Origin of the sequence: Jhaorihella thermophila (assembly GCF_900108275.1) — a bacterium.
GTDB lineage: Bacteria > Pseudomonadota > Alphaproteobacteria > Rhodobacterales > Rhodobacteraceae > Jhaorihella > Jhaorihella thermophila.
The window spans coordinates 1-90023 of the sequence record NZ_FNVD01000012.1 but is presented as its reverse complement, the minus strand read 5'-3'; the positions used below and the strand labels follow the sequence as shown (position 1 = coordinate 90023).

Annotated in this window: 80 protein-coding genes, 1 tRNA gene and 4 pseudogenes; 48 read left to right on the top strand and 37 right to left on the bottom strand. The window is 66.3% G+C overall.

Annotated elements, in window-relative coordinates:
* Positions 1 to 163: 163 nt before the first annotated feature.
* Positions 164 to 511 (bottom strand): annotated as a pseudogene (locus C4S70_RS13885) (transposase); the annotation flags it as partial.
* Between the two features lie 44 nt (positions 512 to 555).
* The gene (locus tag C4S70_RS18685) at positions 556 to 732 is read right to left on the bottom strand and encodes a hypothetical protein (protein WP_160114880.1); all 177 of its coding nucleotides are present in this window, start codon (positions 730 to 732) and stop codon (positions 556 to 558) included.
* A 273-nt stretch (positions 733 to 1005) separates the two neighbouring features.
* Between C4S70_RS18685 and C4S70_RS13880 the strand changes: the two genes are divergently transcribed.
* Positions 1006 to 2646 (top strand): recombinase family protein, encoded by a 1641-nt coding sequence (locus C4S70_RS13880; RefSeq protein ID WP_104008709.1) that lies wholly within the window; start codon positions 1006 to 1008, stop codon positions 2644 to 2646.
* A gap of 174 nt (positions 2647 to 2820) precedes the next feature.
* On the opposite strand, the pseudogene C4S70_RS13875 reads toward C4S70_RS13880, so the two are convergent.
* Positions 2821 to 3276 (bottom strand): annotated as a pseudogene (locus C4S70_RS13875) (transposase); the annotation flags it as partial.
* On the opposite strand from C4S70_RS13875, the pseudogene C4S70_RS19170 reads away from it, so the two are divergent.
* A pseudogene (locus C4S70_RS19170) lies at positions 3262 to 3381 on the top strand (helix-turn-helix domain-containing protein); the annotation flags it as partial. The pseudogenes C4S70_RS13875 and C4S70_RS19170 sit on opposite strands and share 15 nt — an antisense overlap.
* A gap of 41 nt (positions 3382 to 3422) precedes the next feature.
* On the opposite strand, the gene C4S70_RS13865 reads toward C4S70_RS19170, so the two are convergent.
* The 3 genes from C4S70_RS13865 to C4S70_RS13855 form a co-directional block, all read right to left on the bottom strand.
* Positions 3423 to 3785, bottom strand: coding sequence for a hypothetical protein (locus C4S70_RS13865; protein WP_104008707.1), 363 nt, complete (start codon positions 3783 to 3785; stop codon positions 3423 to 3425).
* A gap of 173 nt (positions 3786 to 3958) precedes the next feature.
* A tRNA-Gln gene (locus C4S70_RS13860) sits at positions 3959 to 4033 on the bottom strand.
* Between the two features lie 122 nt (positions 4034 to 4155).
* Positions 4156 to 5499: a FliI/YscN family ATPase gene (locus C4S70_RS13855; RefSeq protein WP_104008706.1), complete on the bottom strand. Its 1344-nt coding sequence runs from the start codon at positions 5497 to 5499 to the stop codon at positions 4156 to 4158.
* Positions 5500 to 5556: 57 nt separating this feature from the next.
* Between C4S70_RS13855 and C4S70_RS13850 the strand changes: the two genes are divergently transcribed.
* Genes C4S70_RS13850 through C4S70_RS13810 form a run of 9 tightly spaced genes read left to right on the top strand, consistent with a single transcriptional unit; the run spans position 5557 to position 10100 of the window.
* Positions 5557 to 5973 (top strand): FlgB family protein, encoded by a 417-nt coding sequence (locus C4S70_RS13850; protein ID WP_235003833.1) that lies wholly within the window; start codon positions 5557 to 5559, stop codon positions 5971 to 5973.
* Positions 5974 to 5982: 9 nt separating this feature from the next.
* Positions 5983 to 6375, top strand: a complete 393-nt coding sequence (flgC, locus tag C4S70_RS13845; protein WP_104008704.1) for a flagellar basal body rod protein FlgC — start codon at positions 5983 to 5985, stop codon at positions 6373 to 6375.
* Between the two features lie 12 nt (positions 6376 to 6387).
* Positions 6388 to 6678: a flagellar hook-basal body complex protein FliE gene (fliE, locus tag C4S70_RS13840; RefSeq protein WP_104008703.1), complete on the top strand. Its 291-nt coding sequence runs from the start codon at positions 6388 to 6390 to the stop codon at positions 6676 to 6678.
* A 1-nt stretch (position 6679) separates the two neighbouring features.
* The gene (locus tag C4S70_RS13835; RefSeq protein ID WP_104008702.1) at positions 6680 to 6955 is read left to right on the top strand and encodes a flagellar biosynthetic protein FliQ; all 276 of its coding nucleotides are present in this window, start codon (positions 6680 to 6682) and stop codon (positions 6953 to 6955) included.
* The gene (locus C4S70_RS13830) at positions 6952 to 7665 is read left to right on the top strand and encodes a flagellar hook-basal body complex protein (protein ID WP_104008701.1); all 714 of its coding nucleotides are present in this window, start codon (positions 6952 to 6954) and stop codon (positions 7663 to 7665) included. The genes C4S70_RS13835 and C4S70_RS13830 overlap by 4 nt, the downstream gene beginning before the upstream one ends.
* Before the next feature lie 20 nt (positions 7666 to 7685).
* The gene (gene flgG / locus C4S70_RS13825; protein WP_104008700.1) at positions 7686 to 8471 is read left to right on the top strand and encodes a flagellar basal-body rod protein FlgG; all 786 of its coding nucleotides are present in this window, start codon (positions 7686 to 7688) and stop codon (positions 8469 to 8471) included.
* Complete coding sequence (gene flgA, locus C4S70_RS13820) at positions 8471 to 8887, top strand: flagellar basal body P-ring formation chaperone FlgA (protein WP_104008699.1); 417 nt, start codon at positions 8471 to 8473, stop codon at positions 8885 to 8887. Before flgG ends, flgA begins: the two co-directional genes overlap by 1 nt.
* A gap of 2 nt (positions 8888 to 8889) precedes the next feature.
* On the top strand, positions 8890 to 9624 hold the full coding sequence (gene flgH / locus C4S70_RS13815) for a flagellar basal body L-ring protein FlgH (RefSeq protein WP_104008698.1): 735 nt from the start codon (positions 8890 to 8892) through the stop codon (positions 9622 to 9624).
* Positions 9625 to 9632: 8 nt separating this feature from the next.
* On the top strand, positions 9633 to 10100 hold the full coding sequence (locus tag C4S70_RS13810) for a flagellar basal body-associated FliL family protein (protein WP_104008697.1): 468 nt from the start codon (positions 9633 to 9635) through the stop codon (positions 10098 to 10100).
* A 306-nt stretch (positions 10101 to 10406) separates the two neighbouring features.
* On the opposite strand, the gene C4S70_RS13805 is transcribed toward C4S70_RS13810, so the two are convergent.
* Genes C4S70_RS13805 through dapD form a run of 3 tightly spaced genes read right to left on the bottom strand, consistent with a single transcriptional unit; the run spans position 10407 to position 12124 of the window.
* Entirely contained in the window at positions 10407 to 10742 is a 336-nt protein-coding gene (locus tag C4S70_RS13805; RefSeq protein ID WP_104008696.1) for a hypothetical protein, read from the bottom strand.
* A gap of 58 nt (positions 10743 to 10800) precedes the next feature.
* Positions 10801 to 11286, bottom strand: coding sequence for a flavodoxin family protein (locus tag C4S70_RS13800; RefSeq protein ID WP_104008695.1), 486 nt, complete (start codon positions 11284 to 11286; stop codon positions 10801 to 10803).
* Positions 11287 to 11296: 10 nt separating this feature from the next.
* Positions 11297 to 12124 (bottom strand): 2,3,4,5-tetrahydropyridine-2,6-dicarboxylate N-succinyltransferase, encoded by an 828-nt coding sequence (gene dapD / locus C4S70_RS13795; RefSeq protein WP_104008694.1) that lies wholly within the window; start codon positions 12122 to 12124, stop codon positions 11297 to 11299.
* A 129-nt stretch (positions 12125 to 12253) separates the two neighbouring features.
* Between dapD and C4S70_RS13790 the strand changes: the two genes are divergently transcribed.
* Entirely contained in the window at positions 12254 to 13471 is a 1218-nt protein-coding gene (locus C4S70_RS13790; protein ID WP_104008693.1) for an MFS transporter, read from the top strand.
* A 107-nt stretch (positions 13472 to 13578) separates the two neighbouring features.
* On the opposite strand, the gene trhO is transcribed toward C4S70_RS13790, so the two are convergent.
* Positions 13579 to 14484, bottom strand: a complete 906-nt coding sequence (trhO, locus tag C4S70_RS13785; protein ID WP_104008692.1) for an oxygen-dependent tRNA uridine(34) hydroxylase TrhO — start codon at positions 14482 to 14484, stop codon at positions 13579 to 13581.
* Between the two features lie 95 nt (positions 14485 to 14579).
* Here trhO and pncA point away from each other — a divergent pair, with 95 nt between their 5' ends.
* Positions 14580 to 15176 (top strand): bifunctional nicotinamidase/pyrazinamidase, encoded by a 597-nt coding sequence (gene pncA / locus C4S70_RS13780; RefSeq protein ID WP_104008691.1) that lies wholly within the window; start codon positions 14580 to 14582, stop codon positions 15174 to 15176.
* Positions 15177 to 15243: 67 nt separating this feature from the next.
* Here the strand turns inward: pncA and C4S70_RS13775 are convergent, their stop codons facing one another.
* The 4 genes from C4S70_RS13775 to C4S70_RS13760 all read right to left on the bottom strand — a co-directional run bounded on the left by C4S70_RS13775 (position 15244) and on the right by C4S70_RS13760 (position 18279).
* The gene (locus C4S70_RS13775; RefSeq protein ID WP_104008690.1) at positions 15244 to 15585 is read right to left on the bottom strand and encodes a carboxymuconolactone decarboxylase family protein; all 342 of its coding nucleotides are present in this window, start codon (positions 15583 to 15585) and stop codon (positions 15244 to 15246) included.
* A gap of 75 nt (positions 15586 to 15660) precedes the next feature.
* Positions 15661 to 16320, bottom strand: a complete 660-nt coding sequence (locus C4S70_RS13770) for a DUF938 domain-containing protein (RefSeq protein ID WP_104008689.1) — start codon at positions 16318 to 16320, stop codon at positions 15661 to 15663.
* Positions 16317 to 17396 carry an NAD(P)/FAD-dependent oxidoreductase gene (locus C4S70_RS13765; protein WP_104008717.1) on the bottom strand — a complete coding sequence of 360 codons (1080 nt, stop codon included), beginning with the start codon at positions 17394 to 17396 and terminating at the stop codon, positions 16317 to 16319. The genes C4S70_RS13770 and C4S70_RS13765 overlap by 4 nt, the downstream gene beginning before the upstream one ends.
* Before the next feature lie 79 nt (positions 17397 to 17475).
* On the bottom strand, positions 17476 to 18279 hold the full coding sequence (locus tag C4S70_RS13760; protein WP_104008688.1) for a crotonase/enoyl-CoA hydratase family protein: 804 nt from the start codon (positions 18277 to 18279) through the stop codon (positions 17476 to 17478).
* Between the two features lie 102 nt (positions 18280 to 18381).
* Here C4S70_RS13760 and C4S70_RS13755 point away from each other — a divergent pair, with 102 nt between their 5' ends.
* On the top strand, positions 18382 to 18576 hold the full coding sequence (locus tag C4S70_RS13755; RefSeq protein WP_104008716.1) for a SlyX family protein: 195 nt from the start codon (positions 18382 to 18384) through the stop codon (positions 18574 to 18576).
* Between the two features lie 3 nt (positions 18577 to 18579).
* Here the strand turns inward: C4S70_RS13755 and dnaE are convergent, their stop codons facing one another.
* Entirely contained in the window at positions 18580 to 22092 is a 3513-nt protein-coding gene (gene dnaE, locus C4S70_RS13750; protein WP_104008687.1) for a DNA polymerase III subunit alpha, read from the bottom strand.
* A gap of 332 nt (positions 22093 to 22424) precedes the next feature.
* On the opposite strand from dnaE, the gene xdhA reads away from it, so the two are divergent.
* The 10 genes from xdhA to hisG all read left to right on the top strand — a co-directional run bounded on the left by xdhA (position 22425) and on the right by hisG (position 35339).
* The gene (xdhA, locus tag C4S70_RS13745; protein WP_104008686.1) at positions 22425 to 23831 is read left to right on the top strand and encodes a xanthine dehydrogenase small subunit; all 1407 of its coding nucleotides are present in this window, start codon (positions 22425 to 22427) and stop codon (positions 23829 to 23831) included.
* Complete coding sequence (gene xdhB / locus C4S70_RS13740; RefSeq protein ID WP_104008685.1) at positions 23828 to 26179, top strand: xanthine dehydrogenase molybdopterin binding subunit; 2352 nt, start codon at positions 23828 to 23830, stop codon at positions 26177 to 26179. The genes xdhA and xdhB overlap by 4 nt, the downstream gene beginning before the upstream one ends.
* Positions 26169 to 27095 carry a xanthine dehydrogenase accessory protein XdhC gene (xdhC, locus tag C4S70_RS13735; protein WP_104008684.1) on the top strand — a complete coding sequence of 309 codons (927 nt, stop codon included), beginning with the start codon at positions 26169 to 26171 and terminating at the stop codon, positions 27093 to 27095. Before xdhB ends, xdhC begins: the two co-directional genes overlap by 11 nt.
* Positions 27092 to 28609 carry an ABC transporter ATP-binding protein gene (locus C4S70_RS13730; protein ID WP_104008683.1) on the top strand — a complete coding sequence of 506 codons (1518 nt, stop codon included), beginning with the start codon at positions 27092 to 27094 and terminating at the stop codon, positions 28607 to 28609. The genes xdhC and C4S70_RS13730 overlap by 4 nt, the downstream gene beginning before the upstream one ends.
* Before the next feature lie 36 nt (positions 28610 to 28645).
* Positions 28646 to 29728, top strand: a complete 1083-nt coding sequence (locus C4S70_RS13725) for an ABC transporter permease (RefSeq protein ID WP_104008682.1) — start codon at positions 28646 to 28648, stop codon at positions 29726 to 29728.
* A gap of 1 nt (position 29729) precedes the next feature.
* The gene (locus C4S70_RS13720) at positions 29730 to 30650 is read left to right on the top strand and encodes an ABC transporter permease (RefSeq protein ID WP_104008681.1); all 921 of its coding nucleotides are present in this window, start codon (positions 29730 to 29732) and stop codon (positions 30648 to 30650) included.
* Positions 30651 to 30684: 34 nt separating this feature from the next.
* Positions 30685 to 31755: a BMP family ABC transporter substrate-binding protein gene (locus C4S70_RS13715; RefSeq protein ID WP_104008715.1), complete on the top strand. Its 1071-nt coding sequence runs from the start codon at positions 30685 to 30687 to the stop codon at positions 31753 to 31755.
* Between the two features lie 301 nt (positions 31756 to 32056).
* Positions 32057 to 33553, top strand: a complete 1497-nt coding sequence (gene hisS, locus C4S70_RS13710) for a histidine--tRNA ligase (protein WP_104008680.1) — start codon at positions 32057 to 32059, stop codon at positions 33551 to 33553.
* Positions 33553 to 34644, top strand: a complete 1092-nt coding sequence (locus C4S70_RS13705; RefSeq protein WP_104008679.1) for an ATP phosphoribosyltransferase regulatory subunit — start codon at positions 33553 to 33555, stop codon at positions 34642 to 34644. The genes hisS and C4S70_RS13705 overlap by 1 nt, the downstream gene beginning before the upstream one ends.
* A complete protein-coding gene (gene hisG, locus C4S70_RS13700) occupies positions 34641 to 35339 on the top strand; it encodes an ATP phosphoribosyltransferase (RefSeq protein WP_104008678.1) in 699 nt (232 codons plus the stop codon). Before C4S70_RS13705 ends, hisG begins: the two co-directional genes overlap by 4 nt.
* Here hisG and C4S70_RS13695 read toward each other — a convergent pair.
* Positions 35333 to 35728 carry a DUF6524 family protein gene (locus C4S70_RS13695; protein ID WP_104008714.1) on the bottom strand — a complete coding sequence of 132 codons (396 nt, stop codon included), beginning with the start codon at positions 35726 to 35728 and terminating at the stop codon, positions 35333 to 35335. The two genes, hisG and C4S70_RS13695, sit on opposite strands and share 7 nt — an antisense overlap.
* 161 nt (positions 35729 to 35889) lie before the next feature.
* On the opposite strand from C4S70_RS13695, the gene C4S70_RS13690 reads away from it, so the two are divergent.
* Positions 35890 to 37185, top strand: coding sequence for an adenylosuccinate synthase (locus tag C4S70_RS13690; protein WP_104008677.1), 1296 nt, complete (start codon positions 35890 to 35892; stop codon positions 37183 to 37185).
* Between the two features lie 4 nt (positions 37186 to 37189).
* On the top strand, positions 37190 to 37426 hold the full coding sequence (locus C4S70_RS13685) for a DUF2842 domain-containing protein (RefSeq protein WP_104008676.1): 237 nt from the start codon (positions 37190 to 37192) through the stop codon (positions 37424 to 37426).
* Positions 37427 to 37443: 17 nt separating this feature from the next.
* Here the strand turns inward: C4S70_RS13685 and C4S70_RS13680 are convergent, their stop codons facing one another.
* The 6 genes from C4S70_RS13680 to C4S70_RS13655 form a co-directional block, all read right to left on the bottom strand.
* Positions 37444 to 37875: a hypothetical protein gene (locus C4S70_RS13680; RefSeq protein ID WP_104008675.1), complete on the bottom strand. Its 432-nt coding sequence runs from the start codon at positions 37873 to 37875 to the stop codon at positions 37444 to 37446.
* Complete coding sequence (gene flhB / locus C4S70_RS13675; RefSeq protein WP_104008674.1) at positions 37866 to 38963, bottom strand: flagellar type III secretion system protein FlhB; 1098 nt, start codon at positions 38961 to 38963, stop codon at positions 37866 to 37868. Before flhB ends, C4S70_RS13680 begins: the two co-directional genes overlap by 10 nt.
* A complete protein-coding gene (locus C4S70_RS13670) occupies positions 38960 to 39730 on the bottom strand; it encodes a flagellar biosynthetic protein FliR (RefSeq protein ID WP_104008673.1) in 771 nt (256 codons plus the stop codon). Before C4S70_RS13670 ends, flhB begins: the two co-directional genes overlap by 4 nt.
* A complete protein-coding gene (flhA, locus tag C4S70_RS13665) occupies positions 39727 to 41742 on the bottom strand; it encodes a flagellar biosynthesis protein FlhA (RefSeq protein ID WP_104008713.1) in 2016 nt (671 codons plus the stop codon). Before flhA ends, C4S70_RS13670 begins: the two co-directional genes overlap by 4 nt.
* 40 nt (positions 41743 to 41782) lie before the next feature.
* On the bottom strand, positions 41783 to 42493 hold the full coding sequence (locus tag C4S70_RS13660) for a transglycosylase SLT domain-containing protein (protein WP_104008672.1): 711 nt from the start codon (positions 42491 to 42493) through the stop codon (positions 41783 to 41785).
* Positions 42494 to 42746: 253 nt separating this feature from the next.
* Positions 42747 to 43328 (bottom strand): DUF1285 domain-containing protein, encoded by a 582-nt coding sequence (locus C4S70_RS13655; protein ID WP_104008671.1) that lies wholly within the window; start codon positions 43326 to 43328, stop codon positions 42747 to 42749.
* 67 nt (positions 43329 to 43395) lie between these two features.
* Between C4S70_RS13655 and C4S70_RS13650 the strand changes: the two genes are divergently transcribed.
* The 6 genes from C4S70_RS13650 (at position 43396) to C4S70_RS13625 (ending at position 53883) form a co-directional block, all read left to right on the top strand.
* Positions 43396 to 44403: an AAA family ATPase gene (locus C4S70_RS13650; protein WP_104008670.1), complete on the top strand. Its 1008-nt coding sequence runs from the start codon at positions 43396 to 43398 to the stop codon at positions 44401 to 44403.
* Positions 44400 to 45275 carry a DUF58 domain-containing protein gene (locus C4S70_RS13645; RefSeq protein ID WP_104008669.1) on the top strand — a complete coding sequence of 292 codons (876 nt, stop codon included), beginning with the start codon at positions 44400 to 44402 and terminating at the stop codon, positions 45273 to 45275. Before C4S70_RS13650 ends, C4S70_RS13645 begins: the two co-directional genes overlap by 4 nt.
* Complete coding sequence (locus C4S70_RS13640) at positions 45272 to 48040, top strand: DUF4159 domain-containing protein (RefSeq protein WP_104008668.1); 2769 nt, start codon at positions 45272 to 45274, stop codon at positions 48038 to 48040. The genes C4S70_RS13645 and C4S70_RS13640 overlap by 4 nt, the downstream gene beginning before the upstream one ends.
* Entirely contained in the window at positions 48037 to 50079 is a 2043-nt protein-coding gene (locus tag C4S70_RS13635) for a hypothetical protein (RefSeq protein WP_104008667.1), read from the top strand. The genes C4S70_RS13640 and C4S70_RS13635 overlap by 4 nt, the downstream gene beginning before the upstream one ends.
* Before the next feature lie 324 nt (positions 50080 to 50403).
* The gene (locus C4S70_RS13630; protein ID WP_104008666.1) at positions 50404 to 52683 is read left to right on the top strand and encodes a response regulator; all 2280 of its coding nucleotides are present in this window, start codon (positions 50404 to 50406) and stop codon (positions 52681 to 52683) included.
* Between the two features lie 87 nt (positions 52684 to 52770).
* Positions 52771 to 53883, top strand: a complete 1113-nt coding sequence (locus tag C4S70_RS13625; protein WP_104008665.1) for a CaiB/BaiF CoA transferase family protein — start codon at positions 52771 to 52773, stop codon at positions 53881 to 53883.
* A gap of 112 nt (positions 53884 to 53995) precedes the next feature.
* Here the strand turns inward: C4S70_RS13625 and C4S70_RS13620 are convergent, their stop codons facing one another.
* Complete coding sequence (locus tag C4S70_RS13620) at positions 53996 to 55000, bottom strand: asparaginase (protein WP_104008664.1); 1005 nt, start codon at positions 54998 to 55000, stop codon at positions 53996 to 53998.
* A 169-nt stretch (positions 55001 to 55169) separates the two neighbouring features.
* Here C4S70_RS13620 and C4S70_RS13615 point away from each other — a divergent pair, with 169 nt between their 5' ends.
* From C4S70_RS13615 to C4S70_RS13600, 4 genes are all read left to right on the top strand, one after another.
* Entirely contained in the window at positions 55170 to 55715 is a 546-nt protein-coding gene (locus C4S70_RS13615; RefSeq protein WP_104008663.1) for an invasion associated locus B family protein, read from the top strand.
* Positions 55716 to 55856: 141 nt separating this feature from the next.
* Positions 55857 to 57044: a 23S rRNA (adenine(2503)-C(2))-methyltransferase RlmN gene (rlmN, locus tag C4S70_RS13610; RefSeq protein ID WP_104008662.1), complete on the top strand. Its 1188-nt coding sequence runs from the start codon at positions 55857 to 55859 to the stop codon at positions 57042 to 57044.
* Positions 57045 to 57129: 85 nt separating this feature from the next.
* Positions 57130 to 57516: a phage holin family protein gene (locus tag C4S70_RS13605; RefSeq protein ID WP_104008661.1), complete on the top strand. Its 387-nt coding sequence runs from the start codon at positions 57130 to 57132 to the stop codon at positions 57514 to 57516.
* A gap of 121 nt (positions 57517 to 57637) precedes the next feature.
* Positions 57638 to 57847, top strand: a complete 210-nt coding sequence (locus tag C4S70_RS13600; RefSeq protein ID WP_104008660.1) for a hypothetical protein — start codon at positions 57638 to 57640, stop codon at positions 57845 to 57847.
* 25 nt (positions 57848 to 57872) lie between these two features.
* Here C4S70_RS13600 and C4S70_RS13595 read toward each other — a convergent pair whose 3' ends face one another.
* The gene (locus C4S70_RS13595) at positions 57873 to 58715 is read right to left on the bottom strand and encodes an LOG family protein (protein WP_104008659.1); all 843 of its coding nucleotides are present in this window, start codon (positions 58713 to 58715) and stop codon (positions 57873 to 57875) included.
* A gap of 86 nt (positions 58716 to 58801) precedes the next feature.
* On the opposite strand from C4S70_RS13595, the gene C4S70_RS13590 reads away from it, so the two are divergent.
* The 3 genes from C4S70_RS13590 to C4S70_RS13580 all read left to right on the top strand — a co-directional run bounded on the left by C4S70_RS13590 (position 58802) and on the right by C4S70_RS13580 (position 62506).
* Positions 58802 to 59725, top strand: a complete 924-nt coding sequence (locus tag C4S70_RS13590; RefSeq protein WP_104008658.1) for a threonine/serine dehydratase — start codon at positions 58802 to 58804, stop codon at positions 59723 to 59725.
* A 175-nt stretch (positions 59726 to 59900) separates the two neighbouring features.
* Positions 59901 to 61529, top strand: a complete 1629-nt coding sequence (locus C4S70_RS13585; RefSeq protein WP_104008657.1) for a long-chain-fatty-acid--CoA ligase — start codon at positions 59901 to 59903, stop codon at positions 61527 to 61529.
* Between the two features lie 134 nt (positions 61530 to 61663).
* Complete coding sequence (locus C4S70_RS13580; protein WP_104008656.1) at positions 61664 to 62506, top strand: flagellar motor protein MotB; 843 nt, start codon at positions 61664 to 61666, stop codon at positions 62504 to 62506.
* A gap of 192 nt (positions 62507 to 62698) precedes the next feature.
* Here the strand turns inward: C4S70_RS13580 and C4S70_RS13575 are convergent, their stop codons facing one another.
* Both C4S70_RS13575 and C4S70_RS13570 read right to left on the bottom strand, forming a co-directional pair.
* On the bottom strand, positions 62699 to 63403 hold the full coding sequence (locus C4S70_RS13575; RefSeq protein WP_104008655.1) for an SGNH/GDSL hydrolase family protein: 705 nt from the start codon (positions 63401 to 63403) through the stop codon (positions 62699 to 62701).
* A gap of 13 nt (positions 63404 to 63416) precedes the next feature.
* Positions 63417 to 63827, bottom strand: coding sequence for a nuclear transport factor 2 family protein (locus C4S70_RS13570; protein ID WP_104008654.1), 411 nt, complete (start codon positions 63825 to 63827; stop codon positions 63417 to 63419).
* Between the two features lie 115 nt (positions 63828 to 63942).
* Here C4S70_RS13570 and C4S70_RS13565 point away from each other — a divergent pair, with 115 nt between their 5' ends.
* The gene (locus C4S70_RS13565; protein WP_104008653.1) at positions 63943 to 64599 is read left to right on the top strand and encodes an RluA family pseudouridine synthase; all 657 of its coding nucleotides are present in this window, start codon (positions 63943 to 63945) and stop codon (positions 64597 to 64599) included.
* Positions 64600 to 64734: 135 nt separating this feature from the next.
* Here the strand turns inward: C4S70_RS13565 and purD are convergent, their stop codons facing one another.
* Entirely contained in the window at positions 64735 to 66006 is a 1272-nt protein-coding gene (gene purD / locus C4S70_RS13560; RefSeq protein ID WP_104008652.1) for a phosphoribosylamine--glycine ligase, read from the bottom strand.
* A gap of 74 nt (positions 66007 to 66080) precedes the next feature.
* Between purD and xseA the strand changes: the two genes are divergently transcribed.
* Positions 66081 to 67637 carry an exodeoxyribonuclease VII large subunit gene (xseA, locus tag C4S70_RS13555; RefSeq protein ID WP_104008651.1) on the top strand — a complete coding sequence of 519 codons (1557 nt, stop codon included), beginning with the start codon at positions 66081 to 66083 and terminating at the stop codon, positions 67635 to 67637.
* A 108-nt stretch (positions 67638 to 67745) separates the two neighbouring features.
* Here the strand turns inward: xseA and C4S70_RS13550 are convergent, their stop codons facing one another.
* Complete coding sequence (locus C4S70_RS13550; protein ID WP_104008712.1) at positions 67746 to 68141, bottom strand: hypothetical protein; 396 nt, start codon at positions 68139 to 68141, stop codon at positions 67746 to 67748.
* A gap of 126 nt (positions 68142 to 68267) precedes the next feature.
* Between C4S70_RS13550 and C4S70_RS13545 the strand changes: the two genes are divergently transcribed.
* The 6 genes from C4S70_RS13545 (at position 68268) to C4S70_RS18680 (ending at position 72809) form a co-directional block, all read left to right on the top strand.
* Positions 68268 to 68897, top strand: a complete 630-nt coding sequence (locus C4S70_RS13545) for a lysoplasmalogenase (protein ID WP_104008650.1) — start codon at positions 68268 to 68270, stop codon at positions 68895 to 68897.
* A gap of 60 nt (positions 68898 to 68957) precedes the next feature.
* On the top strand, positions 68958 to 70127 hold the full coding sequence (gene ftsY / locus C4S70_RS13540; protein ID WP_104008711.1) for a signal recognition particle-docking protein FtsY: 1170 nt from the start codon (positions 68958 to 68960) through the stop codon (positions 70125 to 70127).
* A gap of 100 nt (positions 70128 to 70227) precedes the next feature.
* Complete coding sequence (locus C4S70_RS13535; protein ID WP_104008649.1) at positions 70228 to 71130, top strand: EamA family transporter; 903 nt, start codon at positions 70228 to 70230, stop codon at positions 71128 to 71130.
* An 18-nt stretch (positions 71131 to 71148) separates the two neighbouring features.
* Positions 71149 to 71757 carry an inner membrane-spanning protein YciB gene (locus C4S70_RS13530; RefSeq protein WP_104008648.1) on the top strand — a complete coding sequence of 203 codons (609 nt, stop codon included), beginning with the start codon at positions 71149 to 71151 and terminating at the stop codon, positions 71755 to 71757.
* Between the two features lie 96 nt (positions 71758 to 71853).
* Positions 71854 to 72519, top strand: coding sequence for a Crp/Fnr family transcriptional regulator (locus tag C4S70_RS13525; RefSeq protein WP_104008647.1), 666 nt, complete (start codon positions 71854 to 71856; stop codon positions 72517 to 72519).
* 128 nt (positions 72520 to 72647) lie between these two features.
* Positions 72648 to 72809: a hypothetical protein gene (locus tag C4S70_RS18680; protein ID WP_160114879.1), complete on the top strand. Its 162-nt coding sequence runs from the start codon at positions 72648 to 72650 to the stop codon at positions 72807 to 72809.
* Between the two features lie 122 nt (positions 72810 to 72931).
* On the opposite strand, the gene C4S70_RS13520 is transcribed toward C4S70_RS18680, so the two are convergent.
* The 7 genes from C4S70_RS13520 to C4S70_RS13490 form a co-directional block, all read right to left on the bottom strand.
* On the bottom strand, positions 72932 to 74368 hold the full coding sequence (locus C4S70_RS13520) for a DegQ family serine endoprotease (RefSeq protein ID WP_200822769.1): 1437 nt from the start codon (positions 74366 to 74368) through the stop codon (positions 72932 to 72934).
* 193 nt (positions 74369 to 74561) lie between these two features.
* Entirely contained in the window at positions 74562 to 74756 is a 195-nt protein-coding gene (locus C4S70_RS13515) for a DUF2065 domain-containing protein (protein ID WP_104008645.1), read from the bottom strand.
* A complete protein-coding gene (hflC, locus tag C4S70_RS13510) occupies positions 74756 to 75640 on the bottom strand; it encodes a protease modulator HflC (protein ID WP_104008644.1) in 885 nt (294 codons plus the stop codon). The genes C4S70_RS13515 and hflC overlap by 1 nt, the downstream gene beginning before the upstream one ends.
* The gene (gene hflK / locus C4S70_RS13505) at positions 75640 to 76791 is read right to left on the bottom strand and encodes an FtsH protease activity modulator HflK (RefSeq protein WP_104008643.1); all 1152 of its coding nucleotides are present in this window, start codon (positions 76789 to 76791) and stop codon (positions 75640 to 75642) included. The genes hflC and hflK overlap by 1 nt, the downstream gene beginning before the upstream one ends.
* A gap of 71 nt (positions 76792 to 76862) precedes the next feature.
* Positions 76863 to 78221 carry a glutathione-disulfide reductase gene (gene gor / locus C4S70_RS13500; protein WP_104008642.1) on the bottom strand — a complete coding sequence of 453 codons (1359 nt, stop codon included), beginning with the start codon at positions 78219 to 78221 and terminating at the stop codon, positions 76863 to 76865.
* A 12-nt stretch (positions 78222 to 78233) separates the two neighbouring features.
* Positions 78234 to 79022, bottom strand: coding sequence for a ribose-5-phosphate isomerase RpiA (gene rpiA, locus C4S70_RS13495; protein ID WP_104008641.1), 789 nt, complete (start codon positions 79020 to 79022; stop codon positions 78234 to 78236).
* A gap of 210 nt (positions 79023 to 79232) precedes the next feature.
* The gene (locus tag C4S70_RS13490; RefSeq protein WP_104008640.1) at positions 79233 to 82688 is read right to left on the bottom strand and encodes a chromosome segregation SMC family protein; all 3456 of its coding nucleotides are present in this window, start codon (positions 82686 to 82688) and stop codon (positions 79233 to 79235) included.
* Between the two features lie 488 nt (positions 82689 to 83176).
* Between C4S70_RS13490 and C4S70_RS13485 the strand changes: the two are divergent.
* Positions 83177 to 83344 (top strand): annotated as a pseudogene (locus C4S70_RS13485) (transposase); the annotation flags it as partial.
* Between the two features lie 80 nt (positions 83345 to 83424).
* Here C4S70_RS13485 and C4S70_RS13480 read toward each other — a convergent pair.
* Both C4S70_RS13480 and C4S70_RS13475 read right to left on the bottom strand, forming a co-directional pair.
* Complete coding sequence (locus C4S70_RS13480; RefSeq protein WP_104008639.1) at positions 83425 to 86208, bottom strand: BPTD_3080 family restriction endonuclease; 2784 nt, start codon at positions 86206 to 86208, stop codon at positions 83425 to 83427.
* A 4-nt stretch (positions 86209 to 86212) separates the two neighbouring features.
* Positions 86213 to 89347, bottom strand: coding sequence for a site-specific DNA-methyltransferase (locus tag C4S70_RS13475; protein WP_104008638.1), 3135 nt, complete (start codon positions 89345 to 89347; stop codon positions 86213 to 86215).
* Positions 89348 to 90023 lie beyond the last annotated feature (676 nt).

Genomic DNA, 90023 nt, shown 5'->3' with positions numbered 1-90023 from the left:
GCAAACCTGGTAAAAAAATGCGGCTCGATCGAAGCCGACATGCTTATGAGGAACAGAGTGCGCGGATCTCCATCTTGGCGGCGGCCAACTGGCCGACATGCCGGATACGTTTTTGCAGACCGCAATCAGCGCCAACAGAAACTTCTTGCAGACGGGACGGGCCATACGTTTTTTTGAGCAACCGGTTCTCAAGCGTCAGTTCCGCAACGACCTCCTTCAGCGCCAACGCCTCGGACCACAGTTCCTTGACTTCAGGGGCCGTCGCCTGCCGGGCGGTGTCGCCCGCGAGCCGGTTCTTCCCGGCTTCGAGGAATTCCTTCGACCAGGAGTAATACAGGCTCTCGGCAATACCCTCGCGGCGCCACAGTGCAGCGATGCTTTCCTCACCGCGCAGGCCAGCCAGGACAATCCTGATCTTCTCTTCCGCTGAATACTGTTTACGGGTCTTCCGCTTGATGCCTCTGACCAGCTTGTCAGCGGCATCCTTGCTTGTTCCGGATTTCTTGTTCATCTTCGCTCCTTGATGGCTTCGATGAACCAGAAATCCTCCGTTGCTCAAACCCCTAAATCTGTCCGATAGGTGCTGACTTCAGACAACGGGAGCTTGCCCAACTGACCGACCGGGAGTTCGGTACAGGATTTCGTGCCCACGCGTTCCGCCACATTGCGGCAACGTCGATTGCCGAGATCGACCCCGAACACGTCGGTATCATCCGCGATGTGCTGGGTCACGCGTCGCTCGACATGTCCTACAAACACTACAACCTAGCCACGTCGCGTTCGGCGAACTGGCGCTATCAGTCGGTCATTGGCAACTGCTGGAAAGAGGCGAGGCGCACGCGTAAGCGGGGCTGATCGCAAAGTTCATGACCTTTGCCTTCTGCAAGGCATTGTTTTCATTTAGATCTGCATTGCACCCGGGTGCAATCGAAAGTTGCAGACAAGCGCTTGATTATGCGCATAATTGGGTGGGCCTGGAAATGCCAAGGAGTGCAAGGCCCACCGATGCGCGCCGTCATCTACGCCCGCTATTCGACCGACATGCAGCGCGAGGCCTCGATCGAGGATCAGGTCCGTTCGTGCATGAAGCTGATCGAGGCGAAGGGCTGGGTCGCGGGCGAAATCTACACCGATATGGGGCTGAGCGGTGCCACGCATCTGCGCCCGGGCTTCCAGAAGCTGCTCGAGGACGCCCGCAGCCGAAAATTCGATTTTGTGGTTGCGGAAAGCATCGACAGGATCAGCCGCGACCAGGAGCACATCGCGGGTTTCCACAAGCAAATGACCTTCAACGGGATCGCCCCCCACACGGTCTCGGAAGGCGAAATTACCGAGCTGCATATTGGCCTGAAGGGGACGATGGGCGCGCTGTTCCTGAAAGACCTCGCGATCAAAACCCATCGTGGCCTTGAAGGGCGAGTCCGTCAGGGCAAGTCCGCCGGCGGGCTCTGCTACGGATATCGGCTGAAGCGAGAACCCTTGCCCGACGGAACATTCACGACCGGCGAGCGGGAAGTTGACGAGGTAGAGGCCGAAATCGTCCGGCGCATCTTTACGGAGTACCTGCAGGGCGACAGCCCGAGGACCATCGCGAGCCGCCTGAACCGTGATGGTATCAAGGGGCCGCGCAGCAGCGCCTGGTCGGCATCAACCATCTATGGCAACTGGAAACGCGGCACCGGCATCCTGAACAACGAACTCTATCTCGGCCGGCTGGTCTGGAACCGGCAATCCTTCATAAAGGATCCTGATACCGGCAAGCGGCAGGCCCGCCCCAACCCGCCGGAGGAATGGGTCATCGAGGAAGTGCCCCACCTTCGCATCGTCGACGATGAGCTCTGGAACGCCGTCAAGGCGCGGCAGCAGGAGGCGCGGAAAGCCATGGGGGTGGATGGCTCTGCGCGGCCCGAGAGGGCGCGGCGCCCACGCTACCTGTTCTCGGGGCTGCTGGTCTGCGGCGCTTGCGGTGGCGGCTACACGCTCGTCGGCAAGAGCCGCTATGGCTGCGCGGCGGCTCGGAACAAGGGCACCTGCGACAACCGGCGAAGCATTGAAAGACAGACCCTGGAAGAAAGGGTTCTGGACGGGCTCCGGCACCATTTGCTCGATGCCGAACTGATTGCGGAGTTCGTGGAAACCTATCGTAGGGAATACAATGCGCTGAGACGCGTGGCGGAGGCCGAAAAGGTCAAGGCCCGGCGAGACCTTGCCAAGGTCGAGAAGCAGATCGAGCAGATCGTCGAGGCGGTCTGCGAAGGCCTCTACCACCCGTCGATGAAGGAGAAACTGACCCGGCTCGAGGCCCGGAAGGCAGAGCTTACGGAACTGCTTTCGCAGAAGGAGGAAGAGCCCCTGCGACTGCACCCCGGCCTTGCCGATGTCTATCGAAAGAAGATCGACGCGCTTGTAGAGGCGCTGAATGCCGAGGGGGAGAAGGGCGAAGCCGCGCGCATCCTGCGAGGCCTTCTGTCGGAGATTCGCCTCGTGCCCGAAGGCGACGGGCTGGCCATCGAACTCGTTGGCGAGCTCGCGGCAATCATGGCCTTGGAAGATCAGGGAAAAACGAAGGCCCGGAGGGGTCCCCGGGGCCGTTCGATAACAATGGTTGCGGGGGCAGGATTTGAACCTGCGACCTTCAGGTTATGAGACCGCTGGTCGATATGACGAAAGCGGCACTACTCGCGTATTTTCAAACACTTGTGCGCCTGTCGCACAAAACGCTAAACCGAGCGCCAACGTAGCGCCAACAACGCCGGTGCCGCCGAGCGTTCCCCACATGTGTTCGGTCTGTTCCGGCCGCGCAGGCGCCCGGCATTCGGGTCAAGTCTGAGAACTGCTGGAAATTTCGGTAGCGGAGCGGGCCTGCTGAGAGGCGTGTGGGGTTATGTTGGCGGCCTTGTATTCGGCGGCGAGTTCCTCTCTGACGGCGGCGATCTGGCGTCGTTCGAACTCGGTGAAGCGGACCCTTCGCCAGCGCTCCGCGGCGCGGGTCATGGCGCCGAACATCAGCTTGAGCACTGGGCGCTCTCCGAAGGCGTTGGGGATGATCTTCAGGCGTCGACGTTCCTCGACGAAGAGGCGTTCCAGGAGGTTGGTGGCCCTGATCGCCCGGCGGTGGGTGACGGGCATTCTGAGATGGGCGATGCAGGCCTCGAAATCGTCCATGAAGCAGGCGACGGCCGTGGGCAGGTCCTTCTCGTAGTCCTCGACGATGCCCCTGGCCAAGTCCTGGGCGATGGCCCGGCTTGAGGAGGGTGCGCGATGAGCCATTACGCGACCACCTGGGCGATCCGTCAGCGCGGCCTGAAACCGGCGACCAAGCTCGTGCTGTGGTATCTCGCCGACCGGCACAACCCGGACTACGGCTGCTTTCCCTCGCAGGAGTGGACCTGTCGCGCTTTTGTGCCGCCTCGAGTGCTCGTTTACGCCAACTTTCCTTCGAATGCGACGGGGCTTTTCCAGCCCAGTGCTGAGTGGCGGCGGCGCGGACTGTAGAAGCCATTGATGTATTCGAAGATCGCCGCCTCAGCTTGCCGATCGAGGATGCGTGCAAGCTCGGCGCGCAGGATTTCCATCAGAAGGGCACGGGCATCGGCGGGGGAAAGGTCTTTCTTCGTCATTGCGTCCAGGACTCCGGGTTCCGTTTTTTCGCAGACGGCGAGCAGCGCAGCAGCGCGTTTCACGGCGTCGAGCGGGACGTGGGTTCGAAGCGAAAGACAGAGAAAAAGATTTTTTCGGCAGCGTGGCAGGCGCTTGCGAAAATAGAAGATGCGGCCGCGTCGCATGAGGTAGGGGCCGGCGTGGCGGTGGCCCGACCGACGGCGCGAGTCGCGCCGTTTCCGGGCGTAGCTTGCGATGGCGTGTGTCTCAGTCTGTGTCTCAGATTCGCGAGGCTGTGACATAGCAGAGGGATCGGGTTTGTCTAACCCATTGATTTTGCGTCGTTCGAAGGGCTTCATGGCTGGGGTGGTAGGATTCGAACCTACGGTACACGGTACCAAAAACCGCTGCCTTACCACTTGGCTACACCCCAGCAACGAGCGGGTAATTACGCGCCTCGATCGGACTCTGCAAGAGGGTCATCCAGATTTTTTTGACCCAGGGCCCCGACACTGTGCGCCCGTTGCTGACCGCCATGACGGCGCTCGGTGCGCATCAGCCGGTTTGCCGTACAGGCCGCGCGCCGCTGCGCCGCAGGATCAGTTCCAATCGGCGAAAGCTGTCGTCGATGCCTCCGGTTTCCGGCCGCGCGAAAAACGCGTCCAGTTCGGGCCACACCGCGACGGCCTGATCCAGAACCGGGTCGGCGCCTTCGGCATAGAGGCCGGACCGGATCATGATTTCCGACCGCTCATAGGCGCCAAGGAGACGCCGCGCCTGGGCGATCAGTTCGTTCTCTTCCGGCGATGCCGCCTCAGGCAGCGACCGGGACACGGACCGGCGGACGTTGATCGCGGGAAACCGGCCGCGTTCTGCAATGTCGCGGTCCAGAACGATGTGGCCATCCAGAACGCCCCGCAGAATGTCGGCGATCGGTTCATCCATGTCCGACCCCGCAACCAGGACGCTGAAGATGGCGGTGATGTCGCCCTGACCTTCCGTTCCCGGACCGGCCCGTTCGCACAGGCCGGCGATCAGCGGCGTCACCGAGGGCGGAAAACCGCGAAGGGCCGGCGGTTCGCCAGCGGCCACGGCGACCTCGCGATGCGCTTCGGCCAGCCGCGTGACGGAATCGGCGAGGAACAGAACGTTCCGGCCCGAATCGCGGAAATGTTCAGCCACGGCCATTGCCGCGAGCCCGCAGCGGCGCCGGGTCAAAGCGGACTGATCCGATGTGGCGGTGACGATGACGGACCGTTTCATCCCTTCGGGCCCCAAGGTCTTGTGTACGAATTCGTTGACCTCGCGGCCCCGCTCTCCGATCAGCGCGATCACGACCACGTCCGCATCCATGTGGGAGGCAAGACGGGCCAGCAGATGGGATTTGCCGACGCCGGAGCCGGCAAAGAGTCCGACCCTTTGTCCCCGAACGATTGGCAGGATCGTGTTAAGCACCGAAAGCCCGGTGGACACCCGCGACCCCATTGCCCGCCGTTCTGCGGCTGGTGGTGGTGGGGCCGCGATGTCGCGGGGTTGCGCGCCGCGCACCAGGGGCCTTCCGTCCAGGGGGTTGCCATGGGGATCGACGATGCGCCCGATCCAGCTGTCATCGGGGCGGAAATCCGGTTGCCCGCAGAGAAGCACGAGATCCCCCACGCCGACGCCCGCAGGCGCGCGCTCGGGGAGCATGGTCACTTGGTCGCGGGCGATCTGCAGTACCTCGCCGAACAGCGAAGCCCCGCCGCGTCGCCGCAACTCGAGCCGGTCACCGGTGGTCGCGCGGCTCGAGAGACCCAGGATCCGGATCACGCCACCGGACACCGACTGAACCCGACCGGCGTGGCGCGCGACGGGAATCGATACAATCTCGCGGAGAAGGTTGGAAAGGGCGTGTTGCATGGTCGAACGCTCCTGCAGGGAACTCAAAACCTTTTCTAAACGAATCGGGGTTAAGCCATGATTGAAGCCAATCGAGGGAGAAGCCCGATGTTTGAAAACCTGGATGTATTCAGACTGGCCTCGGCCATGGCGCGCCACGCTGCGGCAAGGCAGGCGGTCATCGCCCAGAACATGGCCAACTCAGACACGCCCGGTTTCAAGGCGCGCGACATCGCCTCCTTTTCTGCGATCATTGATGACGGCGGCGCGATGGACATGCGCGCGACCCGCCCGACGCACCTGAATGCGCGCGAGGGGTCGGATGCGCATTTCCGCACTTTCGTGACCGATGAAGGCGCGGATCCCAACGGCAACACGGTGTCGATCGAGCAGGAGATGCTGAAGGCGATCGAGGCCAAGCGGTCACACGGCCGGGCCCTGGCCATCTACAAATCATCGCTGAACATCCTGCGTACCGCGATAGGGCGCGGATAAGGGGCAGCGATGAGCGAGTTTTCCAAATCCATGGCGGTTGCCGCGAGCGCCCTGCGCGCCCAATCCGCGCGCCTGCGTCATGTAGCCGAAAACATCTCCAATGTTGACACGCCCGGTTACCGCCGCAAGACGGTTCCGTTTCGGACCGTCCATGATCGCTCGCAGGGCATCGACCTGCTGCAGGTCGGCGGTGTTCAGCTCGATCAGCGCGATCTGAACAAGGTCTACGATCCGTCCCATCCGTTGGCCAATGCCGACGGCTACTACGACGGCTCGAATGTGGATCTGATGATCGAGATCGCCGACGCGCGCGAGGCTCAGCGCAGCTATGAGGCAAATCTGAAAATGTTCGAACAGGTGCGCGAGATGTCCTCGTCCCTGCTCGACCTTCTTCGCAAGTAAGGGAGATCCAGAATGGACGCTCGAAGCGTAAGCGCAGTTCAGAACTATGCCGCGGCGCGATCCGCGACGCGGCCGGAACCGGCGTCGGGAGCCGCAGGCGCAGCGATCCGCTCTGCGGCCGCGGATTTCGCGGAAACCCTGCGCCAGGGAGAACAGATGGCAAAGGCCTCGATGGTCGGCGATGCAGATCCGCACATGCTGGTGCAGGCGCTGGCCCAGACCCAACTGGCGGTGGAAACCGCGATTGCCGTGCGCAACAAGGTGGTCGAGGCCTACCAGGAAATCCTGAGAATGCCGATCTGAGATGCTGGGTGAAGGCGTTTTTCTGGACACGCTCCGCCAGGGACTTTGGGCGGCGGTTCTGATGGCTTTTCCGATTCTGAGCGTTGCCCTGGTGACGGGGATCGTGGTCGGGCTCTTTCAGGCTCTGACCTCGATCCAGGAAATGACCCTGACATTCGCGCCCAAGCTGGCCGCCATCGTGGCCGTGTTCTGGGTGTCGATGTCATTCATGACCAACACGCTGATTTCGTTCTTTCAGGGCGAGATCATTCCACTGATCGCGGGAGGCTGGCAATGAGCACCACCGGCTATGTGACCCTGTCTCGGCAATCCGCCCTGTTGCGTGAAATGCAGGTCGTTGCCAACAACATCGCCAACGTTTCGACGACCGGATACCGGCAGGAAGGACTCGTCTTTTCCGAGTTCGTTCGCGCCGCGCAAAGTGCCGATCCGCTGTCGATGGCACAGGCACGCGTCCGCAACACCTCGATGTTGCAGGGTGCGCTGACGCACACCGGGGGCACCTTCGATGTCGCGATCGAAGGCGAGGGTTTTTTCATGGTGGAAACCCCCAATGGGCCAAGGCTGACCCGGGCGGGCGCCTTTGCGCCTGACGCCAATGGTGATCTGGTGTCGCCTGACGGCTACAAGGTGCTGGACGAAGGAGGTGCGCCAATCTTCGTGCCGCCCGATGCGTCGAATGTCAGGATCGGCGCCGACGGAACCATCAGCGCCGGCGATCGCGCGCTCGGGCGGATTGGCGTGTTCCTGCCCGATGCAGACAGTCAGCTGGTCCGGGAAGACGGCGTCATGTTTCGGGTCGAGGGCGATATTGTCCCGGCTGACGAGGTCAACATTTCCCAAGGCGCGGTGGAGGAGTCGAACGTGGATGCGATAGGTCAGATCGGCCGGATGATCGAGATCCAGCGCGCATATGAATTGGGGCAGAGTTTTCTGGACGCCGAAGACCGGCGCATCCGCGATGCGGTCAAGGCTCTTCTTCGCTGACCATTGAACAGGATATCGATATGCGAGCCCTTCATATAGCAGCCACTGGCATGAGTGCCCAGCAGATGCGGGTGGAAACCATTTCCAACAATCTCGCCAACATGAACACGACCGGCTACAACGCCCGCCGTGTGGAATTTTCCGACCTCCACTATCAACAGGTTGCGCGACCGGGGACCATCAATGCCGCCGATGGGACGGTCCTGCCCACGGGTGTTCAGTTGGGCATGGGCGTGCGGCCGGCTGCTGTCACCGTCCACCTTGCCCAGGGATCGCTGTCGGCCACCGGAAATGATCTGGATATCGCGATCGAGGGCCGAGGCTATCTCGAGGTCACTTTGCCGTCGGGTGCCACGGCCTATACCCGCGATGGCAGCCTGAAGCGGTCGGCCGAAGGCGTGGTAGTGACATCCGAGGGCTATGTCGTGTCCCCCGAAATCGTCATCCCGCCAGAGGCCCGAAGCATCTCGATCAACGCCGATGGCGAGGTCTATGCCTATTTCGCCGACAATGCCGAAGGGCAGCTGTTGGGTCAGTTCACGCTGGCCGGATTTACCAATGCGAAGGGGCTGGAAGCGCTGGGCGGCAATCTGTTCGCCGAGACCGAGGCCTCCGGTCCACCGATCGTCGCAACACCCGGCACGGACGGGTTGGGGACGTTGCGCCAGGGCTATCTCGAGGACAGTTCGGTCGATGCGGTGCGCGAGGTCACCGAGCTGATCGAGGCGCAGCGCGGCTATGAAATGAACGCCAAGGTCATTTCGGCCGTGGACGAAATGATGCGCGCGACGACGCAAGTCCGGTGATGTGGAAGTTCGCATGCATCGCCGCGCTCCTGGGGACTTCGGCCGCGGCTGACGTCGTCGTTGCCGCCCGGACCATCCGCGCCCACGAGGTCATATCGGCCGCCGATCTGGCGGTGCGTCCGATCGAAAGTCCGGGTGGGTTTCGCGACCCCTCCGAGGTGGTCGGGAATGAGGCGCGGGTCATGCTGTACGCAGGTCGGCCGGTCAGGGCGAACGATATTGGCCCCCCCGCATCAGTGGAGCGCAACCAGCTGGTGACGCTTGTCTATCGAAGCGGCGCGCTGCGGATTTCGGTGGATGGACGGGCCCTGGGGCGTGGGGCGCAGGGAGATCTGATTAGGGTGATGAATCTGTCCTCGAAGGCGACGGTGACGGGGCGGATAAGCGGCGACGGGACAGTAGAGGTTGAAAAATAATCATGAAAACAATCTGTTGGGCAAAAGCCCTGTCTGCGGCTCTACTTGTGTCGGCATGCGGCCGTGTAGACCACCTCGGCAAGCCGCCAAGCTTTTCGGCCAATGACGCGGGGGCGGAGCATGTGGCGATGATGTGGCCCGGTCTGCCCGCCTATGCGCGATCGCAAAGAACGGTCGATCGGTCTTCGCTCTGGAGCAGCGGCCAGCATTCGCTGCTGGGGGACGGGCGGGCCGAGAAAAAGGGTGACATCCTGACCGTGGTGATCGAGATCGACGACAAGGCGGAGATCTCCAACGACACGTCCCGTTCGCGAAGCGGATCGGAATCGCTGAGCGTTCCGCACATGTTCGGCCTGCCGCAACGCGCAAACGGAAAACTGCCGGCGGGCGCGTCGCTGGACGAGGCCGTGACGGTCGATTCTTCCAGCGGCAGTTCCGGGAAGGGGTCGGTCAAGCGCAAGGAGAAGCTGATGCTCCGCATCGCCGCGACCGTGGTGGACGTGCTGCCCAACGGGGTTCTGTCGATCATGGGTTCACAGGAGGTCCGCGTGAATTTCGAAATGCGCGAGCTGCTGGTATCGGGATATGTCCGGCCCGAGGACATCTCGCGCCGCAATGAAGTGACTTATGACAAGATCGCCTCGGCCCGGATCTCCTATGGCGGCCGAGGCCAGATCACCGATCTGCAGCAGCCCCGATACGGCCAGCAGATCCTCGACGCGGTTCTCCCTTTCTGAGGCATGCAATGATTGCCAAGCTGCTGCCAATCCTGTCCCTGCTGATCGGTACCGGCGCCGGTGTGGCGGCTGGGATGTTTCTGACCGACCCGAACCCGGAAAGTCACGAAGCATTCGTCGAAGAGGTCGAAACCCACGCGGACAAGAGCGCGGAATCCGAGTTCGTCAAGTTGAACAACCAGTTCGTTGTGCCCTTGGTAAAAAACGACAAGGTCGCGGCGCTTGTGGTTCTGTCCCTGGGGCTTGAGGTTGAACAGGGCATGGCCGAAACGGTCTATCAGCGAGAGCCGAAACTGCGTGACGGATTCCTGCGCGTTCTGTTCGATCAAGCCGTGATGGGGACTTTTGATGGAGCATTCACCAGGGTCGAACGACTGGACGCGCTCAGAGCCGCCCTTCTGGAAGAAGCGCGCGCCCAGATCGGGGACTCCGTTCGAACTGTGTTGATTACGGATATCGCGCGGCAGGATACCTGATGGCGTCCGATCTCGAGCCATGCGGGTTGGTCTTTCCAGTATCGCCAGCGAAGCGCTCGACGGGATCGGAACGCTTCGTGGCGTCCAGAGAATCGCCTTCTTTCACCGAACCAAGATCCGCCGAATGAAGGACGCACTCATGCTGGCCAGTCCGTCCAGAGCCGCCGGACCCGACCGAAACTTGCCCGTCCCGCGAAAACCGGATCCATTTTCCGCGATCCTGTTTCCGTCGCGTTTACGAAAGTTCGGTGCCAAGCCCGTCGAGACATGGCATGGCGTAATCGTGACGGTCGTTTCCAAGCCGGATTATTCGTCGTCAAAGAACGGTGTTACTTGCGCCACGATCACCGCGTTTTCGTCCAGTGCACGCTGCATCAGGGCGCGTTCCGCGTCGTCGATTTCGTGGCCTTGTGCCTCGCGCTCTTCCAGCGTGCCATAACCGGTCACGTCCAGCGGCGCCATGTCGGCCTGTTTCAGGATGGCGACGGTTTCGCGCACGGCTTCGGCCTCGTCGACGCCGCTTGAATAGCACATCAACGCTGCGCCGGTGGCGCCGTCGGGCAGGCCGTCCCCGGCCTTGCGGCCCACCTCGACCAGAAGGGTATAGACCTTCTGGCGCGACTGTTTCTTCTGCTGTTCCATGCGCGGGCCATAGCCGCCGCTTTCCTGGGGGTCAATGTCGAGCCGGTCGGAAAGCCGATCAGAACATGCCCATCCCCAGCCCCGCCCCCATCGCCGCGCCCAGTTCGCGGCAGCGGTCAAGCTCGGTCTCGGGGATCGTCTTGGGCGCAAGGATCGCCTCTTGCGTCTGGGCATGGGTGCAGATGATGAGCGGCGGTTGCACCTCTTTCAGGCGCCAGCCGGTGGCGATCCGCGCCAGTTGCCGCGCGGCGCCTTCGCCGTCGGACCCGGCGCAGATCATCTGCGCATAGGCCCGCCCCTCGATCCGCCCCAGCACCGGATAATAGCAGCGGTCGAAGAACTCCTTCATCGTCCCCGAAAGGGCGGCCAGGTTTTCGGGCGCACAGAAGATGTAGCCGTCGGCGCCCAGAAGATCCTCGGGCCCGGCGTCCTGCGCCGGCAGCAGGCGGGTATCGATCTCGGCCTCGGCCGCGCGGGCGGCGGCCGCGGCCATCTGCCGGCTGCCGCCGGTGCGGGAATGCCAGACGATCAGCAGACGCGCCATGCCGGCCGTGTCAGTCGCGCAGAAGTTCGTTGATGCCGGTCTTGGAACGGGTCTTTGCGTCCACCCGCTTGACGATCACCGCGCAATAGAGGTTCACGCCGCCCTTCGACGGCATGGTGCCCGCGACCACCACCGAATAGGGCGGCACTTCGCCATACATCACCTCGCCGGTTTCGCGGTCCACGATCTTGGTGGACTGACCGATGAACACGCCCATCCCCAGCACCGAACCCTCGCGGACGATCACGCCTTCGACGACTTCGGACCGGGCGCCGATGAAGCAGTTGTCTTCGATGATCGTCGGGCCGGCCTGCATCGGCTCCAGCACGCCTCCGATGCCGACACCGCCGGAAAGATGCACGTTCTTGCCGATCTGTGCGCAGGATCCCACGGTGGCCCAGGTATCGACCATCGTGCCTTCGTCCACATAGGCGCCCAGGTTGACGAAGGACGGCATCAGCACCACGCCCGGCGCGATATAGGCCGATTTGCGCACAACGCAGTTGGGCACGGCGCGGAAACCGGCGGCCTTCCATTCGTGCTCGCCCCAGCCCTTGAACTTGCTGTCCACCTTGTCCCACCAGCCGCTGCCTTGCGGGCCGCCGTCGTGAATTTCCATGTCGTGCAGCCGGAACCCCAGCAGCACGGCCTTCTTGGCCCATTGGTTGACGTGCCAGCTGCCGTCGGCCCGTTTCTCGGCCACGCGCAAGGTGCCGCTGTCCAGCGCGTTCAGTGTCTCTTCGATGGCTTCGCGGGTCTCGCCGCCGGTGCTGGGGGTGATCGTGTCGCGTGCCTCCCACGCGGCTTCGATGGCGGCTTCGAGCTGGGCGTTCGACATGGGGCCTCTCCGGTTGGTCCTGCGTTTCCAGCCCTATAGCGGCGCGGCGGCAGCCAGACAATGCCATGAATCGGCGAAAGGGCCGCGCGGGATCTGGTCAAGCCGAGCCATCCCGCCTAGCGTGGCGGCATGAACGGCACGGGAATTCACGACAGCGGCTATTCCTGGCTGCGGCTTCTGGTCACGCTGGCGATCGCCACGGTGGCCAATGTCGGCATGTGGGCGGTGATCGTGGTGATGCCCGCGGTGGAGGCCGAATTCGGCGCCGGTCGGGCGGAATCGTCGATGCCCTACACGCTGACCATGGTCGGTTTCGCGCTGGGCAATCTGGTCATCGGCCGTATGGTGGACCGGTTCGGAATAACCACGGCCCTGATGGCGGCTGCGGTGACAAGCGCGGCGGCCTATGGGCTTGCAACGCTGGCGCCGTCGATTCTGGTGCTGTCGGCTGTGCATGTGGCGCTGGGGCTGGGAACGGCGGTCGGGTTCGGGCCGCTGATCGCGGACATCTCGCACTGGTTCCTGCGCCGGCGCGGCATTGCCGTGGCGCTGGTAGCCAGCGGCAATTATCTGTCGGGCGCGGTCTGGCCGATGCTGCTGGCCGGCCTTCTCGCCGAGAGCGGCTGGCGGCAGGTCTATCTTGCGCTCGCGCTCATCACGCTGGCGGTGGTGGTGCCGCTGGCGCTGCTGTTGCGGCGCCGGGTGCCGGTCGAGGCGCATGGCCAAGCCGAGGCCGCCGCCGCGCTGAAGGCGCGCAGCGCGGGGCTGTCACCGCGTGCGTTGCAATGGATGCTGGGGCTGGCCGGGATCGCCTGTTGCGTGGCGATGTCGATGCCGCAGGTGCATATCGTCGCCTATTGCGTGGGCCTGGGCTATGGGCCGGCCGTGGGGGCCGAGATGCTGTCGCTGATGCTGCTGGGCGGGGTGGTCAGCCGGGTGATTTCGGGCCTGGTCGCGGACCGGCTGGGCGGGGTTCTGACCCTGCTGATCGGCTCGACCCTGCAATGTATCGCGCTGTTTCTCTATCTGCCCTGGGACGGCTTGGTTCCGCTTTATGTGGTGAGCGCGGTCTTCGGGTTGAGCCAGGGCGGGATCGTGCCGTCCTATGCGTTGGTGGTGCGCGAATACATGCCCGCGCGCGAGGCCGGGGCGCGGGTGGGGTTCGTGATGATGATGACGATCCTCGGCATGGCGCTGGGCGGGTGGATGTCGGGCTGGATCTATGATCTGACCGGCAGCTACCGGTGGGCGTTCCTGAACGGGATCGGCTGGAACATGCTGAACATGGGGATCATCGGGACGCTTCTGCTGCGGTCGCGGCCGCGGGCCAGCGCAGAGGCGGTGTGATCGGCGGGTGCGCGAGGCCCTGACCGTTGCGTCGGGGGGCAAGGGCGAATGCGAGGGGCTCTGCCCCTCGCGCTCCCCGGAGTATTTGGGGCAAGATGAAGGGGCGCTCAGGCGCCTGCCAAGTGAGTCGCGCCGCGTTTGCGGGCCAGTTCGATCTGGCGTTGACGCTCGCGGAAGCGGGCCTTGTCGGCCTCGGTAGTTTCGCGAAAGCACAGGTGGCAGGAGACGCCTTCCTCGAATTCCGGGCGCTCCCGGTCCTGCGGCAGGATCGGCCGGCGGCAGCCGCGGCAGAGGATGTGCGGACCCGGGCGCAGGCCGTGGCCGACGCTGACGCGTTCGTCGAAGACAAAGCAGTCGCCCTGCCAGGCGCTGTTCTCGGGCGGGATTTCCTCGAGGTAGCGCAGGATCCCGCCCTTGAGGTGATAGACCTCCTGGACCCCCTGGCCCAGCAGCCAGTTGGTCGATTTCTCGCAGCGAATCCCGCCGGTGCAGAACATGGCGATCCGCTTGTTGTGAAAGCGGTGGCGGTTGGCCTCCCACCAGGCGGGGAAGTCGCGGAAGCTTTGGGTTTTCGGGTCGATCGCGCCCTCGAAGGTGCCGATCGCCACCTCGTAGTCGTTGCGCGTGTCGATCACCGCAACGTCCGGGTTGCGGATCAGGTCGTTCCAGTCCCGAGGCTCCACATAATGGCCGACACGGGCGCGGGGGTCCACGTCGGGCTGGCCCAGCGTCACGATTTCCTTCTTCAACCTGACCTTCATCCGCGCAAAGGGCGGCTTGTCGGCGGTGGATTCCTTCCATTCCATGTCCGCGCAGCCCGGCAGGGCGCGGATATGGGCCAGAACCGCGTCGATGCCCGCGCGCGGGCCGGCGATCGTGCCGTTGATGCCTTCGCGCGCCAGCAGCAGGGTGCCCTTGATGTCGTGTGCCAGGCACAGATCGAGCAGGGGGCCGCGCAGCGTGGCCGGGTCTTCGAACCGGGAAAAGTGATAAAGGGCCGCGATCGTGAACATGGGGCGGGGTCTAGTCCGCCCGGGCCATCCGCGCAAGGGCCGCATTGACGCCCGATGCGCGCCGGCCTACCGATGGTGGGCGAAAGGAGACTGCCATGACCCACGCCCTGATCGTGATCGACGTCCAGAACGATTTCTGCCCCGGCGGCGCGTTGGCCGTGCCCGGCGGGGACGAAGTGGTCGCGCCGATCAACGCCATGATGGACCGGTTCGACGCGGTGATCCTGACCCAGGACTGGCATCCGGCGGGCCATTCGTCCTTTGCCTCGTCGCATGAGGGGGGCGAGCCCTTTGGCATGATCGACATGCCCTATGGCCCCCAGGTTCTGTGGCCCGATCACTGCGTGAAGGGAACCGAGGGCGCGGCGTTTCACCCGCGGTTGCGCACCGATGGCGACCTGATCATTCGCAAGGGGTTCAATCCCGCGATCGACAGCTATTCCGCCTTTTTCGAAAATGATCACGAAACGCCGACCGGGCTGGAGGGCTATCTGCGCACGCGCGGGATCGACCGGTTGACCATGGCCGGGCTGGCGACCGACTTTTGCGTCCATTATTCGGCCGTGGACGCGGCGCGGCTGGGGTTCGAGGTGACCGTGCGGCTGGATGCATGCCGGGCGATCGATCTCGACGGATCGCTCGGGGCTGCGGTCGATGCGATGAAGGCGGCCGGGGTGAAACTGGAAGGGTAGGGGCGCCGGCCGGCAGGTGCAGACCGATCCCGGCGCCGCCCCTGATTTCAGCCGACTCTCGCCAAGGTCATTCCTCTGCGGACAGCTCGTCGTAGCATTCCAGCGCGCGGGCCGCATACATCATTGCCGGCCCGCCCCCCATCTGGATGCACATGGCCAGCACGTCGGCGACCTCTTCGCGAGTAGCTCCGGTGCGCACCAGCGCCTCGGTATGCAAGGCGATGCAGGGTTCGCACCGGTCGGCCACCGAGATGCCAAGCGCGATGAACTCCTTGGTCTTGAAGTCCAGCGTGCCGCCTTCCTTGACCGCCTTGCCGAGCGCCCCGAAGGCGCGGGTGGTGTCGGGGATCGCGCGGTTGAGATTGCGCAGGCCGTCGCGGGTGGTCTTGAGCTTGTCCTGCCAGGCCATGGGAGAACCTCCTGTCCATATTCTGGTTTCGGAACATGTCAGAGCATGCCGTTGCAGGGCGCACCTTGATCCTGATCAGACGGCGCGCCTTTCCGCCACCAGCGCAAGGTTGTTGGCGGGCATCTCGACGACCTGCACCATGTCCAGACCCGAGCCCTGCATCAGGTCCATCACGTCGAAGTCGTCCTTGTAGCCGATGGACGGATCTTCGGCCACCAGTGCGGCGTGAAACCGGCGGTCGCCCTCGCTGGTCAGTTCGCCCGCGCGCATGAAGGGGCCGTAGATCACCAGCCGCCCCCTGGGCGCCAGCGCCCGCGCGGCCTCGGCGATCAGGGTTTCGGCCCGTGGCATCGGGATCAGGTGCAGAAGGTTGGCCAGAAAGATAAGCGCCTGGCCGGCATGGGCCGCGCCCCAGCCCGGCGCGGTGGCGTCGAGCGCGATCGGCGGGGCGATGTTGGCAAGCCCCGATTCGGCCACATAGGCCGCGATCGAGGCGCGGCGGGTCGGGCCGGGTTCGGTCGGCTGCCAGGTCAGCCCCGGCAGACGCGCGGCAAAGGCCACCACATGCTGGCCGGTGCCGCTGGCGATTTCCAGCGCGCGGCCCTTGCGCGGGGCCACCTGATCCAGCAGGTCGCACAGCGGCCCCGTGTTGCGTTCTGCCGATGGGGCGAACAGCTTTTCCCCTTCGGCGGGCAGGGCAAGGCTGTGCGGCTCCTGTTTCCCTTCGTCGGTCATCGGCGGAACCTGTCGGGTTTCAGCGCGGCGACGGTTTCGGCATCAAGCGCGGGTTGAGTGCCGGTGACGAGATCGCACAGCAGTTGCGACGCGGCGGGCGCGGTCTGAAACCCGTATCCGCCCTGGCCCGCGCTCCAGATGAAACCGGTGTGATCGGGGTCCGGTCCCAGAACCAGCGCCCGGTCGGGGGAAAAGCTGCGCAGCCCCGCCCAGCTGGTCTCCACCCGCGTCACGGGTTCGGTCACCATGTCCTCGTAGCGGGCCAGTCCTTCGGCCAGCACCATGTCGTCGGCCCAGGCGTCATGCGGCTCTACGGGATCTTCGTCGGCGGGCGATACCAGAAGCTTGCCCGCGTCGGGTTTGGCATACCACGACTCGCCCGGCCCCATGATCATCGGCCAGCCGGTCACGTCATGGCCGCCAGGCGCGGGCAGGCGAGCCATCGACCGGCGGTGGGGGACGATGCCGATGGGCGCGACCCCGGCCAGCGCGGCGATGCGGTCGGCCCATGCGCCGGCAGCGTTGACGATGGCGCGCGCCGCGAAAGTTTGGCCGCCGGCCTTGATGCGCCAGCCGGCGCCGTCGCGCGCGATGGCCGTGACCGCGTGGCGGGTGAGCACCTGCCCGCCATTGGCGCGGATCACCTTGGCAAAGTCCTGCAGCATCCGGTCGGTGTCCAGATCCCAGGCCGCCGCGTGATAGCCGGCAAAGGCCACCCGGCCGGGGTTCAGGATCGGCACCATCTCCAGCGCCTCGGCCACCGGAACGGGGTCGAGCTTCAGTTCCTCAAGGTCGCGGGCAAAGCTGTCGGCGTCCTCGGGCCGCCCCACCGCCAGCAGGCCGCGCGGGCTGAGATAGCCGCCATTGGCGGTGCGATGATACTCGCCGCTGGCGATGTTCAGCGCCACCGTCGAGGGCAGGCCGTAATTGGCCTCGTACATCGCCGCCGAGCGGCCCGAGGCGTGGTAGCCCAGCGCCTCTTCGGCCTCGAGCAGCGTGACGGTGCCATGCGCCGACAGCCGCGCCCCCGCCGACAGCCCGGCGATGCCGCCGCCGATCACCAGAAAGTCGATCATTGCCGTGTCCTTGTCCGTTTGGCGCATCATGGGCGCAAAGCCCGTCGAAGCCAAGTCGGGACGCGTCCCCGCGCAGGGGTCAGATGTCGCCGAAATCGCCGCCGCGGCCCTTGCCGGCGGCAAAGCGGGCGGCGCCTTCGCGTCCCTCTGCCTCGAAGGCCGAGGCCGAGGCCCATTCGCGGCGCAGCGCGGCGGCGAGCTCTTCCGGCGGCATCCGGGCCGACAGGTGATCGGCACGCATGCAGGCCTGCGGAAACCGGGTCAGGTCGCGGGCCAGATCCCGCGCCACCTCCAGCGCCGCGCCCCGGTCGCACATCAGGTTGGCAAACCCGATGGCCAGCGCCTCTTCGGCGTCCACTTCGCGGCCGGTCAGGATCAGGTCGTTTGCGATGCCCTGTCCCACGATGCGCGGCAGCCGCACCGTGCCGCCATCGACCAGCGGCACCCCCCAGCGGCGGCAGAACACGCCTGTGATCGACCCTTCGGCCATCACCCGCAGGTCGCACCAGGCCGCCAGCTCCAGCCCGCCGGCCACCGCCGGCCCCTCGATCGCGGCGATCACCGGCTTGGTCAGCATCAGCCGCGTCGGCCCCATCGGTCCGGGCAGGGGATGCGCCATCGGGTCGGTCCAGTCGTCGGGGATCTGGACCGCGCGCAGCCAGTCGTCGGCCTCGGCGTATCCGGCGGACTTGAGGTCGAAGCCCGCGCAGAAATATCCCCCCGCCCCGGTGAGGATCGCGACCTTGGCGGTATCGTCGGCCTCGAAGGCAAGGAAAGCGTCATAGAGCTGCCGCGCGGTGGCCGGGTTCACGGCGTTGCGCGCCTCGGGGCGGTTGATGGTGACGGTGGTGATGCCTTCGCTGGTTTCGACGATGACGGTCATGTTCGCGATCCTCCCTGCCGGCGATGGTGGGCCAAGGGGCGCGCGCGGGCAACATGGTTGGCGCGATGACGTGGCGGCGCTATACGCCTGCCCATGACACAGATTTACGAACTGGAAGAACGGATCGCCCACCTCATGCGCGCGGTGGACGACCTCAGCGACGTGGTGACCCGCCAGCAGGCCGAGATCGACCGCCTGACGCGGCGGGTCGAGATGCTGATGCAGCGCGAGGCCGAACGCGAAGCGGCGCAGAGCGGCGGGGTGATCCTGGGCGACGAACGCCCGCCGCACTGGTAGGGGTCAGATCTCCTCGACCTCGACCACGCCGTCGAGGCTCTTGATCGCGCCCTTGATCTGGGGGTTGATCGCGAATTCGGCACCCAGGTCCATCTCGACCTCGCCCGGCAGTCCAAGATCCGTCAGGCACAGCACCACCGGGCCGCGGGCGGCGTTGCGCGCAGCCTTGGCCGCGTCGTCCAGCACCGACCCCACGATGTCCACCGCCGAGGCGTCATTGATGAACACCCGCAGCCCCACCGCCGCCCCGCGCGAGACGACCGAATCGATCGGCGCTACCGACCGGCCCAGCAGCTTGAGCTGATCGGCCTCCAGCGTCGCCTCGACCGTGAGCACGACCTTGGAGCCGGTTTCCAGGTGGTCGCGCGCGGCCTCGAGCGCTTCGGAAAACAGCGTCACCTCGAAGGCGCCGGTGGAATCGCTCATCTGGACAAAGGCGAACCGGTTGCCGCGCGCCGACTTGCGTTCCTGCCGACCGGCCACGACGCCGGCCAGTTTCGCCACCAGCGGCCCGCCCTGAGCCTTTTCCAGCACCTGATCCAGCGTCAGAACATTCGCCCGCCGCAGCGCCAGGGCGTAATCGTCCAGCGGATGCCCCGACAGGTAGAAGCCCACGGCCTTGAATTCCTCGCCCAGCCGTTCGGCCGGCAGCCAGTCGGGGACGTTGGCGAGCCGGGGCTCGGGCAGGTCGTCGCCGGATTCGCCGAACAGCGACACCTGCGCGCTGGCCTTCTGTTCGTGGATCGCAGCGGAATAGGCCACCACCGCATCGAGGCTTTCGAACACCCGCCGGCGGTTGCGGTCGAGCTGGTCGAAGGCCCCGGCGCGGGCCAGCATCTCCAGCGGCCGCTTGCCGACCCGTTTCAGATCCACCCGGCGGGCAAAGTCGAAGAGATTGACAAAGGGCTTGTCCACCCCATCCGCCCGGCGGGCATCGGTAATCAGCCGCATCGCCTCGACGCCCACGTTCTTGAGCGCGCCCAGCGCATAGACCAGCTCTCCGTTCACCACGTTGAAGGTGGCTTCGGACCGGTTCACGCAGGGCGGCACCCAGGGCAGGCCCAGACCCTTGCGGACCTCTTCGAAATAGATGGCCAGCTTGTCGGTCAGGTGGATGTCGCAGTTCATGACGCCGGCCATGAACTCGACGGGGTGGTTCGCCTTCAGCCACGCGGTCTGATAGCTGACCACCGCATAAGCCGCCGCGTGGCTCTTGTTGAAGCCGTAATTGGCGAATTTCTCCAGCAGGGCAAAGACCTCTTCGGCCTTTTTCTGGTCCACCCCGTTCTTCTTGGCACCCTCGACGAATTTCGGGCGCTCGGCGTCCATCGCCTCCTTGATCTTCTTGCCCATCGCGCGGCGCAGCAGGTCGGCGCCGCCAAGGGAGTAGCCCGCCATCACCTGGGCAATCTGCATCACCTGTTCCTGATAGACGATGATGCCCTGAGTTTCTTCCAGGATGTGGTCGATCAGCGGATGGATCGATTCCCGCTCCTTCACCCCGTTCTTGACGTCGCAATAGGTGGGGATGTTCTCCATCGGGCCCGGACGGTAGAGCGCCACCAGCGCCACGATGTCCTCGATGCAGGTGGGTTTCATCCGCTTGAGCGCATCCATCATGCCCGAGCTTTCCACCTGGAACACGGCGACGGTCCGGGCCGCGGCATAAAGCTTGTAGGTCTTCTCGTCGTCCAGCGGGATCGCGTTGATCTCGTCCACCGCGCCTTCGGGCGGATCATAGAGCTGCGTGCCGTCGGCGGCGATGTGCAGGTGCCGCCCAGACTGCCGAATCAGATTCACCGCGTTCTGGATCACGGTGAGCGTTTTCAGCCCCAGAAAGTCAAACTTCACCAGCCCGGCCTGCTCCACCCATTTCATGTTGAACTGGGTCGCCGGCATGTCGGATCGCGGATCCTGGTAGAGCGGCACCAACTGGTCCAGCGGCCGGTCGCCGATCACCACGCCCGCGGCATGGGTCGATGCGTTGCGCAAAAGCCCCTCGAGCTGCATCCCGTATTTTAGCAGCCGGTCCACGACCTCTTCGGCGCGGGCGGCCTCGCGCAGGCGGGGTTCGTCCTGCAGCGCCTTTTCTATGCTGACGGGTTTCACCCCCTCGACCGGGATCATCTTGGACAGCCGGTCCACCTGCCCATAGGGCATCTGCAGGACCCGGCCCACGTCGCGCACCGCGGCCTTGGACAGCAGCGCGCCGAAGGTGATGATCTGCGCCACCTTCTCGCGCCCGTATTTCTCCTGCACATAATGGATAACCTCTTCGCGGCGATCCATGCAGAAATCGATGTCGAAGTCGGGCATCGACACCCGTTCGGGGTTGAGGAAGCGTTCGAACAGCAGGCTGTAGCGCAACGGGTCAAGGTCGGTGATGGTCAGCGCATAGGCCACCAGCGACCCCGCGCCCGAGCCCCGGCCAGGGCCGACCGGGATGCCATGCGCCTTGGCCCATTTGATGAAGTCGGCCACGATCAGGAAATAGCCTGGAAAGCCCATCTGCTCGATGATGCCCAGCTCGAACTTCAGCCGTTCGTGATAGTCTTCGACCGGCGCGGCGTGGGGAATGACGGCAAGCCGCCGCTCCAGCCCCTCCCAGGCCTGCCGGCGCAGTTCCTCCACCTCGTCATCGGCGAATTTCGGCAGGATCGGCTTGCGCTTGTAGGCCATGAAGGCGCAGCGCCGGGCGATCTCGACGGTGTTCTCGACCGCCTCGGGCAGATCGGCGAACAACGTCACCATCTCCTGCTGCGACTTGAAGTAATGCTGCGGCGTCAGGCGGCGGCGCGGTTCCTGCTGATCGACATAGGCGCCTTCGGCAATGCAGATCAGCGCGTCATGCGCCTCGTACATGTCCGGCGTGGGGAAATAGACGTCGTTGGTTGCCACCAGGGGCAGGTCCATCGCATAGGCCATTTCCACATGGCCGCGCTCGGTCAGCCGCTCGGCCTCCGGCAGGCCGTTCTCGCCCGGATGGCGCTGCAGTTCCACATAGAGCCGGTTCGGAAAGGCCCGCGCCAACCGCTGCACCAGCACCTCCGCCGCGGGGCGCTGCCCGGCCTGCAGCAGCTTGCCCACCGGCCCCTCTGGCCCGCCGGTCAGACAGATCAGCCCGCCCGACAGCGCCTCGAGTTCCTCCAGCGTGACATGCGGCAGCTGGCCTGCCTTGTGCACATACAGGCAGGAGCTCAGCTTCATCAGGTTCTCGTATCCCGCCTCGGACTGCGCCAGCAGCACCACGGGCGCGGGCGCCTTCGCCTTCTCCCCCGGTTGAACGGGCTGATATGCCAGATCCACCTGGCAACCCAGGATCGGCTGGATGCCCGCGCCGCTCAGCGTCACGGAAAATTCCAGCGCCGAGAACATCGCGTTGGTGTCGGTCACCGCCACGGCCGGCATGTCATGCGTGCGGCACAGATCGGGCAGCTTCTTCAGCCGCACCGCGCCCTCCAGCAGCGAATATTCGGTGTGCACGCGAAGATGGATGAATCGGGGGGAACTGCTCATGTCGACACGCTACCTCAGCGGCCCGCCAAAGGGAACGGCGCCCGCGCGGGCGGAAATGCCTGAAAATGCAGCGCGATTTTTCGCCTTTTCCTGAAAGTCCTTCAAGCCGCCGCTCGGCTGTGGCCGCAAACCCTCATGAAATCCGTGTCTTTTCGGTATTTGCCGCCCGCGGCGGCCACAATGCCCGGCCGGCTTCGCCCCCTTGTTTTTCTTGCCAGACCGCGCCCGCGCTTCCTAGGCTGATGCGCAACGAAAAAGGCCCGCCTCCTTTCTACGTCGCATCGAAGGGGGGCAGACGGGTTCAACAGGGTAAGGCGACGGGTTGCTGAAACATGACCATCACCTTTCTTCTGAACGGAGAGAGCGTGAGCCTTGATCGCGTCCCGCCGACGCGGACGCTGCTCGACTGGCTGCGGGAAGAGCGCCGGCTGACCGGCACCAAGGAAGGCTGCAACGAAGGCGATTGCGGCGCCTGCACGGTGATCGTGACCGACGCGGCCGGTGCGCGGGCGCTGAACGCCTGCATCCTGTTTCTGCCGCAGCTGCATGGCCGCGCGGTGCGCACGGTCGAAGGCGTCTCCGGTCCCAACGGAGAATTGCACCCCGTCCAGCAGGCGCTGATCGACCACCACGGCTCGCAATGCGGCTTCTGCACGCCGGGCATCGTGATGTCGCTGGTCGCCGCGCACCTCTCCGGCCGCACCGATTTCGACGACGTCCTCGCCGGCAATCTCTGCCGCTGCACCGGCTACGCCCCGATCATCCGCGCCGCCCGGGCCGCCGCGCGCGAACCCGTCCCGGACTGGATGCGCGCCGACCAGTCCTTCCTCTTGCCGCAAATATCCCGGGGGGAGGGCGCAGCCCGGGGGGCAGAGCCCCCCATGCACGCCCGCTGCCCGCGCAATGCGGACGAACTCGCCGATATCTTCGCCGCCCATCCCGGCGCCACGCTCGTCGCGGGCGCCACCGATGTCGGGCTGTGGGTGACCAAGGCCCTGCGCGACATCGAACCGGTGATCTTTCTCGGTGGCTGCGACGATCTGAAATCCATCGAGATCACCGACCGAACCGTGCGTATCGGCGCGATGGCCGACATGAACGCGGTGCGCGCCGCCGTCGCCGACCTGCACCCGTCCTATGCCGAAATGATCCGCCGCTTTGCCTCGGAACAGGTGCGGGGTGCGGCCACCATCGGCGGCAACATCGCCAACGGCTCGCCCATCGGCGACAACCCGCCCGCTCTGATCGCGCTGGGCGCGACCCTGCACCTGCGCCGTGGCGACGAACGCCGCTCCCTTCCGCTGGAAGATTTCTTCATCGATTACGGGAAACAGGACCGGCGGGCCGGTGAATTCGTCGAGGCCGTGAGCTTTCCACGCCAGCCCGACCGCCTGCGCTGCTACAAGCTGTCCAAGCGGTTCGACCAGGACATCTCGGCCGTCTGCGGCGCCTTCAACATCCGCGTCGAGGATGGCCGGGTGGCGCAGGCTCGGATCGCCTTTGGCGGCATGGCGGCGATCCCGAAACGCGCCCGTGCGGTCGAGGCCGCACTGATCGAAAGGCCGTGGAACCAAGATACCATTCATGCCGCCCTGCCTGCCTTTGCCGAGGATTTCGCGCCGATCTCGGACATGCGGGCTTCGGCCGGCTATCGGCTGGGCGCCGCGCAGGCGATGCTGGAGCGTTGTTTCGCCGAAGATCTGGGGGAACCGGCGTCGGTTCTGGAGGTGCAGCCATGACCGTCTCGCGCTCGCTGCCCCATGACGCGGCACCGCTGCATGTCACCGGTCAGGCGCGCTATGTGGATGACATCCCGGTGCCGGCGGGCTGCCTGCACCTGGCCTTCGGTCTGTCCACAATCGCGCGGGGCCGGATCCTGTCGATGGATCTGGACCCCGTGCGCGCCGCCCCCGGCGTGGTGGCGGTGCTGACGGCGGGGGATCTGCCCTTTGCCAATGACGTCTCGCCCTCGGTCCATGACGAGCCACTGCTGGCCGATGGCCGCGTGAACTATGTGGGCCAGCCGGTTTTTCTGGTCGTCGCCGAAAGCCATCTGGCCGCCCGCCGCGCGGCCCGGCTGGGGCGGATCGACTATGACGAGGAAGAGCCGATCCTGACCGTGGAGCAGGCTCTGGCCGCAAACAGCCGGTTCGAGGATGGCCCGGTGGTCTGGGAAAAGGGCGATGCCGAGGCCGCGATCGCTGCCGCGCTCCGGGTGATCGAGGGCCGGGTCGAGATTGGCGGGCAGGAGCATTTCTATCTGGAAGGTCAGGCCGCGCTCGCGCTGCCGCAGGAGGGCGGGGACATGATGATCCATTCCTCGACCCAGCATCCGACCGAGGTCCAGCACAAGGTGGCCGAGGCGCTGGGCGTGCCGATGAATGCGGTGCGGGTGGAGACGCGGCGCATGGGCGGCGGGTTCGGCGGCAAGGAGAGCCAGGGCAACGCCTTGGCGGTGGCTTGCGCGGTGGCGGCGTGTGTGACCGGGCAGCCCTGCAAGATGCGCTACGACCGGGATGACGACATGATCATCACCGGCAAGCGGCACGATTTCCGTATCGACTATCGCGCCGGGGTGGACGCGGAGGGACGGATCCTTGGCGTGGCGTTCACGCATTACGCCCGGTGCGGCTGGGCGCAGGATCTGTCGCTGCCGGTGGCGGATCGGGCGATGCTGCATGCCGACAATGCCTATTGCCTGCCGGCGGTACGGATCGAGAGCCACCGGCTGCGCACGAACACGCAGAGTGCGACGGCGTTTCGAGGTTTTGGCGGGCCGCAGGGGATGGTCGGGATCGAGCGGGTGATGGATCACGTGGCCCATGAGCTGGGGATGGATCCGGTCGAGCTGCGGCGGCGGAATTACTATGCAGAGGCCGCAAAGGGGGGCGCTGCCCCCCGGCCTGCGGCCTCCCCCCGGGGTATTTCGGACCAGAAAGAAGCAGGAGGCGGGAACACGACGCCCTATGGGATGGAGGTCGAGGATTTCGAACTGGGGGCGATGACCGAGGCGCTGCTGGAGCGGTGCGATTACGTTGCGCGGCGCGCGGCGGTGCGGGCCTGGAACGCGCGCGGCGGCGCGATCCGCAAGGGGATCGCCTTTTCGCCGGTGAAGTTCGGGATTTCCTTTACGCTGACGCATCTGAACCAGGCGGGCGCGCTGGTGCATGTCTATCAGGACGGGTCGGTGCATCTGAACCATGGCGGCACCGAGATGGGGCAGGGATTGTTCCAGAAGGTGGCGCAGGTGGCGGCCAGCCGTTTCGGGATCGGGCTGGAGGCGGTGAAGATCACCGCGACCGATACGGGCAAGGTGCCCAATACCTCGGCCACGGCGGCGTCGTCGGGCAGCGATCTGAACGGGATGGCGGTGAAGGCGGCCTGTGATACGATTCGCGACCGGATCGCGGCGCATCTGGCCCAACGGTTCCAGGCGGATGCCGCCGAAGTGCGGTTCGAGGGCGGACGCGTGCATGTGGGCGCGGAGTCCGTCAGTTTCGCCGAAGCCGCCCGCATGGCCTATGAGGGGCGGGTGAGTCTGTCGGCTACCGGGTTCTATCGCACGCCCAAGCTGGCCTGGGACCGGCTGCGGGGGCGCGGGCGGCCGTTCTATTATTTTGCCTATGGTTGCGCGGTGACCGAGGTGGCGGTGGATGCGCGCAGCGGGGAATACCGGATTCTGCGCGCGGATATCCTGCATGATGCCGGCGCCTCGCTTAACCCGGCGATCGATATCGGCCAGGTCGAGGGGGGCTATGTGCAGGGTGCGGGGTGGCTGACCACCGAGGAGCTGGTCTGGGACAACAGGGGGCGGCTCATGACCCATGCGCCCTCCACCTACAAGATCCCGGCCTGTTCCGACCGGCCCGACGTGTTCAATGTCGCACTGTGGGACGGGCGCAACCGCGAGGAGACGATCTATCGGTCCAAGGCGGTGGGCGAGCCGCCCTTCATGCTGGGGATTTCAGCCTGGCTGGCGCTGAGCGACGCGGTGGCGTCCTTTGGGGATGTTTATCCGGCGCTGGACGCGCCGGCCACGCCCGAGCGGGTCTGGGCCGCGATCCGGAGGGTGCGTAATGGGGTTTGACGTGGATGCCCTGCGCGCGGCGATTGATCGGCATGGGGCCGTGGCCCGCGTCGTCGTGGCCGAGGTGCGCGGGTCGTCCCCGCGCGAGGTGGGCGCGGCGATGCTGGTCTGGGACAGCGGTCAGGAGGGCACGATCGGCGGCGGGGCGCTGGAGATGCAGGCGGCGCAGGCCGCGCGTGCGGGCCGGGTCGGGCTGTCGCGCCATGCGCTGGGGCCGGATCTGGGCCAGTGCTGCGGCGGTGCCGTGGTGTTGCTGACGGAAGTTTACGACAGTGTCGAGGGGCTGGAGGGCGACGTGATCGCGCGCCCCGTCGGCGCCGTGGGCGAGATGCCGTTGGCGGTGCGGCGGCTGTTGGTGCAGGCGCGCGCCCAAGGCGTGCCGGTGCGGCCGCAGCTGGTCGAGGGCTGGATGGTCGAGCCGGTGCACCGGCCCGCCCGGCAGGTCTGGATCTGGGGGGCGGGCCATGTGGGGCGCGCGCTGGTGGGCGTGCTGGCCCCGCTGCCGGATGTGGCCATCACCTGGGTGGATACCGCGCCCGACCGGTTTCCCGAGGCTGTGCCCGAAGGCGTCACCGTTCTGCCTGCGGCGAAGCCCGCCGAACTGGTACGGCACGCGCCGCCCGCGGCCGAGCATCTGGTGTTGACCTACAGTCATGCGCTGGATCTGGAGCTGTGCGACCGCCTGCTGAGGCACGATTTCGCCTTTGCGGGGCTCATTGGCTCGGCTACCAAGTGGGCGCGATTCCGCACGCGGCTGGCGGCGCTGGGTCATCCGCCCGAACGGATCGCCCGCATCACCTGCCCGATCGGCGAGCCGGGGCTGGGCAAGCACCCGCAGGCGATCGCGGTGGGCGTGGCGGCGGATCTGCTGCGGCGTCGGGAACAGGGGACGGAGAAGAAGGACATGCGCGCGTGACGGTTCCGCTGCTAAGCATCGACGGGCTGACCAAGGCCTATCCGGGCGTGGTTGCCAACGACCATGTGTCGCTGGAGATCCAGGAGGGCGAAGTTCACGCGCTTCTGGGCGAGAACGGCGCTGGCAAATCCACCCTGGTCAAGATGATCTACGGGCTGGTGAAACCCGACAGCGGTCAGATGCGGCTGCGCGGCCGGCCCTTTGCCCCGCCCGAGCCGCGCGCCGCGCGTGCCGACGGCATCGCCATGGTGTTCCAGCACTTTTCGCTGTTCGACGCGCTGAATGTGGCCGAAAACATCGCGCTGGGCATGGAGGATCCGCCGCCCATGCGCGATCTGGCCAGCCGCATCCGCGCGGTGAGCGAGACCTATGGTCTGCCGCTCGATCCCTTTCGAACCGTGGGGGATCTGAGCGCCGGGGAACGCCAGCGGGTGGAGATCATCCGCTGCCTGTTGCAGGATCCCAAGCTGCTCATCATGGACGAACCGACCAGCGTTCTGACTCCGCAGGAGGTTCGGATCCTGTTCGAAACCCTGCGCAAGCTGCGCGACGAGGGCACCTCGATCCTGTATATCAGCCACAAGCTGGAAGAGATCCGCGCGCTGTGCGACCACGCGACGATCCTGCGGCTGGGAAAGAATGTCGGCGAATGCGTGCCGTCGGAGACCACCGCGGCCGAAATGGCCGAGATGATGGTGGGCAGCGCGCTGCAGGCGCCGGAACGGGGCCGGCGCGCGTTCGGAGAGATCGCGCTGGACGTGACCGGGCTTTCGGTGGCCTCGCCCTCGGCCTTTGGCACGCCGCTGCGCAACGTGCATCTGGCGGTGCGCAAAGGCGAGGTTCTGGGCATCGGCGGGGTGGCCGGCAATGGGCAGGACGAACTGCTGGCCGTGCTGTCGGGCGAGTTGCCGGCCGAACCCGACGCAATCCGGCTGAACGGTGTGGCGGTGGGGCATCTGGGTCCGACCGAGCGGCGTCGTCTTGGGCTTCTGGCCGCGCCCGAGGAACGGCTGGGCCATGCCGCAGCGCCCGACATGAGCTTGACCGAAAACGCGCTCCTGACCGGATCGGTGCGGGAAAACCTGGAACGCAACGGATTCATCCGCTGGGACGCGGCGCGGGCCTTTGCGCAGCGGATCATCGAGGCGTTCGACGTGCGCACGCCGGGGCCCGACAACGCTGCGCGGTCCCTGTCGGGCGGCAACCTGCAGAAATTTGTGATCGGGCGCGAGGTGTTGCAAAATCCCGAAGTGCTGGTGGTGAACCAGCCGACCTGGGGCGTGGACGCCTCGGCCGCGGCGGCGATCCGGCAGGCGATTCTCGACCTCGCGGCCGGTGGTGCTGCGGTGGTCTGCATCAGCCAGGATCTGGACGAACTGATGGAGATTTCCGACACCTTCGCCGCCCTGAACGAGGGGCGGCTGAGCGCGCCCCGCCCGGTCGAGGGGCTGACGGTCGAGGAAATCGGCCTTCTGATGGGGGGCGCGCATGGCATGGAGGTGGCGCATGTCTGAACCGCGGGCATCGATGGAAACGAAGGGAGGCGGCGCATGATCGCGCTGGAGAAGCGGCCGCAGCCGTCGCAGGTCTGGTCGGTGGCGACGCCGGTCATCGCGGTTCTGGCCACGATGGTGTTCGGCGGCATCCTGTTCGCGGTTCTGGGCAAGAACCCGGTCGAGGCCATCCGCACGATCTTCTGGGAGCCGCTCTTTGGCGAGCACTCGTTCTATTACCGCCCGCAGCTTCTGGTGAAGGGCGCGCCGCTGGTGCTGATCGCGATCGGGCTGAGCCTCGGCTTCCGCGCGGGCATCTGGAACATCGGCGCCGAAGGCCAATACATCATGGGCGCGATCGTCGGCGCCGGTGTGGGGCTGGCCTTCTACCCGATGGAGGCGTGGTTCATCTTCCCGCTGATGGTGATCGCGGGTGCGCTGGGCGGCTGGGTCTGGGCCATGATCCCGGCGGTTCTGAAGGTGCGGTTCGGCACCAACGAAATCCTGGTGTCACTGATGCTGGTCTACGTGGCCGAGCAACTGCTGGCGTCGATGAGCCTCGGCCTGCTGAAGAATCCCGAAGGATACGGTTTTCCGGGCAGCCGAAACCTGCAGCAATATCCATCGGCCCACAATGCCGACCTGATCGAGGGCTCGGGCATGCACTGGGGCGTGGTGGCGGCGATGATCGCGGTGATCTTTGCCTATGTGCTGTTGAACCGGCACATGCGCGGTTTTCACATCCGGCTCGCCGGCGAGGCCCCGCGCGCGGCCCGCTTTGCCGGTGTCAGCCCGCCGCGGCTGATCCTGTTCTGCATGGGGCTGTCGGGGGCGCTGGCGGGGCTGGCGGGGCTGTTCGAGGTTTCGGGTCCTTCGGGGCAGATCAGCATCGACTTCAACGTGGGCTACGGGTTCACTGCGATCATCGTGGCCTTTCTGGGCCGGCTGCACCCGTTCGGCATCCTGCTGGCGGGTCTGTTGATGGCGCTGACCTATATCGGTGGCGACATCGCGCAGTCGCAGATGGGCCTGCCCGCGGCGGCGATCCAGGTGTTCCAGGGGATGCTGCTGTTCTTCCTGCTGGCCTTCGATCTTCTCACCAACTACCGCATCCGCATCGGCAAGGCAGGGGTGGCTTGACATGGACCTGAGCGCAATCAATCCCGTCCTGCTGCTGGCCTCGCTGATGGTGGCGGCGACGCCGATCCTTCTGGCCGCGATCGGCGAGCTGGTGGTCGAACGGGCAGGGGTTCTGAACCTTGGCGTCGAGGGCATGATGATCGTCGGCGCGATCACCGGTTTTGCCATATCGGTCGAAACCGGCTCGCCTTGGCTGGGCTTTCTCGCGGCGGCCGCGGGCGGGGCGGTGCTGGCGCTTCTGTTCGCGCTGCTGACCCAGGTGGCACTGGCCAACCAGGTGGCTTCGGGGCTGGCGCTGACGCTGTTCGGCCTGGGGCTGAGTTCGCTCATGGGGCAGTCCTATGTCGGCATCAAGCCGCCGCATTTCGCGGAAATCGACATCCCCCTTTTCAGCGATATTCCGGTGTTGGGGCCGATCCTGTTCGCCCAGGATCCGATCCTGTATCTCGGGCTGGCGCTGGTCGCCGGCACCTGGGCGGTGCTGAAATACACCCGGGCCGGTCTGATCCTGCGGGCGGTGGGCGAGAACCACGACGCCGCGCACGCCCTGGGCTACAAGGTGGTGCGCATCCGCGTGCTGGCGATCCTGTTCGGCGGCGCCTGCGCGGGGCTGGGCGGGGCCTATATCAGCCTGGTCCGCGTGCCGCAGTGGACCGAAGGCATGACCGCGGGCGCCGGCTGGATCGCGCTGGCGCTGGTGGTGTTCGCCAGCTGGAAGCCATGGCGCGTTCTGATCGGCGCCTGGCTGTTCGGCGGAATCACGGTCCTGCAGCTCAATCTTCAGGCGGCGGGCGTTGCGATTCCGGTCGAGTATCTGGCAATGTCGCCCTATCTTGTGACAATCCTTGTGCTGGTCATCCTTTCGGCCGACAAAAGCAGCGCGCCGGCCTCGCTGGGCCGCACATTCCATGCCTCGACCTGAGGCGGCAACGACAATCAACATGGGAGCAACCTGCATGAAACTCACGAAACTTCTGGCCACGGCCGCACTGGCGCTCGGCATGGCCACCACGGCGATGGCCGACAAGACCAAGGTCGGCTTCGTCTATGTCGGTCCGGTCGGCGACGGCGGCTGGACCTATGAACACGATCAGGGCCGCAAGGCGGTGGTCGAGGCGTTCGGCGACAAGGTCGAAACGGTCTATGTGGAATCGGTGCCCGAAGGCCCGGATGCCGAACGCGTGATGACCCAGATGGCGCTGAACGGCGCGGATCTGATCTTTGCCACCTCCTTCGGCTACATGGACGCGGTGCAGAACGTCGCCAAGAAGTTCCCGAAGGTGAAGTTCGAACACGCCACCGGCTACAAGACCGCGCCGAACGTGTCGGTCTATTCCGCGCGCTTCTACGAAGGCCGCGCCGTGCAGGGCACGATCGCGGGCCGCATGACCAAGTCGAACATCATCGGCTACATCGCCTCCTTCCCGATCCCCGAGGTGATCCGCGGCATCAACAGCGCCTATATCCACGCGAAAAAGGTCAACCCCGACGTCGAGTTCAAGATCGTCTGGGTCTATACTTGGTTCGACCCGGCCAAGGAGGCCGACGCCGCCAAGACCCTGATCGAACAGGGCGCCGACGTGATCCTGCAGCACACCGATTCGACCGCGCCGCAGGCCGCCGCGCAGAAGGCCGGCAACGTGATCACCTTTGGCCAGGCCTCCGACATGGCCGAATACGCGCCGCTGCCGCGCGTCAGCTCGATCATCGACAACTGGGGCCCTTACTACGTTCGGCGCACCAAGGCGGTGATGGACGGCACGTGGGAATCAGTCAGCACCTGGGACGGCATCCGCGAAGGCATGGTCAAGATCGGAGAGATCTCTTCGGCCGTGCCTGGCGACGTGAAGGCCGAGGCCGAGGCCCTGCGCGACGCGATCGCCGCGGGCGAATACCACCCCTTCACCGGCCCGCTGAACAAGCAGGACGGCACGCCCTGGCTGAAAGAGGGCGAAGTGGCCGATGACGGCACGCTTCTGGGCATGAACTTCTATGTCGAAGGCATTGAGGGCGAGATCCCGCAGTAACCCTCTCGGGGTCGTGATCCGCGGCCGCAGACAAAGCTGGCGCGTGGCGTCGTGCCCCGGCCCTTACTTCATCTTGCCGGAAATACTCCGGGGAGCGCGAGGGGCAGCGCCCCTCGCATCGGTCGGGTCGGCCCTGCCGACCCGAAACGCCCGGCCGGGATGCGGGTGTCTTGCATGCCTGTCCTGCGGCAAATCGGCCCCGCCCGCGCGGCGGGGCCTTTTCGTCGTCGGGCCGCGCCTTGCCCCTGTGCGGGGCTTGGGATAGACCCCGCCGCGAACGTATCTTGACGGGTTGACCCCAATGGCCAAGCAGAAGAAACAGCCCCGCCCCAAGGCCGAGACGCCCAAAGGGTTCCGCGACTATTTCGGCGCCGAAGTCACGCAGCGCACCGAGATGCTGCGCACCATTGCCGGGGTCTATCACCGCTACGGCTTCGAGGCGCTGGAAACCAGTGCCGTGGAAACGGTCGAGGCGCTGGGCAAGTTCCTGCCCGACGTGGACCGGCCCAATGACGGGGTCTTCGCCTGGCGCGAGGACGAAGACGACGGCAAGGGCGACTGGCTGGCGCTGCGCTATGACCTGACCGCGCCGCTGGCGCGCGTCTATGCCCAGTATCGCAACGACCTGCCCACGCCCTATCGCCGCTATGCGATGGGGCCGGTGTGGCGCAATGAAAAGCCGGGACCGGGGCGCTATCGCCAGTTCTACCAGTGCGACGCCGACACCGTGGGCGCGGCCAGCATGGCGGCGGATGCGGAAATCTGCGCGATGCTGGCGGATACGCTGGAAGAGGTCGGCATCCCGCGCGGCGACTACCTGATCCGGATCAACAACCGGAAGGTTCTGAACGGCGTTCTCGAAGCGATGGGGCTGGAGGACGCGGAACAGCACGACGCGGTTCTGCGCACCATCGACAAGTTCGACAAGGTGGGAGAGGACGGCGTGCGGGCGCTGCTCGGCAAGGGGCGGCTGGACGCCTCGGGGGCCTATATCGACGGGGTGGGGCTCAGCGAGGCGCAGGCCGATCCGGTGGTCGCCTTCCTGACCTCTCGCGGTGCGGATTCGGCGGCGACGCTGGCCAACCTGCGCGCGGCGGTGGGCAGTTCGGCCATGGGGGCCGAGGGCATCGACGAGCTGGAACAGATCGCGGGCTTGCTCGACGCCCAGGGTTACGGCCCCGACCGCATCGTCATCGACCCCTCGGTGGTGCGGGGCCTGGGCTATTACACCGGCCCGGTCTACGAGGCCGAGCTGACCTTCGACATCTTCGACGACAAGGGCCGCAAGCGCCAGTTCGGCTCGGTCGCGGGCGGGGGGCGCTACGACGATCTGGTGAAACGCTTCACCGGGCAGGCGGTGCCGGCCACGGGCGTCTCCATCGGCGTTGACCGGCTGCTGGCCGCGCTGCGCGAAAAGGGGCGGATCAAGGCGGTCACCCACGGTCCTGTCGTGGTCACGGTGATGGATCGCGACCGCATGGCCGACTATCAGGCGATGGTGGCCGAGCTGCGCAATGCCGGCCTCCGCGCCGAGGTCTATCTGGGCAACCCGAAGAATTTCGGCAACCAGTTGAAATATGCCGACCGCCGGCACAGCCCGGTCGCGGTGATCGAGGGCGGCGACGAAAAGGCGCGCGGCGTGGTGCAGGTCAAGGATCTGATCCTGGGCGCGCAGATCGCCGAAAGCGCGACGCTGGAGGAATGGAAGGAACGCCCCAGCCAGTTCGAAGTGCCGCGCGGGCACCTCGTGGCCAAGGTGCGCGAGATCCTGGCCAGCCACGGGATCGGGCAGGACTGATGCCGGAACGCGCCGAAATCCGGGCGCTGGCCACACAGCTGCGCGCGCGGTTCGAAGCCGCCGGCGCGCAGGCGGTCGAGGCGTCGATCCTGCAGCCCGCCGAAACCCTGCTGGACCTTTACGGCGAAAACATCCGCGGCCGCGCCTATGTCACCTCGGACGCGCTGCGGGGCGAGCAGATGCTGCGTCCCGACTTCACCGTGCCGGTGGTTCAGATGCACATGGCCCATGGCGCCGAACCGGCCCGCTATACCTATGCCGGCGAGGTATTCCGCCGGCAGGAGCACGACCCCGACCGCGCCAACGAATATATCCAGGTCGGCTACGAGATCTTCGACCGCGAGAACCCGGCCGAGGCCGATGCCGAGGTCTTTGCTCTGATCGCGCAGGCGCTTGAGGGGCTGTCGCTGCGCGCCGCGACGGGGGATATCGGCATCCTGATGGCCGCCGTGCAGGGGCTGCGGACGACCGAGGCGCGCAAGGCGGCGCTGATGCGCCATATCTGGCACCCGCGCCGGTTCCGCGCGCTGCTGGACCGGTTCTCGGGCCGCGTGCCGCCACCGCCGTCGCGCACGGCGCTGCTGGCGCAGGCCGATCCGCTTGCCGACCTGCCGCCCGCGATCGGCAAGCGCAGCGTCGCCGAGATCGCCGAACGGATCGAGGCCCTGCGCGCCGACGCCGAGGTCCCGCCGATCTCGGATCGCGAGATGGCCGCGCTGGACACGCTGCTGGCGGTGCGGGAAACCGCGCCCTTCGCGCTGGAGCGGCTGCGGGATGTGGCGGTGGACCTGCCGCAGATCGCACCGGCGCTGGCGCGGCTCGAGGCGCGGCTGCAGGCGCTGGCCGCGCGTGGACTCGACGTGGAAAACCTCGATTTCGAGGCCAGCTATGGCCGCACCTCGATGGAGTATTACGACGGTTTCGTGTTCGGCTTCTATGCCGAGGGCCGCCCCGACCTGCCGCCGATCGCCACCGGCGGGCGCTATGACGCGCTGACCCGGCGGCTGGGCGACGGCGCAGAGATCCCCGCCGTGGGCGGCGTGCTGCGCCCCGGCCTGATGCATGCGCTGGAACGGGAGGCGCGGGCATGACCGTGAAGCTGGGCGTGCCGTCCAAGGGGCGGCTGATGGAAAAGACCTTCGACTGGTTCGACCGGGCCGGCATCCGGCTGAAGCGCACCGGGTCGGACCGCGAATATGCCGGCGCGATCGAGGGGATCGAGGGCATGTCGCTGGTGCTGCTCTCGGCCGGAGAGATCCCGCGCGAACTGGCCACGGGGCGGATCCATTTCGGCGTCACCGGCACCGATCTGGTGCATGAAAAGCTGCCCCTGTGGGAAACCCAGGTCGAACCCGTGGCCGAGCTGGGCTTTGGTCAGGCCGATCTGGTGCTGGCGGTGCCGCAGCTGTGGGTGGACGTGGATACGCTGGACGACCTCGACGCGGTCGCGGCGGCGTTCCGCGCCCGGCACGGGCACCGGCTGCGGATCGCCACGAAATACCACCGGCTGGTGCGCGAGTTTCTGGTCCGGGGCGGGGTTGCCGATTTCGCGCTGGTGGACAGCCAGGGCGCGACCGAGGGCACGGTCAAGAACGAAACCGCCGAGGCGATCGCCGACATCACCTCGACCGGCGAGACGCTGCGGGCCAATCATCTCAAGATCCTGTCCGACGGGCTGATCCTGAAAAGCCAGGCGACCCTGTGGAAAAGCCGCGTGGCACAGGTGGGCGATGCCGAACGCGCAACGCTGGAGCGGTTCGCCGAACGGCTGGCGGCGGTTCAGTAGTCCACGTCGTCCATGTCCTGCTGGCCCGACAGATAGCGGCGGGCATGGCTCCAGTTCAGGCCGATGCCCAGCACGACCGACAGCGCGAAGATCCCCAGCCACAGGTTCACGTCCGCTTGGTCGAACCGCAACACGCCATAGTCGCGGAGCACCCACAGCATCGACGCCACCACCGCCAGCACCAGCAGCATCCCGCCTGCACCGATCGACCGCAGCGTTGCGCGCAGGTAGATGATGTAGCCGATCAGCAGCAGAAGCCCCAGGAACACCACCAGGGACAGGCGCGCTTCGTGATGGGTGGTGGACCAGCGGACATAATTCCACGGCGTAGGGTTGTATGTCAGCGCGATCAGCGCAAAGGCGAACAGCCAGCGCAGGAACAGGCCCAGCATCGCGAAATTGCCCCTCGTCAAACTCTTGCGCTACAGAATCGCGCAAAGCGCGAGTCCTGTCCAGCCCCGGCACGGCGGATGCGGCGAAATTGCGGTTTCCCTGACGCGTCGCGATCGGTATACGGGCGCGGGTTTTCGAGTCATGAAAAGGACCGGACATGGCCAATGTCGTCGTGGTCGGCGCCCAGTGGGGCGACGAAGGAAAAGGCAAGATCGTTGACTGGCTCAGCGAACGCGCGGACGTGATCGCGCGGTTTCAGGGCGGCCACAACGCGGGGCATACGCTGGTCATCGACGGGGTGACCTACAAGCTGCACGCGCTGCCCTCGGGCGTGGTGCGCGGCGGCAAGCTGTCGGTGATCGGCAACGGCGTGGTGCTGGACCCCTGGCATCTTGTGCAGGAGATCGAGACGATCCGCGCCCAAGGGGTCGAGATCACGCCCGAAACCTTGATGATCGCCGAGAACACCCCGCTGATCCTGCCGATTCACGGCGAACTCGACCGCGCGCGCGAAGAGGCCGCCAGCAAGGGCACCAAGATCGGCACCACCGGTCGCGGCATCGGCCCGGCCTACGAGGACAAGGTCGGCCGCCGGTCGGTGCGCGTGGCCGATCTGGCCGACGATGCGACGCTTCAGGCGCGGGTGGACCGGGCGCTGCAGCATCACGACCCGCTGCGCAGGGGGCTGGGGATCGCGCCGGTGGACCGCGACGCGCTGATCGCGCAGCTCAAGGAGATCGCGCCGCAGATTCTGCAATTCGCGGGGCCGGTCTGGCGGGTGATGAACGAACGCCGCCGCGCCGGCAAGCGGATCCTGTTCGAGGGCGCGCAGGGGGCGCTGCTGGACATCGACTTCGGCACCTATCCCTTCGTCACCTCGTCCAACGTGATCGCCGGGCAGGCGGCAACCGGGGTCGGCATCGGGCCGAACGCGATCGACTTCGTTCTCGGCATCGTCAAGGCCTATACCACCCGCGTCGGCGAAGGCCCGTTCCCGACCGAACTGCACGACGCCGACGGCCAGCGGCTGGGCGAACGCGGGCACGAATTTGGAACCACCACGGGGCGCAAGCGCCGCTGCGGCTGGTTCGACGCGGTTCTGGTGCGCCAGACCTGCGCGATTTCCGGCATCAACGGCATCGCGCTGACCAAGCTGGACGTGCTGGACGGGTTCGAGACGCTGAAGATCTGCGTCGGCTACGAACTGGACGGCGAGCGGATCGACCACCTGCCGACCGCGGCCGACCACCAGGCCCGATGCAAGCCGATCTATGAAGAGATGCCGGGCTGGTCGGAATCGACCGAAGGCGCGCGCAGCTGGGCGGACCTGCCCGCCAACGCGATCAAGTATGTGCGGCGGGTCGAGGAACTGATCGAATGTCCCGTGGCGCTGCTCTCGACCAGCCCGGAGCGCGACGACACGATCCTCGTGACCGACCCCTTCGCGGACTAGGGCCATGGCACTGTCCTACAAGGCTCGCCGCCGCTGGTCTCTGGTGATCCTTCTGATCGGTCTGCCGATCTATATCGTGGCCGCCGTGACCGTGGTGAACTGGCTTGATCGCCCTCCCTTGCTGGTCGAATTGCTGATCTATGTCGGTCTGGGGGTGCTGTGGGCGCTGCCCTTCAAGTTCGTGTTTCGCGGCGTCGGTCAGGCCGATCCGGACGCGGCCCCGCAGGACAAGGACGACTGACGCGCCTCTGGAGGAGGCTACGGCGCATTCCGGCGCGGGGGCCTGAGCAGCGCGGCTTCCGACAGCTGCGCCTCTTGTCGCCGCGCATGGTCGCGCAGCGCCTTTTGCCGCGTGGTCTGCAGCAGCGCCTGCATGGACTGGTCCCGGCCAAAGGCGCGCTGCACACGCTCGGTCGCGTGGCGCCTGAGTGCGACCACCCGGGCGAGTTCCACGTTGAGCCGGGATCGCGTGCCCGTTTCCCACGATTTCCAGGCGATTTCCGCCCCGCTCGCCCGCAGCCGGGGGTCGGCGGCATAGTGGCGGTCGGCTTCGGACGCGGATTTGTCCAGTTGCGCCAGCCGCCGGCGGCACCCCTGTTCCTGCGCGATCAGCGGGCGGATCTGCTCGGCCTCTTTCAGAAACATGAGTTCGGTCAGCGTGGCGAGCTGCCGAAGGTCTTTCATCTCCATGCGGACTGTTCCCTTGCGATTTTGCGCATCCGGTCGGCAAAGCGGATCGCTGCGGCAACGGCGCGGTAATGCTCTTCGGCGATTTCCTGGCCAAGATCGACCGTCGCGTGCAGCGCCCGCGCGGTGGGTGGGTCGGAGTGGATCGGCACGCCGGCCTCTTCGGCCGCGGCGCGGATACTTGCGGCGACCTCGTCCACTCCCTTGGCCACACAGACCGGGGCCGAGCCGGGCGCGCGGTCCCATTTCAGCGCAACCGCGTAATGCGTCGGGTTCACGATCACCACATCCGCCGTCGGCACGTCCGCCATCATGCGCGAGGTCGCGATCTCGTGTCCCCGCTGCCGCCGCTCCTGCTTGACGTGCGGATCGCCCTCCATCTCCTTGAACTCGTCCATCAGTTCCTTGTGCGTCATCCGGTGCCGTCGCCGGTATTCAAGGTGCTGCCAGACCGTATCGACGGCGGCGATCGCAAACGCGACGACGACGATCATCCCCAGCAGTTGCACGGACAACCGCGCCAGCTCCACGGCGGCGGCTGGCGCGGGCATGTGAACAGTGGCGACGATGTCGTGCAGACGCCCATGCAGTAACCAGCCCAACACGGCGGCGTAAACGATCAGTTTGATCAGACTTTTGAAGAATTCGAACAGGCCGGCGCGCCCGAACTTTTTCCCCGCGTTTGAAATGATCGAGATCCGCGCGAGTTTCGGCTGAAGGCGGGAGCCCGAAAAGACCAGCCCGCGCTGAGCCACGATCGACAACAGTGCGGCGATCGCGGGGATGGCGAAGATCAGGCCAAGCGGCGCGGAAAGCGCCATCAGCAACTGGCCCGAGACCGCGCGCGCGCCGCCGTCGAAGACCTGCTCGGACAGCCGGTCCGGGCGGTCGAGCAAGGCGCCGAGCGGACTGCCGAGTTGCGAAACCACATGCCCGCCCAAGGCCGTCGCAACCAGAAAGAAGCCGAAATAGCCCGCCGCAAGGGAAAGATCCGCAGAAAGCGGAATGTCGCCTTTTTCCCGCGCCTTGCGGAGTTTCTGGGGCGTCGGCTCGTGGGGCTTGTCTTGGCTGCGGTCGTCGCTTTCGCTCATGGTGCGGTCTCGAACGGGGAGAGGAGAGTTTCATGGAACGCGTCGAGCCAGATCATCAGAAGGATCGGCGCGAGCAGCAGGAACAGGCACAAGCCGCCAAAGGCGATCGCGGGGGCGCCGACCAAGGTCACCATGAGCTGCGGCATGGCCCGGTTGATTGCGCCAAGTGTGAGATTGTAAAGCAGCGACGCGATCACGAAGGGAGCGGACAACGAAAAGGCAAGCGCGAAAATGTGGCTGGCATGTGAAACGCTCCACGCCGAAAGCGCACCCGGTAGGGGCAATTGTCCGGGCGGAAAGAGGTCATAGGAACGGATCAGGTATTCCGCCGCCTGGGTGTGGAACCCGGCGGACATGGCCAGCGCAAGCGCCGCGAGATGAAGAATCTGCGCGATCGTCGGAGAGGGTTCCCCGGCATTGCCGAGAAGCTGCGACAGCGACGTCGCCTGGGCGATGATGGTTCCCGCGATCTGCAGTCCGAAGACCAGGAACCGCAGGGCGATGCCCAGGCACAGGCCGACAAGGGTTTCGGTGACAATCAGGGAAAGTGGGAGTCCGCTGGTGGGCTGGTCCGGCACCGGGGCGATCGCGGGCGCCACGACAGCCGAAAACATGACGGCCACGGCCAGGCGAATGCGGAGGGGAACCAGGCGATGGCCGAATGCGGGCGCGACCGAGACGGCGCCGGCGACCCGAAGGAATACGGCGAACCAGGTCCAGAGCGGCCCGTGCAAGAGCGCAATCAGGTCGTTTCCGGACACGGTCATGCGGCCACCGTCCCGACCAGCGCCGGCCGGCTGTCGATGCCGATTTCGTCGAAGGACAGAACCGGGTTCTGAATGTTTCGGGTCCGCAGAACAGTCCGGAGGAATCGGCGTCTGGGCGCGGTGGTGATCAGGGCGGCAAAAATGCCGCGTTCGGAGACCTGCCGCAGGGTTTCGGCAATCCCGTCCGCCAGCTGGTTGAACTGCGCCGGCGGCAGCGCGACATCCGGAACGCCCCCGTCCCGATCCAGCTGGTAGGCCTGAAAGGTTTCCTCCCACTGCGGGTCCAGCTGAACCAGCGGCAGCGTTCCGTCCTCGCGCGTGAGTTCGGCCACCAGCTGAAAGCCCAACCTCCGGCGGACATGCTCGCAGATCTGCTCGGGCTGAGACGCCTGCAGACGGGCCTCTGCGATGGCTTCCAGAATGAGGGGCAGGTTGCGGATCGAGACCCTTTCCTCGAGCAGCAGCCGAAGCACGCCGTGCAGGATGTCGATCGGAACCTTGTCCGGGATCAGTTCGTCCAGAAGCTTGCGGTTCGCTTCCGCCTGGGCCGGGTCCGACAGCCGGGTCATCTCCGACAGCAGGCGACGGAGCGACTTGAGCGTCAGCAGTCTCGGGAAGTTCTGCTTGATGGTTTCCAGCAGATGGGTCGAAAGTATCTCCGGCGGCGTCACGACGGTCGCGCCGCTCAGCACCGCGGCGTCCTGCTCCTTGGGCGAGATCCAGCGCGCGGGGGCGCCATAGACCGGCTCGGTCACGTCCGTGCCCTGGGGGAGATCGGCCTCCATGTCGGCCGCCAGTGCAAGAACCAGATCGGGATGCAGGACGCCACGGGCCTGTTCGACCCCCTGGATGCGGATCGCATAGGTGCCGGTGGGCAGTTCCGGCTGATCGGTCAGTCGGATTTCGGGAAGGATGAGACCATACGCCTTGGCGACATGTTTGCGCATGCTCGAGATTCGGGCATCCAGCCCGGCGCCGGGGTCAAGAACCATCGCCACCAGATCCGGTGCGAATTCGACGTGTATATCGTCGAGATGAAGTATGTCGCCCAGCGCCTGTTCCTGCGGCTCGGCGGGCGCGGCAGTTTCTTCCTCGGGGCTTTCCTCGCGGTCTTTCAGGCGCCAGGCCGCCGCCCCGAGCAGCACCGCACCGATCATGAAGGGTACGAAGGGCAGTCCGGGGACCAGCGCGAACAGCGAAAGCAGCACCGCCACGGTGGCCAGCGCCGCCGGGTGGCCGCCGAGCTGGCGCAGCAAGGTCAGATCGGTCGCCCCCTGGTTGCCGCCTCTGGCCAGAAGAAGGGCCGAGGCAATCGAAATGATAACGGCGGGTATCTGCGTCACCAGCCCGTCGCCGACTGTGAGGATGGCGTAGGTTTCGAACGCGGCGGAAAACGGCATGCCATGGACCGTCACGCCCATGACCAGCCCCATAACGAGGTTCAGAAGCGTGATCAGAAGGCCGGCAACCGCATCTCCCTTGACGAATTTCGAGGCCCCGTCGAGCGATCCGAAGAACGTCGTTTCCAGTTGTTCGCGTTCGCGGCGGGCGCGCGCCTCGTCATGCGTGATGGCGCCGGCCGACATGTCGCTGTCGATGGCAAGCTGCTTGCCCGGCATCCCGTCCAGCGCGAACCGTGCGCCGACCTCGGCCATGCGCGCGGCACCCTTGGTGATGACCATGAAGTTGACGATCAGCAGGATCCCGAACACCACGAGGCCCAGAAACACGCTGCCGCCCATGATGAACTGGGCAAAGCCTTCGATCACGTTGCCCGCGGCCGCGGTGCCGGTGTGCCCCTGGCCGATGATGAGTTTCGTCGAGGACACGTTCAGCGACAGCCGCAGCATCAGCGAAGCCAGCAGAACGGTGGGAAAGGACGAAAAGTCGAGCGGCTTTTCGATGAACAGGGTCAGTGTGAAGATCAGGATCGCAAGCCCGAAGGATGCCGTGAGGCCGATGTCCAGAAGCCACGAGGGCACCGGCAGGATCATCATGACGATGACTGCCATGAGCGCGATGGCCAGCAGCACCGTCGGCGAGAACAGGCCTCTAGTCGCGGATGAAATCACCGAAGCCGGTCCTTTCGTTCATCGATATGAGTGGCAGCGAGGCACCGGCGTCGGCCGCGGCCGTCGGCACCAGCGAGCCGAGAGGAGCGCCCCCCGAACGGAGCGGCCCATCCGTCCGTGCCGCCGCAGGCACGAGACCGGAGAGCGGCATCCGTTCGGACGGACCTGCCAGGCGGCGCGCACCTTTCGGCAACGTCGCGCGAATCCTTTCAAAGCGTCGGACATATCTCTTTGCATGACGTGCGGTACGGGAATGGTAGGCGCCGGCGGCTTGCGTCCAGTCGCCAAGTTCCCGGTGCAGCTCCGCGAGGAAGCGTGCTGCATAGGTTGCGTTCTTCCAGGGGTCGATCATGTCCTCGACCGAGGCAAAGGCGTCCCCGTGCCATTTGTAGTTGATCTGGAAACAACCGACATCGAAACTGAGCGCCCCGCGCCTGATGCTGCGCCGAACGAAGGCGCGCACCTCTTCGGCGCTGTCGAACCAGAACCCCTTGCCCTGCAGGTTGACCGTCCAGGGCCACGGATACAGGCCATCGGGGCCGGCGCGTCCGGTTTCGGTCCGCGTCAGGGCCAACATGACATCGGCCGGCACGCCGTATTGACGCGCCGCACGGTTGGCCGCGCGATCGCAGACGGCCCGCGTGCGCGCGTCGGGCGCGGCCTCGGCCGGGGCGATGATTGCAGCCAGCATCGCAACCAGAAGTCCCGCAAGGTGGACCGGCAGCCTGTCAGGCCATGTTCCGGACAATGGTGCGGCTTTGCCGTCGGCTGGTCGTGGCATGACAGGGACTCGGTGCGTTCTCACACTTGGTTTCAGCCGCGACCATGGGGCGAATTTGTTTAGAACTGGTTATGACATGCCCGGATGTGCGGGGGATCCGGCCGAAATGGAACCGGAGGGGTCGCCGCTGGCGGCTTTCGAGTCCCGGTCGCGGAGCTCGATCCTAAAGCCCCTCCAGCTCTTCCGACCGGATGACGGGAAAGAACACGCCCGAAGACCACAGGCCGAACCAGCCGTCGTGATGTTCGCCAAGATCGACAAGGCGGTAAAAGCTCTTGCGGTCGATCAGCGCCTCGAGCCCCGCGCGGATCATGACATAGGGGGACGGCTCGCCCGTCTGAGGGTCGCGGCGCACGCGAATCGGATGTTCCGGGCCGGCGGCAACGGTGTCGTCCACGTTGGTGCGAAAGGTCAGAACCTGATCGCGACCCTCGCCGGCCACGTCGAAATCCACGGCCGCAAAGGGCGCGTCATCGACGGTGATGCCCACCTTTTCCACCGGCGTGACAAGGAAATACCGCTCGCCCTCCTTCTTCAGGATGGACGCGAACAGCCGGACCAGTTCGGGGCGCTGGATCGGCGAGCCCTGGTAGTGCCAGCTTCCGTCCCGCGCAATCCGCATGTCCAGATCGCCTGAAAACGGCGGGTTCCACAGGTGTACCGGCGCCGGGCCCGTTTTCTTCGCCTTGCGCGCGGTCTTGGCGATGTCGTCTGCCGTCCGGGTAACAGGCTTTTGTCCGCTCATAGCTTTTGCCATTTCCTCTGCGCGCGATACACTCACCCCAGGATATACGTCGCACGAAGGGAATGTCATGTCCGACTCTGCCGATCTGATCGCCGAAATCGAGGCGCTCGAGGAAAAGCTCGCCCGCGCCCGCGCGTCGATCACCCGCCGCTTCATCGGCCAGGACCGGGTCGTTGACCTGACGCTGTCGGCGCTTCTGTGCGGCGGGCATGCGCTGCTGATCGGCCTGCCGGGGCTGGGCAAGACGCGGCTGGTGGAGACGCTGTCCACCGTGATGGGGCTCAGGGGCAACCGCATCCAGTTCACCCCCGACCTGATGCCGGCCGACATCCTCGGCTCGGAGGTGCTGGAAACCGCGCCGGACGGCACGCGGTCCTTCCGCTTCATTCCGGGGCCGATCTTCTGCCAGTTGCTGATGGCGGACGAAATCAACCGCGCCAGCCCCCGCACGCAGTCGGCGCTGCTGCAGGCGATGCAGGAGCGCATGGTGACCGTCGCCGGCGAAAACCGCCCGCTGGAGCCGCCCTTTCATGTGCTCGCCACCCAGAACCCGATCGAGCAGGAAGGCACTTATCCCCTGCCCGAGGCGCAGCTCGACCGGTTCCTGGTGCAGATCGACGTGGATTATCCCGACCGCGACACCGAACGCGAGATCCTGCTGGCCACCACAGGCACCGAGGAGGCGCAGTCCGAACAGGTATTCACTGCCGCCGAGCTGATCGCCGCGCAGACCCTGCTGCGGCGGATGCCGGTGGGCGAGTCGGTGGTCGAGGCGATCCTCGACCTCGTGCGCGCCTTTCGCCCCGGCGAGCCGGGCGTCTCGGAGCGAGTCGCGGAAACCGTCGCCTGGGGGCCGGGGCCGCGTGCGGCGCAGGCGCTGATGCTGACGGTGCGGGCGCGGGCGCTGCTGCAGGGCCGGCTGGTGCCCGATCTGGACGACGTGATCGACATGGCCCGCCCGGTGCTGAGCCACCGGATGGCGCTGAACTTTGCCGCGCGGGCGCGGGGCGACAGCCTGGCCGATCTGATCGACACCACCGCCGCCGGGTTGGTTCCCACCGGGGCCGCCGCGTGACCACGCACCCATCCCTTCGCGAACGCGCCGAGCGCGAAGCCGCCCGGCTGCCGCCGCTTCTGGCCCGCGCCGAGCATCTGGCGGGCACGGTGCTGCTGGGCGAACACGGCCGGCGGCGGGCCGGGATGGGCGACGATTTCTGGCAGTATCGCCCGGCGCAGGCGGGCGACAGCAGGCGCATGATCGACCACCGCCGCTCCGCGCGGGGGGATCAGCAATATGTGCGCGAGCGGGAATGGCAGATCGCGCAGTCGGTGCTGCTGTGGGTCGATCAGGGCGCGTCGATGCGGTTCGCCTCCGAACCCGACCTGCCCGCCAAGATCGACCGGGCGCGGCTATTGGCGCTGGCGCTGGGCATCCTGCTGGTGCGCGGGGGCGAACGGGTTGGGCTGACGGGCACCGCCCTGCCGCCGCGGCGAGGCAATGCCCAGATCGCGCGGCTGGCGCAGGCCTTTGCGCAGGACGACCCGGCGGACTATGCCGCGCCTGAACACCGGGCTATGATCCCTCATGCGCGGGCGGTGTTCATCTCGGATTTTCTGGGCGACATCGACGGCGTGCGGCAGGCGCTCACCAAGGCCGCCGACCGGGGCGTGCGCGGCGTTCTGCTGCAGGTGCTGGACCCGGCCGAGGAGAGTTTCCCCTATCGCGGGCGGACGATCTTCGAAAGCATCGGCGGCACGCTGGCCCATGAAACGCTCAAGGCCGGCGAACTGCGCGACCGCTATCTGGAACGGCTTGCCGCGCGCAAGGCCGAGTTGCACCAGCTCTGCCATGGCACCGGCTGGCAGGTGGGCATGCACCATACCGGCGAGAGCGCGCAGTCGGCGCTGCTGTGGCTTTATCGCGCGCTGGACGGGGGCGGGCGATGACCACGATCTTCGGCATCGGCTTTGCCTCGCCCTGGCTGCTGATCGCGCTGGCCGCGCTGCCGATCCTGTGGCTGATCCTGCGCGCGGTGCCGCCCGCGCCGATCCGGCGGCTGTTCCCGGCGGTGTCGCTGCTACTGGGGCTCAAGGATGACGAAAGCGTCACCGACCGCACGCCGTGGTGGCTGTTGCTCTTGCGGATGCTGGCGGTGGCGGCCGCGATCGTGGGGTTTGCCGGCCCGGTGCTGAACCCACAGCCGCGCGAACAGGGTGGGACGGGGCCGCTGCTGATCGTGCTGGATGCGGGCTGGGCCGGGGCGCCGCACTGGAAAGACAAGATGGCGCTGATGCAGGCGCAGCTGACCGATGCCGGCCGCGCCGGGCGCCCGGTCGCGGTGCTGCGGCTGACCGCGCCCGAACCGCCCGTGTTCCAGTCGGCCGATGTTCTGACCCGCGGGTTGGCCGGATTGCGGCCGGAACCCTGGATGCCGACGTTGGATCAGGTGGAGGCCACGCTGGCGGCGCTGGACCGGGTCGAGGGCGGGTTCGACACGCTGTGGTTGACGGACGGGCTGGACTTCGAGGGGCGGGCGGCGATCACGGATGCCCTGCGCGACCGCGGGCGGTTGCGCGTGTTCCAGACCGCCGCGCCGGTACTGGCGCTGGAACGGCCCGAGTTCCGCGACGGCGCGCTGCATCTGGTGGCGCGGCGGTCGGGCGGCGGGCTCGCGCGCGAGGTCACGATCCTGGCCCAAGGGCGCGATCCGGCCGGCAACGCCCGCATTCTGGCGACGGTCAAGGCCGAATTCCCGGCCGGAGAGGACCGGGCCGAGGCCGCGCTGTCGCTGCCCTCGGAACTGCGCGCCCGGATCACCCGGTTCGAGTTGCAGGGGCAGCGCTCGGCAGGCGCGGTGGCGCTGGCCGATGACGGGCTGCGCCGGCGCGAGGTGGCGCTGATCGCCGGGCGAACCGACCGCGAGGGGCTCGAGCTTTTGTCCCCGCTGCACTATCTGCGGCAGGCGCTGGTGCCCACGGCGGAGGTGCTGGAAGGGGCGCTGATGGACCTGCTGCCCGCCAACCCCGACGTGATCGTGCTGGCCGACGTGGCCCGGCTTGCGCCCGCCGAACAGGCCGCGTTGACCGGATGGGTCGAAGCGGGCGGGATGCTGCTGCGCTTTGCCGGGCCGCGCCTTGCGGCCAGCGATGTCAGCCGGGCCGAGGAAGACCCGCTGATGCCGGTCCGGTTGCGCTCGGGCGGGCGGACGGTGGGCGGCACGATGAGCTGGGGCGAACCCAAGGCGCTGGCGCCTTTCTCCGAAACCTCGCCGTTTTACGGGTTGCGCATTCCCGCCGACGTTCAGGTGACCGCGCAGGTGGTGGCCCAACCCGACCCGACGCTGGCCGAACGGGTGATCGCGGCCTTGAACGACGGCACGCCGCTGGTCACGCGCAAGGCCGTGGGGCAGGGGCAGGTGGTCTTGTTCCACGTCACCGCCAATGCCGAATGGTCCACCCTGCCGCTGTCGGGGCTGTTTGTGGAAATGCTGGAGCGGCTGGCCGTGTCCTCTTCGACCCGGATGCCGCAGGCGGCCGATCTCGAGGGCACCACATGGACGCCGGTGCAGGTGCTCGACGGGTTCGGCACGCTGCGCGACGCGGGCACCCTGCCGGGGGTGGACGGTCCGGCGCTGGTGTCGGCGCCCTTGGGGCCGGATCTGCGCCCCGGCCTCTACGATGACGGCGAACGGCGGCTGGCGCGCAACGTCATCGGTGCGGGCGACGTGCTGGCGGCCGCCACATGGCCGGAGGGCGTGCCGGTCGAGGGGCTGGCGGTGCGCGCCGAACGCCCGTTGGGCGGGGTGCTGCTGGCGCTGGCGCTGATCCTGCTGGCGGCGGACGTGGTGGCGTCGCTGGCGCTCTCGGGCCGGCTGGGCGCGACGCGGGTGGCCGCCGCCCTGGCGCTGGGGCTGCTCGCCCTGCCGCCCGCCCCCGCCACCGCGCAGCAGGATGACGAGGAGATCGCCATCGAGGCCACGCGCGAAGTGGTTCTGGCCCATGTCCTGACCGGCGACCGTCGCGTGGACGAGGTGGCCGAGGCGGGGCTCAAGGGGCTTTCGGACACGCTGTTTTTCCGCACCTCGGTCGAGCCGGCCAACCCGATGGGCGTGAACCTGGAAACCGACGAACTGGCCTTTTTTCCCCTGCTCTACTGGCCGATCACGCCGGACCAGCCGCTGCCCTCGGACGCGGCCTATGCCAAGCTGAACCAGTATCTGCGGTCGGGGGGGATGATACTGTTCGACACCCGCGACGCCGACATCGCCGGGTTCGGGGCCTCCAGCCCCAACGGCCGCGCCCTGCAGCGAATTGCCGCGCCGCTGGACATCCCGCCGCTGGAACCCGTCCCGCGCGACCACGTTCTGACCCGCACCTTCTACCTGCTGCAGGACTTCCCCGGCCGCTATCCCGGCCGCGACGTCTGGGTCGAAGCCGCCCCGCCCGATGCCGAACAGGTCGAGGGCATGCCCTTTCGCAACCTCAATGACGGCGTGTCGCCGGTGGTGATCGGCGGCAATGACTGGGCGGCGGCCTGGGCGGTGGACGAGAACGGATCGCCCATGTTCCTCGTCGGGCGGGGCCTGACCGGAGAACGCCAGCGCGAACTGGCCCGGCGGTTTGGCGTGAACCTCGTGATGTATGTGCTGACCGGCAACTACAAGTCCGACCAGGTGCATGTGCCGGCGCTGCTGGAAAGGCTGGGGCAATGACCGGAACCGTCATCTTCGCGCCCCTTCTGCCCTGGCCCTGGCTGGCCGCGCTGGCGGGCCTGTCGCTGGCGGCGGTGGCGCTGGCGGCCTGGCGGGGCCTGGCGGGCTGGTGGCTGCGAGGCTTGGGCGCGCTGGCATTGCTGGCGGCGCTTTCGGGTACGGTCTGGCAGGTCGAGGACCGCGCGCCGCTCAGCGACATTGTGATTCTGCTGGAGGACAGGACCGCGAGCCAGGCCCTGTCAGACCGCCCCGATCAGACCATCCGCGCCGCCGACCGTCTCGCGGCCGAGATCGCGGCCCGCCCCAACACCGAACTGCGCCGGGTGACGGTGACGGATGGCCCGGGCGACGAGGGCACCCGCCTGATGTCCGCCCTGTCCGAGGCGCTGGCCCAGGAGCCGCGCGCGCGGGTGGCGGGAATCATCGCGGTGTCGGACGGGCGGGTGCACGACATCGACCGGGCCCCCGACCTGCCCGCGCCCATGCACCTGCTGATGACCGGCCATGCAACCGACTGGGACCGCCGCCTGACGGTGCGCAACGCCCCGGCCTTTGCCATCATGGGCGAGCCGGTGACGCTCACCCTGCGCGTGGACGACGACGGCGCCGCCCCGCGTGACGTGGCGACGGTGCCCATCGACGTATCGGTGGATGGCGAGCCGCCCCAGCGCTACATGATACCGATCGGGCGCGACATCGACGTTCCGGTGACGCTGGGCCATGGCGGGCGCAACGTGATCCGCTTTGCGGTGCCGCAGGCCGAGGGCGAGATCACAGACCGCAACAACGCCGCCGTGATTCAGATCAACGGGGTGCGCGACCGGCTGCGCGTTCTGCTGGTCTCGGGCGAACCGTATCAGGGCGGGCGCACCTGGCGGAACCTTCTGAAATCCGACAGCGCGGTGGATCTGGTGCATTTCACCATTCTGCGCCCGCCGGAAAAGCAGGACGGCGTGCCGGTCGAGGAACTCTCGCTGATCGCCTTTCCCACGCGTGAGCTGTTCCTGGAAAAGATCGACGATTTCGACCTCATCATCTTCGACCGTTACAAGCGGCGCGGCATCCTGCCTTCGCTCTATCTGGGCAACGTGGCCGATTACGTCAGACGGGGCGGGGCGCTTCTGGTGGCGGCGGGCCCCGATTTCGCCGGGGCCGAAAGCATCTACCGCTCGCCGCTGGAAACCATCCTGCCCGCCGCCCCTACCGCCCGCGTGATCGAACGCCGCTACCGGCCGAAGGTCACCGACACCGGCGAACGCCACCCGGTCACGGCGGGGTTGCCGCATGCCGGCGAATGGGGATCCTGGTTGCGCCAGATAGAGCTCGACCCTGGTTCCGGCGAAGTCGTGATGACAGGAGCGGACGACGCGCCGCTGCTGATCCTGGACCGCGTGGACAAGGGGCGCGTGGCGCTTCTCGCCTCGGATCAGGCCTGGCTCTGGAGCCGCGGCTATCAGGGCGGCGGCCCGCAGCTGGAACTGCTCCGCCGTCTGGCGCACTGGGCGATGAAGGAACCTGAACTCGAGGAAGAAACCCTCCAGGCCGAGGCAACCGGCCAGCGGATGCGGGTCATCCGCCGCACCCTGGGCGATACGGTCGGCCCTGTCACGATCACCCGCCCCGATGGCGGCACCGACAGCGTGACGCTGAAACAGGTCGGCCCCGGGCGGTTCGAGGCGCTCTATGACGGCCCCGAAATCGGACTCTACCGGCTGGCCGAGGGCGACCGGACCGCGGTGATCGGCCTCGGCCCGGCGGCCCCGCGCGAATTCGAACGAACCATCGCGACGGACGAGATTCTGGCCCCGGTTCTGGCGACGATGCGCGGCGGCGCTTTCCGGCTCGAGAACGGATTGCCCGCGATCCGCGCCGTGCGCGAGGGCCGCGTCGCCGCCGGGCGCGGCTGGATGGGGATCACTCCGCGCGGCGCCCATGAAATCCGCGGCGTCACCCGGACGCCGCTTCTGCCGGCATGGCTGGTGCTGGTTCTGGCATCGGCGTTGATCCTTGGCGGCTGGCTGCGGGAAGGACGGCGATAGAGGCAGTCCGAAACGAAAGGCGCCGGCGCGACCCGAAACCCGCCCCCCTTCATCTTGCGGAAAATACTCCGGGGGGAGGGCGCAGCCCGGGGGGCAGAGCCCCCCTGCGAATCCCCCGCTCTCGCATGAGGCGCCCGCGGGTGTCCCGTATCCTCTCCGGTTTCGGCCCCGGCCCGGTCGCGGCGGCGCCCGCGCCATCTCCGTCCGCCTCAACGCGCTTGCCGCCGGTCGCGCTTAACCTGGAATTCATTCCGACTCGCCAAGCATCGACTGGCAAACAGGGGCGGCACACGCCACGCGGTTCACAGGCGGAGGTCGGCACGGATGAGCCTTGCCGAAAAACTGGCGCAGGAAAGGCGGGCGCGGCTGGCCGCCGAACGGATGCTCGAGCTGAAGCAGGCCGAGCTTCTCGCCGCCAACCGCAAGCTGGGCCGGCACGCGATGGAACTGACCAGAAAGATCGGCCAGACCCAGGCGGAGGTCGAAACCGTCCGCGACGAGGCCCAGCGCGCCCGATCCGATCTGCATGCCGCCAACCAGAAGGTCGAGATCGCCGAGCGGCGGTTGTGGCTGTCGATCAGCGCGATTCAGGACGGTTTTGCCTTTTTCGATTCGGACAACCGGCTGATCGCCGCGAACCCGGCCTATATCGACTTTTTCGACGGGCTCGAGGAAGTCCGTCCCGGCATCAGCTACATGCGCATTCTGCAGCTTCTGACCGACGAGGGACTCATCAACACCGAGGATCTGACCCCGAACGCATGGCGCGCGATGATGATCGAACGGTGGAACGCGCCCAACCCGAAACCGATCGTAATGCGCACCTGGAACGATCAATACATCAAGCTGATCGACCAGCGCGGACATGGCGGCGACGTCGTCAGCCTGGCGCTGAACATCACCTCCTCCGTGCGATACGAGGTCGAGTTGGAGGCCGCCCGCGAACGGGCCGAGGCCGCCAATCGTGCGAAATCGGCGTTTCTCGCCAACATGAGCCACGAAATCCGAACGCCGATGAACGGCGTGGTGGGCATGGCCGAACTCCTCGGCGACACCGATCTGACCGATGAACAGCGGCTCTACGTCGATACCATCCGCAACTCGGGCGAGGCGCTTCTGGTCATCATCAACGACGTGCTCGACTATTCCAAGATCGAGGCGGAAAAGCTGACCCTGCACCCCGAGCCGTTCGACCTGGAGCGCTGCATTCACGAGGTGGTGATGCTCCTGCAGCCCTCTGCGCGGGACAAGGGTATCGACATGCTGGTCGATTACGACCTGTTCCTGCCGACGCGGTTCGTGGGCGACCGCGGCCGGGTGCGGCAGGTTCTGACCAACCTTGTCGGAAATGCGGTGAAATTCACCCCGCAGGGCCATGTTCTGATCCGCGTCACTGGCGTGCCGCAACCGGAAGGCTGCGCGATCCACGTGGCGGTCGAGGATACCGGGATCGGCATTCCGGCGGACAAGCTCGACCATGTGTTCGGCGAGTTCAACCAGGTCGAGGATGACCGCAACCGCCAGTTCGAGGGCACCGGTCTGGGGTTGGCGATCTCGCGCCAGCTGGTCGAGCTGATGGGCGGGTCGGTCTGGGTGGACAGCGAAGAGGGGCGCGGGTCGTGCTTCGGTTTTCGCGTGACGCTGCCCGAGGCAGAGGCCGAGGAACGGCCCGAACCGCGCCTGCCCGAAGGGTTGCGGCATGTGCTCGTGGTGGACGACCACCCGATCAACCGCGAGATCCTGGAGCGTCAGCTGGCAATGCTGGGCGCGCGGGTGACGGCCTGCGAATCGGGGGGCGAGGCGCTGGCGGCGATGCGGCCGGACGTGGATCTGGTGATCACCGACCACGCCATGCCCGAAATGGACGGGCTGGAACTGGCCGAGGCGCTGCGGGCGACTGGCTGGACCCGGGTGCCGATTCTTCTGCTGTCGTCCAATCTGGGCGCGGCGAAGAATGATCCGGGGCTTCGGCATCTTCAGGGCATGCTGCAAAAGCCCGTGCCGCGCGCGGATCTCTTCGCGCGTCTGGCCGAGCTGGGGGCAAGCGTCACACCGGCCGATCCAAGGGGGCCGCGACTGCGTTCGGAATCGGCGAAGGCACTGGCGCAGCCGGACCCCGGTTCGGCCGCGCCGCCGCAAGAGGAGACGGCGCCATCCGCGGGCGCGGATGGCGCGGCCGGCGCAGAGGAAGGGTGTCCGCGCCCGCTGCGCATTCTGGCAGCCGAGGACAACCGCACCAACCAGCTGGTGTTCCGCAAGATGCTGGCGGGGCTCGACATCGACCTGCGTCTTGCGAACAACGGGATCGAAGCGATCGAGGCGTTTCGCGACTTTTCGCCCGACATCGTGTTCATGGACATCTCGATGCCCGGGATGGATGGCAAGGCCGCGACACGCGAAATCCGCCGGATCGAAGCCGAAACGGGCGGCCATGTGCCGATCATTGCCCTGACTGCGCATGCCCTGCCGGAGGATGCCGAGGAGATCCTGGACGCGGGGGTTGATCGCTACATGACCAAGCCGATCCGCAAGCCGGCACTGCATGACATGATCCGCCAGCTTCGTTCCGGCCCGGACGACGGCAGACGCCCCGCGGCCGAGTGACCGCACTGCGGTCGCGCCCTGCCGCGCTTGCCTTGTCCGGTGGTCGGGCCTAACCATGCGGTGAAACTCATGCCGGAGGGGAGCAGTATGGCGCCGCTGAGCGGGTTGAAGGTTGTGGAACTGGCCCGAATTCTCGCCGGACCGTGGATCGGGCAGGCGCTGGCCGATCTCGGGGCCGAGGTGATCAAGGTGGAATCCCCCCAGGGCGACGACACCCGCAAATGGGGCCCCCCCTTCATCGAGCGTGACGGAGACCGCACGGCGGCCTATTATTATGCCGCGAACCGGGGCAAGACCTGCGTGACGGCCGATTTCCGCACCGAGGAAGGGCGGCGGACAGTGCTCGACCTGGTGCGCGATGCCGATATCCTGATCGAGAATTTCAAGGTGGGCGGGCTGGCGAAATACGGGCTGGACTATGGCAGCCTGAGCCGCGTCAACCCGCGTCTGATCTATTGCTCGGTGACCGGATTCGGGCAGGACGGGCCGTATGCCTCGCGGGCGGGATACGACTTTCTGCTGCAGGGCATGTCGGGCCTGATGTCGATCACCGGCGAGCCTGACCGGCAGCCGATGAAGGTGGGCGTGGCGATCACCGACGTGGTGACGGGGCTGTATGGCGCGATCGGAATACTTGCCGCGGTCGAGCAGCGCCACCGCACCGGGCGGGGGCAGCATATCGACATGTCGCTGCTGGACTGTTCCGTGGCGATGCTGGCTAACCAGACGATGAATTTCCTGGCCTCGGGAGTGAGCCCCGTGAGGCTGGGCAACGAGCATCCTAACATCGCGCCCTATCAGGTGGTTCCGGTCCGCGATGGTCACGTCATCCTGGCGGTCGGCAACGATGCGCAGTTTCACCGATTCTGCGAGGTGATCGGGCGCGAGGACCTGCGCGACGATCCCCGATATGCCGACAACGAATCCCGCGTGGCCAACCGCCGCGATCTGACGGCGGCGATCGAGGAAACGCTGGCGGCGTGGAGCAAGGCAGAGTTGCTGGCCGCGCTCGAGGCGGCGACGGTGCCGGCCGGGCCGATCAATTCCGTCGGGGAGGCGCTGAACGACCCCCAGATCGCCCATCGCGGCATGGTGATCCGTCCCGAAGGCGTGCCAGGTGTCCGGGGGCCGTGGAAGTTCTCAGACGCGGAACTGTCGCTGGAGCGCAGCGCCCCGAAACTGCCGAAATCGTCGGGTTAGAATGGGCGTTTCGGATTGGCGTGCGCCAATCCGACCGAGGCGAGGGGGCGCGGCCCCCTCGCGCTCCCCCGGAGTATTTGCGGCAAGATGAAGAGCGGGTCGGGGCTTGGGCTCAGAGCTTGCGCGGCAGCGTGCCGGCCGGGCGGATGCTGCCGGTCTCTATCCCGCGCCGGTTCAGGATGGGCGCGTTCATCCATTTCCGGACCGCCGGGTCGTTGGCGTCGAGGATGCCGAGCGCGACCAGAAGCGACGCGATCGCGCATTCGGCGCCGCGCGTGCCGCCATCGGCGATCTTCAGCGCGATCCCCATGCGCCGTTCGGGCAGGATGCCGACGAACACGGCCTCGGCCCCGGTCTTGACCGCTGCCTGGCCTGCGGCCGCGCGCATCAGCACGGTGCAGGCGCGCCCTTTGCCCGCGACCAGTTCGGGATGGGTCATCATCGCCCGCACCAGGCGCGCCGCGACCCGGCTGGCCGTGTCGGACCGGTCATGGGCCGAGGAAAACCACGCCATCGCGCGCGCCAACCCGTGCAGGGTGGTAGCAAAGTTCGGCGCCGAGCAGCCATCGATGCCATAGCCGGGGCTGTCCTCGGCGGTCACTTCTTCGAACGCCTCGCGCACGGCCTTCTGCACCGGGTGGTCGATGTCGATGTAGTCGGGTCCGGCGCCGAGGTGTTTGGCAAGAGTCAGAAAGCCGGAATGCTTGCCCGAACAGTTGTTGTGATACTGGCAGGGGGATTGTTCGGCCCGGATCAGGCGGTTGCGTTCCTCGATATCCGCCGGTTCCTGCGGGCCGCAACGCAGATCGTCGTCGCCAAGCCCCAGGTCGTCCAGCCACGCCTGCACGCGGCGGGTGTGGATGGCCGCGCCGTTGTGCGAGGCGCAGGCGAGCGCCAGCTGTTCGTCGGTCAGGCCGAAGGCATCCGCCGCGCCCGAGGTCATCAGTGGCAGCGCCTGCACCATCTTGCAGGAACTGCGCGGGTAGATCAGCGCCTGCGGATCGCCCCAGGCATGGACGATCTGGCCGGTATCGTCGCAGATCACCGCATGTCCCAGATGCAGGCTTTCCAGAAACGGGCCGCGCCAGATTTCGGCCAAGGGGACGGGCTGGGTCATGTGGCGTCTCCGACGGTGGCGAATTCCTGCCAATCGCTCTTTCGCCTGTGGTCGCGATCGGGCTATTGTGTCTATGTCCGTATTGGAACGGGCGCGCAAGACGAAACGGATCGCCAAGATCCGCCCGCGCGCCGGAAATTGAGGTAGGAAGTCTGGGAGTCTGGACGAAATGGGAAAGAAACTTGCCCGCGTCGCGATGTGTCTGAGCCTGGCCGGGATGGTCTTCACCGCCACGGCCGGCGTGGCCGCGGCGCAGGAGAAGAGCAGCAACCGCGTCGCCGCCAAGACCGACTGGAGCGTCTTCGTCGAGGAAAACCCCAAGGAGTGCTGGGCGGTGTCCGCACCCAAGAAGACGGTGAACACCCGGAACGGCCGCGTGGTCGCCGTGCGTCGCGGCGACATTCTGCTGTTCGTGTTCTACCGCCCCGAGGCCAAGGTCAAGGGGCAGGTGACCTTTACCGGGGGCTATCCCTTTGCCAAGGGCTCGACCGTCAATCTCGATATCGGCGGAACCGAATTCGAATTGTTCACCGACGGTGAATGGGCCTGGCCGGCAACGTCCGCCGATGACGCCAAGATCATCGCCGCGATGAAACGGGGCACGAATGCGGTGCTCACGGCGCGCTCGCAGCGGGGAACCCAGACCAAGGACACGTTTTCTCTGTTGGGCTTTACCGCGGCGGTGGAGGATGCCGAAAAGCGTTGCGCCAAGTAGGCGGCGAAAAAGCCCGTGGACTCAAGGCTGTCCCGGCGGGGATAACCTTTGGTTGTGTTGGTCGGCGCGGCGGGTTTTGAAATCGCGGCAAAACCCTGTATAGGGGGCGCTTGTCGCGCGAATCTTCAACGAGTTTGCCTCATGCCCGTCCCGACCACGCCGATCACGCAGGATGTCGTCACCATTCCCCGCCGGTCGCCGGAGGGGCCGATCAACCTTGTCGGCCTGACGCGGGACCAGCTGCGCGAGGTGCTGATCGCGCATGGCACGCCCGAACGGCAGGCGAAGATGCGGGTCGGGCAGATCTGGCAGTGGATCTATCACTGGGGCGTGCGTGATTTCCACGCAATGACCAACCTTGCCAAGAGCTATCGCGCGCAACTGGCCGAGAACTTCGTGATCGAGGTGCCGGAGGTCGTCAGCCGCCAGATCAGCGCCGATGGCACGCGGAAATACCTGGTGCGGATTGCCGGCGGGCACGAGGTCGAAACCGTCTATATCCCCGAGGAGGGACGCGGCACGCTGTGCGTGTCGTCTCAGGTGGGCTGCACGCTGACCTGTTCCTTCTGCCATACCGGCACGCAGAAGCTGGTGCGCAACCTGACCGCGGCGGAAATCGTCGGGCAGGTGATGATGGCACGCGACGATCTGGGCGAATGGCCGGAGCCGGGCAAGCCCAAGGACGAAACCCGGCTGCTGTCGAACATCGTGCTGATGGGCATGGGCGAGCCGCTTTACAATTTCGACAACGTGCGCGACGCGATGAAGGTGGTGATGGACGGCGAAGGCATCGCCCTGTCGCGCCGCCGCATCACGCTTTCGACCAGCGGCGTGGTGCCGGAAATCGCCCGCTGCGCCGAGGAAATCGGCTGCCTGCTGGCGGTGTCCTTCCACGCCACCACCAACGAGGTGCGCGACAGGCTGGTGCCGATCAACCGCCGCTGGAACATCGAACAGCTGCTGGAGGCGCTGCGCGCCTATCCGCGGCTGTCGAACTCCGAGCGGATCACCTTCGAATACGTGATGCTGGACGGGGTGAACGACAGCGACGAAGACGCCCGGCGGCTGATCCGGCTGATCGCGGGCATTCCGGCCAAGATCAACCTGATCCCGTTCAACGAGTGGCCCGGCGCACCCTACCGGCGATCGCCCGATGACCGCATCCGCCGGTTCGCCGACATCATCTACAAGGCCGGTTATGCCAGCCCGATCCGCACGCCGCGCGGCGAGGACATCATGGCCGCCTGTGGCCAGCTGAAATCGGCCACCGAACGCGCCCGCAAGTCGCGCCGCGAGATCGAGGCCGAGGCGGGCCTGCGTCAGGGCTGACCGCAGACCCCGCAAATGGGGTGAAAACATTCGCCGGGCGGACTAACCTGCGCGCAGATTGCACTGTGCGAGAGAGGATAGCCCCATGGTTCGTCTGTTCTGGTCCGCCGTTGCCGCTCTTGCGGGCAATGCGATCGGCCTGTTTCTAGCCACGGTCCTGCTGGACGGGTTCAACGTTGCGCCGCTGGCCTTTGTCATTGCCGTCGTCGTCTTTACCGTGATCTACATGATCGCGTCGCCCCTGATTACCCGGATCTCGAGAAAACGCATGCCGGCGCTGATGGGCGGGACCGCGTTGGTGACGACCTTTGTCGGGCTCTGGCTGACCAACATGTTCGTCGAAGGCATGACCGTGGGCGGCATCGCCAACCTGCTGCTGGGCACCCTGATCGTGTGGCTGGGGGCGTTGATCGCCGGCATCCTGTTGCCGGTCTATGTGTTCAAAAGCCTGCGGGAAGAGCGGAAAGGCTGATCCACCGTCGCGGAATTGGAAACAGTTTCGCCGGTTGCCCCGAAGTTTCCTCATTCGCGCGCCAATCCCACCCTGATCGACAGTCAGTTTCCATCATGCAGACAATTGCAGGAGTGGACTGATGGCACATTCAGAAATCGGTGGCACCGTGGTCGAAGCCGCGGTTCTGGACCTGATCCGGCGCGAACGCGCCAAGGCGCTGAGCCCGCGGGAATGGAAATTCCGCCTGGCCGGCTACGGGCTTGGCATTCGCGACGTCGATGGCGCCCAGGTGGTGACCCGCCTGCCGCAGGGCACCGATCTGGGCATTCTGCCCCGACACATGAACTGACGACCGGCCTGCCGCCGGCCCGTTTTCATCGGCCGGGGATCTCCTCGCGCGGCGGTGCGGGCTCCCAGTTGTCTATCAGGTGGACGGCCTCGGCGGCCGTCTCCACATAGCGGAACAGGTCCAGATCCTCGGGCGAGATGGTGCCGGCATCGGCCAGGGCGTCCCAGTTGATCACGCTGTCCCAGAATTCCCGCCCGAACAGCAGAAACGGCACGCGCTGCATCCGTCCGGTCTGGATCAGGGTGAGCGATTCGAACATTTCGTCCAGCGTCCCGAACCCGCCCGGAAAGGCGCAGATCGCGCGGGCGCGCATCAGGAAATGCATCTTGCGGATCGCGAAATAGTGGAAGTTGAACGACAGGTGCGGCGTGACATAGAGGTTCGGCGCCTGTTCGTGCGGCAGAACGATCCCCAGCCCGATCGACACGCCCCCCGCGTCCGCCGCGCCACGGTTGCCGGCCTCCATCACGCCGGGTCCGCCGCCGGTGCAGATCACGTTCTCGCGATTGCCCGAGGCGATGGATTTTTCGGTCATCAGTCGGGCGAATTCGCGCGCCTCGTCGTAAAAGTCGGCCAGCCGGGCCAGCGTTTCGGTCCGCGCCTCGTGCCGGCGGGCGGGTTCGGGGATGCGCGCGCCGCCGAACATGACGATGGTGCTTTCGACCTGCGCCTCGTTCAGCAGCATCTCGAATTTCAGCAGTTCCAGTTGCAGCCGCACCGGGCGCAGTTCGTCCCGCAGCAGGAATTCGTCATCGGCAAAGGCCAGCCGATAGGTGGGCGAACGTGTCTGGGGCGTGGACGGAAGGTGGCCGGCGACCTCGCGGTCGGCTTGTGCGTCACGGAACATGCGGTGGCGGTCGTCTCTCATTTGTGTCCCCGTGCGATTGATCTGGTTTCGCGTCGGGTCCAGCCCTATAGGGTTCGCGCGGACAAGACCAGCGACAGGAGCGCGACATGGACTGGAAATCGCGGATCGAGGCAGCGGCGCAGCGCATCGCGGACCATGTTCAGGTGACACCGGTGCTTGAGGCGCGCGGCTTCGGGCTGGATGTTCCGGTGCAGATGAAGCTGGAGCAGATGCAGCACACCGGCAGCTTCAAGCCGCGCGGCGCGTTCAATACGCTCTTGTCGGGGCCGGTGCCCGCGGCGGGGCTGGTCGCGGCCTCGGGCGGCAATCATGGCGCGGCGGTGGCCTATGCGGCCCGCGCGCTGGGGCATCGGGCGCGCATTTTCGTCCCCGAGATGGCCGGGCCGTCCAAGATCGCGCTGATCCGCGACATCGGCGCCGACCTGACGGTGGTGCCCGGCGAATACGCCAACGCGCTGGAGGCCGCCCGCGCCTACGAGGCCGAAACCGGCGCGATGCAGATCCATGCCTACGACGCACCCGAAACGGTGGCGGGTCAGGGCACCGTGCTGCGGGAATGGGAGGCGCAGGGGCTGAGCGCCGACACGGTGCTGATCGCGGTGGGCGGCGGCGGGCTGATCGCCGGGGCGCTGGGCTGGTTGCAGGGCGCGCGCAAGGTGGTCGCGGTCGAGCCGGAAACCTCCTGCGCCCTGAACGCGGCGCTGGCGGCCGGGGCGCCGGTCGATGTGGAGGTCTCGGGCATCGCGGCGAATTCTCTGGGTGCGCGGCGGATCGGCGGGATCTGTTTCGACCTCGCCCGCCGGTTTGGGATAGAAACGGTCACGGTTCCGGACGCGGCCATCGCGCGGGCGCAGAAAATGCTGTGGCGCGAACGGCGGGTGCTGGTGGAGCCCGCGGGGGCGACGGCGCTGGCGGCGCTGATATCGGGGGCATATCGGCCCGAACCCGGGGAATCCGTGGCGGTTCTGGTCTGCGGGGCCAATATCGCGCCCGATCCATTCGAATCCTGACGAGGCGTCACTTTCGGCGGCAACCCGTTTCCGACGCGGGGTCAAACCCCGCGCCCCCGTTGCGCCGGGCGCGGCAGGCGCTAGAGTCCCGCGCGATCGGGAGGAGGCCGGCGCCGCCGGCGTGGTCCTGTTGCTGCAAGGGAAGCCGCGCGATGCGCGAAAGGGGAGAGACTCCATGCTTGGCAAGATGATGTACAAACCGCTGACCATCAGTTCGCTGATCGCCCATGCCGGGCATTATCACCGGACCGGCGAGGTGGTGTCGGTGGAAACCACGGGCGGGATCGAGCGCACCAACTGGGGCGGGATCGAGACCAACGCGCGCAGGCTCGCCTCGGCGCTGGAGCGGCTGGGCGTCGGCACCGGCCAGCGCTGCGCCACGATCGCCTGGAACAACCGGCGGCATCTGGAGATCTATTTCGGCGTGGCCGGGGCCGGCTTGGTCTGCCACACGATCAACCCGCGCCTGTTTCCCGAACAGTTGATCTACATCATCAACCACGCCGAGGACCGGGTTCTGTTCTTTGACAAGACCTTCCTGCCGGCCGTGGCGGGGCTGCGCAAGGAACTGGAGACGGTCGAGCACTTCGTCCTGATGGGGCCGCGCGACGACGAGGCGATCGCACAGTTCGACGGGCTGTTGTTCTATGACGAGCTGCTCGCGGCCGAGGGAGACGATTACGTCTGGCCGGAGCTTGACGAGAACATGCCGTCGAACCTGTGCTATACCTCGGGCACCACGGGGCATCCCAAGGGCGTGGAATACACCCACCGCACCACGGTTCTGCACACGCTGGGCGGCAACCAGCCCGACGGGCTGAACATTTCCGCCCGCGACACGGTGATGGCGGTGGTGCCGATGTTCCACGTCAACGCCTGGGGCGTGCCCTACATCGCCGCCGCCAACGGCGCCAAGCTGGTTCTGCCGGGACCGAATCTGGACGGCGAGAGCCTGGTGCGGCTGATCGACGACGAAAAGGTGACGCTCGCGCTGGGCGTGCCGACGATCTGGATGGGGCTGCTGCAGGCGCTGGAAAAGACCGGCAGCAAGATCGAAAGCCTCAAGCGTACCGTGGTCGGCGGCTCGGCCCTGCCCAAGGTGATGATTCCGACCTTCCGCGACAAGTATGGCGTCGATCTGGTTCATGCCTGGGGCATGACCGAAACCAGCCCGCTGGGCACGATGAACCAGCTGTTGCAGAAGCATGACGCGCTGTCGGAAGAGGAACGCCAGGCCATCCGCGAAGGCCAGGGACGCCCGCCCTACGGGGTGGAGCTGCGCATCGTCGATGACGAAGGCAATGTCTTGCCCGAAGACGGCGAAACCCAGGGCAACCTGCAGATCCGCGGCCACTGGATCATCGACACCTATTTCAAGGCCGACAAGTCGGCGCTGACGCCGGACGGGTGGTTCGACACTGGCGACGTGGCCACGATCGACCCCGACGGCTACATGATCATCCGCGACCGGTCCAAGGACATCATCAAGTCGGGTGGCGAGTGGATCTCGACCGTCGAACTGGAGGACATTGCCATGACCCATCCCGGCGTGCAGCAGGCCGCGGCGATCGCCGCGCGGCATCCGAAATGGGACGAACGCCCCGTGCTGGTGGTCATCAAACGGCCCGGCGCCGAGGTGACCGAGGACGAGCTGCTGCGCCATTTCGAAGGCAAGATCGCCAAGTGGCAGATCCCCGACCGCGCCGTGTTCGTCGAAAGCCTGCCGCTGGGCGGCACGGGCAAGGTGCTCAAGAACAAACTGCGCGAAGAGTTCGGCGACATCCTGCTGGAAGGCGCGGACTGACGCCGTGACGGGCGCGCCAGTTACCCACACCCGGCGCGCCCGGCCGGTTCGAAACTGTGTCGTATTTGAACTGTTAGCCCGCCGTTAATCGCTCTTGCCTATCCCTGAACGTGGGTGAAAGGAGAGTGGTGGAGATGGGCAGGCACACGAATGCCGCGCCGGTCGTCATCAAGCGGAAGAAGGTCGTATCGGGCGATGGCCATCATGGCGGCGCCTGGAAGGTCGCCTATGCGGATTTCGTGACGGCGATGATGGCCTTTTTCATGCTGATGTGGCTGTTGAACGCGACGACCGAGAAACAGCGCAAGGGGCTGGCGGACTTTTTTTCGCCGAAGGTGCCGATCGCGCGGGTATCCGGCGGCGGCGAAGGCGCCTTCGGAGGAGAGAGCCTTTTCGCGGATCAGACCATGATACGGGACGGCATCGGGGCGACGGATGTCCGGGCCACGGCGGAACGTGCGGCGCGCGGGGCGTCGGGGCAGGATCTGCAAGGCGGTGAGCCGCAGGAGCTGGAGGCGTGGAAGGCAGTGGAGGACGCGCTGAACGGCCGTGCCGGCGAGCTTCTGGAGGGCGACACGCTGATGCGTCATGTCGAGACCCGGATCACCGACGAGGGGCTGATCATCGAATTGTTCGATACCGAAGAGGAACCGCTGTTCGAGGACGGCACCGATCGGCCCACCGCGTTGATGAAGACGCTGATCGGGGTGGTGGCGGAGGTTTCGGAAATGGTCGTGAACGGGGTCGCGGTCGAAGGTCATACCCGGTCGCAGCCGGTGGTTCTGGCGGACAATCCGGTCTGGCCGTTGTCGGCGGCGCGCGCCATGGCGACGCGGCGGCTGCTGGAGAAGGGCGGGATGGAGCCCGACCGGATCAAGCGTGTCACCGGCCATGCAGATCGCACGCTGGCGGTGCCAAACCCGATGGCGGCGCGCAACAACCGGGTGGAAATCATCCTGCTGCGCGAGGGGCTGTAGCGGGGCGGCGCGATTTCGGATCGGCTGGATCGATCCGACCGGAGCGAGGGGCGCTGCCCGTTGCGCCGGAGGCGCACCAGGAGGAATAGTGCGAGGGGCGCTGCCCCTCGCGCTCCCCGGGGTATTTCCGACCAGAAAGAAGAGGGGCTATGGGACGATCGACCGTGGCCGGACCATTGTTTGTCGGGACCGTTACCCGTCGTTCAGGACGTGTTCGACCAGCATGCGGGCCCATTCCGAATAGGCCGCCGGGCTGGGATGGTAGCCATCCCGGGCCACGAAGCGCGGGTCGGGGTCCAGGCGCAGGGGCAGGTGAATCAGGTCGGGTCCGGCCATGCGCGCAAGGTCGATGTCGAACCGTTGAGCCTGGCGTCCAACGATCCAGCGCAGAGGTTGCGGAAGAACCGGGAACTGTCCCATCGGCGGCAGGCCCGAGGCGATGATCCGGCGCACGCCGAAGCGGGTGCGCAGCAGGTCGTGCAACGCGCGTTGCCCGGCGATCCAGCCGCGCCGCGTGGTGCCGTGGGTTACGTCATTCACGCCCAGCGCCAGGATCGCGACGTCGAAGGGGCCGGCGTCGAGGCGCTTGAGGCGGTCGATGGCGTCCCGCGTGGTTTCGCCGGTTGCGGCCTCGAGCCGCCAGGTCAGGTGGACATGGCGGGAGAGGCGGCGCACCAGCTGGCCGGAGAGGGCGGCATCCTGGTGGGGGGCGCCGACCCCAGCGGCCGAGGAGTCGCCCGCGATCAGCAGACGCAGCGGCGGGCCGTCTCCGGCCTTGCCGCGACGGGGGCCGGGCGGTTCGGGCAGGATCAGGGCGGCCCGTCGCACCGCCACCGCCTGGGCCGCGAGGAGCGGGGCGAGCGGCAGGCGGGCGATCACGTCGAGCGGGACCGGCATGGGCGGCGGGCTGTTACGAGAGGGCCTCGCGGAATTTCAGGAAGCGGGGGTCGGTCTGGACCCGCGCGTTCATGGCCTCGCGCAGGGCGCCCACGGATTTGTAGGGGCGCATCACGACCTCGAAGGTTTCGATCAGGCCGTCATCGTTCAGGGTGATGAGGTCCACCCCGACCGCGTCGAGGTCGCCGACCTTGCACTGAAATTCGAGCGCCCAGTCCTTGCCGTCGCCCATCACGCGGCGGTAGCGGAAATCCCGGAACACCTTGCCGACATGGCCCAGAACGGCGGCGGCGGGTTCGCGGCCGGTCCAGGTGGCCCAGTAGGTGGGCGGCATGAAACGGACGTCCTCGGCGAGGATCTCGGCGATCAGGCTGTCGTCGCCGCTGGCGACGATTTCCATCATGCGTTCGATGGTGGGGTGCATGGGCGGGGTTCTCCTCGGTTTCATGGTCGGCGGCAGCTTTGCGCAGGGGCCAGGGCGGGGCAAGCGCGACGCTGGGGAACTTGTGGCGTCAGACCGCTGCCGGTAGGGAGGGGCCATGAATGACGATGGCAGCCGATACGACCCGCCCACCGATCCGCTGGAGATCCTGCACGAGGACGCGCAGTTGCTGGTGGTGAACAAGCCCGCCGGCCTGCTGAGCGTGCCGGGCAAGGGGCCGGACCTGGCCGACAGTCTGTTGACACGGGTGCAGGCGACGTTTCCAGATGCTCTGCTGGTGCATCGGTTGGACCGGGATACCTCGGGCGTGATGGTCTTTGGCCTGACCCCGCACGCGCAGCGGCATCTGGGGCTGCAGTTCGAGAAGCGTCAGGTCAAGAAGGTCTATGTCGCGCGGGTCTGGGGGCGGCTGGAGCCGAAGACGGGCGAGGTGGATCTGCCGCTGATCGTGGACTGGCCGAACCGGCCGCGCCAGAAGGTGTGCCGGGAAACCGGCAAACCCGCGCTGACCGAGTGGCGGGTGGTGCGGCACGAGGCGGGCACGACGCGGGTGCGGCTGATGCCGAAGACCGGGCGCAGTCATCAGCTGCGGGTGCACATGCTGGCGCTGGGCCATCCGATCCTGGGCGATCCGCTTTATGCAACGGGGCCGGCGCGGGACTTTCCCCGGCTGATGCTGCATTCCGAGGAGCTGCGGATTCGCCATCCGGAGGGCGGGATCGGCATGCGGTTCCGCGTGGCGGCGCCATTCTGACGCGGCGCGACGAGGCGGGCCGGCCGGGGGCGCTGCCCCCGGACCCCCGGAGTATTTGAGGCAAGATGAAGAGGTGATGCCGCGACTCCGGCCGGTCGCGTGCATCCCGGCCCTTCGTCCCGATGCAACTGTCCGTCAGAGGTTCTTCAGCGCGCGCCAGCCGATGTCGCGGCGACAGAAGCCTTCGGGCCAGTGGATCGCGTCGACCATGGCATAGGCGCGGTCGCAGGCCTCTTGCAGGGTGGCGCCGCGCGCGGTGGCGTTCAGCACGCGCCCGCCCACCGCGACGATCCGCCCGTCGCGTTCGGCCGTGCCGGCGTGAAAGCACATCTCGAAGCTCGATTCGGGCAGGGTGTCGAGCCCGCCGATCACGCTGCCCTTTTCATAGGCGCCGGGATAGCCGCGCGCGGCCAGCACCACGGTCATCGCGTGATCGTCGGCCCAGTTCACCCAGGCCTCGGCCAGCCGCCCTTCGGCCGCGGCCTGCATCAGGTCCAGCGCCTGCGCCCCCAGCCGCATCATCAGAACCTGGCATTCCGGGTCGCCAAAGCGGACATTGTATTCCACCAGCCTGGGCTGGCCGTCCTTGATCATGAGGCCGGCGTAGAGCACCCCCTGATAGGGAATGCCTCGGCGCGCCATCTCCTCGATGGTCGGGCGCACGATTTCTTCGATTGCGCGACGTTCGACGTCGGGGCTGAGTAACGGGGCGGGGGAATAGGCGCCCATGCCGCCGGTGTTCGGCCCGGTGTCGCCTTCGCCCACGCGCTTGTGATCCTGTGCGGTTCCGACCGGCAGGATGTCCTTGCCGTCGCATAGCACGAAGAGCGAGGCCTCTTCGCCCTCCATGAATTCCTCGATCACGACTTCGGCGCCCGCCCCGCCGAAGGCGCCGCCGAACATGTCGTCGATGGCATCCAGCGCGGCCTGTTCGTCCATCGCCACGATCACGCCCTTGCCGGCGGCCAGCCCGTCGGCCTTGACCACGATCGGGGCGCCCTGGGTTCGTACATATTCCCTGGCCGCTGCCGCATCGGTGAAATGGGCATAGGCCGCAGTGGGGGCACCGGCGGCATCGCAGATCTCCTTGGTAAAGCTCTTTGATGCCTCCAGCCGCGCGGCCTCGGCCGAGGGGCCGAAGACCAGCAGCCCCGTGTCACGCAACTGGTCGGCGACGCCGGCGGCCAGCGGTGCCTCCGGGCCGACGATCACGAAGTCGATCGCGTTTTCCTGGGCGAACTCGGCGACCGCGCCGCCGTCCTCGATGTCCAGGGCGGCGATTTCCGCGATTTGCGCGATCCCCGCATTGCCCGGCGCGACGATCAGCTTGTCGCATTTGGGGTTCTGCATGACCGCCCAGGCCAGGGCGTGTTCGCGCCCGCCGCTGCCGAGAATGAGGATGTTCATGGGTGTCTCCGTTGCGCTTGGCCTCGCTTGCCGGGCGTTCTAAGGTCTGCGCGCGACCATCACAAGGCGATGATATGTCCGACCTGCTCGACGATCCCAGACCGGGGCAGAACCTGCCCGAATATACCGTGGCCGAAATCTCGGGCGCGGTGAAACGCACGCTCGAAGGCGCGTTCGGCCGGATCCGCGTGCGCGGCGAGGTGGGCCGCGTGTTCCGGGCGCGGTCGGGGCATCTCTATTTCGACATCAAGGATGACCGCAACGTGCTGGCCTGCACCACTTGGAAGGGGCAGATCGCCGGCCTGTCGGTGATGCCGGAAGAGGGGCTCGAGGTCGTCGTCACCGGCCGCATGACGGCGTTCGGCGGGCAGTCGAAATACAACCTGAACGTGGACGAGGTCGTTGTGGCCGGACAGGGCGCGCTGATGGCCCTGCTGGAGAAGCGCAAGAAGCAGCTTGCCGCCGAAGGGCTGTTCGATCCCGCCCGCAAGAAGCCGCTGCCCTTCCTGCCGCGTATCATCGGCGTGGTGACGTCGCCATCGGGCGCGGTGATCCGCGACATCCTGCACCGGCTGCGCGACCGGTTCCCGCGCAAGGTGCTGATCTGGCCGGTGGCGGTGCAGGGCGAAAGCTGCGCGGCCGAGGTCGCCCGCGCGATCGAAGGCTTCAACCGCCTCAGCCCCGGCGGGGCGCTGCCCCGGCCCGATCTCATCATCGTCGCCCGCGGCGGCGGGTCGATCGAGGATCTCTGGGGCTTCAACGAGGAAATCGTCGCCCGCGCGGCGGCGGCCTCGCGGATCCCGTTGATCTCGGCGGTGGGGCACGAAACCGACACTACGCTGATCGACTACGTGGCGGACAAGCGTGCCCCGACGCCCACGGCCGCCGCAGAGATGGCGGTGCCGGTGCGGTTGGAACTGATCGCCGCCTGCGACGACTTCGGCGCGCGCCTGACCCGCGCGGCCAGTGACGCGATCACGCGGCGCCGCCAGCGGCTCGCGGACCTGTCCCGCGCCCTGCCGCGCCCCGAATCGCTGCTCGAAGGCCCACGCCAAAGGCTCGACCGCGCCGGCGAGGCGCTGCCCAACGCGCTGATCCGCGGGGTTCAGACGCGCCGCCTGAAGCTGAGCGAACTCGGCGGGTCGCTCCGCGCCTCGACCCTGCGGCGCGCCATCGCCCATGAACGGCGCAGCTTCGCGGCGCTCGGCGCGCGGCTGGAGCCCGCCCTGGTCCGCGCCGCGGCCATGCGCCGCGAACGGCTCGGCACGCTCGCCGCGCGGCTTGTCGCGACCCGGCCCGATCGCGCCATTGTGCGTCACCGCAATGATCTGAGCCGCCTGCTGCACCGCCTTTCCACGGCGGCCCGCGGCGGGATCGACCGTTGGCGGCGCGAACTGGAAGCCACCGACCGCCTGCGTGAGACGCTCTCCTACAAGGCGACACTCGCGCGCGGCTATGCGGTGGTCCGGGCCGGGGGCAGGCCCGTTACCAGTCGCGCGCAGGCTCTCCCACACCGCGCGCTCGAGATCGAGTTCGCCGACGGCCGCCTGCCCGTCACGAACGCCCCGCCACGCAAGCCATCGGGCCGGGACGACAGTCCGGACGACCCCGGCCAAGCCACTCTGTTCTGACGGCTTGACGTGCTGGACAGCATCCGGCCCTGCTTCTTTCTGGTCATAAATACCCACTGCATGCCGCTCACCGCCCGCGAAACGCCCCAGTTGCGCGACCCCGGCCCTTCAGACGCCGATCTTCGGGCCGTAACAGATCATGTCCTCGTCAAGATCCCGCGCTTCGTAAAGTGTCGTCGCCTCCGGGTCGTTCTCGAACCGCGCGATCAGGCCGCCCGGCCCCTGCTCGAAATGCCAGCACTGCGGGTCCGGCCGGTCTTCGTAGACGAAACAGATCATGCCGCCCTCTTCATACCAGCGGCCTTGCCGGCAATCCCCGTCCAGAAACGACCAGATCACCTTCCGGCCGGGCAGGTAGCGCTCCACGCCATAGGTCTCGCCCTGATGGGCGTAATACAGCGTCTTGCCCCGCGTATAGGCGTCAAAGGCATTCGCCGACAGCGGCTCTCCGGCCGCAAGCGGACCCCCCGTCAGGAGAGACAGAATCGCCATGATCATGCGCATGACCGGATTGTGCCAGATCGCGGCGGCCCCCGCCAGCACGCCCCGGACCAAACCTCCGCGCCCCGCGCCACAGGTCGCCGCGACGTCAGCTTTGACCCGTCCCAAGGGCGCGATCAGACTGCGCCCATGACCCTGCCGATCGCACTCGCCACGCTCTGCGCCGCCGCCTATCTGGTCCTGACCACGCAGGCGCCGAGCCTGACCCGCTCGGTCATCAAGACGGCGGCGGTCGCCCTGCTGGCCGCCTTCGTCTGGATGGCGGGCGGGCCACCTCTCCTGACGGTGGCTCTCGCGCTCTGCGCGCTGGGCGACTGGCTGCTGTCGCGGGAAACGGATCAGGGCTTCATGGCAGGCGTGGGTGCGTTCGCCGGCGGGCACTTGGCCTATTCCGCGCTCTTTCTCACGCAGCCGCAGGCGGATCCCGGCCGGATAACCTCCGCACCGGGCCTGTGGGTGGCCGCCGCCCTCGCAACCGCGGGCCTCGTGGTGGCATGGATCCTGGCCCGCCGCGCCGGCCCGCTCAGGGGTCCGGTTCTGGCCTACATTCCCATCATCATCGGCATGGGCATCTCCGCCCTCGCCCTCCCCTTCGTGGCGCCTCTGGCCGCCGCGCTGGCCTTCATCGCCTCGGACCTGATCCTCGCGGCCGAGAAATTCCTGCTGCCCGACCGACACCCGGCCCGCCGGGCGACCGCTCACGCCGTCTGGCTGCTTTACTGGGGCGCGCAGGCGGGCTTTGTCGCGGCCTTCACCTGATCCCTTTGCAACCGCGCCCGATCCGCATTAGGTGAGATGAAACCCCTTGCGGAGACGACCATGGCGTTTTTCTCGAAACTCAAGGAGCGGCTGTTCAAGTCCTCCTCGCGCATCGAACAGGGCCTCGACGCGATCGTCGAGGAAGGCGGCACCGAGGAGCCCGCCGAACTCGGCGGCGAACCCGAACCGTCCATTCCCGAACCCGAACCGCAGCCCGCCCCCCAGCCCGAGCTGCCGGAACCGGCCCCCCTGCCCGAAGAGCCGGTCACCGTCCCCACGCCGCAGCCCGAGCCGGCCGATCCCACGCCCGCACCGCCCCCGCCCGAGACGTCTGCCGTCAAACCCGGCCTTCTGGGTCGCCTTCTGGGCCGGCGCGAGGGCAAACCGGTCCTGCGGCGCACGCTGGACGACGACATGCTGGAGCAGCTCGAAGAACTGCTGATCGCCTCGGACATGGGTGTGGACACGGCAATGCGGGTCACCGCCAATCTCGCCGAAGGCCGCTATGGCAAGAAACTCTCGGTGGAGGAAATCAAGCGGCTGCTGGCGCAAGAAATCGCCCGCATCATGGAACCGGTCGCCAAACCCCTGCCGCTCTATCCGAAAAAGCCGCAGGTCGTGCTGGTGGTGGGGGTCAACGGCTCGGGCAAGACCACCACGATCGGCAAGCTCGCCAGCCAGTTCAAGGCTTCGGGCAAGAAGGTCGTGATCGCCGCCGGCGACACGTTCCGCGCGGCGGCGGTGGAACAGCTCCAGGTCTGGGGCGACCGTGCAGGCGTGCCGGTGCTGACCGCGCCCGAAGGGTCCGACCCGGCCAGCCTGGCTTTCGACGCGATGACCAGGGCGCAGGAAGAGGGCGCCGACCTTCTGCTGATCGACACCGCCGGGCGGTTGCAGAACCGCGCCGACCTGATGGAGGAACTGGCCAAGATCGTTCGCGTGATCCGCAAGAAGGACGAAACCGCTCCGCACAACACGCTGCTGGTACTGGATGCGACCACCGGACAGAACGCGCTGAACCAGGTCGAAACCTTCAAGAAGATCTCCGACGTGTCCGGCCTCGTGATGACGAAACTCGACGGCACCGCCAAGGGCGGCGTGCTGGTGGCGCTGGCCGACAGGTTCGGCCTGCCGATCCACGCGATCGGCGTGGGCGAACAGATCGACGATCTCGCCCCTTTTGACCCCGAAGAATTCGCCGCCGCCCTGGTCGGCCTCGACGCGAACTGATGGCGCCGGCGCGTTTCGGCTTCTTTCTGGTCGGAAGTACCCTCGGGGGGTGCGGGGGGCAGACAGCCCCCCGCCCGACCGCTCTCCGCGCCGACTAGCCATGAGCAGCTGGCTCGCCCCGCTCGAAGGTACGCCGGCCGGGCACGACCTTGCCCTGGTCCTGGCCCTGGCGGCGGCGTTTCTCCACGCGGTGTTCGGCGCGCTGCAAAAGGGCCGGCACGACCCCTGGCTGTCACGCGGCGTGATCGACGGGGCCTACGGGCTGATGGCAGCGCCCTTTGCGCTCTTCGTCGTGCCCTGGCCCGAACCGCACATGTGGCCGATCTTCGCCACCGCCTGGGTGATCCATGCCGGCTACAAGATCCTGCAGGCCAGCGCCTATTCCAAGGGCTCCTACACCGTGGTCTATCCCGTGGTGCGCGGCACCGGGCCTCTGTTCGCGGTGATCGGCGCGTGGCTGATGTTCGGCGAAACCTTCACGGCCCTGCAATGGCTGGGGGTGGCGGTGCTGCTGTCGGGCATTTTCGGCCTTGCCGCCTACAACCTTGCCTTTCTGGAAACCGCGCGCGAGACGCTCGGGACCGCGCTGGCGCTGGCCTTTGCGACAGGGCTGTTCGTTGCGCTTTACACCACCTACGACGCCTACGGCATCCGCGCCACCGCCGATCCGTTCACCTTTCTGGCCTGGTTCTTCATGCTCGACGGGCTCAGCTTTCCGCCCATCGCCATTTTGCGCTGGCGCCGCCTGGCCGACCGCCCCGCGCCCGGCCCGCTGATCCTGCGCGGCTTTGCCGGCGGGCTGGTGGCCTTTGCCAGTTTCGGCTCCATCATGCTGGCCACCCGGCTGGACAAGGTGGGCGAGGCCGCGGTTCTGCGCGAAACCTCGACCGTTTTCGCCGCCCTGATCGGCTGGCTCGTCCTGAAGGAAACCGTGGGGCCGCGCCGGATCGCGCTCATGACCCTGATCGCCGCCGGCGCGGTTCTGGTTGAGATGGGCGGCTGAAGCGATTAGATCGGACCCATGGCAGAGCAGAAACCGATCAACCCGATCCTGAAACAGGTGCTGGAACTGGGCCCGCCGCTGGCCTTTTTCCTCATCTACATGGCGATCCGCGACGAAACCTACAGCTTTCTCGGCACGGACTATTCCGGCTTCATCGTCTCGACCATCGCCTTTGTCCCGCTGATGCTGGGCGCAATGGGGATCTTGTGGTGGAAGACCGGCCATGTCAGCCGCCTGCAGATCTTTACCGCTTTCATGGTGATCTTCTTCGGCGGGCTGACCGCGTGGTTCAACGACGAACGGTTCTTCAAGATGAAGACCTCGATCGTCTATGGCGTCTTCGCCGGGCTTCTGGGGATAGGGCTGGTGCAGGGCCGATCATACCTGGCCTATGTGATGAACGATATGCTGCCGATGAAACCCGAGGGCTGGATGATCCTGACCCGGCGGCTGTGCGCGGGGTTCGCCGCTCTGGCCGTGGCCAACGAAATCGTCTGGCGCACCATGTCCACCGACCTGTGGGTCAAGATCGAAACCTTTGGTTTCCCCATCGCGCTGTTCGTCTTCCTCTGGCTGCAGATCGCCACGTTGCAGAAATACCTGATCGAGTCCGAGCAGGACCGCTGAATCGGTCGTTCCCTGTTCGAACCCACCCAAAAGATTTGGTAAACCGCCCCTCCGCCTCTAGGATGGACGCATGGTTCATTTGTCCGTGCCATCGTCATGACCGTCGCCCTTCCCGAAATCGGATTCCTGTCGCAGGCCTCGGACCTGTTGCGGCAGGTGATGTCGGAACAGGCCAGCCGGATCGATCTTGTCCCCGGAGAGGTGCTGATCGAGCAGGGGCAGCTGGGCGACGAACTGTTCGCGATCGTGGAAGGAGCGATCGAGTTCTCGGTGGTCTCGGCCGACGGGCGCAAGCTGGCGCTGGACCTGATGGGGCCGGGCGCGGTGTTCGGCGAGATCGCGCTGTTCGATCCGGGGCCGCGCACGGCGACGGCCACCGCGATCAAACCGACCCGCGTCTGCCGCGTGCGGCGCGGCGACGTGCTGGCGCAGCTGCAGCGCCACCCGGAACTGGCGATCGACATGATCCGCCTGGCCGGGCAGCGGATGCGCTGGATGAACAGCCAGCTGAACGAACAGGTGTTCCTGCCGATGCGCAGCCGGCTGGCACGCAAGCTTCTCTACCTCTCCGACCCGGGCAGGGACGGCCGGATCGCGCTTTCACAGGCCGAGCTGGCGGAATTCGTGGGCGCCACCCGCGAAGCGGTGTCCAAGGCGCTGGCCACCTGGAAGCGGCAGGGGCTGGTCGATGTCGGTCGCGGCGAGATCACGATCCTTGACCGCGCGGCGCTGGAAACGCTGGCCGATACCGAACTGCTCTGACCACGGTTCCATCCATTTTACCGCTCTGTAACCCGGTTCACAGACCGAGCGGCGATTCGCTGGCAGTCTGGATTCAACTTCGCAGACACCGGAACCACCCGGGGACACGAAACAGGGAGGATACCAAGATGCAAGCCAAATACACCGCACCGCAAGGGCGCCCGGTTCCGGCCGTTTCGACACGCAAGCTTGGCCCGGCCCTGCATGTGGTCAGCGCCTGGATCGCGGCCGAGACGCGCTATTTCCTGCACACGCAGAACCGCATCGACCGGATCGGCGGCATGCACTGAGGATCGGCCTCCTCCCCTGGCCGGCGGGTGCGCCGGGGGGCCCGACCGGGGGCCGGCCAGGAGAAAAGAGCCAGGCGAAGTCTCGTCCTGGCTCTTTTCGATTCTCGTGATGTCCGAAGGGATCAGTCCTCGTCGATCGGCAGCGCCACAAAGCGCGGATCGCCGCTGCGTCGGACCAGAAGGAGAATCGACTTTCGCCCGGCGTCCTTTGCCTCGGCGATGCGGTCCTCGAGGTCACGGATTGAGCGCACCTTCTGCTGACCGGCTTCGGTGATCACGTCGCCGGCGCGCAGGCCCTTTTCATAGGCGGTGGACATTTCATCCACATCCACGATGACCAGCCCCTCGGCCGACTCCGGCAGGCCCAGTTCGGCGCGCAGCTCGTCGTCCATCGACTGGAGCGTGAGCCCCAGAATCTCGCCGCCCGCGGGGCCGGGTGCCGGGCCGCCTTCGTCGCCGCCGTTTTCGGCGCGTTCGGCGTCTTCGCGGCGGCCGAGCGTGACCGTCAGCGTCTTGCGCTTGCCATCGCGGAACACCACCACGCGCACGGTCTTGCCGACCTCGGTGTCGCCGACCTGCCGGACCAGCGCGCGCACGTCCTTCACCTCGACCCCGTCAAAGCTGAGGATCACGTCGCCGATCTCGATCCCGGCCTCTTTGGCGGGGCCGTCGGGCACGTCGGTCACCAGCGCGCCGGCGGCCTTGTCGAGCCCCATCGCCTCGGCCACGTCCGGGGTCACGTCCTGGATCCGCACGCCCAGCCAGCCGCGCCGCGTTTCGCCATATTTCTTGAGCTGATCGACAACCTTGGACACCACGTTCGATGCCATCGAAAAGCCGATGCCGATCGAGCCGCCCGTGGGCGACAGGATCGCCGTGTTCACGCCGATCACCTTGCCGTCCATGTCGAACAAGGGACCGCCCGAGTTGCCCCGGTTGATCGCCGCGTCGGTCTGGATGTAGTCGTCATAGGTGCCGCTGAGCGCCCGGTTGCGCGCCGACACGATCCCCGCCGAAACCGAAAAGCCCTGGCCCAGAGGGTTGCCGACCGCGATCACCCAGTCGCCGACCTTGGCGGTGTCGCTGTCGCCGAAGGTGACAAAGGGCAGGGGCTTGTCGGCCTCCACCTTCAACAGCGCGATGTCGGTCTTGGGGTCCTTGCCGACCACCTTGGCCTCGAGCGTCTGGCCCGAGAAGAACTCGATCGAGATCTCGTCGGCCCCTTCGATCACATGGTTGTTGGTGACGACATAGCCGTCTTCGGAGATCACAAAGCCCGATCCCAGCGCGTTCGAGCGCCGTGGCCGGTCCGGGTCGCCGTTGCGGTTCTGGAAGTCCTTGAAGAAATCCTCGAACGGAGAGCCTTCGGGCACGATCCCCTGCAGGCCCGACCGCCCCTCGATCAACGTGGTGGTGGTGATGTTGACCACCGCCGGGCTGACCTTTTCCACCAGCGGGGCAAAGCTGTCGGGCCGCGCTTGGACGATCGCCACCTGCGCCGCCAGCAGGATCGTCGCCAGAACGGTGAGCCAAAATGCCCGGAGCGCCGCGATCGGCATTGTGCGGGCGGATGAAATCGCGATTGCGGTCTTCTGCAATGAAGTTCTCCTCGTCTTTCGGGCCTGTTCGCGGACGGCGGGCGCCCTGCAAAAAATCGGTTCCGCGAACAAGATGGGGTCAAACGGGCCGCGTTGCCAGCCCTCATTCATTACAATGATGTAATCGTGACCGGGCGTCCGGCAAGCCGGCCGGTCAGGCGCCGAACTGCTTGGCGATCCAGATCAGGGTCAGCCCGGTGACCAGCGCCAGCGCGCCCAGCTGACGGCGGGCGGGTTCGGGCAGGTCGCGCATCGCCTCCAGCAGGCGTTCGACGATCGAAGGGGCCAGCACCCAGACCAGCCCCTCGACCAACAGCACAAGCCCGATCGCAAGCAGGATCGTAGCCATCAATTCGCCGGCGAACCCGAATTGCCCGACGATTTGAGGTAGTTGAAGAACTCGGAGTCCGGCGACAGGACCATTGTCGAGTTCTCACCCTTGAGCGCGCGCGCATAGGCGTTCAGCGACCGGTAGAATTCAAAGAATTCGGGGTCGCGGCCATAGGCTTCGGCGTAGATCGCGTTGCGCTCGGCATCGGCCTCGCCTCGGATGATCTCGGCCTGGCGCTTGGCGTCCGAGATCAGCTCGACCACGGTGCGGTCGGCCTGGGCGCGGATGCGCTGGGCGGCTTCCTTGCCTCGGGCGATCTCGTCGGCGGCCTCTCGTTCACGCTCGGCGCGCATTCGGGCAAAGGTCGCCTCGAGGTTCGCCTGCGGCAGGTCGGTGCGTTTCAGCCGCACGTCGATCACCTGAAGCCCAAGATCGCGGGCCTCTTCGACGGATCCGTCGCGGATCCGCGCCATCAGGGCGGCGCGATCCGAACTGAGGATGTCATTGGAGCTGACGGACCCCAGCACTTCGCGGGTCTTGGCGCGCAGGATCGAATCCAGCCGGCTTTCGGCAAAGTCGATGCCGCCGGCGCCGACGGCTTCGCGGAACCGGCCGAGATCGACGATGCGGTAACGCGCGAAGGCGTCCACCACCAGACGGCGATCGTCCAGAGGCGTGATCTCCATCGGGCCGACCTCGCGGCTGAGGATCCGGTCGTCGTAGCGCACGACCTGCTGAATCAGGGGGATCTTGAAGGCAAGGCCCGGATCCTCCTTGATCGTCACCACGCGGCCGAATTGCAGGACCAGCGCCTTTTCGCGTTCGTCCACGATGAAGATCGACGACAGAACGCCGATCACCGCCAGCACCAGCACGGGCAGAAGAAAGGTGGATTTCTTCATCACTTCGTCTCCCCGCTTTTGCGCAGTTCGTTCAGCGGCAGGTAGGGCACCACGCCCTGGCCGGCCTTGTCGGCGGCCTCGTCGAGGATCACCTTGTCCACGTCGCCCAGAACCTGCTCCATCGTCTCGATGTAAAGACGCTTGCGCGTCACGTCCGGGGCCTTGCGGTATTCCTCGAGCACCGCCAGGAACCGGCTGGCCTCACCCTGTGCCTCGTTCACGACCTGCGCGCGGTAGGCCTCGGCCTCTTCCAGCGTCTGCGCCGCCTCGCCGCGGGCACCAGCAAGCACCTGGTTGGCGTAGGCATCCGCCTTCTTCTCGAGCCGGTCGCGTTCCTGACCGGCCGACTGGACTTCGCGGAAGGCGTCCTTGACCGGCTCGGGCGGGTCGGCGCCGTCAAAGTTTACGCGGACGATGTTCACGCCGCTGTCATAGGTGTCGAGCGTCGCCTGGATCAGATCCTTGAGCCGGTCGGCGATGATGCCCCGGTCGCGGTTCAGGATCGGGGCGAGGTTCGACTGGGCGATGATCTCGCGCATGGCCGATTCCGACACCGCGCGGATGGTTTCGCGCTGATCGCGCACATTGAACAGGAACTTGGCCGGATCGGCGATGTTCCAGACCACCTGGAAATCCACGTCGATGATGTTTTCGTCGCCGGTCAGCATGAGGCCGGCATCGAAACCGCGCGATCCCGCGCCGATTTCTTCGGTTTGTTCGACCTTCACCGGCAGAACCTCGGCCGTCACGATCGGCCAGGGGGCAAAGTTCAGGCCCGGCTGGCCGATTTCCGAAAACTTGCCCAGAAACAACTCGACCGACTGCTCTTCGGGCTTGACCGTGTAGAAGCTGGCCAGACCCCACAGGATCGCTGCGGCCACCACGCCCAGACCGATCGTGCCGCGGGTGAACATCGGTCCGCCACCGCCTGCGCCGCCGGGGCTGCGCCCGCCTCCGCCTCCGCGACCGGAGCCGCCGCCCATCAGCACGCGCAGCCGTTCCTGGCCCTTTTTCACCAATTCGTCGATTTCGGGGATCTGCGGGCCGTCGTCCTCGGGCCGGCGGCCTCCGCCGCCGCCGGGGCCTCCCCTTTGTCCTCCGCCCCCGGAGGAGCCACCGCGGCCCCACGGGCCGCCGCTGTTTCCAGCCATGTCTGTCTCTTTCCCTTTTTCAGACCGCTTCGTGCGGCCTCATTCATAAACTGTTCGCGCCCGCCTGCAAATCAAGCGGTTCTGACCGGCGCGCGCATGGTGACGATTTCCTCGGACATGGTGGGGTGCACCGCCACGGTCCGGTCGAAGTCTTCCTTGGTTGCGCCCATCTTGATGGCGATTCCCGCCAGTTGGATCATCTCGCCCGCATTGGGCGCCACGATGTGGCAGCCCAGCACCTTGCGGGTCTTCCGGCTGACCACCAGCTTCATCAGCACCCGGTCGTTGCGGCCGGCGAACAGTGTCTGCATCGGCCGGAACGAGTTCGAATAGACCTCGATCGGCTCCTGCTCGCGCGCGTCTTCCTCGCTGAGCCCCACCGTGCCGAATTCCGGCTGGGTGAAGATGGCGGTGGGGATCAGGGCGTGATCCACCGGGGTCGGGTTGCCCTTGAACACGGTTTCGACAAAGGCCATGCCCTCGCGGATTGCCACCGGGGTCAGGTTGACCCGGTCGGTGACGTCGCCCACGGCATATATCGACGGCACCGCGGTCTGGCTGTATTCGTCCACGATCACCTCGCCCTTGCGGCCCAGCTCTACGCCGACCTCTTCCAGCCCCAGCCCGTCGGTGTTGGGCACCCGTCCAGTCGCAAACAGCACCTTCGCAAAGACGCGCTCGGTGCCGTTGGTGGCCTTGACCCGGACCCCGCCGGGATCTGCCTTCATCTCCAAGATCGTGGTGCCCAGGTGAACGTCGATGCCGTTCTGGCACATTTCCTCACAGATCAGGCCGCGCGCTTCGTCGTCGAACCCGCGCAGGATCTGGGCGCCCCGGTAATACTGGGTGGTCTGCACGCCCAGCCCGTTCATGATGCCGGCAAATTCGCAGGCGATGTAGCCGCCGCCGACGATCAGCATGGATTCGGGCAGATCGTCGAGGTGGAAGAGGTCGTTCGACGTGATCCCCAGCTCGTCCCCTGGCAGGCCCGGCAGCACCGGCTGCCCGCCGGTGGCGATCAGGATGTGTCTGGCAGTCTTGCGGGTGCCGTCGGCCAGTTCGACCGTGTGCGGGTCGGCCACGCGGGCGCGCTGATCGAAAGTCTCGACCCCGTTGTTCTTCAGGATGGTGCGATAGATGCCCTCCAGCCGGTCCAGCTCGGCATGCAGCTTCCCCCGAAAGACCTGCCAGTCAAAGCCGCCTGCGGCGACGTCCCAGCCATAGGCGCGGGCGTCCTGAAACGCGGCGGGATATTCGCTGGCAAAGACCATCAGTTTCTTCGGCACGCAGCCACGGATGACGCAGGTGCCCCCGTATCGGTCTTCCTCGGCCAGCGCGACCCTGGCGCCCGCTTCACCGGCGGCGACGCGCGCGGCCCTCACGCCACCGGATCCGCCTCCAATGACGAACAGATCATAGTCGAATGTCATGCAATCCCGTCCCTAGTCGGCCAGATCGGTGAACAGGTTGTCGCTCTCCACGAAATCCAGCCTGTCATGTTCCACCGTGCCTTCGTTGATGTCGCGCAGTTCGACCCGGCCGTCGCCGTAGCCAACCACAACGATGTCACAGATATCTATGAACAGGCCGTTTTCAACCACGCCCGGCATCTGGTTCAGCACCAGCGCCAGCTGGCGTGCATTGCCGATGCGGTTCAGATGCAGGTCCAGGATGTAGTTCCCTTCGTCCGTGACAAAGGGCGCATCCCCGTTCATCCGCAAGGTCGCACTGCGCCCCAGAACGTCCATCGACACCAGCGTTTCCTCGATCAGCGCCTGCGTGGTCTGCCAGCCGAACGGGATCACCTCGACCGGAAGAGGGAAGGCGCCCAGCGTCTCCACCTCCTTGCCGGCATCGGCGATCACCACCATCTGGTCCGAGGCCGTCGCGACGATCTTTTCCTGCAGCAGCGCCCCGCCGCCGCCCTTGATGAGGTTCAGATTGGCGTCGAATTCGTCCGCACCGTCGATCGTGATGTCGAGCCATTTTGCCTCGTCCAGAGACACCACCTCGATCCCGACCTCGCGGGCCAGTTCGGCGGTTCGGGTCGAGGTCGGCACGCCGCGGAACTTCAATCCCTCCTCGCGCACCATCTCGCCCAGACAGCGCACCAGCCAAGCGGCAGTGGACCCGGTGCCCAGCCCCACCCGCATTCCGTCCTCGACGAAATCGGCGGCGCGCTTGGCGGCGACGAACTTGGCCTTGTCGATAGGTGACAGTTCTCCGGACATGGCAGCGACTCCTGAAGTTCTTTCCGGTCTTATACGAAAAGTCTCCGCCCGGCGCGAGGCGTGAAATATCGCCCGCAGAATGCTTTCCCCTCGGGCTTTCATCTTGCGTCAAATACTCTGGGGAGCGCGAGGGGCAAAGCCCCTCGCATCGGTCGGATTGGCGCAGCCAATCCGAAACCCATGCCTGCCGACCTTGTTTGCCATCGGCGGTCAGGCGACCAGCGACTCGGCCCGCTTGAGATCCACCGAAACCAGTTGCGACACCCCCTGTTCGGCCATGGTCACGCCGAACAGACGGTCCATCCGGCTCATCGTCACGGCGTGGTGGGTGATGGTCAGGAACCGCGTGTCGGTGCGTCGCACCATCTCGTCCAGCAGGTCGCAGAATCGGGTGACGTTGGCATCGTCCAGCGGCGCGTCCACCTCGTCCAGCACGCAGATCGGCGCCGGGTTGGCCAGGAACACCGCAAAGATCAGCGCCAGCGCCGTCAACGTCTGTTCGCCGCCCGACAGCAGCGACAGCGTGCTGAGCTTCTTGCCCGGCGGCTGGCACATGATCTCCAGTCCCGCCTCCAGCGGATCGTCGCTTTCGACCATGACCAGATTCGCGTCGCCGCCACCGAAGAGGTGCTTGAACAACATGGCAAAATTGCTGTTGACCTGCTCGAACGCCGTCAGCAGCCGTTCGCGCCCCTCGCGGTTGAGGCTGGCGATGCCGCTGCGCAGGGTCTTGATCGCCTCTTCCAGATCGGCCTTTTCGCGGGCCAGCTCGTCATGCTCGGCCTGCACCTCGCGGGCGTCCTCCTCGGCCCGCAGGTTGACCGCGCCCAGCGCGTCGCGCTGCCGTTTCAGCCGGTTCACCTCCGCCTCGAGCGCATCCACGCCGGGGATCGCGTCGGGGTTCACCTCCAGCCGGTTCAGCAACTGGCTCGGTGTCACCTGCTGTTCCTCGGCGATGCGCTCGGCGGCGTGCAGCACGGTTTCGCGTGCCGCATCCAGACGCGCCTCGGCCCGCGCCCGCGCCTCGCGCGCCTCCGAGGCCAGCCGCTCGGCCTCGCGCTCGGCATGAACCGCCTCGCGCAGCGCGGCCTCGGCGCCCGCCAGCGCATCCGCCGCCACCGCGCGCCGCGCCTCGGCCTCGGCAATCGCCGCTGACAGCTCGTCGCGTTTTGCCTCGATCTCGGCCGGGGCGGCGCCGGCCTCGGCCAGTTCCTCTTCGGACGCCGTCTTGCGTTCGGTCAGCTCGGCGATGCGCTTGCCGGCGGTCTCCAGCCGGTGTTTCCAGCCGCTGATCTCCTTGGCGACCTCCTGCGCGCGGCGGGTGCGGGCCTCGCCCTCGCGGCGCAGTTCGTCATGGGCGGACCGCCGGGTCAGCATGGTGATCCGCGCCGCCTCGACCGTCTGCTTGATGTCCTCGATCTCGGCCCGCGCGCTGTCCAGATCGCCAAGCTCGGCCAGCGCCGCCTCGGCCTCGCGCAGCTGAAGACGCGCGGCCATCGCCTCTTCCTTGTGGCGCTCTACCGCCAGCGAAAGCGTCTCCAGCTTGCCGCGGGCGAGGTTGCGGTCGGCCTCGGCCTGGCTGAGCGCGCGGGCGGCCTGCGCCATGCGCTGGTCGGCATCGCGGCGGGCGATGCGGGCGGCGCGGTCGGCCTCGGTCACCTCGGCCAGTCTGCGGCTGAGCATCTCGTGCGCGGCGCGGGCGCCCTCGGCCTGCGCCTCGGCACGGGCGAGATCCTGTTTCAGTGCCTCCAGCCGGTTGAGCTGTTCCAGACGCAGCGCGGCGGCGCTGGGGGCGTCCTCGGCCCAGGCGCGGAACCCGTCCCAGCGCCACAGGTCGCCCTCGACCGACACCAGCCGCTGCCCCGGTTTCAGAAGCGGCTGCAGCCGCGCGCCGGTTTCCGCGTCCACGAGGCCGATCTGCGCGATGCGCCGGCCCAGCCGCTCGGGCCCCGAAACATGCCGCGCGAGCGGCTCGGCCCCCTCGGGCAGGGGCTGGTCGGCGTCATAGCCCGGCACCGGAAGCCAGCCCGACGGCCCGTTGGCCTCCACCAGCGGTGCACGCAGATCGTCCGTGAGCGCCGCGCCCAGCGCCTTTTCATAGCCCGGCTCGACCCGCAACTCGTCCATCACCTGCCCGCCCTCGGCGGTGTCGCGAGCGACCAGCTTGGCCAACGCCGCCACCTCGGCGCGCAGGGCGCTGACTTCGCCCTCGGCCTCGGACCGCCGGGCGCGGGCCTCGGCCTCGCGCGCCTGGGTTTCGGTGCGGGCCTCGTCGGCCTCGGCCAGGCGCGCCTCGGCCTCTTCGGCTGCGGCGATGGCTTCGGCCTCGGCCTCCTGCGCGGCCTCGTGGGCCTCGTCGGCACGGCGCAAGGCGGCGCGGGCCTCGGTCATCGCCTCGGCCGCGCGGGCCTCTTCGGCCTCTGATCGGGCCAGCGTCTTGCGGCTGTCTTCGACCAGGCGCTGGGCCGACTGGTGACGGGCGGCCAGACGGGCGACGTCCTCGGTCCGCTCCGACAACAGCGCTTCGCGCTCCTGCAGGACGGCGGCGGCATCGTGGGCCAGTTCGGCGGCCTCGGCCAGCCGGTCGGCATGGCCTTCGCTCGCCTTGGCCAGTTCGCGCGCCTCCCATTCCAGTCGCTCGATAGTCTCGCCCGCGTCGCGGTTCAGGCCGGTTTCCCGCTCGATGTCGCGGGCCAGCTGTTCGATCCGGGCGGTGAGCGTCTGGATCGTCTGGCGGGCGTGCGCCTCCTGATCCGACAGCGCGTCGCGCTGCACCTGCAACCGTTGCAGGATCGCCGCGGCGATCGCCTCTTCCTCGCGCAGGGCGGGCAGCTTTTCCTCGGCGGCCTCGCGCGCCTTGGCCGCCTGGCGGGCGGCGGTCTCGGCGCGGGCGGCTTCGGTGGTGCGGTCGCGCAGGGTTTCCTCGGCCGCGGCGCGGGCCTCGTCGGCCTCCTTCCAGCGGCGATAGAGCAGCATCCCCTCGGCACGGCGCAGTTCCTCGCCGATCTGGCGATAGCGCGCCGCCTGCCGCGCCTGCCGGGCCAGTTGCGCCAGCTGCGCGGCGAGCTGCTCCAGCACGTCATCGACCCGCAGCAGGTTCGCCTCGGTCGCGTTCAGTTTCAGCTCGGCCTCGTGCCGGCGCTGGTAGAGGCCCGAGATCCCCGCGGCCTCTTCCAGCACGCGCCGCCGCGCGCGGGGCTTGGCGTTGATGAGCTCGGCGATCTGCCCCTGCCGCACCAGCGCCGGCGAATGCGCGCCGGTCGAGGCATCGGCAAACAGCATCTGCACGTCGCGGGCGCGCACGTCCTTGCCGTTCACCTTGTAGGCGCTGCCCACGTCGCGGGTGATCCGCCGCACGATTTCCAGCGTGTCGGAATCGTTGAAACCCGACGGCGCGAGCCGTTCGCTGTTGTCGATATGCAGGCTGACCTCGGCGAAGTTGCGCGCCGGGCGGGTCGCGGCGCCGGCAAAGATCACGTCCTCCATGCCGCTGCCGCGCATCGCCTTGGGCCGGTTCTCGCCCATCACCCAGCGCAAGGCTTCGAGCAGGTTCGACTTGCCGCAGCCGTTCGGCCCGACAATTCCCGTCAGCCCGTCCGCGATCAGCAGATCGGTGGGATCGACGAAGCTCTTGAAGCCGTTCAGTCTGAGTTTCGTGAAACGCACGGCGCGGCCTTGGTGATTCCGGTTGGATTACGACTCTGGGGCCTCTCAGGCCGAGTCGTCAACGAATTTGACGCTGAATGTGGGGATTTCCGCCGGTTTATCCACAAGATATTGTTTCGTCCGACGCGGTTTGCTCCGACGGGCCGGGGGTGAGCCGGGCCTGAAACGGAAAAAGGCAACCCGAGGGCCTAGCCCATGCCATAAATGTTGAAATCCGGCACACGCCAAAGTAGCCTTCCGAAATAATATCCTTGGGAAACAGCGGGATGGCCGGATCGAGCAAGGCGAATAGCGCGATTGATCTCTCGAAGAAATCTTCGAAAGTTGTCCGGCGGAGATTGCCGACAACCTAGGTGGTTTTTCGATCAACTTCTGCCGAAATCCCCGTTGTTCGCGTTTCGGAATGCTTGAGCTACTCCCCGAAAATCGGACGCTGACGTAGGCTACAAATTGCTGTCTGCTGATCTTCGACGAAGATGAGATCAGAGATGTCGAAACGGAAGCAGCATTCGCCGGAGTTCAAGGCGAAGGTAGCGCTTGAGGCGCTGAAGGGTGAGCAGACGGTCGCTGAGCTGGCGAGCCGGTTCGGGGTTCACCCGACGATGATCCACAGCTGGAAGCGGGCGCTGCTGGATGACGCATTCTCCGCTGTAGGACATAGAGCATGAACCGCTCCGGATTTTCCGGAGCGGTTCGGTATTGACCCAGAGATCGGGAGACCACAGCAGTCCGCATCCTATCCGCTGTTATGTCGTTGGATAATATCGTCGATCTCGGAGGGCTTGAAGGCGACATCCGAAGCCCAAGCACCAAATCCGCCAGCCTCGTTCACCGCTTTCACCCACTCGTCCAACGCGGCCCTTTTTGCGCGGTTCTGTTTGCTGTCCTGGCCCTTGATTTCGAGAACCAAGGTTATCCCATTCGTCAGGCGAACAAGAAAATCGGGGACATAGCGCCTGCGAGATCCACCCCACATGTAATGGATTTGAAATCCGAGGTGGTCATTCTTGGCATAGCAAACAACGTCATCGCGCTTCTCAAATACGTTCGCCGCATACCCCTCCCAAGCCGCATCGCCAACAACGTGGCTGATGTGTGATTTTACTGTCGAAAGACACGGTTTGGTCGTATACCAGGTCCGCATCTGTCCGGTTGAACCAATCGGGTTTTCGTCATCGTAGATCGGCGTCAGTCGCTCGACGTTCTGTTCTTTCACATGCCGCATCAGGTGCTGGACAACCAGATCGATGTTCAGCGCGATCAGGATGCGACGGCGCAGGGGATCCGAGTGAAACAGTGATGGTATCTCCAGAAGAGGAGACTTCAGGAATGTCTCGATGATCCGCACGAGCTGGGATGCAAGAAAATCCGGCGTGCCCGAGAAGCCATGAGAAAGCTCGGCGAAACCCTTCCTCGCAGCTTGGAAGATCAACCGCTGCAGACGAAATCCATCGGGTAGTTTCTCGAGATCGATTGCCGTCACTTGCCCCATGTCCGTTGCGCCGCCCAGCGCCGGAGCCAGATCGGCGGCAATTGGGGTAGCGGCTGGGTCGAGGACCAGGGGCGAAACGTTCTTCCAGTCAACATTCAGCGTTGGTCTGATGACGGACTCCACGCGCAGAATATTCGGCCACCGTATTTCCAGGCTGGCGCGTTCCGGGACAACTTCGATTTGCGTGCTGGGTTTCGCTGGCGGCGGGGCTTCCCCCCCTTCGCCGGTTTCAGAAATGGTTAGCGGAACGCCGAAGACGTTCACGTATTCCGGGATGAACAGCCCATTCTCATCTCGATCATAGGAAACGCGCCGAAGACCCCGGCCAACCACCTGCTCGCAAAGGAGCTGGGAAGTAAAGGCGCGCAGACCCATGATGTGGGTGACGTTCTTGGCGTCCCACCCTTCCGAAAGCATGGCGACCGAGATGACGTTCTGGAGATCCTGGCCCGCCTGACCGCGCTTGCCGACATTGTCAACGACCTCGCGGAGCAGCTCCTCCTTCTTCAGCTCCAGCAGCCGCTTCTTCTTGGTTTCGGGAATATTCGCCGCCTTGACGATCTCCCGCAAACGGTTCTCGTAATCCTTGTCCGAGCCAGCGGTTTCACCGACTTCTGCCTTCTCGAGAACCTTCGAATCCACACGGAGCGTTCGCTCGGGCGCGCGCAGTTCCGGCCAAACGGAATCTCCGCTGTTAAAATAATACTCGATGCGCGCCGCCGTTTCGGTGCGGTTGCATACCGTCAGCATGACGGGAGGCGAGGTGTGTCCGGCTTCTTCCCATCGCCGACGAGTCTCAAGCCAGTCCGCGCCAAGCAGCGTGTAGGCGTCCTGAACCAATTTCGGCAGGGGCTCGTGCGGCTCCGCCTTGCGATTGAGGTCTTCGGAGACCGATGGATCGCGGTAGATGTGATAGAGCTTGGGCCGCAGCGTTTTTGTATCGGGCAGGGCGTCATCACGCACCACCACTCGCGGGGTCTTGACCAGCCCGGCCTCGATCGCATCGTTCAGACCGAAATCCGAGACAATCCAGTCGAACAGCGCGGTATCGGTGCTCTTCTTGCCGGTCGGGGCGAAAGGCGTGGCAGACAGATCGAAGCAGCGCTGGATGCGACGCGTCTTGTGAATGCGGTCCAGCCCCTCGATCCAGCGCGTTGCCTCGTCAAGGTCGATACCCTGCTCGGCCGCCTGCTTCTTGCTGATCTTCACCTCGGGCGGCTTGCGGTAGGCGTGGTGAGCCTCGTCGTTGATCACCACGATGTTCTTGTAGTGCGCCAGCTTGCCCAGCACCCGGCGGGCGAAGGCCTCGTCGGACTCCGGCCCCAGCTTGACCACCGATCGTGCCGTGTCCTTGAGCGGCATCAGCGTGTGCCAGTTCTCGATCAGGATTTCCGCCTGGTTGAGCTTCTGCCGCATGGACTCGGTGGGGCAGAGGTTGAACTCGTCGTAGTAGCTGCCCTCGCTCGGCAGCAGAACCTGCAGGCGTTCCTTCACCGTCAGGCCGGGGGCGACGATGAAGATCGCGCGGCTGAAGTCCTTGTTACGCTTCGGGTAGGTCAGCGCGTTCAGCACCTGCCAGGTGATGATCATGGCCATCACCGTGGTCTTGCCCGCGCCCGTGGCCATCTTGTTGCACAGCCGCTGCCAGGCCCCGCCATCGCCGGGAATGGCGATCCCCTGCTTGTAGACCTGCGCGCCCTCGACCCACCAGATCAGCGTCTCGATCGCCTCGAGCTGGCAGAAGTAGAAGGGATACTGACGCACCCCCTCGGCCCGGTCGTGCCAGTGCTCGAGGAGCTTGCGGGTGACGATGGTCACCCCGGGCCAGCCATCCTCGCGCCACTGCTCCACCCGCGAGCGGATCGTGTTGACGAGCTCCAGCTTCTCCACCCGCTTGGTGTTGTTGCGGGCGTCGAACACCTCGTAGCTCGCCGGGCGCCGCTCGTGCACGATCTCGAGCTTGCCGGCCTTGCCCTCGGCCCAGTGCTTGTCGGGCTTCTCGTAAGGGTTGTTGATGATCAGCGACATGGAGCTATTCCTCCAGCCCCACGATCTTCAGGCTCTCGATCCCCCGGTCGTCGATGATCTTCACCGCGATGCGCCTGTTTTCGCCCGCCTCGAAGGGCAGCGAGACGGTGCCGTGGAACGCCTCCAGCAGATCCTCGTCCAGCTCGGCGCGGATCGTCTTCTTGAGCCGGTTCCAGCCGTCCTTGGCGCCCGCCATGGGGAAGAACACCTGCCGTGGCATGAGCGAGCGGTTGTCGTAATCGGTGTCGAGCTCCCACATCGCGATCTGCTTCTTCCCGCCCGAGACGACCGTGCCCTTGCGCGGGTCGAAATAGTCGAAGCCGTGCACCTCGACCTCCCACAGCCCGTCCTTGCGCTTGCGCAGCTCCACATCGGGCTGGCCCATCAGCCAGAAGCTTTCGTTGCTGGCGCGCTTCTTCTTCAGGTCCTCGGTCAGAAGGTCGGTGTTCATCTGCACCTTCAGAAGCGTCATGCCGGGGATGTTCGTCTCGTCGATGTCCTTTGCTGCCTCGGGGTCGAAGGTGAAGGCGCAGAACAGAAGGAACTTCGGCTGGGGCATCAGCTTGAAGGCCTCGTTGATCGCCTCCTCCACCTGGCGCTGCTCGAGCGCGGCATATTCGGGGCCGAAGCTCACCACCACCCGCTCGCCCGTATCGGCGAGCGAGCCGGTGGCGTGCAGGAACTTCGTGCCGGGCAGCGGTTCCAGCTCGGCCAGCATCAGCTTGGCCCCGCCCTTGGCCCGCACGCCCGATTTCAGCAGCTCGTCGCGCCAGGCGGCCTGGCGGGCGGTCTCGCCCATGCGGGCGACGCTCTCGTCGGCCTCCGTGGGCGGGGCGGCCTCGTCAAGGCTCTTGACCACCGGGGCGGGAACGGCCTCGACGGTGAAGGGGCCGGTGATGCGCAGCTTCGATTTGTCGATGCGCGGCTTGTCGTAAAGCACCTCCTGGTCGGCATGGGCGGCGATGGCGGCATCCATGCGCGTCTGCATCTGCCGGCGGGCCTTGTGGAAAGCCTCGAAAGGCGCGCGCGCCGCCTCGGGCCAGTCAGAGGGGAAGTCGAAGGGCACCTCCCATTCCAGGAGTTCGTTGACCTTCGCGACCTCGCCGCTGGGCAGGGTGACGGTTTCGCTGTCCGGCGCCGAGAAGTCGATCCATTGTCCCTTGCGCCCGCCCTGGGGGGAGCGGTAGCGGACAGGCGCGCCCTTGAGGGCCGCGTTGAGCGCGGCAAGCGCGGCCTCGATCTTCGGGTGTTCCTCGTCCCAGATCGTGTCGATGTCGGGGTTGTTGGCGATGCTCTTCAGCGTGATATGCGGCACGGTTTCGTAATCGAAGCCGCCCTTCAGCCCCTCATGGGGGTATTTGAGCGCGTAGTAGTCGAAGGACGCGGTCATCAGCCGTTGCTTAGCCAGTGTGGTAGCAATGCGCGAGGTATCGCAGGTGATCCAACGCCTTCCCCACTTCTCCGCGGCAAATGCCGTCGTCCCTGACCCACAGGTAATGTCGAGGACCAGGTCACTTGGGTCAGTAGTCATAAGAATGCATCGCTCGACTATGCGCGTATTTGTCTCGACTACGTACTGCATGTTGGATGCACCACCAAAGCCGAGCCACACAGAGTGAAACACCTTGTATTCGAAGTCGGTCGCAAACTTTTTGAGGCGAAGGGAGGTCTTTTTAGGAATAATCCTCCCCGCTTTTGCTGCTCTGTCCAAACCTTCGACAGGCACTTTCCAGTGCTCATTGGCACCACATGGCCAGCTCTTTCCCATGAGATCGTAGGGGCGGGTCGTGGTGGTTCTGAATCCATCTGACTTAAGCGGATCCTCAGAATATTCGCCATCAATCTCAGGCTTCTTCTCATACAGAGTGCGGTATTTAAGGCGATCTTTGTCTTTCGCATAGAATAGAAGGATGTCGCAGATTTTCCCAAGGTGACTGCCCGTGACAGAGCCCGTCTTGGAGAACGAAATCTGCGATACAAAATTCTCTATACCAAAAACTTCGTCGAGAAGTCCGCGCACGAGGTGCACATTCTCATCTGAGATCTGCACGAACACCGAGCCGCTATCGCTCAACAACTCTCGAGCGAGCATCAGCCGATCGCGCAAATAGGTGAGGTAGGAATGGATGCCGAGCTCCCAGGTATCCCGGAATGCTTTGATCATCTCCGGTTCTTGATTGAGGTCTTCATCTTTGTCCGAGTCTGCCAGCTTGCGCTTGTTCGTGAAGGGCTGGAAGTTCGAGCCGTATTTGATGCCATAGGGCGGGTCGATGTAGATCATCTGCACCTTGCCGCTCATGCTCTCCTTGGTCAGCAACGAGTTCATCACCAGAAGCGAGTCGCCCGCCACCAGCCGGTTCGCCCATCCCTTCTCGTGCTGGTAGAAATCCAAGGCTTGCCGCAGTGGCAGGTTCTCGAACGGGGCCGCGAACAGGTCAGGTTGGCGCCACTGCTCGGCCGCATCCTTGCCCTTCAGCCGCTTCGCCGCGTTGGCGAGGATCGTCGCCGGGTCGATGCGCTCATGCACATGCAGCGAAACGGTATCGACCTCGAAGCTCGTGCGCTCGGCCTTGCCTGTCCAGTTCAGATAGGGCGCCTGCAGGCGGCGCAGTTCCTCCAGCGCGTCGCGCATGGTCTCGGCATCGCCCGAGGCGAGCGCGTCGTCGATGAGGTTTTCGATGTAGGAGCGGCCGATGTCGAACATCAGCTCGGGCGAAAGGTGCGGGTCATGTTTCCACACCCGCGGCGGGCCGTCCGGGTCGGTCGTGGCATGGACCATGCCGACCTCGGGGTTGTTCACCCGCGTGTCGGCATGGCGGTAGGAGAGCACCTCGGCCGACTCGCCGCTCTTGCGCGAGGCCTTCTTGCGGGGCTTCTTGGCGCCGCTCGCCTTGGTTTCGGGCTCTTCGGTCGCCTCCAGCGACAGCTCGGCCACATCGGCTCGATAGATCGACCCGCCCCGCCCGCGGCCACGGCCGAGGATCCCCCGCTCGATCAGCTCATCCCGCGCGGCGTCGTATTGCTCGCGCGTGATGCCGGGCACCCGCTCTTCGAGCAGGGCGAACATCGCGCCGTTGCCGATGGAAGAGCCGTCTTCGGGGACAAGGGAAAGGATCAGATCGGAAAGCGTGTCGGACATGGGCGGCTCGCTGCCTGTGTTGGAATTGCTCGTGTTGTCAGGAGGCTATCGCGGTCGAATGCGATTTGCATCCCGAAATCTGCCTTGGGTTGATCAATACAATGAGGCAACTCTCACGCGGCGCCCGCTGAATCTGACCACTCGACAAGTCCCAGGAGGCTAATTTTGTCTCTTCGATGCCATTGTGATCCTCTGGATACCAAGCATAACGGCGGACCACCCCAAAGAGGGCGAGAGCGCCAGCTACCGGCCCTGCAGCTTTCTCCACAGTGGTGTGCCGTGGTAGAGCCAAGGCTGATACAAAAGCCTCGCGAGGTCTGGCAGCTTCGGGTTCCGTTCGTCTGGATCGACTGTGTGGATGCCCGCCCGCATCGCAGGAGTGTGCATGACGGGGGCGAGGCGACGGCGCTTTGGAACAGTGATCCTGACATCCGAACCTGGAACCGGGATCGAAGTTGTTCCCTTTCTTACATAATCTGTCTCGCAGTGCTTGTTGATCGGCGATACATACTGGCGAAGCTCGAAGTAGTTTGAGCTACTCCCCAATGTCTGGACAGTTTCCGGCGTGATTTAAGCTACTCTTTGCTCCTGCTGACCGGGTTGGGTTTCGTCTTTTCTCAGCCAGTAGACCACGGCTGGGGGTTTGCCGCCAAGGGCGGAATGGGGGCGCTTGCGG

Bases quoted from the DNA above. Each gene is read 5' to 3' on its own strand.
- C4S70_RS13880 (WP_104008709.1), top strand. From the start codon at position 1,006: ATGCGCGCCGTCATCTACGCCCGCTATTCGACCGACATGCAGCGCGAG.
- C4S70_RS13865 (WP_104008707.1), bottom strand. From the start codon at position 3,785: ATGCGACGCGGCCGCATCTTCTATTTTCGCAAGCGCCTGCCACGCTGC.
- C4S70_RS13855 (WP_104008706.1), bottom strand. From the start codon at position 5,499: ATGCAACACGCCCTTTCCAACCTTCTCCGCGAGATTGTATCGATTCCC.
- C4S70_RS13850 (WP_235003833.1), top strand. From the start codon at position 5,557: ATGATTGAAGCCAATCGAGGGAGAAGCCCGATGTTTGAAAACCTGGAT.
- flgC (WP_104008704.1), top strand. From the start codon at position 5,983: ATGAGCGAGTTTTCCAAATCCATGGCGGTTGCCGCGAGCGCCCTGCGC.
- fliE (WP_104008703.1), top strand. From the start codon at position 6,388: ATGGACGCTCGAAGCGTAAGCGCAGTTCAGAACTATGCCGCGGCGCGA.
- C4S70_RS13835 (WP_104008702.1), top strand. From the start codon at position 6,680: ATGCTGGGTGAAGGCGTTTTTCTGGACACGCTCCGCCAGGGACTTTGG.
- C4S70_RS13830 (WP_104008701.1), top strand. From the start codon at position 6,952: ATGAGCACCACCGGCTATGTGACCCTGTCTCGGCAATCCGCCCTGTTG.
- flgG (WP_104008700.1), top strand. From the start codon at position 7,686: ATGCGAGCCCTTCATATAGCAGCCACTGGCATGAGTGCCCAGCAGATG.
- flgA (WP_104008699.1), top strand. From the start codon at position 8,471: ATGTGGAAGTTCGCATGCATCGCCGCGCTCCTGGGGACTTCGGCCGCG.
- flgH (WP_104008698.1), top strand. From the start codon at position 8,890: ATGAAAACAATCTGTTGGGCAAAAGCCCTGTCTGCGGCTCTACTTGTG.
- C4S70_RS13810 (WP_104008697.1), top strand. From the start codon at position 9,633: ATGATTGCCAAGCTGCTGCCAATCCTGTCCCTGCTGATCGGTACCGGC.
- C4S70_RS13805 (WP_104008696.1), bottom strand. From the start codon at position 10,742: ATGGAACAGCAGAAGAAACAGTCGCGCCAGAAGGTCTATACCCTTCTG.
- C4S70_RS13800 (WP_104008695.1), bottom strand. From the start codon at position 11,286: ATGGCGCGTCTGCTGATCGTCTGGCATTCCCGCACCGGCGGCAGCCGG.
- dapD (WP_104008694.1), bottom strand. From the start codon at position 12,124: ATGTCGAACGCCCAGCTCGAAGCCGCCATCGAAGCCGCGTGGGAGGCA.
- C4S70_RS13790 (WP_104008693.1), top strand. From the start codon at position 12,254: ATGAACGGCACGGGAATTCACGACAGCGGCTATTCCTGGCTGCGGCTT.
- trhO (WP_104008692.1), bottom strand. From the start codon at position 14,484: ATGTTCACGATCGCGGCCCTTTATCACTTTTCCCGGTTCGAAGACCCG.
- pncA (WP_104008691.1), top strand. From the start codon at position 14,580: ATGACCCACGCCCTGATCGTGATCGACGTCCAGAACGATTTCTGCCCC.
- C4S70_RS13775 (WP_104008690.1), bottom strand. From the start codon at position 15,585: ATGGCCTGGCAGGACAAGCTCAAGACCACCCGCGACGGCCTGCGCAAT.
- C4S70_RS13770 (WP_104008689.1), bottom strand. From the start codon at position 16,320: ATGACCGACGAAGGGAAACAGGAGCCGCACAGCCTTGCCCTGCCCGCC.
- C4S70_RS13765 (WP_104008717.1), bottom strand. From the start codon at position 17,396: ATGATCGACTTTCTGGTGATCGGCGGCGGCATCGCCGGGCTGTCGGCG.
- C4S70_RS13760 (WP_104008688.1), bottom strand. From the start codon at position 18,279: ATGACCGTCATCGTCGAAACCAGCGAAGGCATCACCACCGTCACCATC.
- dnaE (WP_104008687.1), bottom strand. From the start codon at position 22,092: ATGAGCAGTTCCCCCCGATTCATCCATCTTCGCGTGCACACCGAATAT.
- xdhA (WP_104008686.1), top strand. From the start codon at position 22,425: ATGACCATCACCTTTCTTCTGAACGGAGAGAGCGTGAGCCTTGATCGC.
- xdhB (WP_104008685.1), top strand. From the start codon at position 23,828: ATGACCGTCTCGCGCTCGCTGCCCCATGACGCGGCACCGCTGCATGTC.
- xdhC (WP_104008684.1), top strand. From the start codon at position 26,169: ATGGGGTTTGACGTGGATGCCCTGCGCGCGGCGATTGATCGGCATGGG.
- C4S70_RS13725 (WP_104008682.1), top strand. From the start codon at position 28,646: ATGATCGCGCTGGAGAAGCGGCCGCAGCCGTCGCAGGTCTGGTCGGTG.
- C4S70_RS13720 (WP_104008681.1), top strand. From the start codon at position 29,730: ATGGACCTGAGCGCAATCAATCCCGTCCTGCTGCTGGCCTCGCTGATG.
- C4S70_RS13715 (WP_104008715.1), top strand. From the start codon at position 30,685: ATGAAACTCACGAAACTTCTGGCCACGGCCGCACTGGCGCTCGGCATG.
- hisS (WP_104008680.1), top strand. From the start codon at position 32,057: ATGGCCAAGCAGAAGAAACAGCCCCGCCCCAAGGCCGAGACGCCCAAA.
- C4S70_RS13705 (WP_104008679.1), top strand. From the start codon at position 33,553: ATGCCGGAACGCGCCGAAATCCGGGCGCTGGCCACACAGCTGCGCGCG.
- hisG (WP_104008678.1), top strand. From the start codon at position 34,641: ATGACCGTGAAGCTGGGCGTGCCGTCCAAGGGGCGGCTGATGGAAAAG.
- C4S70_RS13690 (WP_104008677.1), top strand. From the start codon at position 35,890: ATGGCCAATGTCGTCGTGGTCGGCGCCCAGTGGGGCGACGAAGGAAAA.
- C4S70_RS13685 (WP_104008676.1), top strand. From the start codon at position 37,190: ATGGCACTGTCCTACAAGGCTCGCCGCCGCTGGTCTCTGGTGATCCTT.
- C4S70_RS13680 (WP_104008675.1), bottom strand. From the start codon at position 37,875: ATGGAGATGAAAGACCTTCGGCAGCTCGCCACGCTGACCGAACTCATG.
- flhB (WP_104008674.1), bottom strand. From the start codon at position 38,963: ATGAGCGAAAGCGACGACCGCAGCCAAGACAAGCCCCACGAGCCGACG.
- C4S70_RS13670 (WP_104008673.1), bottom strand. From the start codon at position 39,730: ATGACCGTGTCCGGAAACGACCTGATTGCGCTCTTGCACGGGCCGCTC.
- flhA (WP_104008713.1), bottom strand. From the start codon at position 41,742: ATGGCAGTCATCGTCATGATGATCCTGCCGGTGCCCTCGTGGCTTCTG.
- C4S70_RS13660 (WP_104008672.1), bottom strand. From the start codon at position 42,493: ATGCTGGCTGCAATCATCGCCCCGGCCGAGGCCGCGCCCGACGCGCGC.
- C4S70_RS13655 (WP_104008671.1), bottom strand. From the start codon at position 43,328: ATGAGCGGACAAAAGCCTGTTACCCGGACGGCAGACGACATCGCCAAG.
- C4S70_RS13650 (WP_104008670.1), top strand. From the start codon at position 43,396: ATGTCCGACTCTGCCGATCTGATCGCCGAAATCGAGGCGCTCGAGGAA.
- C4S70_RS13640 (WP_104008668.1), top strand. From the start codon at position 45,272: ATGACCACGATCTTCGGCATCGGCTTTGCCTCGCCCTGGCTGCTGATC.
- C4S70_RS13635 (WP_104008667.1), top strand. From the start codon at position 48,037: ATGACCGGAACCGTCATCTTCGCGCCCCTTCTGCCCTGGCCCTGGCTG.
- C4S70_RS13630 (WP_104008666.1), top strand. From the start codon at position 50,404: ATGAGCCTTGCCGAAAAACTGGCGCAGGAAAGGCGGGCGCGGCTGGCC.
- C4S70_RS13625 (WP_104008665.1), top strand. From the start codon at position 52,771: ATGGCGCCGCTGAGCGGGTTGAAGGTTGTGGAACTGGCCCGAATTCTC.
- C4S70_RS13620 (WP_104008664.1), bottom strand. From the start codon at position 55,000: ATGACCCAGCCCGTCCCCTTGGCCGAAATCTGGCGCGGCCCGTTTCTG.
- C4S70_RS13615 (WP_104008663.1), top strand. From the start codon at position 55,170: ATGGGAAAGAAACTTGCCCGCGTCGCGATGTGTCTGAGCCTGGCCGGG.
- rlmN (WP_104008662.1), top strand. From the start codon at position 55,857: ATGCCCGTCCCGACCACGCCGATCACGCAGGATGTCGTCACCATTCCC.
- C4S70_RS13605 (WP_104008661.1), top strand. From the start codon at position 57,130: ATGGTTCGTCTGTTCTGGTCCGCCGTTGCCGCTCTTGCGGGCAATGCG.
- C4S70_RS13600 (WP_104008660.1), top strand. From the start codon at position 57,638: ATGGCACATTCAGAAATCGGTGGCACCGTGGTCGAAGCCGCGGTTCTG.
- C4S70_RS13595 (WP_104008659.1), bottom strand. From the start codon at position 58,715: ATGAGAGACGACCGCCACCGCATGTTCCGTGACGCACAAGCCGACCGC.
- C4S70_RS13590 (WP_104008658.1), top strand. From the start codon at position 58,802: ATGGACTGGAAATCGCGGATCGAGGCAGCGGCGCAGCGCATCGCGGAC.
- C4S70_RS13585 (WP_104008657.1), top strand. From the start codon at position 59,901: ATGCTTGGCAAGATGATGTACAAACCGCTGACCATCAGTTCGCTGATC.
- C4S70_RS13580 (WP_104008656.1), top strand. From the start codon at position 61,664: ATGGGCAGGCACACGAATGCCGCGCCGGTCGTCATCAAGCGGAAGAAG.
- C4S70_RS13575 (WP_104008655.1), bottom strand. From the start codon at position 63,403: ATGCCGGTCCCGCTCGACGTGATCGCCCGCCTGCCGCTCGCCCCGCTC.
- C4S70_RS13570 (WP_104008654.1), bottom strand. From the start codon at position 63,827: ATGCACCCCACCATCGAACGCATGATGGAAATCGTCGCCAGCGGCGAC.
- C4S70_RS13565 (WP_104008653.1), top strand. From the start codon at position 63,943: ATGAATGACGATGGCAGCCGATACGACCCGCCCACCGATCCGCTGGAG.
- purD (WP_104008652.1), bottom strand. From the start codon at position 66,006: ATGAACATCCTCATTCTCGGCAGCGGCGGGCGCGAACACGCCCTGGCC.
- xseA (WP_104008651.1), top strand. From the start codon at position 66,081: ATGTCCGACCTGCTCGACGATCCCAGACCGGGGCAGAACCTGCCCGAA.
- C4S70_RS13550 (WP_104008712.1), bottom strand. From the start codon at position 68,141: ATGCGCATGATCATGGCGATTCTGTCTCTCCTGACGGGGGGTCCGCTT.
- C4S70_RS13545 (WP_104008650.1), top strand. From the start codon at position 68,268: ATGACCCTGCCGATCGCACTCGCCACGCTCTGCGCCGCCGCCTATCTG.
- ftsY (WP_104008711.1), top strand. From the start codon at position 68,958: ATGGCGTTTTTCTCGAAACTCAAGGAGCGGCTGTTCAAGTCCTCCTCG.
- C4S70_RS13535 (WP_104008649.1), top strand. From the start codon at position 70,228: ATGAGCAGCTGGCTCGCCCCGCTCGAAGGTACGCCGGCCGGGCACGAC.
- C4S70_RS13530 (WP_104008648.1), top strand. From the start codon at position 71,149: ATGGCAGAGCAGAAACCGATCAACCCGATCCTGAAACAGGTGCTGGAA.
- C4S70_RS13525 (WP_104008647.1), top strand. From the start codon at position 71,854: ATGACCGTCGCCCTTCCCGAAATCGGATTCCTGTCGCAGGCCTCGGAC.
- C4S70_RS18680 (WP_160114879.1), top strand. From the start codon at position 72,648: ATGCAAGCCAAATACACCGCACCGCAAGGGCGCCCGGTTCCGGCCGTT.
- C4S70_RS13520 (WP_200822769.1), bottom strand. From the start codon at position 74,368: ATGCCGATCGCGGCGCTCCGGGCATTTTGGCTCACCGTTCTGGCGACG.
- C4S70_RS13515 (WP_104008645.1), bottom strand. From the start codon at position 74,756: ATGGCTACGATCCTGCTTGCGATCGGGCTTGTGCTGTTGGTCGAGGGG.
- hflC (WP_104008644.1), bottom strand. From the start codon at position 75,640: ATGAAGAAATCCACCTTTCTTCTGCCCGTGCTGGTGCTGGCGGTGATC.
- hflK (WP_104008643.1), bottom strand. From the start codon at position 76,791: ATGGCTGGAAACAGCGGCGGCCCGTGGGGCCGCGGTGGCTCCTCCGGG.
- gor (WP_104008642.1), bottom strand. From the start codon at position 78,221: ATGACATTCGACTATGATCTGTTCGTCATTGGAGGCGGATCCGGTGGC.
- rpiA (WP_104008641.1), bottom strand. From the start codon at position 79,022: ATGTCCGGAGAACTGTCACCTATCGACAAGGCCAAGTTCGTCGCCGCC.
- C4S70_RS13480 (WP_104008639.1), bottom strand. From the start codon at position 86,208: ATGTCGCTGATCATCAACAACCCTTACGAGAAGCCCGACAAGCACTGG.
- C4S70_RS13475 (WP_104008638.1), bottom strand. From the start codon at position 89,347: ATGTCCGACACGCTTTCCGATCTGATCCTTTCCCTTGTCCCCGAAGAC.